This window comes from Abyssibius alkaniclasticus (genome assembly GCF_020447305.1).
In the GTDB taxonomy this organism is placed as follows: domain Bacteria; phylum Pseudomonadota; class Alphaproteobacteria; order Rhodobacterales; family Rhodobacteraceae; genus Abyssibius; species Abyssibius alkaniclasticus.
The window spans coordinates 3,046,914-3,162,256 of the sequence record NZ_CP095732.1 but is presented as its reverse complement, the minus strand read 5'-3'; the positions used below and the strand labels follow the sequence as shown (position 1 = coordinate 3,162,256).

Sequence of the window (115,343 nt, the reverse complement as noted above, 5' to 3'; positions counted from 1 at the left end):
TGGTGGGGGCGATGTCGGGCGCATCTTTCTGGTCTGGCTTGCTGGCACCGCCTATACCAGCGTGTTTTTCATCCTGTCATTTGTTCTGACACTCTGGATGAAACACACCGGCAATGCGCTTCTCATCGCCTTTGTTGTTTGGTTGGTTCTGGTGCTTGTGGCCCCGCAGATCGGCGACACGATGGACCCGGACAACCAGGTGGCGGGCGGCGTTTTCCGCCAGCTTCAGGTGCCCAAGGCCGAAGAAGACCGTATCAAGGCAAGCTACGGCACATTCGAGTCGATCCGCACGTTTATCGAAGCCGCCTCGATCACCAAGCATTTCGAACGGTTCAGCTTTGCCGTGCTTGGCATCAAAGACACCTATGCCGGAAAACCCCTCGGCCCGATCCTTGTCGAGAAAAAGGGTGACGCTCTGTGGATCATTTTCGCCTCACTCGGGCTGGCTGTTCTCATGTTCGCCCTTCCCCTCAATTCCAACCGTCTTGCAAAGGAATAATAGACATGGACTATAAAATCGCACCCCGCATTGGCGCATTGTTTGTCGCCATTGGGTTGGCTGGCGCGCCGGCCTGGGCCGGCAACCACGATCTTGACGGCGATGGCATCCCCAATGCAGCCGAACCGTTGCTGAACACCGATCCGCTGAATGCCGACACCGATGGTGACGGCCTGAATGACCTGGCCGACGACAAGCCGGTTTTCGCTGAAAACCCGATGCGCCTGACCGGCGCGGCCGCGCCCTTTTCGATTGGTGAAGCCCTTGTCGAAAACAACTTCGATTATGCGCTGAACAAGGATGCGCCTGACCATCTTGAAATACAGATCATGAATCCGGGTGCGGCGGCGCTGAGCGGGTTCAGCATCTACTACACGGTTCTCGATCTGGATGCGGGCACAACCGAGGCCTATTTCAAACCGCTTGAGGGGTTTTCTGTGCCCGCAGGTGGTGATGCCCGCATTCATCTGGACAGCGGCGAGACGCCCGGCCATTTTCGCGACAATCCAAACGGCAGCTACGCGACCAGCCAGGCAGCCAAATTGATGACCGTTACGGTTGGCATTGAGGGTTTCGCGCCGGTGACTGTGGAGATCAACAAGGATGCGGGCGGGGCGGAAGCCGCCGATTGATCATCCGACATTGCGTTCAAGGCTCGGGCCGTCGCCAAAAATTGGCGGCGGCCCTATTGGTTTTGCAAAGCCAGCACACGCAAGGTTTGCACCGATGGGCCGGGCTGCGTGATGTCTTGTGCAACCGCGCGCAGCGCCTGGTCAGGCCCGGTGGGCGCAGCTGGCTGAATGGCGGCAGCAAAGGCGCGGGTGCCATCAGGCAACTGTTCCGAAACCGGCCAGATACGCAGGATCGTTTGGCCAGCGCCGGGCGCGCCATCATCTTTGGTGAATGTGGCGAAAACGGGCTGATTGCCCCAAAAAACCCAGGCGCGCGCGGTTGGGTGTTCGTCTTGCGCATCGCTTCCAAATGCGGCGAGTATCGCTTCGGCCAGGCCGGGTGCCGGGCTTTGGGCCCAGCCAGCCACGCCAAGCTGTGCGATGATGGCATCCATGTCGGGCGCCATGATCACAAGCGCAATCGGGGCAAGCTCTGTGCCTGTCATCGAGGTGGTTGCAGGCGCGATGCTGGCGGCAATCTCGGCATCGGTTGCCACGAGTCTCGGGCGTTCGGTGTGAATGCCGGTCACGGCCGGAGCGTAGGTAATGATCGTATAGGCGGCAAAGATCATCGCCGCAGCAATTGGCAGCGCCGGCACTGCGCGCAGCGGCGATTGGCGCGGCTGTATTGCGAACCGCGCGCGCCACCATTCGGTGACGGCAACGCCGATCCCAAGCCACAGCGCGCCGATAATGGCGCCGTTCAGCACATCGCTCAGATAATGCTCGACCAGATAAAGACGGCTCAGGCCGATGCCGAATGCCATGACCAGCGCAAAGACCAGCGCCAATACCGGCGCAACGCGGCGCTGGCGCCACAAGATAAAGGCCAGCATCCCGTAAAAGACGACCGAAATCGCGGCATGGCCGCTTGGGAAGCTACCGCTTGTTTCTACATAATAGGCGAATACCGGGCGCGGGCGGCCAATGGTGTATTTCAGGATTGTCACCGTCAGAACATTGCCAAAAGTCGCCAATGCAATGCCAAGCGCGGGCGCCCATTGTTTTTGAAGCGCCAGCGCCAGCACCACGCCGAATAGCAGCGCGGCAATGACCCTGGAATCGCCAAAGGCGGTTATGGTGCTGAAAACCTGTATCAACCACGGGTCGCGCAATGCGAACAGCAAGGCGGCCAGCCGCTGGTCGATCTGGCTGGCAAGGCTTGCCGGAAAGACGTTTGTCGCAGTGACAACAAGACTCCAGCCCAGATAGGCGGCGGCCAGCCCTGCCAGCGTAAGGCAAAGCCCCGAAAGGCGCGTCGTGTCAAACCTGTGGGACATGAAGCGCGCCAGGCCGGGCCAGCGCAATGCGCTGCGTTTGATCCAGCCAAACCCGGTGATCATCGCTTTGCTCCAGGCCAGCATTGCGTGCAGCCCCGCCATGTTGCGGCGAATGCGGTTGGCAACGAACCAAAGGCCGAAAAACACGGCCAGTGCAAGCATCAGCACGAACAGCACACGGCCCGCCTTCGGGCCGATAAGCGCAAGCGCATCTGCCATGAAATACCCCAAAGCAGGCAAAACAAGTGCATAGGGCACCGCGCTGAGAATGTTCCAGACAATGAATTTGCGGCGCGGCATTCCGGCCATAGCCCAGCTAAAAGGCACAAAAGCCGAAACCGGGCCCAGAAACCGCGAAACCACCATTGAAAAACCACCGTAGCGGCCAAGCATGTCCTTGGCTTTCGTGGCGTATTTCGAGCCCCGAACCTGTGATTTTTTCGACAGGCGCAAAGCCCCGATGCGGCCAAACCTGTAGCTTATTTCTGCTCCAATGATCGCGCCGATGGCCACAAACCATGCCAGATCGAAAAAATCGATCGTTCCGGCCCGCACCAGCAGCCCACCGGCAATTACCATCATCGAGCCGGGCAGAATGATGCCGATGAAAATCACCGCCTCGCCCATTGCGGCAAACATCAAGACCCAATAGGCCCCAACGCCAAACGCCTGAAGCGACGGCACGATCTGATCCAGACTTGTGGGCATGTTCTGCTCTTTTCTGAGTGTTATCTGCGCAATAGCCCCTTGGCCCCGCCAGAAATCAGGAATGTGACATCGCGCAAGGCGATGACGGGCTGCAATCCTCCCGGCACGGCCAGAAACCTTGGCTGCCAGTCTGGATGAAACTTCTTCTTGAAAGCGCGCAGACCTTCAAAATTGTAAAATGCGCCGCCGTGGCGGTAAATCGTCCTTGCAAACCGGTTCCACATGCGCGTGCCATGATGGGCCTCCAGCCCCGCCAAAGGCGCCATTCCAAGGCTGAAATGCTTTGCGCCGGCTTCGCGGTAGTGTTCCATCAGCTTGATGAACACGAACTCAATCATGCCATCGGCTTCCTGGGGGTAATAGCGCATCAGGTCGATCGCGACATTGCCCGCATCCCCCGGGGCCATCACATTGGCAAATGCCAGAATGCGCCCGTCGCGCCTGGCCACGGCAATGGGGAAATGCGCAAGATATGCGCTGGAAAACCGGCCAACCGAAAACCCCTTTTCCTTGGCATTCTTCTCGCCAAGCCAGGCCTTTGAAATGTCTTCCAACTGGGCAATCAGCGCCGGGTCATGTGGCGCTTGCAGAATTTCGAGCGTCAATCCGCTTTTTACAGCCTTGTTATGGGCGGCGCGCATTTTCTTGAAATCGCCCCCCGCCAGCGAAAATGACTGAAGGTCTATCACGGCTTCTTCACCCATCTTGTGCAGGGTCAGGCCCATTTCTATCCACAAGGGCAGGAATTTTGCGCTGACCTCGTAAAAGACCGGGCGGCAGTTTGCACGATAGGCGGCATCAAAAAATGCCCAGGCCAGCTCTGAAGCCGCAGCTTCATTGCCGACAGGGTCGCCATAGGCTATCCAGGATCGGCCCTGCACCGCATACATTATGAATGCGTCCATGTCTTTGGAGAAGAACAAGGTCTTGTCGCCGCTCAATGCAAGGCAGCCTTCGGGTTGCCCGGCGCTCATGGTAATGTCCTTGGCAATGGACAGGGCGTTTTGATCGATCACCGTGCCGCGCGCGCGGGCAGGCTGAAGCAGCAGATAGACCGTTGCCAGCACCGCCAGCCCCGAAACGGCAAGCGCCGTGCGCAGCGCGCGCGGTGCGCGTGCATCGCCCGAGAACTGGCCCCAAAGCTCGTGCGAATAGGGCACCGCCTGATAGAGCAAGAAAATGAACCCGATAACGCTGAGCAACAGTGCCGCAATCAGGATAGCCCATCGGAGCGAAAACAAGCCCTGGGTCAGTTTGGTTGCGCGGTAGAATTCCGGGCGCATTGGCCATAGAACGGCCGCTGAAACCGAAAGAACCAGCGCCGCCTCCCAGTCGCGCTCCAGAATGACGGTCGCGACAGCACCAAAGCCGAGGGCCGACAAGGTAAGCCAGAACGCGCCCGAAATGCGGCGAAACAGCCCCTGGGACAGCACGACAAGCAGCAGCCCAAGCGATGCCGAAAGATATGCGCCCCCCTCGACCAGTATGATCGAGAGCAGATCGCCCGGGTCGATATCTTCAGGGCGGGCCGAGGGTATGACCGCGGTCAGCACCAGATAGATGCCAAGCGCAAAGCCGGTAAGCCCGGCGGCAACCGGTGCAACCGAAGAGACGATCTTCAAAGACGGTTCCATCTGCGCGGAAACGGCGCCAAATCGTTTTGCAATAAATCCGGAAGCCAGCCGCCCTTCGTTGAGAGACACGAAAACCACGGCCAGACCGAATGGCAGCAAGTAGTAAATGACCCGATAAAGCAGAAGCGCCGCCACCGCCTGATCCAGCGGCACGGTTGCAGGCATTGCCGCAAGCACAATGCTTTCAAACACCCCGACGCCGCCCGGCACATGGCTTGCAACGGCAATAAGCGATGCAGCGGCAAAAATGGCAAAGAAGGTTATAAAGTCGGGCGCGCCAGCCGGCATGAGAACATAAAGCGCAAGCGCGGCCATCAATGTATCAACGATTGAAAAGCCGATCTGGCCAAACAGGATGGAGGGCGACGGCGCGGAAACCGAAAACCGCCGCCAATGCGCAACTTTTCCTGTAAACGACAGCCATGTCAGGAAGGTCAGGGGCAATGCAAAGGCGGCAATGGCAATTGACCTTGTCGTTGCTGGCGACCAGCTGACCAGATAGTCCAGTGCTGCGGGGTGTATGGCGAGCGCCGCGAAGCCGACAAAGGTGATGCCCAAGCCGAAGGCCAGCGAAACGAAGGTTGAAATCGCCGCCACGTCAAACGCATTCAGCCCGAAGGCGGAATAGATTCGATAGCGCACGGCCCCGCCCGATACCGCACTGATGCCAACCGTATTGCCAAAGCTGTAGCCCAGAAAGCCGCCAAGCATGATGATCTGGAATGGCAGCTTCTTGCCCAGATAGCGCAAGGCAGACCAGTCATAGCCAACCAGGGCGAAATACCCGACAAATGTTACCGCGATGGCAGTCGCGATGCGCGGCCAGGATATTAGCCGAACCTGCGCGCGGACATTGGCAAAATCGATTGTGCCCAGCAGGTTGTAAAGCGCATAAGCGCCAAGCAGGAACAGGCCAAAGCCAAGTATGATTGGCGCGACCTGTCGCAGTTGCGCGAATTTCGAGGCGCGCTCTGGCGGTGTATCTACGGCGATCGTCACGGCACAGACCCTTCAGCGGCTAAAAGCATTGTCAGGACCACATTCCACAAATCCCGCGCCAGTTCCACGGATTTCCCGGATTGTTACCGATTTGTAATTTCCATGAAAATTCCCGGTGTTCCATGTTCGGGTCTGAAACGCGGTTTATGGCTGAACGGGTTGCGCGTAAGCAAAAGTCGGGAAAGGCGCGCGCCTTTGACACCGCGCAATGCCCGCGCTGCGCCCGATATCCGGCGCGGCTGGCGCAAAGCTGACAATTGGCTGACAGCCCTGTTCAGCAAGTTGTGTGGCCGGGCTGCTAAGCATAGGTCAGGCCAGATCTGCGGCCTTGAATATGCACATATCGAGGAGATACATCATGAAAGACGAAACCGAAAACAAGACAGTGTCGCGCCGCAAGGCGCTTGGCCGAATTGGTGTATTGGCGGTGGCGGCCTATACCATTCCGGCTGTGACCACATTGTCGGCGGCGCGCGCGGGTTCGGCTGCAAGCGCGGCTTCAAACCCTTCGGCACCCTCAAAACCCTCGGCCCCGTCCGAGCCGTCTGAACCATCGCCAGCCTCCGCGCCTTCGGCGGCCTCCTCGCCAACCGGGCCGTCCCATGTTGATCTGCCCGTGGATGAGGCAAGCTGCACCGCGGCAAATGGCAGCTGGGATGCGGTAAACGGTGTTTGCGTTCTCAGCTAAGCCGGGGCGCGCTGCAAAAAATGCCACCTTGCGCGACCGTGGAACGCCGCGCAAGGTGCTTAACATTTGCTATCTGCCTTGCGCCGACTAGACTGGCGCAAAACACAGGAGCGGTTGCGTGGGCGACACCATCTATTTGCAGTTTGATGGGTTGAAAGCGCCGGTTCAACTGATCCGGGCGCAAAGCCTGTTGCCGCTTCTGGCCAAAGCATTGCCCAACTGGCCGGTTCACATGCACCATAGCCCGCCTGACACCCCCGCATTCATCCGGATTCTGGGGGTCGAGAGCAATATGTTCGCGGTCGCCGTGACAGCCGAGAAAACTGCGCCGCGCAGGTGGAATGCTGTCAACGCGATCTGCGATCTGATTTCCGAAATGGCCTGGGCGAAACTGCGTTCGCAGCCCGAATTGCTGTGTGTGCATGGCGCGGCGGTTGAATTCTGCGAACGACTGGTCCTGTTTCCAAACACCCGCCGCGCGGGTAAAAGCACGCTTGCGGCGGTGCTGGCGCGCTTGGGCCAGACAGTATTCACCGATGATTTTTTGCCGATAGAGATTGCCCGAAACCGGGTGATAAGCGGCCTTGCCACGGGTGTGGCCCCGCGCATTCGCCTGCCGATCCCGCCGGAATTTTCACACGCTTTCAAAGCCTGGGTGGCCGCCGATTCCGGGCCTGCAAACCCGCAGTATAAGTTTTTGAGCGATGCGCCACTGGCAAAGGCGGGTGCCGCGCGCCCCTTGGGGGCAATCGTTACGCTTTTGCGCCGCGATGACCCGACGCCGCCACGGCTAGAGCCCATTTCGCGCGCCGCGGCAATGGAAGCGATGATCGTGCAGAACTTTGCGCGCGCAATTGAGTCCGGGGCCATTCTGAAAACGGTCGAGGCGCTGACAGCCAGCTTGCCCGCCTATCAACTGACCTATCATTCCGGCGAGGACGCGGCGGCGTATTTGCAGGCTCATACGGCATTTTCGGGTTTGCCCGTTGCAAAACTCGGCCCCGATATTGTCATGCGCCCCGCGCCGCTTGACCTTGGCCAGGCCGGGGCGCACGCATTTGACAGCGCGCAGCCCCACAGGCAATGCGCCGGTGTTACCGAGATCAAAACCGATGATGCGCATTTTCTGACCGACAAGAACGGCATGGCGATTCACCGGCTCAACCCGGGCTCTTCGGCCATTTGGCGGCTGCTGGCCGAACCGATCGGGCTTGACGAGATTGTCGCGGTTCTGTGCGCGGCCTTTCCCGATATTGCGCCCGCACAAATTCGCGCCGACAGTCTAGCAGCGCTGCAACAGTTTGCGCATTCGCGGCTGATTGAAGCCGCGCCCGCCGCGGCGCTTCAAACGGCGGCAGCCCGATGAGCCGGGCCGTGAACCTGTCGCGCCGCGCAGCCCTTGCGCGGATCGGGCTTTCGGGGCTTGCCGCCTATGTTGCGCCCGGCCTTGCCCAGCTAAGCCAGGCGCGCGCGGCGACATCGCCAAGCAACCCAACGCCACCCAGCAACCCAACGCCACCCAGCGCACCTTCTGGCCCCGACGATACGACCGGGCCAAGCGGGGCGGCCTCTGGCACGAACGGGCCGGGGGCCTGCCGCGTGCCGCAATCCGACAGGCCCGCACAGATAACCCGGCAGGACTATCAGCGCGCGCAACGCGCGATTTCGCGCGGCGATGCCCGGCCCTTGCGCGAAGTTCTCAATGCGGTCTTGCGCGTTCATCCGGGGCGGCTTGTGCAGGTCGGCTTTTCGGAGTCCGGCGCTTCGCCGCTTTACCGGCTGCAAATTGTCAACGGCGGTGGCGCTGTGCTTGCCGTATCGGTCAATGCGGCCACGGGGCAAATTCTTAGTGTGCGGAACTGTTGAATGCGCGTGCTGATCGTTGAAGACGAAACCAGGATCGCTGACTTCATTGCCGATATCCTGCGCAGTGAAGGCTTTATTCCCGAAGTTGCAAACGATGGCGAGGCTGGCTGGTTTCTGGGGTCGACCGAAACCTATATCGCGGCCATTCTTGATATCGGCTTGCCAAAGCTCGACGGGCTTTCGGTGTTGCGCAACTGGCGCGCCGAGGGGCTGGACATGCCGGTGATCCTGCTCACTGCCAAAAGCAGCTGGAACGAGCGCGTTGACGGCATTGATGCAGGCGCCGATGACTATTTGGGAAAACCCTTTCATATGGAAGAGCTTGTGGCGCGGCTGCGCGCCCTGATCCGCCGCGCAACCAGCCAGAAAACCACCGTGCTGGAGGCGGCAGGCCTGAAAGTTGACATGCGCCAGATGCGGGTGTTCATCAACGGGCGCCCCTTGAAAGTAACCCCGCTTGAATATCGCCTGCTGGTGCATTTGCTGCTGCACCGGGGTGCGGTTGTCAGCCAGGAAGCACTGGTCGAGCATATCTATTACCGTGATCAGGAACCGGAGAGTAACGCCATCGAGGTGCTTGTGGGCCGGTTGCGGCGCAAGATGGGGGTTGATCTGATCGAAACGCGCCGCGGCTTTGGCTATGTCATTGCGGATGCGCCCGCATGAGGGCATCGCTTGGCCTGCGCCTGTTCCTGACGGCTGCGGCCACAACCATCCTTGCGCTGGCGGCAACCGCGCTTGTGCTGAATGTGCTGTTTCGCGACTATTTCGAAGCGCGGGTGCATGACGAGCTTGATAACTATCTGCTTTTGCTGACCGGCAATATCGCACTGGATGACGAGGGGGCGCTGGAAATCGCCCCGATGTTCGACCAGCGGTTTGAACAGGCGCTTTCGGGCTATTACTGGCAGATCGAGCTTGAGGATGCGCCGCCCCTGCTGTCGCCCTCGTTCTGGGCTGCACCGCTTGAGCTTGCGCGCCCGGCGCAGCGCGGCACGATCTTCTATCAGGATGTGATGACCGGAACCGGCGAGCCGGTTTCGGTGGCAAGCTGGATCATCGAACTCGGCGAGGCGGAAGAAAGCCGCGACATCCTCATTTCGGTTGCCATGGAACGCAAGGATATTGATGTTTCAGTGGCCGGGTTTGCCAGCAATACAGCAATCTGGCTTGCGATTCTGGGCCTGTTCCTGCTTGCGGCCAGCGCATTCACGGTGCGTGTCGGGCTCAAACCGCTGGACCGTGTGCGCAACGAGCTGCGGCGCATCAATGCGGCGCAGAACCGCCGCCTTTCAAACGACTATCCGAGCGAGGTTTTGCCCTTGGTCAAAGAGGTGAACGAGCTTCTGGACCAGAATGATGCGACCTTGGCGCGGGTGCGGGTAAGCGCGGGCAACCTTGCACATGGGTTGAAAACGCCGCTGACCGTGCTGCGCGGTGTGCTGCGGAAACTGGAACTTTCGGGCCAGGCGCAAATGGCGGCAGAGCTTGGCGCCGAAATCGACGCGATGCAGCATATTGTCGAACGCGAGCTGGCCCGAAGCCGCGACAGCCACCAAAAGCGCAGCCATACCGCTGTTGCACCCGTTGCCGAGCGGCTTTGTGCTGCACTGCGCCAGCAGCCCGCGGCCCGGCATTTGCAATGGACTATTGATGTGCCATCCACCCTTGCCGCCCCGTTTGATGCCTATGACTTGACCGAGCTGTTGGGCAACCTGCTGGATAATGCCATGAAATGGACCCGGACCAGCGTAACCATTCTGGGGGGTGAAACCGGTAAGACCGCATTTTTGAGTGTTGTCGATGATGGCCCCGGCATAGCTGAAGACAAGGTCGAGGCGGCGCTGGCGCGCGGCGAACGGCTCGACGCGCAAAACTCCGGGTCGGGTTTGGGGCTGCATATCGTGCGCGAAATGGCAGATTCCCACGGCTGCACGATCACGCTTGGCGCAAGCAAGGCGGGCGGGCTGGAGGTGCGGCTGACCTGGGCCTTGGGCTGAGAACGCAGGTTGCGCGCATGAAAACGGGCGCCCTGTTGCCAAGGCGCCCGCATTCAAAAAGCCTGTGCCCAAAGGGCGTCGGCTTAGGCCAGAACGATGTTCGTCGCGCTTTCGCGGCCATCGCGGCCGGCTTCGATGTCGAAGGTGACTTTCTGGTCATCTTTCAGACCCGAAAGACCAGCCTGCTCAACAGCAGAAATATGCACGAATACATCTTTGCTGCCGCCATCGGGCGCGATGAAGCCGAAGCCTTTAGTTGTGTTAAACCATTTGACGGTGCCAGTAGCCATCGTCGTTCTCCTGAATAAATCTGCCCGCAGGATGCGGCAGCGTGGCTAAGTCAGTTCAAGATCGAAAGACTGAGCCAAAAGGAGCAGAATCGCCGATAGAGGTAACGTCGCCCCCCGGACATGGGCTTTGTGCGGCCAAATAGCAAGCAACTTGCGCCATATTTGCCAATTTAACTTGATATTAGGCAGGACTCCCCGGTTTCTGACAAAAAATCGCAACTTTGCCGCGCTTGATTGGCTGAGATATGTAAACCTGCAAGCCCGAGATTCATAAAGAAGATTGCAATGCCATCTGACCAGACGCTGATTATCGGAATTTTTGCAATATTGTTTGCGCTGCTGGTCTGGGGCCGGTTGCGCTATGACCTTGTGGCCTTTGGCGCGCTGGTGCTGGCGGCCATGCTTGGGCTTGTGCCGGCAGGCGAGGTGTTTTCAGGCTTTGGGCATTCGGCGGTGGCAATCATTGCGCTGGTGTTGATCGTATCGCGCGGGCTTGTGGGCTCTGGCGCGATTGAAAAGCTGGCTGCGCGGCTGCTGGATGCCGAGCGCCCCCTGCCGCTGCATATTGCCATAATGGCGGTGGTCGGGGCCGGGCTTTCGGCGATTATCAACAATGTTGCGGCACTTGCCTTGCTGATGCCGCTGGACCTTGATACCGCGTCCAAAGCCAAGCGCGCGGTCAGCCTGTCGCTGATGCCGCTGTCTTTCGCCACCATTCTTGGGGGCATGATCACGCTGATCGGCACGCCACCGAATATCGTTATCGCCGCCTATCGCCAGGATGTGTTTGGCGCACCCTTTGGCATGTTCGACTTTACGCCGGTCGGCCTGACCGTGGCGCTGGCGGGCATTGCCTATGTTGCGCTGCTTGGCTGGCGCTTGCTGCCCAAACGCGACGGGGCGTTCGGCTCGAAGGCCGAAACAGCTGAAGGCCGCTATATCTCTGAATTGCGCGTCAGCGAAAAATCGATCGAAGGCACGCCCAGCGTGGCAGACCTGTATCCGCTGGCAGACGAGCATGATGTGCATATTCTCGGGCTGGTGCGCAGCGGCAAGCGCCTGCCGGGTTTCGCTGCAAAGCAGGAAATTCGCGCCGGCGATTTTCTGGTGGTTGAAGGCGAGCCAAAGGCGATTGAAGCCTTCATGGGCAAGGGCGCGCTGGAATTTTCGGGTGCGGAAAAATCGGAAGGACGCCTGACATCGGGCGGGCTGACACTGAGCGAAGCGATCGTGCCGGAAGGGGCGCGCATTGTCGGGCGCACGGCGCGCAGCCTTCAGCTTTTATACCGGCATTCGGTTACGCTGCTGGGCGTGTCGCGCAACGGCAAGCGGTTTTCCGACCGGGTGCGCCTGCTCACCATCCGGCCCGGCGATGTGCTTTTGCTGCTGGGCGATGCGCGGCGCAATGCGGCGGCGGCCGCCTATCTGGGCGTATTGCCGCTGGAGGGGCGCGAAACGCAGGTTGTGCAACGTTCCAAGGCGGGGCTGTCGATTGCCATTTTCCTGGCGGCGATTGGGGTGGCGGTGCTGGGCTGGGCCACGCTTCCTGTGGCCCTTTCTGCTGCTGTTATCGGGCTGATCGCCATCGGGCTTGTGTCTGGCAACGAGGTTTACAATTCGATCGAATGGAAGGTGATCGTGCTGCTGGCCAGCCTGATCCCGCTGGCCGAAGCGTTCGAGCGTTCGGGCGGGGCGGAGTTGATCGCCTCGCAAATCCTGCTGCTCACACAGGGGTTTCCGGCCTGGGTATCGCTGCTGGCGCTTATGGTTGTCACCATGACCCTTTCGGATTTTCTGAACAATGTCGCCACAACGCTGATCGCCGCGCCCATTGCCGTGGGCATGGCGGCAGCGACGGCGACCAACCCGGATGCCTGGCTGATGAGCGTGGCCGTGGCCGCATCCTGTGCCTTTCTTACCCCGATCGGGCACAAGAACAACACCATCATCCTTGGCCCCGGCGGTTATCGGTTTGGCGATTACTGGCGCATGGGGCTGCTGCTGGAAGTGCTGGTGATTGTCGTGGCCCTGCCGATGATCTTGCTGGTCTGGCCGCTATAGCGCGGGCTCGTTTGGCGCATGTTCGGCCCGTTCGCGCTGCAAGCGCGTGGCAGAACTGCCGGGCGCTGCACCCCATACTGCCACCCAGCGGTAAAATACCGGCGTCAGAAACAGGGTGAACACGGTGGCAAAGCCAAGCCCGCCCACAATGACCCAACCCACCGCAATCCGCGCCTCGGCCCCCGGCCCCGAGGTCAGGATGAGTGGCAGGCCGCCAAACACGGTCGAGATCATCGTCATCAGAACCGGGCGGATGCGCAGGCGCAAGGCGTTGCGGATGGCGGTGTCGATATCCTGGCCCGCCTCGCGCAGCTGGTTGGCGAATTCGACAATCAGAATGCCGTTCTTGGCCATGACCCCGATCAGCATTACCAGCCCGATCTGGCTGTAATAGTTGAGCGAACCGCCGGTAAGCTTGATGGCCAGCAATGCGGCGGCCAGCCCGAAGGGCACGGTCATCATGATCACAATCGCGCTGGCGAAGCTTTCAAACTGCGCGGCAAGCACAAGCAGCACAATCAGGAAGGCCACGCCGAACACCGTATACATGGCGCTTTCAGACGCCGCGAGTGCTGCGGCCTCGCCGGTGAAAATGATGCTCATGCCGCTTGGAAGTGTCTCGGCGGCAAGCGCGCTCAGCCGCTCCATCGCCGTGCCCAGATCGACGCCTTCGCCAAAATTGGCCTGGGCCGAGACCGCAAGCGCGCCGCCCTGGCGCACCAGGCCCGCTTCTGTCACCACGGTTTTCAGCGTTGCGGCCGCCGAAAGCGGGATATAGGCGCCGCCGGGCAGGCGGATGAAGATGGATTCAAGGTCGGATTCATCGTCGATGGGCGGACCGCCGGGCACGATATTCACGCCAACCGCGGCATCGTCAACGAAGACATCAATAGCCGTCACACCCTGAATCATATTGCTGATCGTGCGCGAAATTTCGGCCTCGTCCAGCCCGAAATAGCCAACCAGATCATCGTCGAATTGCACCTGCAACTGCGGCTCGACAGATACGCTCGACATTTGCGGGTTCAGGAATGTCGGATCCTCGGCCATTGCGGCAACCAGGGTTTCGGCGGCGGCGGTCATATCGGCAAGATTGGTGCCGCTTACAGCAAAGCCCAGCCCTTGCCCGCCGCCACGGATGTTGAGGCTGTTGGACGAACGCGCGGAAACCTGAACCCCGGCGACAGAGCCAAGCGACGCGCTCAGCTCGGCAATGATTTCCTGCTGGCTGCGGCTGCGATTGGCCCAGTCATCCAGCCGCACAATGGCAAGCGCGCTGCTGCCAAATATGATGCTTTGCACGGCGCTCACCTCGCCGCTTTCGCGGTAGGGGGTGAGCAGGTCTTCGATTTGCACGATCTGGGTTTCCAGATAGTCGACGGTGGAATCCGATGCGCCGCGCGCAAAGACAAGGAAAAAGCCGCGGTCCTCTTCGGGTGTAACGGTTGATGAAAGCGTGCCCGCCGCGCCCGCCGAAATGATGACAAAGCCAATGGCGACCGAGATCACCAAAAGCGGTGTGCGAATGGCGTGGTCCATGACTGCGTTGAACGCACGAATGCGCATGGGTTCGCGCGGGGTTTCGGGCGTGTAGGTTTTGCCGGGGTCCAGAAAGGCGGCAAGCACGGGCGCCAGTGTCAGCGCAGTGACCGATGAAAGCGTAACCGCAAAGGCCAGCACAAGGCCGAATTCGCTGAACACGCCCCCCGCCTGGCCCGGCAGGTAGGAAATGGGGATGAACACTGCCGCCAGTGTCGCCGTGGTTGAGATGACCGCAAAGAACACCTCGTTGGTGCCCGCGGCGGCGGCGGCAAATGCCCCCATGCCCTGTTTGCGCTTGCGCACGATATTCTCAATGACCACAATCGCATCATCAACCACCATGCCTGTCGCCAGCACCAGCGCCAGCAGGCTGATCGTGTTGACAGAAAACCCGGCCAGCGAAATGGCGGCAATCGTGCCAAGCAGCGCAATCGGGATGGTGACGGCCGGAATGATCGTGGCGCGCAGCGAGCGCAAAAAGGCGAAGATCACCACCACAACGATAAGCGTGGCAAGGCCGATGGATTTGATCACCTCGTTGATAGACCCTTCGATGAACACGCCATCATCAGACGTGATCAGCAGATCAACCCCTTCGGGCATTTGCGGGCGCAGTTCTTCAACCGCGGCGCGCACATCCTTGGATATGGTCAGGGTATTGCCCACCGACTGGCGGGTAATTTCAACGCTGATCGCCACCTGCCCGTTGACCCGCGCTGTCGAATTGCGCGCCTGTGTGGTGTATTGCACGAAAGCCACATCGGCCACGCGCGTTGTGGCGTTGATCGGCATCTGGCCGACCATGTCAACCGTGACATCGGCATTGCCAACGCTCAGCGCCATCGTTTGCGAACTGGTTTCCAATGTGCCAAGCGGCGTGTCGACGCGCAGCGCCGAAAGCGCATTGGCAACATCGGTCATGGTCAGCCCGCGGCTAAGCAGCGAAGGCATATCAAGTGTGACGCGAAACTCGTAAGCCTGATCGCCGCGAATGGTCACCTCGGCAATGCCATCGACAAGTGCGAGCCGGTTATAGATTGTGGTTTCGGCAATATCGGTAAGCGTGGCCAGCGGCACATCGCCCATAACTGCAAGGCGGATAATGGCATCGCCGTTGGAATCGCTTTTGCGCACGGCGGGCGTGTCGATGCCGTCGGGCAGCTGGCGCATGGTTTCGGAAACGATCTCGCGCGCCTCGTTGGCGGCCACGTCGATATCGGTGCCTGACGACAGGTCGAGCGTGATGCGGCTGGACCCGCTGGAGGAGCTGGATTCGATATAGGACAGCCCGTCAAGCCCGCTTAGCGCATCTTCCAGCACCTGCGTGACCTCGCGATCAACCACGGCGGGCACAGCGCCTTCATAGGTTGTGCGCACCGAAAGCACCGGCTGGTCAACATCGGGCATTTCGCGCACATCAACCGTCAGCAGCGCGGCGATACCTGCGATGAGGATGAGCAGGTTGATGACGATGCCAAATATCGGGCGGGCAATGAACAGGCTGGCAAAGCCCGATTTTTCGGGCGTGTTCATGTCGGTGCCCCCGCGCGCGGCGCCGTGTCCCGGCGGGCGTTCGGTGCGGCTGCATCGCCGGCGCTGTTGCGCCCGCGCGGTGCATCGGCAGAGGTGATGGGAGCGCCATCGCGCAGCTTTTGTGCGCCTTCGGTTACAACCAATGTGCCTTCGGGCAGGTCAACCTCCAGCCAAACGCTTTCATCCTGCCGATACAATATCGTAACCGGCACGGCCAAAGCGGCGCCGTCATTGTCGATCCAGATGCTGGCACCGCTTTGCGACCAGGTGATCGCGGTTGAGGCAACCATCGCCAATGGCGCGCTGGCCTGACTGAGTTCAACAGAAAATGTCATGCCCGACCAAAGCAGCCCGTCGGGGTTTTCAATGCGGGCGCGCACGGTCACGCTGCGGGTCACAGGGTCTACCCGGCTGTCAAACGAGGTGACGCGGCCTTCAAATACCCGCCCCACAAAGGTGGGTGTCATGGCGCGCACAACCTGTTGGGGCTGCAAAATACCGATGGCACGCTCGGGCAGTTCAAATTCGACAATCAGCGCTTCGGCATTGTCGATGGTCACAATCAGGCTGCCATTGGCCAGGCTGTCGCCAACATCCATGCTGCTCAGCCCCAGCCGGCCGGCGATTGGCGCACGAATCGTGCGATTATCAAGCGAAACCCGCGCCAGACCGGCCTTGGCCTCGGCCAGACTCAGCGCAAGCCGCGCTTCGGAAAGGGCAACCCCGGTGACGGTAGAGTTGCCATTGGTTTGCAATTGCTCGTAGCGCGCCACGGTTTCACGCGCATAGGCCAGTTCGGCCTCGGCAATTTCCAGATTCAGGGCTTCGTTCCGGGCCTCAAGCTCGATCAGAATATCGCCCGCGGCGACCATCTGGTTTGCTTCAAGATTGACGGCCGTCACCTCGCCCGAAACTTCGGCCATGACATTGGTGCTGCGCAGCGCGGTTGCCGTGCCAATCGCGCGCAACACATCCTGATAGGGCTGGATTTCAATCGGCGACAGTACAACAGTGGTGCTGCGCCCGCCGCCCCGCCCGCCAAACTGCCCGCCACCACCGCGCCCGGATGGAGCGGCGCCGGCAGAACTGTCTGCCGCTTGCTGGGGGCCAAAATAGGCGGCAACTGAGCCTGGAACGCCAAATGTATAGACATAAGCACCGGCCAATACGGCAGCCGATATGACGAGCGAAAATAAGGTGCGTAACACTATCTGGCATCCTGCATGAATAGGGGTCTGGGCTGTTATACGTTCAGCGCGCGCGACTCCGTCGCAAATTTTTGTGTTTATTACACATGAATGCGCAGATTGGCGCAATGAGAACACATTCCGCCACCAAACCGGGGGGCAGGGGCTGTTTTGCGCGTCTATTTACCATAAATTGTAATTAGTGCGCTTTGCCGCATAACAATTCGCCTTAATGTCGTCTACATCTCTAAATATACATGGTGTATCGGGGCCAAATCCCTATGGTGCGCCAAATATTAGGAGCGAATCGATAGATGAGAGTGAAGCGTGATAGCGGACGGACGCAAGTGCTGGACAGTATTCGCAATTCCGGACCAATCGCGCGTATTGAAATTGCCGAGGCGACGGGTTTCAGCCCGGCCACGGTTACGGCAATTACGGCCGAGTTTTTGCAAGCGGGCCTGATTGTTGAAATGCCGCTGGAAAGCCCCGCCCCGGTTGAGCAAAAGCAGGGGCAGGCCCGTCGCGGCCGGCCGCGTGTTCTGCTCAGGCTGAACGGTGCGGCGCATGTGGTGGCGGGTCTGAATGTTGCGCATCGCAGTATTTGTGTGCAACTGACCGATTTTGCCGGCAGTGACATTGCCGAATTTGAAATGCCGCTCGCCCAGCCCTGCATGGCGGCCGATACGCTGGGTCACATGATATTGATGGCCGTCGCGCAGTCCTGTGATCGCGCGGGGATTCCGATCCAGTCGCTCTCAGCAATCGGCGTCGGCATCGCCGGGCAGATCAACACCGAAACCGGCTTTGTGCATTGGTCGCCCTCGCTGAAGGCACGCAATGTTGCGCTGGGTCCGCAATTGCAGGCTATCGCACCATGCCCGGTTTTCATTGGCAATGATGCCAATCTGGTTGCCAAAGCCGAACATTTGTTCGGAAAGGCGCAAGGTATCGATGATTTTCTGGTTGTGACCATCGAACATGGCGTTGGGCTTGGCATTGTGCTGGGGGGGAGGCTTTACAGCGGTCTGCGCGGCTGCGGGGCAGAGCTTGGCCATATCAAGGTAGAGTTTGATGGCGCGCCGTGCCAATGCGGCCAGCGTGGCTGTCTGGAGGCCTATGTGGGCGAATATGCCATTCTGCGGGCGGCGCAGGCGGAAAATGATGCCTATGACGATGTGCAGCAGGTTTTTGCCGCCGCCGATGCGGGTGACGCCGCCGCGCGCAAAGTGCTTGCGCGCGCGCGGCATATGCTGGCAACGGGCATTGCCAGCCTGTTGAATATTTTTGACCCGCAGCTGATCATTCTGGCAGGCACGCGCAGCACGATTGCGCATCTTTACGATGACGCGCTGCACAAAGACATTACCGGCATGGCCGTAAAGGTCGACGCGCCCTTGCCGCCGATTGAACCGCACCATTGGGCCGGGGCGCTTTGGGCCAAGGGCGCTGCGGCCTATGCGATCGAGGGTGTTGCGCAGCTCACCATTCGTGATCTTGCGCAATCACCCGTCTGACAGGCTAACCCGCGCGCAAGGCGCTATCATCGCTCAGCGCCGGATAAAGCGCACGGTAGCGCGCATAACCGGCCGCATAGCGTTCGGCCAGATCGGCGCGCGGATCGATCGTTTCGGCAATGGGCGGGGTTTGCATGATCTCATCCAGCCCGGCCGCGCCCGATGCCGCAATCGCCAGCCGTGCCGCACCCAGGGCGGCGCCAAATTCGCCACCGGCAGGCAGTGAAAGCGGCAGGCCAAGCGTTGAGGCCAGTGTTTCCAGCCAGAAGCGCGACCGCGTGCCACCGCCAACCGCCAACACCTGGTTGAGCCTGGCGCCGGTTACAAAAAGCGCCTCCAGACTGTCGCGAAGGGCGTAGCACACCCCTTCCATGACCGCCTGGGTAAGCTGTTCCGGCGTGTCGGCCACATCCAGCCCGACAAGAGCCCCGCGCAGTTGCGCGTTGTTATGCGGCGTGCGTTCGCCCGAAAGGTAGGGCAGGAACATCACATTTCCCGGACCATTGGCGGCATCGGGCAGGGCGGTGGCAAGATCGCCGGCGCTGCGCCCCAGATTGCGGGCCAGCCAGTTCAGGCAATCGGTCGCCGCCAGAATAACCCCCATCTGATACCATCGCGCGGGCACGGCATGGCAGAATGTATGCACTGCCGTCGCCGCATCGGGCGCAAACTGGTCGCGCGCGGCCAGCAGCACCCCCGATGTGCCAAGCGAGACAAAGCCGCTGCCTTCGGCAAAACAGCCCGCCCCGCAGGCGGCGGCGGCATTGTCGCCCGCACCGCCCGCCACAACAACCGGGCCGCTTATTCCCCAGTTACCACGTAATTCGGCGCGCAACATGCCACCCGCCGCACTGCCTTCAACCAGCCTTGGCATCTGCTCGGCGCGCATATGGGTCAGCTCCAAAGCCTTGTCCGACCAGGCGCGCGCGCCAACATCCATCCAGGATGTGCCCGCGCTATCGGACATATCGCTGACATGCTCACCCGTCAGCCAGAGGCGCAGATAGTCTTTGGGCAGCAGCACTTTTGCGGTTTTGGCAAAAATCTCGGGTTCATGGGCCTCGACCCACATCAGCTTTGGCGCGGTAAAGCCGGGAAAGACGATATTGCCGGTAATTGCGCGCATGTCGGGCATGGCATCGAGCATGGCGGCCTGCTGGCTGGCGCGGGTGTCATTCCACAGGATGCAGGGGCGCAGCACAGTGTCGGCGCTATCCAGCAAAGTGGCCCCATGCATATGGCCGCTCAGCCCAATGCCACCAAGTGCTGCAAGCTCTTTGGGATGGGCGGCGCGCAGTTTTTGCATGACAGCATCAAAGGCCGCAAGCCATTGGGCAGGATCCTGTTCCGACCAGCCGAATTGCGGATGGCGCGCCGAACAGGCCGCCTCGGCAGATCCGATGACATTGCCATTTTCGCGCACCAGCAGGCTACGAAGGCCCGATGTGCCCAGATCGACACCCAAATATACTGCTTCTGTCACGTGATTGTCCTTATGAAATGCAAACGGCCGTAGAATTGGCGCAGCGCGCCGGGTCAGTTTGTTTCATATGCCAAAAGCAAGCCATGTTGCTAGAGGCGCGCTTTGGTTATACTCGTGCGGCAGGTAAAACAGGCAGGTGGCACTATGGGTGAACAACAGGCGCGTTTGAACGCTGCGGAAACATTTCGGCTTGGCGCCACGGCGCGGCGGTTCTTGCTGGCAACATTGCTACTGCTCATTGCTGCGCGGCTCATGCTGATATTCTGGTTGCCGGTGATCGACCCGACCGAAGGGCGCTATATCGAAATCGCCCGTAAAATGCTTGAAACGGGCGACTGGATTACCCCGCAATTTGACTATGGCGTGCCGTTCTGGGGCAAGCCGCCCCTGCATACATGGCTTTCGGCCCTTGGCATGAAGCTGTTTGGCGTCAGCCAGTTTGGCGGTCGTATCCTGATTTTTGCAACCGCGCTCGCAACCGGCTGGTTATGCCATGACTGGGTGCGCCGCCATTGGGGGCGCGACCTTGCCCTGCTGTCGGTGGTGGCGATTGCCGCCGCGCTGGTGTTTTTCGGCGCATCGGCCTTTGTGGCAACCGATATGGCAATGGTTTTTGGCACCACGCTCAGCATGGTGGCGTTTTTCAACTGCGTCACGGCAACCGAAAACCGGCGGATCTGGGGCAATCTTCTGTTTGTCGGGCTGGCCGTGGGGATGCTGGCCAAAGGCCCGACCGCGGTTGTGTTAACCGGCATTCCGCTGTTTTTCTGGCTGCTTTTGGGCAATCGCTGGGCGCTGCTGCTGCGCTTGCCCTGGGGGACCGGGCTGGCCGTGCTGGTCTTGCTTACAGCGCCGTGGTATGTGGCGGCCGAGCTGAAAACGCCGGGTTTTCTGCGCTATTTCATCATTGGCGAGCATTACGAGCGGTTTGTCGTGCCGGGTTGGGAGGGCGACCTTTATGGCCGTGGCCATGCGCGCCCCAAAGGGTTGATCTGGGCCTATGGGCTGGCGTTTTTCCTGCCCTGGACCTTTTTTGGACTGGCGCTGCTGGCAAAGCCTGTGCGCCTGTTTGCGGCGGCCAAGGGCCTGGGGGGCGGTGCTGGCATGTATTTGCTGCTTTGGGCGCTCTCCCCGATGATCCTGTTCACGCCGGCGGCCAATATCCTGCCATCATACGTGCTGCCATCTATCCCCGCAGCGGCGATTTTGGTGGTGCTTTTGTGCAGCGCGGTCTGGCAGGGCGGGCGCATCTTGCGCCTGGCAACAGCGGCCACGCTGGTGGCAACGCTTGCTGTCTATCTGGGTCTGGCGGGCCTGGCCTATTTTGCACCGATGCGCATTTCTGCCAATACCGAGCTTGCGCTTGTCGCAAAAGCGCGTGCGCTGGAGCCGCAAATGCCGATCATCTATTGGGGCGCGCGCGCGTTTTCGGGCGAGTTTTACAGCAACGGGCGGGCGCAAAGCACTAGCGATGCTGCTGTGCTGGCCGGCCTTGCGGCAAACACCACGCGCGATGCGGTGGCCGTGTTGCCCGAAGACCTGGCGCAGGTTCAGGCGATTTTGGGCGACAGCGTTTCAAATGAGGGCCAGTTCGGCGCGCGGTTTCTGCTTGTCGAGCCCGCGAATGGCGGGGCAGGCCAATGACACATGCCACGCCAAGCCTGTCGCTGATCGTTCCGGCCTATAACGAAGAGGCGAATATCGCCGAAACCGTGCGCCAGATTGCCGCCGAGGCGGCGCGCCTGGTGCCGGGTTTCGAGATTGTCATCGTAGATGACGGCAGCCGCGATGGCACCTGTGCGGCGGCTTTGGAGATTGGCAAAACCATCCCGCTGCGCCTGCTGCGGTTTTCGCGCAATTTTGGCAAGGAACAGGCGATCATGGCCGGGCTGAACGCGGCGCGCGGCGATGCGGTCGTAATTCTCGATGCCGATCTGCAAGAACCGATCAGCTATCTGGAGCCCATGCTCAAGCACCGTGCCGAAGGTTATGATATGGTCTATGCCGTGCGCGCAAACCGCGCGGATGAGGGTATTGCAAAGCGGCTGTTTACCCGCGTGTTTTACAAATTCATCAACTATGGCGGGGAAACCAGCATTCCTGAAGATGCCCGCGATTTTCGCCTGATGGACCGCAAGGTGGTGAACGCGCTTTGCGCCCTGCCCGAGAATAACCGCTTCATGAAGGGGCTTTACAGCTGGGTCGGGTTTCGCAGCATTGCGGTGCCAATCAAGCTGGCGCCGCGCAAGGGCGGCAGTTCCAAATTCGGGTTTCGCAGCCTGTTGCGCCACGGGCTGACGGGCATGACATCCTTTACCAACTGGCCGCTGCGGGTTTGGACAGGCATTGGCTTTGGCATTGCGGTTCTGTCGATTCTTTACGGTTTCTGGATCTTTCTGCGCACATTGTTTTTTGGCGTCGATGTGCCCGGCTGGTCAACGCTGACCGTGGCGGTGTTCCTGCTTGGCGGTGTGCAGCTCATCTCGGTCGGGGTGCTGGGCGAATATCTGGCGCGGGTCTTTGCCGAGGTCAAGGGCCGCCCCGGTTACATCATCGCCGAAGAGATTGAAACAACATCCGAGGGCAAGTGATGCTTGGTCAACTCATCCGCTTCGGTCTGGTTGGCGGGCTGGCAACGCTGGTGCATATGCTGGTGGGCATCAGCCTGATCGGCGCGGGCATGGCGGCGCTGTTTGCCAATCTTGCCGCGTTTCTGGTGGCTTTCGGGGTGAGCTTCATCGGGCATTACGGGTTCTCGTTTCCCCAGAAAACCGCATCGCTCTCATCGGCGTTCAAACGCTTCATTCTGGTCGCCATCGGTGGCTTTCTGATCAATGAAAGCCTGCTGGCGCTTTACCTGTGGCTGGCCCTTGGCCCCGAAGTTCCGGGGTTGATCCTGTCAACCGGCAGCGCCGCTGTGGTAACGTTTTTCGTAAGCCGCAACTGGGCGTTTCGCGCCAGGTAGAAAGCGGGCAGCCCAAACGCCCGAATTGGTTTTGCACCTGCCCAAATGCGCGACCGGCTGGCGCATGGCCCGGAATATGCGCGCAAAAAAGCCGCCGGCACGCGCGTGCCGGCGGCAGTTGGGGAGAGTTATTCTTTGTCGACCAGACGGTAGTAAACAAAGTCGGAGGTCGCGCCGTTCACATAGCCGCTTACATCATTGTCCATTGCCACCTGATAAGAGGCCTGGAACATGATGATGATGGGAGAGCTTTCCTGAACGCGCTGCTGAAGGTCGCGGTAGATGTTGAGCCGCGCTTCGGCATCGGTTTCAACCAGCGCATCGCGGGTCATCTGGTTCAGCTCTTCGGGCACGGCCCAGGCATTGCGCCAGGTGGTTGTGGCGGCATAGGCATCATCGGAATTGTCCGAATTATAGGCGAAGGCCTTGGCGTTTGAATGCGGGTCCATAAAGTCTGGCCCCCAATAAAGCAGCATCGCCTGATGGCTGCGCTCACGATATTTGGTGATGACCTGTGAACCCGTGCCGGGCAGGATTTCGAAGTTGATCCCCGCTTCGGCAAAGCTGGCCTGAAGCGATTGCGCCATATCGGTGAAGGGGGCTGCGTTGATCACGTCCAGCGTAACGGTGATCGGCAGTTCGATACCCGCATCGGCCAGAATTTGCGCAGCGCGCTCCGGGTCATAGCTGTAGGGGGTTTCGTCATACGAGCCCGGAAAGCCGCGTGGCCAAAACGCCTGATGCACTTCCATCTGGCCCTTGATGATGGTCGAGGTCATGCCCTCGTAATTCACCAGATAGCGGGCCGCTTCCCACACGGCGGGCGGTGTCAGGCTGTCGACCTTCTGGTTGAAGGACAGGAAGTGAACCGCCGCTTGCGGAAAGACTTCGACGTTGATTTCGGTCGGGTCGATCGAGGCGATCTGATCGGGTGTCAGGTTTTTCGCCATATCCACATCGCCGGATTCCAGCAGCAATTGCTGCGTTGCGGATTCGGCCACATGCTGGATGATCACACCGTCAACCAAGGGCGCGCCCTTGAAGTAATTCTCGTTGGCGGCAAGGCGCACAAGCTCGGCCGGGCGGTAGGTTTGCAGGCTGAAGGGGCCAGAGCCTGCGCTGTTTTCGTTCAGCCAGGCATTGCCCATATCGCCATCAACCTCATTGGCCATGACCAGCGCCATATCGACCACCGAAGCCGGGCGCGAGGCCAGCACGTTCATCACGAAGGCTGGCGAGAAATCGCCATCATAGCGGATGGTGACGGTGTTGCCCTCGGCAGTAACCATTTCATCGACATTTTCAGGTGTCCAGCCAAGCTGCACCAGAATGAAGGCCGGTGTCAGGTTCAGCTTGATCACGCGGCCAAGCGAATAGACCACATCGGCGCCGGTGACAGGGTTGCCGGAATGGAAGGTCGCCCCATCGCGCAGATTGAAGGTGATGGTCTTGGCTTCGGCGTCAATCTCCCAGCTTTCGGCCAGGCCGGCGGCCAGCACGGTCGGGTCTTCGGCATCGTATTGCACAAGACGGTCATAGATATTGGTGACAAGCTCGCCCGAGGTGAATTCGTAAGCCTGAGCCGGGTCGATTGCCACGATATCGTCGATGTTTTGGGCAACGACCAGAATATCGGGCGGGGTTTGCGCCCAGGCGGGCGGGGCTGCCAGCGGCGCAACAAGCGCGGTGGTCAGCAGGGCAGTCCGTAGTAGTTTCATGGCTCTCTCCAGTGTTGGGGGTGGATCATTTTGGTGACGTGGGTGAGGCGGTGACACGGGGCAGGCGCCTGGTTTCACCGCTGCGCAGAACGGTCAGCGTGCCAGTCCAGAGCAGCCGCGCCGTGGTATTGCCGGGGTTCACCCATGAATGCGGGGTGGTGCCGGCGTAATGCAGCGCATCGCCGGGGCGCATGGTGAAGTCTTCGCCGCCGAGCGATTGAATGATCTCGCCATCAAGCACCACAAGCAGCTCTTCGCCCTCGTGGCTGACGGTTTCGGAAACATAGCCGGGCGGGATGTGCAAGATATACGAGGTGAGTTCGGAGCCGGGATAATCGGAGCTGATGGATTCATAGACAATCGACGAGCCGGCAATTGAAAAATGCGGCCGGTCTTTGGCACGGCTCAGCGCATCGGCGGGTTTGTGTTCGATGATGAAGTAATCAAGCCCGACATCAAGCGCCGCCGCGATCTGCGCCAGGGTGCCAAGGGTTGGCACCGCATTGCCACGCTCGACCTGGCTAAGGTAGCCAACCGAAAGTCCGGCCTGCGCGCAAAGCTCCTGCAAGGTCTGGCCGCGCGCCTTGCGCCGCTTGCGCATCAGCGGGCCGATTTGCGGGGTTTTTGCCCGGGTCAGTTTTGAGTCGGATACGGTCACGCGGTTTGCCCTGTTGGTGGCTGTGTCAGAATAATTTTTTTGATGTAAGCAAAATATTTTGCGTCACGCAAACAAAATTGTCATAAGCGTTACAGGTATTTTGAAACGAGGCGCGTGAATGGCCGCGACAATCGGAACCAGCTCGTGGGCGCAAAGCCCTGCTATGATGACGCTCAAAGCCTTTACAGGCTTTGTTATTGTCGTCGCGCTGACCTTTTTGGGGCTGCTGGCCATAACCTTCTTCATTGGCCGAATCGTTCCGATCGATCCGGTGCTTGCGGTTGTGGGCGACCGCGCGACTCAGGCGCAATATGAAGCTGCCCGCGCCGCGATGGGGCTGGACCGGTCGCTGTTTGTGCAGTTCATCTCTTATGTTGGCGATGTGCTGGCGGGCGATCTTGGACGCTCGGTTTCCACCAACCGCCCGGTGGCCGATGATCTGGCGCGCGTTTTCCCCGCAACACTGGAAATGGCCAGCCTTGGCATTATCATCGGTGTTGGGCTTGGCGTGCCACTGGGGGTTTATGCGGCGGTGAATCAGGGCCGCTGGAGCGATCAGCTCATCCGCATTTTCGCGCTTCTCGGCTATTCGGTGCCCGCCTTCTGGCTGGGGCTGGTCGGGCTGGCGGTGTTTTATGCGGGGCTTGGCTGGGTCGCCGGGCCGGGCCGGGTGGATGTGTTCTATGACGGCGTGGTCGACCCCGTCACCGGCCTTTTGCTGGTTGACAGCATGATGGCGGGTGAGTGGGATATTTTCCGCAACGCAGTCGACCATTTGCTGCTGCCCGCCACCATCCTTGGCTTTTTCTCGATGGCCTATATCGCGCGGATGACCCGCAGCTTCATGCTCGACCAGCTGGGGCAGGAATATGTGACCACGGCGCGCGTGAAGGGTGTTTCGGAATGGCGGGTGATCTGGGTTCATGCCTTTGGCCCCATTCGCGTGCCGTTGATTACCGTGATCGGCCTGTCATTCGCCGGGCTGCTTGAAGGCTCGGTCATGATCGAAACGGTGTTCTCCTGGCCCGGCATCGGCAATTACCTGACCGTGGCGCTGTTCAATGCCGATATGAATGCGGTGCTTGGCGCGACCCTGGTCATCGGCGCGGTCTTTATCATCATCAACAAAACATCCGACGTGCTTTACCGCGTGTTGGACCCAAGGGGGCGCTGATGTCGGTTTCAACCTGGCTGAACAGCGATGCGCCCGGCTCGCGGATGCAGGCGAATCTGGGCAATAGCTGGCGGGTGGCGCGCAACCTGCTTGGCAACCCGCTGGCGCTGGCGGGGGCGATCATCATTCTGGCGCTTGTGCTGACCGCCGCCTTCGCCCCCTATATCGCGCCGCAAAGCCCGATCGGGCAGAACCTTGATGCGCGTCTGCTGCCGCCCTCGGCTGCGCATCTTATGGGCACCGACGAGCTTGGCCGCGATATCTTTGCCCGCGTTGTATATGGCGCGCGCATCACGCTGATGATTGTGGCCTTGGTCGCCATCATCTCGGCCCCGCTGGGGCTGATCATTGGCGTGGTGTCGGGCTATTTCGGCGGCTGGATCGACCGGTTTCTGATGGGCGTCACCGATATTTTCCTGTCGATGCCCAAGCTCATACTGGCGCTGGCCTTTGTGGCCGCGCTTGGGCCGGGCATTGAAAACGCCATCATCGCCATTGCCATTACCACATGGCCCGCCTATGCGCGCGTGGCCCGCGCCGAAACGCTTACTTTCCGCAATTCGGAATTCATTGCCGCCACGCGCCTGCTGGGCGGCTCGCATCCGCGTATCATCTTCCGGCATTTGCTGCCGCTTTGCACATCGTCGATGATCATCCGCGTCACGCTGGATATGGCGGGAATTATCCTGACCGCCGCCGGGCTTGGCTTTCTTGGCCTTGGCGCGCAGCCGCCTTTGGCCGAATGGGGCGCGATGATCGCGCGGGGCCGTGCCTTCATCCTCGATCAATGGTGGGTGGCAACCATGCCGGGCTTTGCCATCATCATCGTCTCGCTTGGCTTCTGCTTTCTGGGCGACGGGCTGCGCGATGCGCTGGACCCGAAGAAAGGCGGCAATTCATGACCGCGCCCTTGTTGACGGTCGATGGGCTGCGCGTGACCTTCCCCACGCCGCAAGGGCCGGTCGATGTGGTGAAAGACCTGAGCTTTACACTGGGGCGCGAACGCCTGGGCATTGTGGGCGAAAGCGGCTCGGGCAAGTCGATGACCGGGCGCGCGCTGCTGCGCCTGACCCCGCGCCCCGGCATGGCCACCGCGCGCAAAATGGAGTTTGAGGGGGTGGACCTGATGGCCCAAACCCCGCGCCAGATGCGCGCTATGCGCGGGGCGCGCATGTCGATGATCATGCAGGACCCGAAGTTTTCGCTCAACCCCGTCATGCGCGTTGGCCGCCAGTTGACCGAAGCCTTGCGCGCCCATAGCCGCATTTCCAGACGCGCCGCTATGGCGCGGGTGATCGAGATGCTGGAGGCTGTGCGCATTCACGATGCCAGCCGCGTGGTGCGCATGTATCCCCACCAGCTTTCCGGCGGCATGGGTCAGCGCGTGATGATCGCCATGATGCTGATCTTGCGCCCAAGCCTGCTGATTGCTGATGAGCCGACCAGCGCGCTCGATGTGTCGGTGCAGGCACAGGTGCTGGACCTGATCGATGTGCTGGTGCGCGACAACGGTATGGGGCTGATCCTGATCAGCCATGATTTGCAGCTTGTCGCGCGTTACTGCGACCGGATTTTGGTGATGAATGGCGGCGAGGTGGTGGAAAGCTGTGCGGCGCGCGATTTGCACAAAGCCAGCCACCCCTATACGCGCGGGCTGTTGGCCGCCGTGCCGAAAATGGATGAAGACCGCCGCGAATTGCCTGTTCTGGACCGCAGCACATGGGGGGGCACATGACCGCGATTTCGCTGAGGAATGTTACCATCGCCTATGACCGCAAGGCCGTTGTGCATGATGCCAGCTTTGATGTGGCGTTGGGCGAAAGTTTTGCGCTTGTGGGCGAAAGCGGTTCGGGCAAATCGACCATTCTGCGCGCCATTTGCGGGCTGGCAACCGAATGGCAGGGCGAAATTTCGGTATTGGATGCGCCGCGCGGCCACGGCCCGGACCGTGCGCTTGCCCCCGTCTGCCAGATGGTGTTCCAGGATCCCTATGCCAGCCTGCATCCGCGCAAAACGGTCGATGCGGTTCTGGGTGAGGCGCTGGCCATTCACCGGCTGGGCGACCAGGACAAGCGCATCAACGCTGCTTTGGACGAGGTCGGGCTCGACCGCCGCTATCGCTTCCGCTTTCCGCATCAGATGTCGGGCGGGCAGCGCCAGCGGGTTGCCATTGCGCGCGCGCTTATCCTGCGCCCCCGGGTCATGCTGCTGGACGAGCCGACCAGCGCGCTTGATGTCTCGGTGCAGGCCGAAATCCTGAACCTTCTGGTGCGGCTGCGCGCCGATCATGGCCTGTCTTACCTGATGGTCACCCATAACCTGCCGGTGGTCGGGTTTTTATGCGACCGCATGGCCGTAATGCAGCATGGCCGCATTGTGGAAATTGCGCCCGCGAATGTGTTGAAAACCGGAGCGTTCACGCACGAATACAGCCGCCAGCTTTATGCGGCCAGCCTGGGCGAGACCCAGAATAACGGAGACCGAAATGACTGACCTGAGCCGGGCGCGGCATGATTTTGCAACAGCGATTGCCCAAGCCAAAACCAGCCTTGCGGCGCATGAAGCCCTGCACGCCTTTGCGCAGTCGCTCGTGCCGGTCAGGCTTTACACGGTCATGACGGTCGATATGGACAAGATGCTGGCCGGGCGCGCCTATTCGAATGACGAGGTGACCTATCCGCTGCTGGGCACCAAGCCGGTTGAAATGAACGCCTGGTTTGAGGTTGTGCATGGCCGCCATGAAAGCTTTGTATCCAACGATCTTTCGTCTGTGCGCAACCTGTTTCCGGATTATGACACGATCGCCGGGCTGGGATGCGGGGCGATCATCAACCTGCCGGTGCTTGGTGCAGGGCAGCTGGTGGCAACGGTCAATATGCTCGATATACCGGGCTATTTCACCCCCGAACGCGTGGCACTGCTGGAGGCGGAATTGCCGATGCCCGCGCTGGCAACATTGCTGGCAGCGCGGGCATACGGCTAGGGGGGCGGGCGTTTCAGCACCGACAAGCGGCACAGAAACCCTTGGCCTAGTTCACCAGATTGGTGATGCGGCGCACGGCCACGCGGCGGTTCAGCCGTTCGGCCTTCAACGTCGGGATCAGCAAGAACCGTTCGCCATAGCCCTGAACGACCATGTTTTCCGGCCAAACCCCGAAATACTCGGTCAGCGCCAGCGCCACGGTTTCTGCACGGCGGTCTGACAGAAGCAGGTTGTAGCTTTCATCGCCAACCGCGTCGGTATAGCCCTCGATCAGAAACAACTCATTCGGGTTTTCATCGATCAATTCCAGCATCAGCAGCCCGATTTCGCGCAACCGCCCAGCCTCGGAAGCCGCAATGGCGGCAGAGCCTGTCGCAAAGGTGATGCGATCAAGGTTGATCTCGGGGGCCAGATTGCGCAGCTCGCGATACTGGCGCACCTGGCTCAGGCTGAACGTGCGGCCAATATCGCGCTGTTCGGCGGCGCGCAACGCGGCGCGCAGACCGGCGGTATCGGTGGCGTTCAGATAGGCCAGATCAACAGCCGATGGCTCGGGCAGAGCTTCGATTTCGACCGGTTCAAAATAGCGGGTGTCGTCGATCAACAGCACTTCGTTCCCGTCAATATCGATCTTTGAGCGGCGCAAGACGCGGCCTTGCGCATTGATGATCGTCACGATCTGGCTGCCATCTTCGCGGGTAACAAATGTGCGCATGGACCCATCGTTGAAGGTTTCCGTGCGAATGTTGGAGCCGGGCGTCTGCACCAGCACGTCCTCGTTTTTCAGCACGCTGAAATTGCCGTATTGGTCTTGCAGCACCACGCGGTCATCGGTTCGTGCCGTAACACGCTGACCGTTGGACAGGATGGCGCCAATCGCGAGCGCGCCAAGTGCGAAAAGGCCGGCACGTTCAAGGTCGCTTATCCCGCTACGTCCTGCTTCGGCCTCGGCAAACTCCTCGCTGCTGGTGCGGGCAGAGTCTTCGGCAATGGTTTCGGTCGTCACCACGACATTTTCATCGGCTGCCGCATCGGCGGTTATGGCGGCAATTTCGGCCTGACTCATCTCGTCAGCACAGAGTGTGGCGCCCGTTGCATCAACCAGTTCAACCGTGCAGTCCTTCGCTTCGGCTGCTGCACGCGCGGCCGCCTCGGCCTCGGCTTCGGCCTGGGCACGCGCCGCAGCGGCAGCGGCATCAGCCGCCGCGGTTTCAGCAATGGCGGCGGCAACGGATTCGGCTGTCGCAGCCTCGGCCTCGGCTTCGGCGTCTTCAGCGGCCAGAGCTTCCGCCTCGGCTTCGGCTTGCGCCTGTGCTGCTTCCACCTCGGCCGCAGCAGCTTCCGCTTCAGCGGCAGCCTGAGCTTGTGCGCTTGCTTCCGCTTCAGCCTCAGCAGCAGCTTGTGCTTGCGCGGCGGCTTCAGCCTCGGCAGCGGCCTCTTCTGCAGCCAAGGCTTCCTGTTCCGCCGCCGCCTCAGCCTCGGCAGCAGCTTGTGCTTGCGCCGCCGCCTCAGCCTCAGCCGCCGCAGCAGCTTGTGCTTGTGCTGCGGCTTCAGCCTCAGCCGCCGCAGCAGCTTCCGCCTCGGCCGCAGCAGCAGCTTCCGCTTCGGCTTGCGCCTGTGCTGCTTCCGCTTCGGCTTGCGCCTGTGCTGCTGCGGCGGCGTCTTCAGCGGCACATGCCTGGGCATTGGCGGTGCGCAAAATCCGCGCGGCCACGCTTTCCAGCGGCTCATCGCCGTTGCCCGGCCCGGCATTGCCCCCAGCGCCAGACAGGCCCGGATCGCAGGCAACGCCGGACCTTACAAGCGTGTCGAGGCAGGCGCTTTCGGCTGCGCTGGCATCGCCGCTGAAGTTTTGCAGGCATTGCAGCACAGAAGAGGATTGCGCCAAACCGGGCAGCGGTTGCAAAAACGACAAAGTAACAATCATTGCCGTTGTCGAATTCAATTTTCTGTTCTTCATTTGCTATCCTTGCGTTCTGTATGAGGTGAACTTTGGAGGGCTGAGGACTTTTGGGAAAATCTGTGAACCATCAGGAAACGGCTGGCACAGTCCCTTGCGGCCTGATGGGGTTGCGCAGTTGAGCGCAGTCACCAAAGCCCAGTCGCGGGGCGCATTCCCAAGATATCTGAGGAAATTCTATACCGTGCTGGCCGCTTTGTCCGGTTTCTATCGCGCCACAAGAAATTTGGGCGTAAACCTGCCGAATGCAGCCTGGGCGGAATTGCGAAATCAGGCCGGGGCAGGGCCGGTGGATTTGCCCACGGTCAACTCGGCTTCCAGCAAAATCGTTTCTGGCGCGCCATCAGGGTTTGCGATTTGGTCGATCAGCATTTGCGCCAGACGGCGGCCGGCATCGCGCACCGATGAGCGTGTCGCCGTAAAGATCGGGATCGGGCCGCCGTTTTGCAAATAGGACAATACATCGTCATGCGTGATCACCGATACATCGCGCCCCATCACCAGCCCCCGGTCTTCGATGGCGCGGCGCACACCCAGCGCGCAGATCATCGATGAACACAGGATTGCGCTGGGCGGATGCGGCAGGTCGAGCATTTCCAGAACCGAGTGGTAGCCATGCGCCTCGGTCATTTCATTGGCGCGCATTATGGCCGGATCAATCGCGATGCCGCGTTCCTGCAGCGCATCTGTATAGCCTGTGCGGCGGCGATGCGCAAAATCCATATGTTCAAGCCCGTTGATCAAGCCGATGCGCCTGTGGCCAAGGTCGAGCAAAAACCCCGTTGCCCGCTTGAAGGCCGAGCGGTTATTCACATCCAGCCAGGCATAGGGGCCGGAATGCCCGGTGGCACGGCCATGCACGGCAAAAGGCAGGCCGAGCGAGTCGAGCAGGGCTATACGCTCATCGTTCATGCGCGGGCCATGCACGACAACACCATCCACAACACCACGGGCGCGCAGGTTGCGATAGGCCTCGGGCTCATTGCCGTTTTCAACGACCGACAGCAGCATATCATAGCCGTTGCGCGAATAGGTCTCGCTTGCGCCGGCTATGAAATCTCCAAAGACCGGGTTGACCATTTCATGCCGCGTGGCAACCGGAATGACATGGCCAATCGCATGGGCGCGCCCGGTGGCCAGCCCCTTGGCACGGGTGTTCGGGGCATAGTTGTGCTGGCGGGCTGCGGCCAAAATCCGGTTGCGCGTTGTCTCGCTTACCTCCGGATAGCCGTTCAAGGCGCGGCTGACGGTGGTTTGGCTAAGCCCCAGATTCTGCGCGAGTTTCTTTAGGTTCATGGGTGGCTGCGGCCTCAAAGCGCTTTCAAAAATTCAATGAACTTTAGCGCCAGTTTTCTGAAGCGTCAAAGATAATTGCGCCATCGGAAATTGCTGCACCTGCACAAAACAAACGAAAAGATGCGCGTTCATGAAAGTTTCGTTGACAGAAAGCCGCACTTGCGCAAGGTTAAAGCATTGCCAAAGCGCTTTGGGAGATGATTCCCATTTCGCGGCGGTCGAGTCCATCGCGCGAAAACGCGCAGTTCAAGGGCGCGCAGCAATGCGCATTTGGGAGGAAGATTCATGAAGACAACACTATATATTGGCGCGGCCGCACTGGCCCTGACCGCCGGAATGGCCCAGGCACAAGACAGCCTGGTCTTCACGCCGGGTGAAGGAGATTTCAGCTGGGACAGCTATGATGCCTATATGGCCGACGCCCCCGATCTGAGCGGCCAGTCGGTCACCGTTTTCGGCCCCTGGCTCAGCCCCGAAGCCGAAATTTTCACCAGTATGCTGGCCTATTTCGAACAGGCGACCGGCGCCGATGTCACCTATACCGGGTCAGACAGCTTCGAGCAGCAGATCGTGATCGATGCCGAGGCCGGCTCGCCACCCAACATTGCCGTATTCCCGCAGCCCGGCCTTGCCGCAAACCTTGCCGAGCAGGGCTTGCTGACACCGCTTGGTGCTGAAACCGCGGCCTGGGTTGCCGAAAACTATGCCGCTGGCCCTTCCTGGGTTGACCTTGGCACCTATGCCGATGCGTCGGGCAATGACCAGTTCTATGGCTTTTTCTTCAATGTGAACGTCAAATCGCTGGTCTGGTATGTGCCGGAGAATTTTGAAGATGCCGGCTATGACGTGCCGCAGACAATGGAAGAACTGATCGCCCTGTCCGAGCAGATCATCGCAGATGGCGACACGCCGTGGTGCATTGGTCTGGGGTCGGGTGCCGCAACCGGCTGGGTTGCAACCGACTGGGTTGAAGACATCATGCTGCGCACCCAGACCCCCGAGGTTTATGACATGTGGGTTTCCAATGAAATTCCGTTCAATGACCCGCGCGTTGTGGAAGCCATCGAAACCTTCGGGATGTTCGCCAAGAATGATGCAATGGTTGCAGGCGGTTCCGGCGCGGTTGGCACAACCGACTTCCGCGACAGCCCGGCTGGTCTGTTTGCCTCGCCGCCGCAGTGCTATATGCACCGTCAGGCGTCTTTCGCCCCGGCCTTCTTTCCCGAAGGCACTGAACTTGGCACCGATGCAGATTTCTTCTACTTCCCGTCCTTTGCCGGTAAAGACCTTGGCAACCCGGTTCTGGGGGGTGGCACCTTGCTGGCTGTAACCGATGCCAATGAGGCCACGCTTGAATTCATGCGCTTCTTGCAGACTCCGATCGCGCATGAAATCATGATGGCGCAGACGGGCTTTCTGACACCGCATCAGGGCGTGAACCTTGCCACCTATATGGATGATACGCTGCGCGGTCAGGGCGAGATTTTGCAAAACGCAACCACGTTCCGTTTTGATGCGTCCGACCTGATGCCAGCCGCCATTGGCGCGGGCACCTTCTGGACAGGCATGGTCGATTTTGTCGGCGGTGCATCGGCCCAGGCTGTGGCCGACCAGATCCAGGCAAGCTGGGATGCGCTGAACTAAGCGCCATACCGAATGTGGCGGCGCCCTTGCCTTGGGGCCGCCACAGCTGACTTTTAGTCATTTTCAATAACCTGGGGGGGGCAGATCATGCATCCGGCACTGTTAGGTCTGATAACGATCGCGGTCGCTGTAACGGGCTGTGTCGGCTATTTTTACGGCGCGAACCTGTTTTTGGACAAGGTTCTATACCCCGCCCGCGGCCCGAATGCCGGCCGCAACATCAACCGCGCCAATATGATCCGCCCGTGGATATTTCTTGGCCCGGCGATTCTGGCGCTTGGCCTGTATCTGGCCTATCCGGTGGTGGCCACGCTCATCCTCAGCTTTCAGGAACGGCTTGCCGGCAACGAGCGCGCTTTTGTGGGGTTCAGCAACTATACCAAAATGTTTGCCGAGCCAAAATTCGGCGAGGCCATGTTCAACAACATCCTGTGGCTGATTGTCGTGCCCGCTGCGGCCACCGGCTTTGGCCTTCTGGCCGCACAGCTGACCGACCGTTTGCGCTGGGGCAATATCGCCAAATCCATCGTCTTCATGCCGATGGCGATTTCCTTCGTCGGTGCCGCGGTGATTTTCAAACTGATCTACGAGGCCCGCCCCGAAGACGTGGCGCAGATCGGCATTCTCAACCATCTTTACCTGCAATTCGGCGGGGCAGAGCCGCAGCAATGGCTGACCATCCCGTTCTGGAACTCGTTTTTCCTGATGGCCGTGCTGATCTGGATTCAGACCGGCTTTGCAATGGTCATCCTATCGGCCGCCTTGCGCGGCATTCCCGAAGAAACCATCGAGGCGGCGATTGTCGACGGGGCCAACCCGTTCCAGATATTCTTCAAAATCAAAATTCCGCAAATCATGGGCACAATCGTGGTTGTCTGGACGACGATCACCATTGCCACGCTCAAGGTGTTCGACATCGTGTTCGCCATGACCAACGGGCAATGGGAAACGCAGGTTCTGGCCAATTACATGTATGACAAACTGTTCCGCGCGAATGATTGGGGCATGGGTTCGGCGGCGGCGATGATCATCATGCTGCTGGTCACGCCGATTCTGGTTTGGAATGTCTATACAGTCCGCAAGGAGATGCGCTGATGGAGAGCATTGCCGGCACCAAGCCCGCCGTCGTCTGGGCGCTCAATATCTCGGTTCTGTTGCTGACGCTGCTGTGGCTGTTCCCCACGCTGGGGCTGTTCGTGTCGTCTTTTCGCACAAGCGAGCAGATCACCGCATCGGGCTGGTGGTCGGCAATGTTTCCTGCCGAGCAAACCGTGCAACTGCGCGTGGCCGACCCCGATACCAACCGAACCGAGGTTGAGCCGGGTGTCTTTGTGGTAACCGGCAGCATTTTCGGCGACGATCTGGCCGAGGTGGAAATAGACAGCTGGGGCACATCTTCGCGCGATTTAAGCGCCTATGGTCCGGGCGACGTGGCCGATATGGGCGATGGCGAAACATTAACGCTGAATGCCGATGGCACCTATATCTGGCGGGGCGATGATGGCCAGATTTCGGGCCGCGCGCAGCGATTGTTCGTGAACGCAACCATTCCGCCCGAATTTACCCTGGACAATTACGAGCAGGTTTTGTTCGACGAAAAGAACGCCGAAGGCATGGCGAAAGCGTTTTTCAACACGCTGACGGTTGTGATCCCTTCAACCATCATTCCGATATTGATTGCCGCCTTTGCCGCCTATGCGCTGGCATGGATGGAGTTTCCCGGCCGTGCGCTGCTTGTGGCTGCTGTCGTTGGCCTGCTGGTGGTGCCGCTGCAACTGGCGCTGATCCCGCTGCTGTCGCTGCATGTTGGCGCGATGGAGCTTCTCACCTCGGTCATGGGCACGGTTGATGCTGACAGCAAGCTCACCTCGGTCAACTGGCTTGGCGATTTGTTCGGGCTGAGCGAGGGTGAAAAGCTGGCCGGTAAGGGCTATATCGGCGCATGGCTTGCCCATACCGGCTTTGGCCTGCCGCTGGCGATTTACCTGCTGCGCAACTACATGGTTGGCCTGCCGCGCGACATCATCGAGAATGCGCGCGTTGATGGCGCAACCGAGTTTCAGATTTTCACCAAGATCATCCTGCCGCTGTCTTTCCCGGCACTCGCCTCGTTCGCGATTTTCCAGTTCCTGTGGACATGGAATGACCTGCTGGTCGCGCTGGTGTTCCTGATCGACAGTTCGGGCAACACCACGGTGATGACCAAGCAAATCGTCGAGTTGCTGGGCACGCGCGGCGGCGATTGGGAGATTCTTGCCACCTCGGCCTTTGTGTCAATCGCCGTGCCGCTTTTGGTGTTTTTCACCATGCAGAAATACCTCGTGCGCGGCCTGTTGGCCGGCTCGGTCAAATAAGAAAGAACACGCTACATGTCGAAAATGGAACACCTGTCGGGCGATGCCTTCCTTGAAAAAGACAAGGATTGGTGGCGCGGTGCGGTTCTCTACCAGATCTATCCGCGCAGTTTTCAAGACAGCAATGCCGATGGCATTGGCGACCTTGCGGGCATTGTGCAGCGCATTCCCTATATCGCCTCGCTCGGGGTGGATGCGATCTGGATTTCGCCTTTCTTCACATCGCCGATGAAGGATTTCGGCTATGATGTGTCGGATTATTGCGATGTCGACCCGATGTTCGGCACCTTGGCGGATTTCGACGCGGTTATAACCACGGCGCATAAGCATGGGCTGAAGATCATGATCGATCTGGTCTTGTCGCATACATCCGACCAGCACGACTGGTTCAAGAATAGCCGCAAAAGCCGTGAGGCCGACAAGGCCAACTGGTATGTCTGGGCCGACCCGAAGGATGACGGGACGCCGCCGAACAACTGGCTTTCAATTTTTGGTGGCTCTGCCTGGCAGTGGAACGGCGAGCGCGAGCAGTATTACCTGCACAACTTCCTTGCCGCACAGCCCGATCTGAATTTTCACGAGCCACAGGTGCAAGAGGCGCTGCTTGATGTTGCGCGCTTCTGGCTCAAACGCGGGGTCGATGGCTTCCGGCTCGATACGATCAACTTTTACGTGCATGACAAGCAGTTGCGCAACAACCCGCCTTTGCCGCGTGAATTGCGCAACGGCACGATTGCGCCTTCGGTGAACCCCTATAACCACCAGTTGCATTTGTATGACAAGAACCAGCCGGAAAACCTCGACTTTTTGCGCAAGCTGCGCGCGGTGATGGAGCCATTTGGCGCCGCCGCCGTGGGTGAGGTGGGCGATGCGCAGCGCGGCCTGCAAATCCTCGGTGAATACACCGCCGGCGATGACCTGATGCAGATGTGTTATGCGTTCGAGTTTCTGTCGAACACCCGCCCCACGGCCGCCGAGATGGCCGATGTGATGGCCCGGATTGACGAACACGCCCCCGATGGCTGGGCCTGCTGGGCTTTTTCCAATCACGATGTGATGCGCCACGCCACCCGCTGGGACATGCCCGCCGAAGGCCTGCGCATGATGACCACCTTGCTGATGTGCCTGCGCGGTTCGGCCTGCATCTACCAGGGCGAAGAGCTTGGCTTGCGCGAGGCCGATGTCGCCTTTGAAGACCTGCAAGACCCTTATGGAATAGAATTCTGGCCCGAATTCAAGGGCCGCGATGGCTGCCGCACCCCGATGGTTTGGGAAATATCCAACACCCATGCCGGGTTCAGCAACGCCAGCAAAACCTGGCTGCCAACCAGTGCCGAGCATATACATCTGAATGTCGCCCGACAGGAAGAAGACCCGAGCGCGCTGCTGCATCATTACCGCCGCGCGATTGCGCTGCGCCACGCGCACCCGGCGCTTGCCAAGGGCGCGCATGACGGTGTGAAAGCGGCGGGTGACATCATCTATTTTACGCGCAGCGATGCGGCCGAGACGATTTTCTGCGCCTTCAACATGGGCGCCGATGCCGCCGATTTGCCCATGCCACCGGGCGCATGGCAGTCAATCGGCAATGCTTTGGGCGGCGCTGACGCCCCGGCAGGCGATACGCTTTCTTTGGGCCCGTGGCAGGCGTTTATCGCCCAGGCCACGCGCGCTTAGTTCAACGAGAGGGACACGGAAATGGCTGATCTCAAACTGACGAATATCGCCAAAACCTATGGCGGCTCGGTCGATGTGCTGAGGGACATCAACCTTGATATCAAGACCGGCGAGCTGGTCGTGTTTGTCGGCCCTTCGGGTTGTGGCAAATCTACGCTTTTGCGCATGATCGCCGGGCTTGAGAAAATCACCGGCGGTGAGTTGCAGATCGGCGGGCAGGTGGTGAATGACGTGCCCCCCGCGCAGCGCGGCATAGCAATGGTGTTCCAGTCTTATGCGCTTTATCCGCATATGACCGTGCGCGACAATATGGCCTTTGCGATGAAGCTGGCCAAAAAGCCCAAGGCGGAAATTGATGCCGCCATCGCCAATGCCGCCAAGATTTTGCAGCTTGAGGACTATTTGGACCGTTTGCCAAAAGCCCTGTCGGGCGGCCAGCGACAGCGCGTGGCCATTGGCCGCTCGATTGTGCGCGACCCGAAGGTGTATTTGTTCGATGAGCCGCTGTCGAACCTCGATGCCGCTTTACGCGTGGCCACACGCATCGAGATTGCGCAGCTCAAGGAATCCATGCCCGAATCCACCATGATTTATGTCACCCACGACCAGGTCGAAGCGATGACGCTCGCAACCCGCATTGTTGTGCTGGCCAACAAGGGCATTGCACAGGTCGGCACACCGCTGGAGCTTTACGAGCGCCCGGAAAACGAATTTGTGGCACAGTTCATCGGCTCGCCGGCAATGAACCTGCTGGCGGGCGAAATTACCGGCACGGGGGCGCATACCACCGTGGCGCTTGAAGCGGGCGGCAAGGTGGTTTCAGCCGCGCCCTCGCAGGCCTCCGATATGGGGCTGAAGGTCAATGTCGGCATCCGCCCCGAAGATATGGTCAGCACCGATGGCACGGATTATGCCTTTGAAGGCAAGGTGAATTTCACCGAGGCGCTGGGCGAGGTCACGCTGCTTTATTTTGACAAGGTCGGCAATAACGACGCGGTCATCGGCAAGCTGCCGGGCATTCATGCCGATCTGCGCGGCACGGCCGTGCGCATGGCCGCTGCGCCTGAAAAGGTGCAGGTTTTCCATAACGGACAGTCGCTTTACTATCGCTAGACCCGGCGGCCCCGGGCGGGCGCGCATCCTGGCCGTGCGTCACAGGATTCAGCCACAGCTTCCCTGTCAAACATTCTGTGATTGGACGAAGCCGTGCCTGACCAATAGGCTTGGCATTTGGCAGGCAAAAGGCGCAGCCTGGCCCTAAAACCGGGTAAAAAGGGCTTATGGACATTACCGCACAAGCACTTTTGCTTGCCTTTGGCCTTGGCTTGCTGGGTTTTGTCGAGCCCTGCACGATTGGCGCCCATATGCTTTTCCTTGGTGGCCAAAAAAAACGACGGCTGGGCAAGCGCCTTTCCGCGGCACTGACATTCCTGCTGGCCCGGCTTGTCGTGATGGGCGGGTTTGGCGGCTTGATCGTCATGTTGGGCCAAAGGCTTATCGGGGTGCAAACGGGCGCATGGCTTGTGTTCGGCGCGCTCTACCTTGCCCTCGGTCTTTTGATTTTTGCCGGTGGGGACAGGGCCATCCGGCGGCGCATCATGCTTTCACCCGAGGGTTGGAAACTGGCCTCAAACCCGGTTCTTCAGGGTTTGGCCTATTCGTCGACCCTGTCGACTGGAGCCGGATCTGACGCGGTGCCGCTATCCGGGGCATGAAACAGGGCCGCGTGTTTGGCAGGCCCAACCGCCTTGCGGGCAAGGTGAACACATACTGCTCATGGGCCAACAATGGGTGCGTTTGGCATTGGTGCGCCTTTATATTTGGCCAAAAGCCGTGCCGACCACCCCCGAAAGCTTTGCTTCGGCCTCAAATTGCAGCGCGCGGTAGGTTTCGATCACGATAGAACGGATCCAGATGCTGCCTGCATCCTGTGCCAGTCTGGAACTCCAGAAAAAGCGGACCTTGACCTGATCCAGCGCAACGGGTGGCTTTAGCGCGCACAGCCCGTGGGCCTCCATATCCCAGGCCAGAAGCAGCGCCGGAAATGTTGCAATAAAGTCTGATTGCGCAAGGATAGAGGCGACGGCAGATGAATCTGCGACCATTGTGGTTATTCGCCGCCGATCTGTGCTGCCGCCAAAGGTTTGCGAGAACGGGTTTCTGAGCGCGCGTGTGACATTCACCATAAGATGCGGGTAGCGGTGCCAGGCCTCCAGCCCCCAGTTGCGCAAGCCCGGATGCCCCTTGCGCACAAAGGAGACCCAGGAGAACGGCTCCATCACCTGTTCTTGCAGACCGTCTGGCAACCGGGGCTCGCCCCCCAGATGTGCGATGTCGATCAGCCCTTCGCTAAGCGCCGAATAGGCTTCGTGATGTGCGGGCAACCATTCAATTCTTGCATTGGGCGCTTCACGGGCAACGCGCGAGGATACCTGCGCGATCAGCCGGGTCAGCGTTGGGGCCGCAATACGAAAGACCCGGTCGCTGGTTGCGGGGTCGAACAGTTTGGGCGGTGCAAGCACACGGCGAACGCCGCGTAACAACGGCTCGATATCTTCGGCAAGCTGCGCGGCAAACGGGCTTGGCTGCATCTGTCCGCCAACCCTGACCAAGATAGGGTCGCCAAGCTGCTCGCGCAATCGGCCCAAGGCGTGGCTGACGGCAGATTGGGTTTTGCCAAGCTTGTCAGCCGCCGCCGTGACGTTGCGAAGCTCCATAAGCACTTCGAATACCACCAGCAGGTTAAGGTCGATCCTGGCTAAATTAATTTCGTTCATGACGTATGAAATCGTTTCGTTGGTGTTTTTAAGGGATTGCCGGCATGAAAATGGATACTAGCAACAATCACAGCAAACATCATCCACAACTTTCATAAGGTGAGATACTCAAATGGCACTCAAAATTATTGGTGCAGGTTTTGGCCGGACGGGGACATATTCGCTGAAACTGGCACTTGAAACGCTTGGCTTCGGCCCCAGCCACCACATGTCGGAAGTTATTGACGATCCAAGGCAGATTGGCCTTTGGGGCGGCGTGGCAACCGGCAAGCCCGATTATGATGCGGTTTTCGCCGGTTTCGGATCGGCGGTCGATTTTCCGGTTGCGGCCTATTGGCAAGAGGTGCTGGCCGCCACCCCCGATGCCCGGATCATCCTGTCGCATCGCGACGCCGATGATTGGTATGCCAGTTTTTCCCAAACCATTCTGCCGCTGATTCTGGATAAAAGCGCCTGGCCCGGCCACCTTGTGCAATGGTTCGAGCTGATCGAAAAGGTCATCATTGGCAAGGCTCTGGGCGGGCGAACAGATCGTGACGGCATTCTTGCCGCCTATCGCGCGAACGAAAAAGCCGCGATGGCGCATGTCAAGGCGGGCCGCGGTCTGGTGTGCCGCGCAACCGATGGCTGGGCGCCGCTTTGCGATTTTCTGGGGGTCGAGATTCCCGACTTGCCATATCCAAGAACCAACCCGCGGGCCGATTTTTTCGCTTCGGTCAAATCGGGTGGCGACGCGGCCAGGGCTGCCGCCGCGCGTTGAACCCGGCCGCCATCTGCCTGCCCCGCCCTGCAGGCCATTTCCCCCGGGAAAGGGAGGACGGTTTGAGCCTTTTCCCGTAAGATGGAGCAATCACATGACAAGCAAAGACGAAATCCGCCAGGCTTCCAGCCGGTTCTATGATGCGCTGAACAGCATGGCGCATGGCGATGCCAACCCGATGCGCGCGATCTGGGCCCATAGCCCCGATGCCACGGCGCAACACCCGATTGGCGGGCGCGATATGGGCAGCGAAACCGTGCTGGGCTCGTTCGCCAAGGTCGCCGCAATCGCCGAAGGTGGGGAAATTGCCCTTACCGACCAGCATATAGACATGGCCGGCGATATGGCGGTGGAGACCGGGATTGAGGCCGGCAGCATAACGCTTGCCGGGCATACAGCCGCCATCAACCAGCGCGTGACCAATGTCTATCGCCGCGCGGATGGCGGCTGGAAAATTCAGCATCATCACACAGATGTTGCCCCGGCCATGCTGGATATCCTTGCAAAACTGGCCCCGCCCGCCTGACCTGATGGGCACAAGGTGCCTGCAAGCTGGGCGAGCGGGTCTGTGCGCAACAAAGCCAGAAAAATGTGCCCCTGAATCGATGCGATATCTGCGGTTCATCCATGCAAAACGCATTCCGCGCGCCAAGCCCCGGCGCGCGAAGATTTTTGCGCATGAGGCCGCCGATGCGGGTTTTCGCAAGCGGTGCCGACCTGACCATGTTTCGGTTTTGAATTGAGACACGTCAAAACAGCCATGCGGGACAAGACGATGATGCGTTGCGCGCGCATATTCCTGTAAAAATGGAACAAAGTTTTCAAAAAAGCCACAATTGTGTGTTGACATTTGGAATTATACGGGAGACCTTCGCGATGTCGGGTGAACTTCCGCGCTACGGTCTGGCGGCGTTGCACCTTTCTGAATGAATGATGGATTTATGCAAAACACCCCCGTTCCCGACACGCTGGATGACTTCGTCAATAGTCTGCGAATGTCGCGGGCCGCGATGCCGAAGCGTTTGCGCGCCATCGCCGATGCCATGATAGAGCGCCCTCATGAATTGGCAATTCTGTCCATCACTGAAATGGCCGAAACCCTGAACGCGTCGCCATCTGCCTTGGTGCGGTTTGCCAAAAGCCTTGGTTTCGACGGCTTTGCGCCAATGCAAAAAATGCTTCGCCGCACATTGCTGGATGATAGTGAAAGTTACCGCGATCGCGCCCTCAGGATGGGTTCGGCACTGCATGGCGAAGAAGGTGACATCAGCCATGTTCTGAACGCGTTTGTCCTGGCAAATACCAAGGCAATCGAAGCTCTGACAACCTCTCTGGACCTTGCCTCGGTCGCGCAGGCGGTCGCCGTTATGCGTAAGGCGCGGCTTGTTGGCGTTGTCGGGCAGAAACGGTCTTTTCCGCTGGCTGCGTATCTTTATTACGGCCTGATCCGGCTGGGCGAAGATGCATTGCTTCTGGATGGCGCGGGCGGGATGCTTGAAACCCACGCAACGCCGCTTGGCCCCAAAGATGCGCTGGTGGTGATTTCTTTCGCGCCATATGCCGAACATTCCATCAAGGTCGCCAAGGAAGCTGCAAAGCGGTCAAGCAAGGTGATCATGATCACGGATCGTGAAGACAACCCGCTGGGCGATTTGGCGGATATCACGATCCTTGTGCGTGAAAGCAATCTCAACAACTTCCGGTCGATCACAGTGACCGCTACCGTCATTCAAACAATATTTGTGGCGTTGGGCATGACCGCGCCCACATCAAAAAATCAGGATCGCGAATGAATACCAACACCATGCAGGGCGTTACCAAACGCAGCGCCGATACGAATGACGTGGGATTGGTGGAGCATCCTTTGCCTTCGGCGCGTCCGGGTCATGTTGTATTGGAGGTCGCCGCTGCGGGGATTTGCGGCACCGATCTGCACATCTACCGCAACGAATATGCTTCAAACCCGCCCGTCATTCTTGGCCACGAAGTCTGCGGCCGCGTCAGCGAACTGGGCGCAGGTGTGGATGCGGCCCTGTCCGGGCGGCGTGTGGTGTGTGAAACATTCTTTTCGACCTGTGGGCAGTGTCGCTATTGCCGCGAAGGGCGCCCGAATATGTGTGGCAGCCGCAAATCCATCGGCTCGCATGTGAATGGTGCAATGGCGCGGTTTGTCGAGATTCCGGCGCGCAACCTGCATGTGGTTTCCGACCATCTGAGCGATGCGGAAGCGAGTCTTGCGGAGCCGGTCGCATGTGTTGCGAATTCGCTGTTTGGCGAGGTCAGCTATGTTGAACCGGGCGACCGTGTGCTGGTGACAGGCCCGGGGACGATCGGTTTGCTTGCAGCACAGGTGGCGCGGATTGCGGGCGGAAATGTGACCGTGCGCGGGACGCAGGATGATGCCGTCAGGCTGGCAATGGCCAAAACATTGGGGTTCGAGATCAGCACCGTTGGAGATGACTTGGGCGAGGCGTGTTTTGACAAATGCATCGAATGCTCGGGTTCGGGGCACGCATTTGCCGATGCATTGAATTTCCTGGTGAAGGGCGGGCATCTTATGAATATGGGGCTGAGCGGGCGCAACTCGAATTTGTCGCTCGATCCGATCTGCATGAAAGAGTTGTCAATCACATCCGGTTTCGCTTCGACCCCGCGCTCGTGGCGTCGGGCAATGGGGTGGTTGCAATCGGGATCGATGATGCTCGCGCCCCTGATCACCGATGTTTTGCCGCTATCCGCGTGGAATCAGGGCTTTGATCGTTCATTCGCCGCGGATGGAATCAAGTTTGTGCTGGATCCCCGGCTATGAGGCCACGCGTTCTTTTCGAGGCCGGATTTGAAACAGGCGAAGGGCCGGTTTGGGATGCGCGACTGGCGTGCCTGCACTGTGTTGACAGCACCAATCCGGCCCTTTGGACCTTCAATGCCGATGGCACGGTCCTCGATCGGATTGCCTTGCCACAATGTATTGGGTTTGCGGTGCTGACGAATGACCCGAACCGTTTGGTTGTCGGCCTCGAAGACGGGCTTTACATATTGGATCGTAAGGGGCGCAGCCTGGAAAAGCGGCTCGATCCAGAGCCCGGTGTGACGAGCAACCGTATTAATGATGGCGTGGTCGATCATGACGGAAGCCTTGTTTTCGGAACGCTGCACAGGTCTTATACCGAACCGGATGGTGCAATGTATCATCTGTCTGTTTCGGGTGATCTGACGCAGTTTGACAGCGGTTACATCGTGTCGAATGGCCCTTTTCCGCACCCTGACGGCCAGCGGTTTCTGGTCGCAAATTCAGAAATCCACGAAGTGTATGTTTTTGACCGTCAGCCCGATGGCAAATTCGGGAACAAGCGTCTGTTTTGCGACTGGCAGGTCGGTTGGGGGATTCCGGATGGAATTGTATGCGATACCGAGGGCGGCGTGTGGATCGGCTCTTGGGGCGGCGCGGCGCTGTTTCGGTTTCATGAAAACGGACGCCTGGACCAACGGATTGCGTTTCCGGTTTCGCAGGTCACAAAGGCTGCCTTTGGCGGGCCGGGTCTGAGCGAATTGTATGTAACCACCGCCAGTCGTGACCGTGACAGAAAGGTTGAAACGCTGGCGGGCGCACTGTTTGGCATCTCGACCGGTTTTACGGGAATTCCGGCAGGGCATGTTCAGGCATTCCAGCCCTGATATGAAAAATATATGCCAATATTGCATCTTTTGGCGAATAAAAATGGAAATATTGTTGTAAAGCAGTGCGACTCGGTTAATAGTCGGCCATGCATTGGCCGGGTTTTGAGCCGGGGCAATCTGCAAAACTAACCGGGAGGAATTCGAAATGAAAACAGGACTTAAGTCAGCCGTCGTCGGGCTTGCGCTCATGGCAGGGCCCGTTGGGGCGCAGACGTTTTACTGGGTCTCGCACGGGTCGCCCGCCGACCCGGTTTGGACTTACTATCTCGAGGGCGCCAAACTCTGGGCCGAAGATACCGGCGTGGATCTGAACACATCTTTCCACTCTGGCGATGTCGCATCACATCAGGAAGCCATTCGCGCAGCCATAGCATCTGGTGCTGCGGGGATTGTCACCAGCAGCCCTGATCCGGGCAGCCTTGTTGGTGTCGCCGCAGAGGCCAATGCAGCGGGCATCCCGATCATAAACTTCAACACACCCGACCCGACGGCGAGTTTTGATGCTTATGTCGGGGGCGATCTGGAATTCTATGGCCGCAGTTGGGCGCAGTATCTGGTCGACAACGGGCTGGTCGAGGCGGGCGACTTTGTCTGGATGCCGGTAGAGGTGCCCGGCGCCACCTATGGCGTTGAGGAGGAGCGGGGCATTGCCTCGGTTTTTGAACCTTTGGGCATAACATGGGAAGTGACCGACGCCACGCTGGATCAGGCTGAAATCATCTCGCGTATGTCGGATTATCTTCTGGCCAACCGAAGCGACATTGACGCGATTATCGGGCTTGGAGACCTTGTGACAGGGTCGATCAAGCGGGTCTTCGACCAGGTCGGGGTCGCGCCCGGTGAAATTCCGGTCGTCGGCTGGGGCAACTCGCTTGATACTACAGGCGAGGTGCTTGAAGGTTATGTGAATGCCGCACAATGGGCTGATCCGCTGGCAACCAGCTATATGGCACTGTCGATCGCAGCAATGGCGGCAAGTGGCATTCCGCCGGGTTTCAACGTCACAACGGGCGCTCTCTACGAAAAAGATACCGCTCAAGTCTATGACGACATCCTGTCGGGCAACTAGGCCGGCTGCGCCAAACTGACAGACAGGCCGCCCCAACCTCTCACTCTGGGGCGGCCATTCATCTACGGAAAAGCAAAATGAATATGCGCAGAGCCCTGAATAATTCGATCGCACGGCCGGAATTTGGCCCCTTTATCCTGCTGGTCATCGTGATCGTCGTTTTCGGCGCACTCAATCCGGCATTTCTATCCCCGCTCAACATTTCCAACACATTGACCTTTACCGTCGAGCTGGGGTTGATCGCCCTTGCGATGACGCTGTTGATGACCTCGGGTGAGTTTGACCTGTCGGTCGGCTCTGTGTTCGGCTTCACCCCGGTTCTGATGTGGACACTTGTGAATGCGGGGGGATTGCCGCTTGAATTGGGCTTTGCCCTGGCTATGCTTGCGGCAATGGGCATTGGACTGTTCAATGGCTGGTTCGTAACGCGCCTGAAGATCCCCTCCTTTCTGGTGACCCTGGGAATGCTTCTGGTGGTGCGTGGCGTCGCGCTGGTCATCACAGACGGGTTTCCGCAACGCACCTGGGATTCACAAGATCACTGGCTGTCAAACCTTCTTGTCGGCGACTTCCGCTTTGGCGGGTTTCGCTTTTATGCCTCGCTGTTCTGGTTTGCAGGCATCGCATATATCATGCATTTCGTGCTGACCAAGACAAAGGCAGGCAACTGGATACAGGCTTCCGGCGGCAATCCGGAAGCGGCACGGGCGCGGGGTGTTCTGGTGAACCGCACCAAGGTCTGGCTATTCATTGTGTCATCTTCAATGGCGGCACTGGCGGGGGTAATCAGTTCGATCCGCACTTCGGCGGCCAACCCAAACAGTGGCACTGGATACGAGCTTGAGGTGATTGCGATGGTCGTCATCGGCGGCACCGTATTGACGGGTGGGCGCGGTTCGATCATCGGCACGGTTCTGGGTGTTCTGATCTTGCGGGTGATGCGCAACGGGATCGTTCTGGTCGGCGTGCCGGGCCTGGCTTACAATATTTTTATCGGTGCTATCATTTTAGGCATGATGGCTTTGCACGCCTCGCTTGACCGGCGGCACGTCGAAAGGGGGCGCTGAGATGACTGACCTTATCCGTATGCAAAATATCGTCAAAAACTACGGCCCGGTTCAAGCGCTGAGCGGCGTGGACCTAAGCGTTGGCGAAAGCGAAATCGTTGGGCTGCTGGGCGACAATGGCGCGGGAAAATCGACCCTGATCAAGGTCTTGTCAGGTGCTGTGCCAATCTCAAGCGGGCAGATTTACGTGCGTGAGGAAGCTGTCACTATCCGATCTACGACCGATGCTATCGGTCATGGCATAGAGACGATTTATCAAGATAGTGCCTTGGTGACCCAGCTCTCAATCGCACGTAACCTGTTTTTGGGGCGTGAACCTTATATCGGTCCGGCCTTTCTGGGTCGGCTCGACGAGGATATGATGAATGCCGTGGCCAGCGAGCTTTTGCGCAAGGTCGGCATTTCAAAGAACATTCCGCCGACCACGCCAATCGGCGCGCTGTCGGGTGGTGAACGTCAGGCGGTTGCGATTGCGCGCGCGATGCATTTTGACAGTGATCTGATCATACTGGATGAGCCGACCAACAACCTTGGCGTGGCTGAAACGCAGGGTGTTTTGAACTTTATTCGCAGTGCGCGCACCTCCGGGCATTCATGTATTTTTATCGCCCATAATATCCACCACGTCTTTCAGGTGGTTGATCGTATCATCGTCATGCGAAGGGGCCGGGTTGTCGCAGATGACATCGACCCAAAAACGACCACGGTTGATGCGGTCGAGCGGGTGATAACCGGCATGGATGAACACGCACTCGCCTAGGTGACGAGATGCCCCGCAAATGGCGCGCTGGTTCCATCCGACAGCACCACTGTTTCGGCTTCGATGTGCAGCCTGAGCGGTGTGCGCGCAGAGGTTGGCAGGGCGCCCATCGCGGTCCGTATCTCGACAATTTTGGCGGCACGCAAATCAATAGCTGTTGCGATGCCAAGTTCAGTCAGAGGATTATCGCGGGTCGATGCAATTCGCCCGCTTGCGCCGAAACTACAGGCCTCCTCTATGCCCAGAACGCCAACATGCTCGCCGTTCCAGGGGGCGTAAGAGCGGCCACCATTCGACAACCAGAGCATTGTCTGGGGAAGTGTGGAAACGGGTTTGATCAGCATGGCAACGTCATGCGATGCTGGCCGCAGGGCAGAGGCCCAACCAAGTTCAACCGATGGATCATCCACCAACATGACAAAGTCGTCATGCTGGTCTGCAATCGGATACCGCGTGAGGTCTACAGCGCCAATGCGCGATGGGAATGAGGTCAGATCGTTGGATTTGGCCGGGTAATGCAGAACCGAATGCGCCCCTTCAGCCCCGGCATCAATCGGGCTGGCCGGCGTTTGCGCCCATAATTTGGGGGAAAATGCCAGCAGCCCACCACGGCGCAAATCCAGCATCATGTGATGCGCCATAGGCAATGCGGCGTTGCCGCCCGTAAAGCGGTGGCATTGGTAAAGAAACGGATGATCATCCAGCAGGGTCCAGACCTTGTGAACCCGCGCCCCCGCAACCTTTTTTTCAAGCACGAACGTAGCTTCGCGTCCGTTCTCGATTGGCAGATCGTTGACCAGTGACCATCGGCCATTTGCTGGCCACCCATGAGCGGGCGCGCCATCAACATCATCCAGAACAAATGGCGCGCAAAAGAAATCGGCTGACATGCGGCGCAAATGCGGCGGCATTTCGGCCCCAAACCGAGTTTCATCGTCAGGCGCATCCGCCCAGGGAACACGTGCCCAGGGGTTTATGTCGCGTGCGTTGCGGCGCACAACAAGGCTGTGCAACTGACCAAGACCAAGGTCGAGTGTTGCGGAGATTCCGCGAGCCTGCAATTTGTGCAGAGAGATCACAGGCGGCACAGCTTGGTCAGGCCGCCGTCGACCAGAATGTCTTCTCCGGTTATGAACGCCGCCCCGTTACTTGCCAGGAATGCCACGGTTTTTGCAACTTCCTCAGGCCTGCCAAGGCGTTCAAGCGCGTGCATATGCTTGAATTTCTGCTCCAGCATCCCGGTTTCATCACGTTCAAGGATATCGCGTGTCATCTGCGCATCTATGGCGCCCGGAGACACCGAGTTGACCCGAATATTCCACGCACCCCATTCCGCCGCCAGTTGGCGCGTGACAGAGATCACCGCGCCTTTGGAGGCGGCATAGGCCGTCCAGCCAGCCAGAGAATGACTTTGATGAACCGATGACAGGTTGATCACTGAACCGCCGCCCGCCTTGCGCATCGCATTGAATGTCGCGCGACAAAAACGAAGCATTCCCATGACATTCACGTTCAAAACGCGCGAAAGATCGTCGTCGGAAAGCTCTGTGACCGGCGTTGGAGGCAAAGCAATTGCCGCATTGTTCACCAGAATATCGGTGGTCCCAAAGTTTTGCTCTGCCTCGGCCACAGCCTGATTGACGGCGGCGGCCGATGTAACGTCGCAAGACAGGTATTTTGCCCGCCAACCCCGCGCATTTATCTGACTTTCCAATGCAGACCCCGCCGCGTCGAGAATATCGATCAGGGTGACAGACACGCCCTTGCTTGCCAGTTCGAGCGCAATACTTTCACCCAGGCCGCGGGCCGCGCCAGTGACAATCGCGGCCTTGCCGCTCAGTTCCTTCATATCTGTCGATCTCGCTTTTCTGGTTGGAGACACCCACGAATGGCGCCACAATGGCAGGAATATTCTAAAATCGGACAAAATAAAATAGCGAAATGAAAATTATTGCTTGAGAAAAGCCGAAAGAGGTTGCATCACAAGGGAAACCGGAAAAAGGGCGCAATCATGAACAAAACATTGGATATCATCACCATCGGGCGCTCATGTGTCGATCTTTATGGTGCGCAAATCGGCGGGCGGCTTGAAGACATGCGCAGCTTTGAAAAGTATGTCGGGGGGTCGCCGACGAATATCGCCTGTGGTGCCGCACGGCTCGGGTTGCGAAGTGCTGTGATTACCGCCGTCGGCGATGAGCATATGGGCCGTTTCGTGACTGAAGAACTCGATCGCTTTGGTGTTGATACAAGCATGGTAAAAGTTGACCCAGAGCGTATCACCGCCCTGGCCATTTTGGGAATACGTGACCAGGATCGCTTTCCGCTGCTGTTCTTTCGCGAAAACTGTGCCGATATGGGCCTGACCGAAGACGATATCGACCCGGCCCAAATTGCCCGCGCGCGCGCTGTGGTCGCAACCGGCACACATCTGAGCCTGCCAAGCACCGAAGCGGCTGTTGTCAAGGCATTGCGCCTTGCACGCGCGGGCGGGGCGCGGTGCGCCCTGGACATCGACTATCGTCCGAACCTGTGGGGGTTGGGCGGGCACAATGCTGGCGAAGAGCGATTCATTGCCTCGCAAAATGTAACCCGCCGTCTTCAGGCCCATCTCGGGTTGTTCGACCTGATCGTTGGCACAGAAGAGGAATTTCACATTGCAGGTGGCAGCACTGACACGATTGCTGCTTTGCGGGCCGTGCGCGCCCTTTCAGATGCGACTTTGGTCTGCAAACGCGGGCCTATGGGTGCCGCGGCCTTTGTCGGGCCAATTCCCGACACGCTTGACGACGGCCAGGCCGGACCACGCTTTGCAATCGAAGTGTTCAACGTGCTGGGGGCAGGCGATGGGTTCATGGCTGGTCTGTTGAAGGGCTGGATGGAGAACGCCCCCTGGACAAAATCGCTCGAATACGCAAATGCCTGCGGTGCCCTTGCGGTGAGCCGGCATGGATGTTCGACAGCCTATCCGACAAAAAAGGAGTTGGATCATTTTCTGAAAGTCGGTGTAACCACGCCAGCACTTCGGTTTGACCAGCAACTGGAGCAGCTTCATTGGGCCACGACCCGCACCACCCTTGACGGCGATATCAGGATTTTTGCCTTTGACCATCGAGCCCAGCTTGAAGAACTGGAAGAGGCGACGCCGGACAAGATCGCGCGGTTCAAAGGGCTGTGCCTGGATGCGGCACTGGCAGTGTCCAAGGGCGAAGACGGATACGGGATTTTGTGCGACAATCGCCTGGGACAGCACACGCTACGCCGCGCAACGGGCACAGGTCTATGGGTCGCGCGCCCTGTGGAATGGCCAGGTTCGCGCCCGCTGATCTGCGAACCTGAGATAGGGCCAGACTTCGGCGGTTTGGCCGATTGGCCTATGGGTCAAGTCTGCAAGGTTTTGTGTTTCTATCACCCCGATGATCCCGAAGATTTGCGCAACCAGCAGGAAAATTCTGTTTTGCGCCTGTTTCACGCCAGCCGGCGCAACCGGCTGGAATTCCTTCTCGAAGTGATTCCTTCTAAGGCCGGGCCGGTCTCGGATGACACCACGGCTCGGATTATCCGTCGCTTTTATGATCTTGGGATCTATCCCGATTGGTGGAAACTGGAGCCGATGCAATCGGATGCGGCCTGGGCGTCAGCCTGTGCTGCGATTGTCGACAATGACCCCATGTGCCGCGGCATCGTGGTGTTGGGGCTGGGCAAGGACATGCCAGACCTTGTGAAAAGTTTCGAGGCCGCAGCCCGCTACGACATTGTTCGCGGCTTTGCTGTCGGTCGCTCGATCATGATTGAAGTTGCGGCAGATTGGATGGCAGGCAGGGTTGGCAACTCAGATGCTGTCGCAATCATGACCAACCGCTTTAAGATGCTGTGCGACAGTTGGAATGCAGCACGGCGCCTGGCATCCACGCCTTCGGCTCGACCGGGCGGCGCTGATACGCAGCCAAAGTGACACAATGCTACCACCGGAAAGCAGGGTCAGCGTAAGGCAGATGGACTGCGCAGAATGGAGATCCGGTTTTAGAAGATCGAACTGAGGTTCCTTCGGCAAAGGTGCTGACATGATCCATGCTTCCAAACAGGGTGAATCACAGATCAGACTTCAAGGGAACTCCAACAATTCAGGGTCTTGGCGGAAGGAATGAGCGTTCTTTTTTGAACATGGTGCAAACGGGTTCAATGAAATAGCCCCAATATTTTGCTTGCGAGCATCACATCAATAATATCCATATTTTCCTTCGGAACCTTCTGGTTTGAATGCGTTCAGTATCGCTCCCGAGAATTTTTCGCCGCTGCGCTCCATTGCCTTGATTGCCGATTCAAACTCAGATTGGCTCGTTACCAAATGGCGTGCGACAATCAATGATGCGCCTACATATTTTGAAATTATAGCTGCATCGCTCACCAGTCCGATGGGGGGCGTATCGAAAATGACATATTCGAATTCAGTAGTAAGTTTTCCGACAATGTCTTGAAACACGCCCCGCATGAGTAGCTCGGATGGGTTTGGCGGCACTTTTCCTGCCGGAATATAGTAAAGATTATCAATTGGACCCTTTTGTATAGCCGCGTCCAATTCCGCATCATTGGCCAGGATTTCGGTCAGCCCATTGCTGTTTGCCGCGCAGTTGAAATATTTGCGCTGCACACCGCGCCTGAGGTCGGCGTCGACAACAACAACCTTCATTCCAGATTGTGCGATCACCGTTGCAAGATTGACGGATATAAACGACTTGCCAGTATTGGGAAGCGCTGAGGTGATTGCGATCGATTTTGATCTCGCGTCGATCATTGCAAAATGGAGCGATGTGCGCAGCGAGCGGAGTGATTCAACACTCAAATCCTTTGGATTCTCAACCGCAAGAATGGGCAGCTTCTTCGCCTTGTTATTGATGCGAGCAGAGTATTTGGAAATTGCAACGGTGCCCAGAACCGTAACACCGGACTTTTCGATATCCTGCACGCTCCCAATAGAGCGGCTCAGGAATTTCCCGATGAATATTGTGCTTACAGCCGCCACCAACCCTAAAACCGCACTCAGTAAAACAATCCGGCTTGTGGCAGGGGCTACCGGTTCCGACAACGCAAGTGCGCTGTCAATAACGCGGATATTGCCGATGGTTGATGCGCGTGCAACCTGCAATTCCTGACGGCGCTGCAGCAAAGATTGATAAATTTCCTGAGCGACTTGCAGGTCCCGGCTAAAGTTGAAAACCTCCAGTTGCTGTTCCGGTAGATCCTGAGTTTGCTCCCGGATGCGTTCCAGTTGTTCTTGTAAAATCGTGCGATTTTCTTCAAGCCGCTTATAGCTTGGATGATTTGGCGTAACCTCTAAAAGCAACTGTGCTTGCTGCAGATCAAGTTCATTGAGCTGTGCTTCAAGTGCGGCGGCGGCTGATAGAACTTGCTCGGTCTCAAGTGTCAAATCAACAGATGCGACCGAGCGTTGATATGTATTCAGGGCTGTTTGGGCCGCGTTCACTTGCTCTTCGGCACTGGGCAATCGCTCCTCTATGAACGCAATGCTTTTTTCCGCAGCTGCCGAGCCGCGTTGAACATTTTGCCGCACATAGGCGCCAAGAATCGCATCCAATATTTCCGCCGAGTTTTCCCTTACGCTGTGGCGATAAGTCAGCCGCAAAATCGAAGATTGGCGCCCAACTTCCGATACACCAAGATCTTCTGCGAGTTCGGTGGCCACCTCTAAGGGGTCGTTATAAGTAACACTGAATTGCCGTCTGTCAGGTCCAACCAGACGATCGATCCGCAAGTTAAATGTCTCCGCCCCATCTTCAATCGGATTGCCCACAGTTCCAGAGCGAACCGTGCCATCCGGCAATTCGACAGAAAACGTATTCTCACTTGTTTTGACGACGATCAATGGCAGCCCGACCCAGGCCTCAGGCACGCGAAGCAATCCAACTTCAATCGCCTCATTTTCCCAGGAATAGGGTTCAAGCCATGCTGCATTGGAATGCGGAATATTCAGATTGCCCAATATATTGCTGAGAATCGGAATGCGAAGTGGTGTTGCTTCAATGAAAAGTTGCAACTCTTGCACAGCCTCAAGCGCAACGGTTCTGGATTTCAGAATTTCTATCTCGGTCGCAGATCGATTGCCGGAGGAGCCGCCCAGCGCCAGAAGCTCCACCGGAAGCTCAATGCCAGTGCCGCGCTCTTCGAGTTGCACCAAAGCGCTTGCCTGGTAAATATCGGGCTGCGACTTGGCGACAAGAAAGCCGATGGCAGAAAACAAAATGATACAAAAGACAATACGAAGCCGTTTTGACCAAATTACCAGAAACACTTCGCCCAGGTCGATTTCGTCATCGGCATATTGATTTTTTTGATCCACGCGGTTTTCCATTTTCATTGCGAAAGCCGGCGCCGCCAGCTTTCGGCGGCCTTTCTAATTTCAAGAAAGACCAACTTGTGCATTTCAGCAGACTTGCGATAGGGGTCTTCAATGCCATGATCGCCCTCCCACTTGTCAAAAAGCATTGTCTTGCCAAAAGCTTGTGGAAAATACTCACCAATATGGCGGCGATGTTCCGGCGCCATTGCCAGCACCAGTTCATGCGAAGAAAGCATATCGCTGGTAATTTGGCGGGCAACATGGTCTGTCGTTTTCACGCCATGTTGCGCGGCGACCAGCGCCGCATCGGCATCTATTCCCTTGCCGACAAGCGCACCAATGCCAGCCGATGAAACGTCGATATCCGGGCAGAGCGCCGCAAGGATGCGCTCACCAATTGGCGAGCGGCAGATATTCCCGGTGCAAACGACCAATATCGACCTAACAATCATAGCCCGTCAGCAGTCTGGTAAAGCCCGACGCTGGGCAACAGATCGGAGATCAGACGATTCCAGAGCGTGACGGGAGCAGCTGTCACATAGACAACGTCTTGCGCCTTGATCGAAAAACGGGCGCCAGTCAAATAAGCACTTGGATTTGTCAAATTCAGCTGAAAAACGGTAACATTCTGTCCGGACCGACGGAAAACAAAAACACCCCTTGCGTCGGCATCCCGTGCATTCAGCCCGCCAGACTCGCTTAGTATTTGCGTCAGGCTCACGTCACGATTTGTGATGTCGATCGAAGAGGTTCGCGTGACCTCACCCAAAACAAATGCCTCCTGCGGGATACGCTCGGGCACGAAAATGGTATCACCATCCAATATCAGCGGATTCGACCCGACACGACCGGACCGCACGAAAGCATCCAGATTGACAAAATACGTATGCCCGCCACGGCGAATGGTCACCCGTGATATGTCAGCAATATCAACATTTTGGCGCGCCTTGGCCACCAGATCAAGCAAGTATGTCGGTGTTATCTCAAGCGCATATCGAGCCGGATTCGCGACCGCGCCAGCAATAACAGCGGTTTGAGAATTAAACTCTGCCACCCGAACCTCTACCTGTGGGTCGGGAAAATATTCGGACAGCAAAGTAGCCAGCTCTTGGCGGATTTCGGGGACGGTTTTACCGGCCACGTTGAATGTGCCGACATAGGGGAAGAAAACATCGCCATTTGCCTGCACAACAGTGCCCGGCGCGGGCACGCCTTCAATAGGCTGCGATGCATCATTAAGCTCGGATACGCCCCATACAATGATCCTAAGAATGTCGCCCGCACCAACACGATAGGTCCAAACACCCTCATCCGGAATTGCAGAGGTCGCAGGAATACTGGCCGCTTCTGGAGAGTATTGCCGGACATTTGACTCGGTCAGTTCTACGATTTCCGCCCCCGGAAGCGCCTCCTCTATCGCCTGATCACGACCCTCCCCCCCGACGGGCAGCGAAGTTTCACTGATTGAACAGCCGCTGACACTCGCCATGAGAAAGGCAGATGAAAATAGAATATGAAACTGACTGATTGACATTCTAAAGTGCTACCATCTTTTGAAGATAATCGAACGGTATCGTGGTTCATCCCAACTCAACATGCCAATACCGGTTCTGCTTGGCCAGCACAACCTAGAGATATTCCGGCTTTGGCATTCTCGCGTATGCAGACATTTATGGGCAGTCTGGCTCAGAAAATGCCACTAACGAACGGTGCTGGGCTGAAATCAATACTTTGTTAAAAAGTGATAGGCTATGAAGGTTTGCTCAGCCTGTTTCACAACTTTATTGAACCGCAACATTCACCAATGCGCCTTAAAATTGTCGCAAAATATAGGAACTTGGGTTGCAATATCGTGCTATCGTAGTTTGGCCTGCAACACACGCATTCGTTGATGTCTTGTGCGGTTTGAAAAAGTTGCTAGCGAATTGCCATCGGCAAGAAAGGTAACGGCTCACCGCAATGTCCAGTTCCGGCATCTGACGGGCGCGAACACACGGTATACACTTATATAATATTCATCTATTAACCTCTGGTAGAATCAATTTGAACAGTGACATAGTTGGTGGGAATTAAGCTAAGTATGGATAGCAGGTGACCGATCTTTGGGGATGCAACAGTCAACCAATCCCCGCTTGCTTTGCAGACATGAAATTGTTTAGTCAAATTGTGGTTGAGTCCGCTTCAAGAGTTGCCGAACCTTCCATCCTGTTAAAATGTAAGAAGTAACGTCAACCATATTCGATAAAAGTCGACCGAGGCTTTGTAGGGACAGATTGTGAATTTCTTTTTTGAAAGCATCGAAGGAATCATGGTTGGCGCCTTTGTTTCTTTGCTCGCCAGTCTCATTCTGGTCGTATCCAAAAACCTCCACGGCAAATTCAGCCTCGATACAAATCTTGGGGTTCAGAAATTTCATTACCATCCGACCCCCCGCATCGGTGGCGTTCCCCTGATAATCGGGTATTTTGCAACCTGGCTTTTTCTGGAGGGTGAAGCCAGAGAGCTTTTTGGATTTATCGGCTTGGCGGGCCTGCCGGCGTTTGCGTTTGGACTGGCCGAAGACCTGACAAAAAAAGTGCGCGTGCGCACAAGGTTGATGGCCACCATCTTCTCGGGCGTTATTTTCTCTTTACTAACCGGCTACGCGATTACCTATGTCGATGTCTGGGGCGCCGATGCGCTGTTGGCATATTCCCTGGTTGCGCTGGGTTTTACAGCCATTGCAATGGGCGGCTTGGCAAATGCGATCAATATGATCGATGGTTTTCACGGGCTTGCTTCGGGTACCGTTTTGTTCATTCTGGCGTCTTTCGCACTGGTTGGCTGGCGGGTTGAAGACTTTGTTCTGGTCAATCTGTCGGTGCTGATGGCGGCCATAGTCCTGGGGTTCTTTGTGGTCAATTTTCCTTTTGGAAAACTGTTCCTTGGCGATGCCGGCGCGTATTTTTGTGGATTTTTTGTTGCGGCTCTCGCAGTAATGTTGCCCGCCCGCAATCCGGAGGTATCCCCCTGGGTGAGCCTGCTGATTTTGGGATATCCGGCAACAGAAACGCTGGCCTCCATTGTTCGGCGTCAAATCGACCGACATGCCCATCCCGGAGAGCCGGATAGCGCCCATCTGCACCATCTGGTGCATCGCACATGGGCAAAGACATTGGCAGGATTTGCCGCTGTGCCGCACTCTCAAAACCCTGTCACCAGTATCCTGATGTGGAGTATGCCGCTGTTAACGCTTGTTGCGGCTGCAAGCGGCGTTCTGGACACCGCTTCGGCATTGATTTTTCTTGCCGGCATCGCGTTTCTCTACGGCGTGAGCTACATAATCCTCAAACGGCGAGACTTGGGCCCAGGTTAACTGATGGCAAAACACCAATTGACTGCCCCGGAAAAGTGGAGGTTTCTGTGACAAGTCAACCTGCATATTGCCACGACACTTCGCTGCCGCGGCATTCAGCCCAACGGCTCGACTTGAACAGAAACCGCCGGCTCATGACTGCACTACAAGGAACAGTCTCTATAGAAGATGACCAGTTTAACTTGTAGGCCGAGGGGCGGGAATTTGACACGCCCCTGTCCTGCGTCGAAGGCCTGAAACTTCTCTGGATGGGTTCGCTCGAAAACGTCGGTCTGATTTTCAAAGGCTATTTGGGATTGCGCCACAAGATATTTTGGATATCGTGCGTTCAAGATCCTCATGCTGAAAGATCACATGCCGACATTCTCCAACGCGACAATTCGCAAATACAGCAACTGGATTCCACTTTTTCTTATAGTTTTCCCCACTCTAATGGCGCTAATTCCGTTGGTTGTTGAGGTGCCACCGCGCAGGGCTCTTTACTATACGCCTGCATTGGCGGTGATTTTCAATATACTCGTAATATCTTTTGCAATCGCGACCGGTGCGCTTGAAAGATTGAGATCTATATCAGTAAAATGTTTGCCCGGGGTTTTTGGTGCTGTGCTGCTGATTATCGCGGGTTATTCCACAATTTCCGCAGTTTCGCCACGTTACTCGGCGCTTAAGCTGTTCGATTTACTGTTATTTTTGGGCCTGAGCTATTTTGGCGCTTATATTTTTGAGCAAGGCGGTCGGCGGCTGATACGGTTTGTCCTGATAGCAATTTTTGGCTCTGTCATTTTGGCCATACCTTTGGTTGCAATATTGTTTTTATTACGAACGCCTGATTATTTTATATGGCCAAATTTTATCCCCGGCTTCATCTATGTTCGCATTTATGGGTTTTCCCTAACGCTGAGTATCGCTGTAGGAATTGGCCTGCTGGCTCTTCCAACGCTTCAAAAGAGCGGCGCCAAAGCCCTGATTGTTGCTGGATTGGTTCTACTTTGGACTACATTGTTCTGGACAAGCAGTCGCGGCGGCATTTACGCGCTGATATTGGTGTTTCCTGTTTTGGCTTTTCTTTTTGCGGAATTGCGCAAGGCCCTGATGCCAGTAATTCTGAGCATTATTGTTGGCGCAGCGATATCATCCCAGTTATCGGTGCCTAATGAAAATTTCGGCTTCATCAACTCCTTTATCGGCTTCATTGATTCCAGTTCCGTAAATGATTTTTCCGCGAACAGATTGTGGGAATGGAGTGTTATACTCGACTTTATTGCAGAAAAACCTTTCTTCGGTCATGGATATGGGCAGGCGATTTTCGTTGATCCGGCGGCAGGTGTTGTCCATGCGCATGTGCATAATATCGTGTTGGAGGCCGCTTTCTCCTGGGGGTGGGTCGGCGCGATTTTTGCCGGGTTTCTGGTCCTTGGGTCGTGGTTCGCCGGGCTAAAGAAAACACTGACCGGCGATGTCCCTGAAAGGCTTTGCGCATTTATCCTGGTCAGCGTGTTTCTTGTCTACGCTTGGGTTGACGGAATATATTACTACTATCAGGGGCTCATCCCGCTTGGCATATGCGTGGGTATTTTAGCGTCGAATCCAAAGCGTGATTAGGAAATGCATTTCTTGGATTGCGCAGTTCAGCTGCGGGGCTCGAGGCTGATAGCCGGCCTCAACTCCCATTTATTCAGCACAGATCAATCGCTACAGCGCGTCAATCTTGACGAATTATATTCAATGACCAGAGGCCGGCGCTCATCTGCATACGACCAAGAAACTGCGTATCTGCACGAATGACATAGCTCAGTTTGAGCGATATTTCGCGGATATAGAGGGGCGAGAGATGGCCCGGGCCAGCGACCACGCTATAGCGCAGCTCGCACGACAGAATGTCATCAACCCGTTGAGAACGAAGGTTGGAAAGTAAAATGACCCTGCGCCCGTCATATATCCGTAGATCCGACGGGCATTCTGAAGCTGAGAGTATTGCGCCAAGCGCCGACACCGGATCGATTACTGAATCAGTGACACTGATCGGATTTGACAGATCTGTGCGCTCTGATAGCGGGTTGATCCTTGTTTCAACAACTGTGTCCCGGTCGAACACAACCGCAATCTCTCGCGTATTTCGCGACGACCGTCCGAGGCTGCGGTATTCTCCGAGGCTATTCCCGCTTGTCGCATGAATGGAACGGGTCGCAGCCTCAAATGTGCCATTGAACAAACTTAGCGGTGTATTGCTCAAATTGGCTGCGACGCGGGTTTCACCGCTGTCGTCTTCATAAACCAGTGTCCCCAAAAAGCGATTGCCAAACCGAAGCTCGAAAGACTGGGCACTCACAGATGCGACATCCAGCGCAACATCAACCAGAGTCACCAAAAGCAGAACGAGGGATTTGTTTCGCAAATGGCCCAAACTTAACATCCATTTAATGAAGAGTTGCCAGCATCTCAGCTGGCCCACATATGCGCATAAGATGTATCAGGCTAGAACTCTATGCGCTAGGTTGTGCCGCGCCATCACGCACGTAAAACATGCGGGTTTCAGCATTTTTCCACCAACCCATCTTGCAACCATAGCCGCCTGCCGTCTTGGCAGACTTCAGCCTTATCTTTGTCGCGTTCAGAATCTGTTCGTGCTGGTATCATATCCGCCAAGAACGCGTGCCTTCATATTCGCCATATGCAACACTACAACTCTCATCCACTGGATCAATCAATGAGTTTTTAACAATGCGATTTCACGCACAACCTTGCCACTCGGCGCAGGGTTACTGCAGTTTTTGCTCGGAAACACGATTTCACACTTGGGTCACGCGTTGTAGAAAGCCTACGATCTGACACGTGCCGATATGTTCTTGGAAAAACAGGCATCAGGGTTGCCGCGTTCGCTGCCCGTATCTGGAAAACGTATGTGGACATTAATTTGACAGACTTTTTTAGCCATCGACGACTCAGCGCCATCATGCTGGCAGTGCCAGTGGCGTTGTTTCATACAGGGGCCGCGTTGGCAGATGAGGGCTGGCCGTTTGCGTCGCTTCCGGAAAGCTTTGTCGGAATGACGAATGGCGCATTGCAGCCAGAGACTACGTTTCGGGGCTTTATTGGCTCTTCGCAGACATCGCCGGCCTCCTCTGGCGGACAGACCGGACGCCAGGTTTATTTCGGTGGTTTGCGCTATCGCGCCGATGGGCCCTGGCAACTGGGTGCAAGCCTTGCGATCTTTGATGACGCGCCAGCCGCACCGATAAATGGCAGTGATGAAACTGTGACCTATGTCGGCTGGGGTCTGGACCTGAAGTATCAGCTTTATGAAAGCAATCGGATCTCGGCCGCCCTGATGTTGGGCGTGGAGGCCGCATATTACAGTCGCGGCGGGGGGCTGACGACGCAGTCTTCTGTAGCACCCGACGATAAGGAATGGTTTGTTGCAACCACGCTCAGCCTTCCTGTTACCTATCAGATTGGCGACAGGTTTTGGCTGACGGGAGAGATCGGATACACGCAAGCTGCAACAACATTGGTTGGTGAGCCGGGGTTTGGAGGACGCTTCCTAACCTCGGCCGGGCTGGCCTATCAGCTGTCAGACAGGCTCTTTGCCTATGGCACAATCAAGCGCATCGCGCGTGCGATCGACAGCGGGATTGATGCGCGGGGCCAGAGTAACCTCGATTACCTCTACACGGTTGGCGCACAATTTGCGCTTACACCGCAGAGTGTGGTCAATTTCTACATAACCAACGCTTTTAGCCCCACAGCCACCGGCGACGATTTCCTCTTCTTTCCAGCAAAGAGCGAAGCTGTGTTTGGCGTGATGCTAAGCTATATCCCCAGCGGCCGTGGTATTGGTGATGCCGCATTGACGTTTCGCCCTGCACGCCGGGCTGAGAATGAGGGATCGCGATTTGCGGATGGCTTCACCATCAATGCACCACATACGCTCGCCTCGGACAGAGTGCGCGCGCGCCTTGCTTTTGGCTCGGCGGGGCAATCGATGCTCTCGCTTTATTACACACCCGAGCCAGACTTTCAGATTGAAATTGCCGTCGAAGATTATGCCCTGGCCGCAGGTTCAGATTTTCGGCTGGAAAGCGACGAAGACCTACGCTTCATGATCGGCGGACGCTGGCAAGCGATGGATCAAGCCTATGGCGATCTGTTCAATCTGGGGTTTGGAATTTCAGCGGGCCGTGATTTCGGGAAACCGTCGCTAGGTGTGCTTTTTGTTGAGGCGACAGCGTCAATGGCCTTTGACTGGGGAGAGGCGGCGCTCAATACGCGCGGCGCCCTCTATGCGTCCGAAGCCAAAGCCGGGATTGGTTTGCTTATCAGCTATGACCTGGGCCAGACCCTCTCGGCGATCGGTGAATACACGGTTGTTCAGAACGACAGCGCGGTATGGTCGGTGGGCTTGCGATACACCCCTCAAAACCTGCCCCTATCGTTCGACCTCTATCTGACGAACGCGGCAGGCCTAAATGGCCTTGGAACACTGTTGAGCAACGACAATCCACAAATCGGTATCTCAATCCATTGGGAAGGCGGCCTGGACTTGCTTTGACAGTGTTGAAGGTGGTTTGCTGATAGGCTCATAGTGGGCGCGCTGGGCGTTGTGGCTGAGGCTTTCGCCAAGGTCCGGGACGAGGTGATCGCTCGCGATCCGGCTCACGGGGCAGGCTGGCGCAACCCTCTCAAGGGTGCCCACGGGGCAAGGGCGCGCCTGATCCACATCGCGCCGTCATCTTCGCCGTCATCTCGGTCGTGACATCGCCTCGCTGACCAGTGTCGCCTCGACCCTCTTCACCCCGTCGTTCAGCGTCAGCGGCGGACGACCGATCTTCACGGAAATCGACAGGGTCGTAGACCAGCGGTTCTCATTCTGCCCCGGATTGTCCAAAATCACACGAACGCTCCGCTGACGCACTTACGGGGAATACTTGTTTGTTATCCTGTTCATGATGCTCCATCCTGCTTACGGGTTGGCGCCTCCGCAAATCCGTGCGGTTCAACAGGACAATTTCCAAGCTCAAGGCCCAGCAAAGGCGGCTCAGCGCTCACTTCCGCCATAGCCCCATCCAGGCACCGCCCACAAACTGGGGCGGCAGGCGGGGGCAAAAAGCCAATTTCGGCTGCGTAGGGTGCTTATTCTGTTCATGGTTTGAAAACTGGCTGGGGCGGTAGGATTCGAACCTACGGTACACGATACCAAAAACCGATGCCTTACCACTTGGCCACGCCCCAGCACTGGCGGCTTGATACTGGCTTGCGTTCAGGGCTGCAAGCCAAAATTGCGGCTAGAATGTCTGATCATAGGGGCCGATTTGCGGGTCGCGGCGCAGGATCGCATCGAGATCGGCAAGAATGGCGCGCAGGTTGGCATCGCTCTGCGTGCTTTCGCACACGACCACCAGATTTGGTGTGTTGGACGAGGCCCGCACCAAGGCGAAACCGCCGCCGGCAAGCATGGCGCGCGCACCGTTCACGGTGTTGATGGACTCGATCTTCAGCCCGCCCAGCGTGCCGCCCGCCGCCTTGTGCGCTTGCAGCGCGGCAAGGAAGCTCTCTACCGCCTTATACTTGGTCTCGTCAGAGCAAAACGGTGAAAGCGTGGGCGTGGTGAAGCTGCGGGGCAGGGTGGCGTAGATATCGGAAAGCTGCATTTCGGGCTGCGCGTCGAGCATTTTCAGCACTTCAAGCGCGGCGCGCAGGCCGCAGTCATAGCCCTGGCCCAGGGGTGGGGCAAAGAAGAAATGGCCGGATTTTTCGAACCCCGCCAGACCGCCAAGCGCGTGCAGCCGGCGCTTGATATGGCTGTGGCCGGTCTTCCAGTAATCGGTTGTGATGCCGTGTTCAGCGAGCAGCGGGTCACTTGCAAACAGTCCGGTGGTTTTCACATCGACAACAAAGGTCGCGCCCCGGTGGTTGGGCGCGTAGTGGCGCGCCAGCATCAGCGCCAGCTTGTCGGCGTAAATTTCCTGACCCCGATCATCGACCACGCCGCAACGGTCGCCATCGCCATCGAAGCCCAGCGCAAGATCGGCGCGGCTTTCGGTGAGCGCGGCCGCCATGTCATGCAGCATGGTCAGCGATTCGGGGTTGGGGTTGTAATGGGGGAAGCTGTGGTCGGGCGTGCAGTGGCGTTCCACCACCTCGGCCCCGATCCGGCGCAGCATATCCGGGGCAAAACCCGACGGCGTGCCGTTGCCACAGGCGCAGACCACGCGCAGCTTGCGCGCAAGCCTGAAGCCTTGGGTGATTTCGTCTATATAAGCATCCTGCACGCCATCAACGCGGTGCAAAACGCCGCCGCTGCGTGCAATACCCTCGCCGCCAAGGCAAATCTCGCGCAGCCGCGCCATGTCTTCGGGGCCGTGGGTGAGCGGGGCCTCAAACCCCATTTTGACGCCGGTCCAACCATTTGGGTTATGCGACGCGGTAATCATCGCCACGGCCGAGGTGCCAAGCCGGATTTGCGCAAAATAGGCCATCGGTGTCAGCGCAACGCCAATGTCATGCACTGTGCAGCCTGCCTGCAACAGGCCAAGCGTGAAGGCATGTTTCACCTCGGCCCCATAGGCGCGGTAATCATTGGCAATGGCCACGCTTGGCACTTTGCCCGTTTCGTGCAGATGTGTGCCAAAGGCAAGGCCAAGCGCGGCCAGACCGGGCAGGTTGATCTCTTGTGGATAGCGCCAGCGCGCATCATATTCGCGAAACCCCTTGGCGGCGATTTGCGGATCGCGCAGGAATGCAAAGCTCAGCGGGTCGATCATCTCGGCGGGTTTGGGCATTAGGCGTTTACCTGTTCACGAAGGATTGACACGGTGAGCGACAGGAAGATGTAGAGGCCGAGGAACACGATCAGCGCCAGTAGCGTATTTTCAAGTTTGCGCGGATAGGTGGTGACATCGGGCGCAACGGGGGCCACGGCAAGGTTGAGATAGCGCACCTGCCGGTCGGCCTGAACGCGGGCCGATTCAAGATTTTCAAGCGTGGCCTGCAGAATAAGACCGCGTGTTTGAAGTTCGGTCTCGGCAATGCGCAATTCACCACTGATGCGCGCCAGCGACATGCCGCCATCGGCGCTGGTGGTCATGGTCTGGCGCAGCTCGGCGATGCGCGCTTCGAGCCGGGCGATTTCATCGGAAAGCACCGTCGCGCGTGAAGAATTCGGGCTGGCATTGGCGTTGATCTCCGCCAGATCAAGGCGGTTTTGTTCAACCTGCATCGACAGGTTGTTGATCACAGCCATTGTGGCCTGGATTTCCGCATCGGGCGAAAGAATGCCGCGTTGTTCCTGCAAATCCAGCACATTTTGCTGGGCCGCCAACAGGGCAAGTTCAGCCGCCTCATAGCTGGCCTGAGCGCCGCGCATCTGGTCATCGCGCACACGTTGCGACATTTCGTCGACCCGCTCTTCGGCATAGGCGATGAGCGTGCGCGCATAGGTGAGCGCGGTCTCGGCGTCAAAGGCGCGCACCGTCATCTTGATAACGCCGATCGTCGGATCATAGCCGATTTCGATGGCTTTCAGATAGGCTTCATAGCCATCTTCAAGCGTGGCATTGGCGGGCAGGCGCTGAATGTCATCGATGAAACTCTGCTGAAAATGCGCCAGAAAGCCGTATTCGCGGTTCAGTCTCTGCATTGCCTCGCGCGAGTTGAGATAGCCCTGAACAACGGTCGAATCCTCGGTATTGGGCAGGGACAGCCCCAAGGCCCCGGCGCTTGCAGCGGTTGCGGGGTCGGCGCGCTGCACGCTCATCTGGGATTCGACCACATACATGGGCGTGGCAACAACGTAATAATAATAACCCGACAGGAAGGTTGGCAGCGCCACAAAAAAGCACAGGCGGATCATGAGCAGCGCCAGCCGCATCCGGCGGCGGCGGATCATGCCGCGCTTGATCTTGGCAATTTCGCGCATCCGCTCGGCTTCGGTCATCGGGGCGGGGCCGACCTGTTTTTCGTCTGTGCTGGTGGCTGGCAGCTTGTCGCCTGCGCTGGTTGCCGGCAGGTTCTTTTGCGGGCCATTGGCATTTTCAGCCTCTTGCGCCACATGCATTACGGTAATCTGCTCTTTCATGACGTCAATGCCGCGATCTTCCAGCATTTTCGCGGCTTCTTTTCCGTCGGCCGGTTCAAGCCCAAGCCGCTTGGCCTTGCGCATGGCCACGCGAAAGTAATGCGGCCCGCGCTGTTGGGGCGCATCGGCTGCGGCTGCGGTCTCCGGTTTCGTTGCGTTGTCCGAGGGTTTGTCAGCTGGCGTAGTCATAAAGCTGCTTTGCGTCCTCTAGGCTTTCAAAATGATACAGGCGCCCGTCGCGCAAAACCGAAGCGCGCTGGCAGAATCTTTCAAGCAATTTTGGCGAATGCGAGACGATCACCATTGTCGAGCGGCCAAGCCTGTCTTGCAGGGCGCTGCCGGCGCGGCGGTTGAACTCGACATCGGTGGTTGAAGGCATCCCTTCATCGATCAGGTAAATATCAAACTCCAGTGCCAAAAGCAGCGCAAAATTGAAACGGCTTTTCATGCCGGCCGAATATTGCATCATCGGCCTGTCAAAATACTCGCCAATTCCGGCCAAATAACGGCAAAACGCTTCAACATTGTCGGGGTCGAGCGAATAGAGCCGGGCGATATAGCGCGCGTTTTCCGAGGCCGAGAGCGTGGCGACCGTGCCCCCCATGAACCCAAGCGGAAAAGAGATGCGCGAGCTGCGCCGGATCGTGCCTTCATCGGGTTTTTCTAGCCCGGCCATCATGTTGATCAGCGTGGTTTTGCCGGTGCCATTGGGGGCCAGAATGCCAAGCGAGCGACCGATTTCAACCTTGAAGCTGGCCTGATCAAGGATGATCTTGCGCTGAGAGCCTGTCCAGAAGGACTTGCTGACATTTTCGAATTCAATCATCGCGCGGCAATCCCGGTCAAAAATGCAGCTATACCATAGCCATACAGCGGTAGGATTAACAGTTTGAAAACCGGAAACCCCCTTACGCTGTGCTGTTCTATGCCTATCGCCCCGCCATGCGCAACAGGCGCGCAGCGCCAGCCGGAATTGATATAGGCGCGAATTTGGGCGAGAAGGGGGCCGACGAGCAAAAAGGACAGCGTTATGCAGGAAACCGGGCTGGACCGCGCCTATCAGGCATTGGTTGAACAAGATGATGCGCTTGAAGCACGCATGGCGTTTTTCGGGCTTTTGGCCGATAGCGAGTTGTTTCTGGTGCTGAGGGCGGAAAGCGACGGGGCGACCGCCGAACCGATGGTGATTGAAACAAACGACGGGTCTTATGCGCTGGCTTTTGACAGCGAGGAACGCTTGGCCGAGTTTGCCGCAGTACCGATGGATTATGCGGCAATGGCCGGGCGGCGTGTGGCGGCCTTGCTGGCCGAGGCGGGGCTTGGCCTTAGCCTCAACCCCGGTGTTTCACCTTCAGAGGCCGCCTTTCCGCATGAGGTGATGGCATGGCTGGCCGAGGCGACGCAAAGCCAGAACCAGCAGGCCGAAGCGCGGATGACCGCGCTTGGCCCGCCGGTCGGCTTGCCCGATGTGTTGTTGCAGGTGCTGGATAGCCGCCTGGCGAATATGGCGGGCGTCGCATCGGCCGCGTGGCTGGCGCAGGCCAGCTATGATGATGGCGGCCAGCAGCATGTTCTGGCAATGGTCGATGTGCCGACAATGGCACAACCCGGCGTGGCCGAAGCTATCGGCTCGGCGCTGCGCTTTGCGGCGCTCGAGGCGGGGGCGCTCGACATTGTTTTCCTGCCGGTTGATGACCCGCGCCTGCCGGTTTTTACCCGTGTCGGGCTGGGGTTTGACGTGCCATCACTGGTGCTGCCCGAACCCCCCAAAGCCCAAGCGCCGGGCAGTGATGCGAATAAACCGCCCCGTCTGCGTTAGAATTTTTGAACCAAAGCCCGGTTTGCGGCGTATCACGCTTATGGGGGTGCGATGCAAAAGAGCATGAAAATCGGCTGGATCGCGGCAATTACCGCCGCCGCCGTGCTGACAGCGGCCATTCCGCTGCTTCAGCCGATCGTGCAGCAGGTGCAGCTTGCCCCCGATCAGGGTGCGGCCTGGTATTACTGGAAGCGGCCCGACCCGAACCTTGCCTCGCGCGCGACTGCCTGGGGGCTGTATGTGCTGAATCAGGTGTTCTTCTGGGGGCTGATCTGGTGGGCCAAGGCCAACCGCGAACGGCTGCGCGACCGCAACCAGATGCACCCTGTGAACTGGATCGCCCTTGCCGGCATGGGTGTTTTCGGGCTGCTGCACTATCTGCAAACCGCCCTGTGGTATGACGGGTTGGCGCAAGATACATCGGTTGCCTCCAGCCAGTATTCGGTAATTTTTCTGCTGGTGATCGTGCTGATCATCGAAGCCCCGCGCCGCGGGCTGTTCTTTGGCACATCCGGCAACTGGCTTGCGCGTGCGCGCCCTGTGCTGATTGCCACGCATGGCTATTATTTCGCCTGGGCGATCACTTATACATTCTGGTTTCACCCGATGGTTTACACCTGGGGGCATTTATTCGGGTTTTTCTATACATTCCTGCTGATGATTCAGGGCGCGCTTATCTTTACCCGTGTGCATACAAATCGCTATTGGACAGTGCTGCTGGAGGTTTTGGTGCTGTTTCACGGCACGGTCGTGGCCATAACCGCAGGGCAGGCGTTTTGGCCAATGTTCTTTTTCGGGTTTCTGGCGATTTTCGTGGTGACACAAATGCACGGCATCGGGCTTGGGAAATATCTGCGCTGGGCCATTGGGCTTGCAGCACTCGCCGCCGTAATTGTGGTTTATAACGGGCGCGGCTGGGGCATGGTGAACGAGGTTGTCCGTATTCCGGCAATCGACTATCTGCTTGTCGGGCTGATCGGGGGGCTGATCTTGCTGGCGCAGAACTTACGCCGCCGCAGCTAATATCCGGCGCTGCGGTCGACCTGAAAGAGCAGGTCTTCACCATGTGTGCTGCGGGCGATATTTTCGGCCAGAACCTCGGCACAGGTTTCCGGGCGTGAGCTTGCCGCAATATGCGGGGTGACGGTAACGCGCGGATGCGCCCAGAACGGATGGTCGGCTGGCAGCGGTTCGGTCTGGAACACATCAAGCGTGGCATGGCCGATATCGCCACGCTCAAGCGCGACAAGAAGTGCTGCCTCATCCACCAGACCGCCACGGCCGGGGTTGATGATAATGCTTCCGCGCCGCATTTGTGCCAGTGTTTCGGCGTTCAGCACATGGTGGGTATTGTCGGTATAGGGCAATAGCAGCACCAGAATTTCAGACGTTTCCAGCACAGTCTTCAGCCCGTCATCACCCGAATAACAGGCGATGCCGGCTATATTTTTCTGAGTCCGGCTCCACCCTGTTACGCGAAAGCCGAATTGCGCCAGTGCTGCGCCGCAATTGGCCCCGAGGGCCCCAAGCCCCAGAATGCCAATGCTGCGGTCACGCGCGAGCGGTGGAAATACCGTGTTGCGCCACTGCCCGTCCTGGCCGTGGATATGTGTGTCCATGCCGATATGGTGGCGCAATACATGTGCTGCCACATAGTCGCGCATACCCATCGCAAGCCCGGCATCCACCATACGTGTCAGCGGCACGTTCAGGCTGGCATTGCCAATGATCTTTTCAACCCCCGCCCAGAGGCTGAACACCGCGCGCAGCCCGGGAAAGGCCGAAAAATCCTGCACGGGCCCGTCGGGGGCGTAGATGATATAGTTGACCTGATCCGCCGGAATATCGGGGGCAAGCCTTGCCTCAATACCGCGTGCGGCCAAAAGCGGGGGCAGGGCGGCGCGATAGCCGGGCCAGTCGGCCCTGTTGCCTGCGTAAAGAATATGCTGCATCAGCCCCTCGGCCTGTGAATATGCGCGCTTTGAACAAGGCCGAATGCGCCAAACAGCACCAACATGGCCGAGCCACCATAGGACACCAGCGGCAAGGGCACGCCCACAACCGGCAGCAACCCCATGACCATGCCCATATTAATGGCAAAGTAGAAGAAGAAGGTTGCCGCCACGCCGCCGATCAGCAAGGCGCCAAACCTGTCGCGGTTGATCAGCATGGCGTGAATGCAAAAACCGACAATGAGCGTGTAAAGCACCAGCAAGAATGTGGTGCCGACAAAGCCGAATTCTTCGGCAAGCGTGGTGAAAATAAAGTCGGTGTGTTTTTCGGGCACGAAGTTAAGCCGCGTTTGCGTTCCCTGCATGAAGCCGCGCCCGTCAAACCCGCCCGAACCGAGCGCGATTTTGGACTGGCTGATGTGATAGCCCGCGCCAAGCGGGTCCAGATCCGGGTTCAGAAAGGTTTCGATACGCCGATACTGATAGTTTTCCAGCAATTGCCAGCTTGTGCCCCATGACAGGAACACCGATGTGACAGCGCCTGCGACCGCCGCAATCGCCGCCAGAAAATACCAAATGCTGACCCCGGCCAGAAACATGATAACCGCGCCGCTGGCAATAATCAGCAGTGCCGTGCCAAGGTCGGGTTGCATTAGTGTAAGCGCGGCAGGAATAAACGTAAGCAATAGCGGCAGGATCACCCAGAACGGGCGCGATACTTTTACAGGGTCAAGCCAGTCGTAATACATGGCCAAGACCATGACGACGGCGATTTTGGCCGCCTCCGAAGGCTGAAGGCGGATAAATCCAAGATTGAGCCAGCGTTGCGCGCCCATGCCAGCGCTGCCCACAAACTCGACCGCGACAAGCAGCAACAGCGCGCCGATGTAAATGAACGGGGTGATCGAGCGCCAGAATCGGATATGGATGAAGGCGACAATGAACATCAGCACAAGCCCGGTGCCAAAGCGGATCATCTGATCGCCCGCCCAAGGCTCGTAAGAGCCGCCGGCGATGGAATAGAGCATCAGAAAGCCGATACTGGCCACAGCGCCGAGCAACAGCACCAAGGGCCAGTTGATAAAGAAAATCTTGCGCAAGCCCGTGGGCGAAACCGTCAGGAACTGGTCAAAAAAGGTCATGCGCGGTCGCTCCGCGCCGCGGGGGTGGACACGGTCGGGCCCGGCTCCAAAGCGCGCTGTTCGATCAGTTTTTCATGTTGCTCGCGTGGATAGGCCGAAAGTGGCGGCTGGGTGCCGTAAAGCGCACGCAGCAAAATATCGCGGGCAATGGGTGCAGCCACGGTCGAGCCGCCACCGCCATGCTCGACCACGACAGACACGGCAAAGCGCGGGTTGTCATAAGGCGCATAGCAGACAAACAGCGCATGGTCGCGCCGGTTCCAGGGCAAGTCTTCATTGCGGGTAATACCGGCAGCCCGCTCTTCTGTGGTGATCTGGCGCACCTGGCTCGTGCCGGTTTTGCCCGCCATTTCCATGCCGGGTGCGGTAATGCGCGCGGAATAGGCGGTGCCGCGGCGATTGTTCGAAACCTCATACATGCCAAGCCGCACCTGGGCCAAGCCCTCGGCGCTTACATCAAGCGGTTCAGCCTCGGGCGTGTCAACCGGAACGCCGTTGATGCGGCTGATCAGCCGTGGCACCAGTTTGCGGCCACTGGCAATGCGCGCCGTCATAAGCGCAAGCTCCAGTGGTGAGGCCGAAACAAATCCCTGGCCGATACCGGCATTGATCGTATCGCCGATCAGCCAGCTATGGCCAAGGGATTCCTGCTTCCAGGCCTTGGTTGGCATCCGCCCGGAAGTCAGCGCCGGAAGCGGCAGATCGGGCTCTGTGCCCATGCCAAGCGTTTGCGCCATCTCGCTGATCGCCTCAATGCCAACACGTTGCGCAATTTCGTAATAATAGACATCGCAACTGTTTTGCAGGCCTTCGGGCAAGTTCATCCGCCCATGTCCGCTTGCCTTCCAACAGTGGAAGCGCCGCCCGCCGATTTCATAAAATCCCGGGCAATAAATGCGCTCCTCGGGCGTGACCACACCGGCTTTGAGCGCCGCCAGTGCGACCACCATCTTGAAGGTCGAGCCGGGTGGGTATGTGCCCGATACGGTTTTGTCACCCAAGGGGCGATATTCGTTGTTGTTCAGTGCGCTCCAATCGGTTTGCGAAATGCCGAAAACCAGTTTGTTGGGGTCAAACGAGGGGGTCGAGGCGAGCGCGCGCAAATCGCCATTGCGCAGGTCAATCACCACGGCGGCGGCGCTTTCGTCTTTCATGCGGAAATGCGCGTAGTGTTGCAAATCGCTGTCGAGCGTGAGTTGCAGATCGTTGCCGGGCGTGCCTTCGGTGCGGTCAAGTTCGCGCATCACGCGCCCGGTGGCGTTCACCTCGACATGGCTGAGGCCCGGCTTGCCGCGCAGCAGGTCTTCGCTTGTCCGCTCGATCCCGGTTTTGCCGATTATGGGCGAGGGAAGCTGCATCACCTCATCGGGGTTTTCAAGGCGGCTCAGATCATCCTCGGACACGGCGCTGACATAGCCTGCCACATGTGCAAAATCGCCAATTGTCGGGTAGCTGCGGGTCAGCCCGACTTCGGTAAATACACCGGGCAATGCGGGGGCGTTGGCCGAAACCAGCGCGAAGCGTTCCCAGTCGAGCTGTTCAGCGACCGTCACCGAGGCATGGGCGCGGCGCTCCATAACTTCCGCCAGCACCTTTTGGCGCTCTGTCTCATCAAGGCCAACAAGCGGTGCAAGACGCTTTAGCACGCCGTCAACATCACCCGCCTGTTCGCGCACAATGACGACACGGTAGTTTTGATCATTCGCGGCAACAAGCACACCGTTCCTGTCAAATACCAGGCCGCGAGCGGCTGGCACAAGCCGCGTTGCTATGCGGTTTTCCTCGGCCAAAAGCCTGTAGCGTTCGGATTCGGTAACCTGAAGGTTATACATTCGCCAGCCAAGCGTGCCGACAATGCCCGCCTGCACACCGCCCAGCAAAAGCGCGCGGCGCGACAGGCGCGCGCGGGTGAGGTGCGGAAAAGGCGCCGGGCGTCTCATATCACACGTCCCAATCTGTCTATGTCAAAACCGCCGGGTATAGGCCGTAGTCGGATTATATAGCGCAAGAATGCCACAATAAATGGGTAGGTTACAAATGTCGCAAGCGCAATACGGCCAATACTTGCCAGCGACAGGGTGTTTGACAGCGACATCGCCAGCAGCAGGTTCTGCGCCAGCATCATCAGCACAAAGCCAACGCCAACCGCGATCCATTCAAGAAAGAAGCCATAGTCGCGCAGCACCCGCGCATTGTTGCGCGCCACCTCACTGGTGATCAGCAGCATCAGCGCGCCAAGGCCGACGGGGCGCATCAGCACGAAATCGGCCAAAAGGGCCATCGCAACGACAAGCGGCATGTTGGCGCTGCGGTCCTGGCGTACGATCCATGCAATGCTGAGCGCATACAGCAAATCGGGCGGCAGGCGGCGGTTTACCGAATAATCCAGCGTGACAAGCGGAAAGGTGATGCAAAGTGCGGCCAGCGCAAGATAGAGCGCGCGGCGCAGAAAGAGGCGCCAGCCGGTCAATGCGGGTCTTCCACTACCGGTGTTTCCGGTTCGGGCGTGGTCTCTGGCGCTGTTTCGGGCAGGGCTGCTGGCGCGACCTCTGCCGTGGTTGGGGGGATGTCGCCGATAATGCCACCCGGACCGAGAATCTGCTCCTCGCCGGCATTGCGCAGCACGCGCAAAAATTCGGCATTGCGATAATCGGCTGCCAATGCAACGCGCAGGCGGCCATCGGGGCTGCGCACAAGTTCGCCCACCAGCAGGTCTGGTGGAAACACCCCGCCATCGCCCGAGGTAACAACCCGCATTCCGGCCGCAAGCTCGTTCGGGTCGGTTGCAAATTGCAATATCGGGTTGGCAGTATTGTCGCCCACCAAAATGGCGCGCTGCCGCGCCACGGGCAGTGTAACCGGCACTTGCGACGAGCTGTCGGTCAAAAACAACAGCCGGGATGTGCGTTCGCCTACACCGGCAATGCGGCCGATCAGACCCCGGCCATCGACCACCGCCTGCCCGTCGGCCACCCCGTCGATAAGGCCCACATTCAGCAGGCCCGATTGCGAGAACGGGCTGCCGGCATCGGCCATCAGTTCGCCCGCCACATAGGCAAGGCTGGGGTTCAGGCGCAGGTTGTTCAAGGCGCGCAACTCGGCATTCTTCTGTTCAAGCTGGGATGCGGCCTCGCGCCAAACCTCTAGCCGCTGCAATTCGCGGCGCAGTTCAAGGTTTTGCTGATAGATCTGCTCGTAGCTGCGATAATCGTCAAGGATACGGCTGACGCTGGTAATTGGCGTAAGAACCCAACTCATCGAGGGCACGAAACGGTCAATCAGCATCATGCGGAAACGTTCAACCCGTGGATTGTCGATGCGCCACAGCAAGAACAGCAGCAGGCATAGCGCAACCAGCAGCCCCAAAACGAAGCGGCGCAGAATCTTCCAGTTAGACGCTGTTGCACTGTCGCCCGCCATTGCGTGCCCCGTTTATCGCCCGTTCATCCGCTCAGCCGAAATCGAGAACATGGGCCAGTTGCTTTTCGTATTCCAGCGCCTTGCCCGTGCCAAGCGCCACGCAGTTGAGCGTTTCATCGGCAATGGAAATGGCAAGGCCGGTCTGCTCGCGCAATGCCAGATCAAGCTCGCCAAGCAATGCACCACCGCCCGTAAGCATGACGCCACGATCTACAATATCGGCAGCAAGGTCGGGCGGGGTGGATTCAAGCGCCGTCATCACGGCTTCGCAAATTTGCTGCACGGGTTCGGCCAGGGCTTCGGCAATTTGCGCCTGGGTGATTTCGGTTTCCTTCGGCACGCCGTTGAGCAGGTCGCGCCCGCGGATCAGCATACTGGCGCCGCGCCCGTCATCGGGCATACGCGCGGTGCCGATGGCGGTCTTGATCCGCTCGGCGGTGCTTTCGCCGATAAGAATGTTATGCTGGCGGCGCAGATACGAGATGATGCCCTCATCCATCCGGTCGCCACCCACGCGCACCGAACGCGCATAAACGATGTCGCCAAGCGACAGAACCGCAACCTCGGTCGTGCCGCCGCCAATATCCACCACCATGCTGCCGGTCGGGTCGGTAATGGGCATCCCGGCGCCTATGGCTGCGGCGATCGGCTCGGCGATCAGCCCGGCAATACGCGCGCCCGCCCCAAGAACCGATTGACGGATCGCACGTTTTTCCACTGGCGTTGCCCCGTAGGGCACGCAGACGATAACGCGCGGCTTGGCGAATGAACCACGCTTATGCACCTTGCGGATGAAGTATTTGATCATCTCTTCGGCAACAGCGAAATCTGCAATGACACCGTCACGCATCGGGCGGATCGCCTCGATGCTGCCGGGTGTGCGGCCGATCATCAGCTTGGCCTCTTCGCCAACCGCCAATACCTGTTTCTTGCCGTCACGGATATGGTAGGCCACCACCGAAGGTTCGTTCAGAATAATGCCCTTGCCCTTTACATAGACAAGCGTGTTTGCCGTGCCGAGATCCATTGCCATATCGGCCGAAAACAGCCCGCTGAGTGCTCCGAACATTCGGTATTTCCCTATTCTGCGTTAGAATCGGCCCAAATTGGCCCCGCAACTGTATAATGCCAGCGCTGCGGGCGCGTAAAGGGTTGATCCCCTGTGCGTAATTATGGCGCGGCTTCTTGCCTGTTTATGCAGTAATAGGTCAAAAATATGGATGATTTCGCGGTAAAAATTGCACAATTCGAACATAGATGGTTTGCCCCATGCAGTAAAAACCCCCGCGCTTTGGGGCGCGGGGGTTCAGGAGGTGCCAGATGTCAGGTAACGTTATTGCGAGGCAATTGCCGCTGGTGCGGTTTTCTGGCGGCGCAATATCAGCTTGTTGAGCGCATTCACATAGGCCTTGGTCGAGGCGACAACCGTGTCGGTATCCGATGACTGGCCGGTTACAATTTTGCCACCCTCTTCCATGCGCACCGAGACTGTGGCCTGCGCATCTGTGCCTTCTGTCACCGCGCTGACCTGATAAAGCTGCAAGCTCGCCTCATGCGCAAACAGGGCCTTGACCGCCATGAAGGCCGCATCGACCGGGCCATCGCCCGTGGCTTCAACGCTATGGTCCTCACCGCCGATTGTCAGCGTCAGGTTGGCGGTTTGCGGGCCTTCCGTGCCGCAGACCACGCGCAGATACTTTACCTGAATATGGTCATTGGCGGCATTGGTATTGCTGTCGGCCATCAAAGCGATCAGGTCTTCGTCGTAGATTTCCTTTTTGCGGTCGGCCAACGCCTTGAAGCGCACGAACACGTCTTTGAGCTGGTTGTCGCCCAACTCATAACCGAGGTTTTCGAGCTTGGAGCGCAAGGCCGCGCGGCCCGAATGTTTGCCCATGACAATGTTGGTTTCGGTCAGGCCAATATCTTCGGGGCGCATGATTTCAAACGTCTCGGCGTTTTTCAGCATCCCGTCCTGATGGATGCCGCTTTCATGCGCAAAGGCGTTCTTGCCGACAATCGCCTTGTTGAACTGCACCGGAAAGCCCGAAACCGTAGAGACCATGCGGCTGACCTGCATGATCTTTCTGGCGTCGATCCCAGTGCGGTAGGGCATGATATCGTTGCGCACGCGCAAGGCCATCACCACCTCTTCCAAAGCGGTATTGCCCGCACGTTCGCCAAGCCCGTTGATCGTGCATTCGATCTGGCGCGCCCCGGCTTGCACGGCGGCCAGCGAATTCGCGGTCGCCATGCCAAGGTCGTTATGGCAATGCGTGGCAAAAACCACCTCATCGGCACCCGGCACGGTTTCAATCAGCCGGCGGATCAGGTCGGCGTTTTCCATTGGCGCGGTATAGCCAACTGTATCGGGGATATTGATGGTTGTGGCACCCGCCCTGATAGCAATGTCGATCGTGCGGCACAGATAGTCCCATTCGGTGCGGGTTGCATCCATTGACGACCATTGCACATCGTCGCACAGGTTGCGCGCATAGGTCACGCAGTCATGAATGCGTTCGGCCATCTGGTCCTGGTTGAGGTTCGGAATGGCGCGGTGCAGCGGCGAAGTGCCGATGAAGGTATGGATGCGCGGGCGGTGGGCGTGTTTCACCGCCTCCCAGCAGCGGTCGATATCGTTGAAATTGGCGCGCGACAGCCCGCAAATCACCGCATTCTTGGCGTTTTTGGCAATTTCACTGACGGCGTAAAAATCTCCATCCGAAGCGATGGGAAAGCCCGCCTCGATAATGTCAACGCCCATATCGTCAAGCAGGGCGGCGATATCCAGCTTTTCGCTATGGCTCATCGTGGCGCCGGGGCTTTGCTCGCCATCGCGCAAGGTTGTGTCGAAAATCAACACATGGTCCTGTTTGGACGTATCTGTCATGATTATGGTCTCTTGATTATGTTTGGCTGTGTGCGAATGCGGCGCGATTTGGTCAGTCCCCTGAGCGCGCGCACCGCTTTGCTGGCACGCTCAGAGGCGGGCTAGCAGCAATAGGCCAGCAGAGCCGCCAAAGCCCGCTGCCTGAAACTGAATGAATTTTGCATCCATACACATGCGGCACAGTATAGGCCGCGCCGCATGGCATGAAAAGCGAAAAAACGCGGGCCTAGTTTGCGCCCGCGGCGGCTGCGTCTTCTTCGGTGGCCTGGCGGCCGTTCAGCCAGAAACCGTCATACACATCGCCGGTGGCATATTGCATTGTGCCGCGCCCGTGGCGCTGCCCGTCTAGAAATACACCTGTGTAAACATCGCCGTTGGGGTAGCGGGCGGTGCCTTCGCCATTGATCACACCGGCCGACCATTCGCCCTCATACTCGAACCGGCCCGTTGTGCTTGTGCCATCGGCCAGCACGACCGTTTCTTCGGGCATCAGGATCGTGCCAAACCCGTCGCGCTGACCGGCGGTGAAATTGCCGGAATAGACGGTGCCGTCGGAATAGGTTGCAACGCCCTGACCTTCGCGCAGCCCGTCGACCCATTCGCCGGTATATTGGTAACCGTTCTCATGCGTCATGGTGCCGGTGCCGTGGTTGCGGGCGTTGCGGAACTCGCCCTCATAGACCAGACCATCGGCATAGCGCGCAATGCCGCTGCCTTCGATCACACCATTGACCCAGCTGCCTTCGTATGACGACCCGTCGGGATAGGTGATTTTTCCCGTGCCGTGGGCCAGGTCGTTTTCAAACTCGCCTTCATAGACCGAACCATCGGGGTAAACGACACGGCCCGCGCCCTGCATTTTGCCTTCGACCCAATTGCCGGTATAGGCATAGCCATCGGTGCCGGTGAACGTGCCCTGACCGTGGCGTTGATCAGCACGAAAGCTGCCTTCATACCTGTCACCCGAAGCATAGACCGCAACGCCATTCCCCTCGCGCTGGCCGTTGACCATTGTGCCTTCGTAGCGGTCGCCATTGGGCTGAATCAGCACGCCTTCACCATTGATCTGCCCGCCAGCCCATTCGCCGGTATAAACCAGACCGTCGGGCAGGCTGAGCGTGCCGGTGCCTGCCCGCTCGCCGCGCACAAGCGTGCCTTCGTAAATCGCGCCATCGGGATAGGTGATTTTGCCGGTGCCGTCTTTCACGCCGCCAACCCACTGGCCTTCGTAAATATAGCCGTTCGGGCTGGTCATAATGCCAAAGCCTTCGTGAACGGCATCAACAAAGTCGCCCGTGTAAATCACGCCATTCGCATATACGGCGGTGCCGCTGCCGGTGATCTTGCCATCGACCCATTCACCCTCATAGGTGCCACCATCGGCAAAGGTGATGCGGCCCTGGCCTTCGGGGCGCCCGTTCATGAAAGCGCCGACATAGACCGATCCGTTGGGAAAGCGCGCTTCGCCCTGGCCCTCGATGCGGCCTTCAACCCATTGGCCGGTATATTCATAGCCGTTGGGAAGCCGGTAGGTGCCCTGGCCGTGCTGCATTCCGTTCAGGAACTCGCCCTCGTAGACACCTCCCGTATCATATTGCTTGGTGATGATCTCGCCACTTTGCGCTGCCAAAGGCGCCGTAAGCCCCAATTGCAGCGCCGCAACGATCGCGGCAAACTTAACGCGGTTTTTCACACTCACACTCCCAGACTACGTTCCCGTGATCTTGCACACCAAAAATATCCCGGTGGTCGCCAACAGGTCTTTGGGCAAGTCTAGGTTTATGGCGCCATGCTGACAATTGTTTTTTATGGTCTTTCTCATCCTGCGCGGGGTTTTCGCCGAGCATGGCTTGAAACCTGCTTGCAGCTAAGGTTATCTGCGCGAGGCTTTCCATAAGGGCGCAGAGGGGGCGCGATCATGCCTGAATTTCGCCTGACTCTGGCACAAATGGCCCCGATTGTGGGAAATCTGGCTGCAAATGCGGCGGCGGCATTGCGCGCACAGGGCGTGGCAGATGCGCAAAAGGCCGATATGGTCATGCTGCCCGAAATGTTCCTGACCGGTTATCAAACACAAGATCTGGTGCTTAAACCAGCCTTTTTGGCCGATGTTGCGCGGCATTTGGCTGCCCTCGCTGCTGACGCGGCCAATGGTGTGCCGATGCTGATCGGCGCGCCAATTCTGGAAGACGGCAATCTTTTCAACGCCTATTTCCTGCTGAATGACGGGCAGGTGCAGGTGGTTACGCGCAAGCATTATCTGCCAAACGAAGATGTGTTTGATGAAAAGCGGCTGTTCACGGCAGGCCCGCTGACCGGCCCGTTTGACGCGGGCGCACTTCGCATTGGCGCACCGATTTGCGAAGATGCCTGGCACCGTGATGTTGTTGAAACTATGGCAGAATCTGGCGCCGAACTGCTGATCGTGCCCAATGGCTCGCCCTATCGCCGCAATAAGAATGATTTAAGGATAAACCTTATGGTCGGGCAGGTCGTCTCGCATGATCTGCCGCTTGTCTATCTGAACATGCTGGGCGGGCAGGATGACCAGGTGTTTGACGGGGCAAGTTTTGTGCTTAACCCTGGCGGCCATCTGGCTGTGCAACTGCCCGCTTTTGACGAGGCTATCGTGCCTGTCGATTTCAGACAAACCGAGCAGGGCTGGCGCGCCCAAACCGGATTGCGCGAAATTTTGCCCGATGAATGGGAACAGGACTATCGCGCTATGGTTGTCGGTCTGGGCGACTATATGTCCAAATGCGGGTTTTCAAAGGCGGTTCTGGGGCTTTCAGGCGGTGTTGATTCGGCGCTTGTTGCGACAATCGCCGCCGATGCGCTTGGCCCCGGGAATGTGCGCTGCGTGATGATGCCCAGCGAATATACCTCGGCGCAGTCGTTGGAAGATGCGGCTTGCGTAGCCAACGCGCTTGGCTGCCGCCTTGACGAGGTGCCGATTGCAGCGCCACGCGCCGCTATTGGCGATGCGCTCGCGCCCTTGTTTGAGGGGTTGCAGGCCGATCTGACCGAAGAAAACATCCAGTCACGCCTGCGCGGGTTGCTGCTGATGGCCCTGTCGAACAAGTTCGGCGAAATGCTGCTGACGACCGGCAATAAATCGGAAGTGGCTGTGGGCTATGCCACAATTTACGGCGATATGGCAGGCGGTTATAACCCGTTGAAAGACCTGTATAAAACCCGTGTGTTTGAAACCTGTCGCTGGCGCAATGCCAACCACCGCCCCTGGATGAAGGCCCCAGCGGGCACGGTTATTCCGCCACGCGTGATTGAAAAACCACCCAGTGCCGAGCTGCGCGCCGACCAGAAAGACAGCGATTCGCTGCCGCCCTATGACGTGCTTGACGCGATACTCGAAGGGCTGATCGACCGCGACCTTTCTGTTGCTGAAATTGTGGCGCTCGGGCATGACCACGCCACGGTGAAACGCGTCGAACGTTTGATTTATCTGAGCGAATACAAGCGCTTCCAATCTGCGCCGGGCACGCGGCTGACCAAACGGGCCTTCTGGCTTGATCGTCGCTACCCGATGGTAAACCAATGGCGGGACCCTTCATGACAATCACACGCTTCGCGCCTAGCCCGACAGGGTATCTGCATATCGGCAACCTGCGCGCCGCGCTGTTCAACTATCTGATCGCGCGCAAGGCGGGCGGCACGTTCATTCTGCGCCTCGATGACACCGACAAAGAGCGCTCACGCCCGGAATATGCCGATGGCATTCAGCAAGATCTGGAATGGCTTGGCCTGACATGGGACAGGATCGAGCGCCAGTCAGACCGGCTTGAGCGTTATGCCGCAGCCGCCGATACCCTGCGCGGGACCGGCCGCTTGTATGAATGTTTTGAAACGCCAACCGAATTGGACTTGAAGCGCAAGACCCAGCGCAATATGGGCAAACCGCCGGTCTATGATCGTTCAGCCCTGAACCTTACCGATGCTGAACGCACCGCGCTGCGCGCCAGCCGCGAAGGATATTGGCGCTTTTTGCTCGACCAGGAGCGTATCGAGTGGAATGACGGCATACTTGGCCCGCAAAGCATTGATGCGGCCAGCCTGTCGGACCCGGTTCTTATCCGCGCCGATGGTCAGGTGCTATATACGCACGCGTCGGTTGTTGATGATATTGACATGGGCATTACCCATGTTGTGCGCGGCATGGACCATGTGACCAACACCGCGGTGCAGGCGCAGATCATGCGCGCGCTTGGCGCACAACCGCCTGAATTTGCACATCATTCCATGCTGACCGGCCCGGATGGTGAAGGCCTATCAAAGCGGCTTGGCGCGCTCTCCCTGCGCGATTTGCGTGCAGCGGGGGTGGAGCCTATGGCGATATTGTCGCTGATGGCGCGGCTCGGCTCATCCAATCCGGTGCAGGCCGAAATTGACATTGCCGCCCTGCGCGACGGGTTTGAGCCAACGCATTTCAGCGCGGCCCCGACACGGTTCGACCCCGCGGATTTGACTCCGCTTTCGGCCAAAGTCCTGCATAAGCTGAGCGTTGATGACGTTGCGGAAGATTTGGACAAAGCCGGCGTTCCAAAGGAACTTCAGGCGCCGTTTTGGGCGGCGGTTGGCCCGAATCTGACACAGCGCGCAGAAATCGTTAAATGGTGGACGATCTGCCGTGACGGTGCCGCAAGCAAGGCCGAAGGCGATGAGGCCGCGCTATGGCCACAAGCGATGAATATTCTGCCCGACTTTCCCTATGACGAGCATAGCTGGAGCGCGTGGACAGGCCGTGTTGCGGCCGCAACCGGCCGCAAGGGCAAGGCGCTGTTCCACCCGCTGCGCCGGCTCGCAACGGGCGAGGATAAAGGCCCGGATATGAAACATTTCATGCCGCTTTTGCAAAAACCGATCTCGCGTTAGCGCGCGGCTTTGTCGGAGTCCACGGCCAGATCGATGATTTTTTGCAATGCTGCGGCCCGGGCAAAACCAGGCTCGCGGGTTTGGCCCGCAGCCACGGCTTGCGCAAAACGCTGATAGTTGTTTTCGACCGGCATAAGCGGCACGTCGCGCCAGGCTGCCAAAGGCATGTCATCGCCAATCGAGGCGCGCAAGCTGCCCAGTTCACCGCTATTTGTTACCTCTAGCCCGCCTTTTTCGCCGTAAATGCGCAAGTGCAAATCGTTCAGATGGCCGGATGCAAACCGGCTGGCATGGACCACACCGACTGCACCGTTTTCAAGCCCGATATGGGCGGCGAAAGAGTCATTCGCATCAAGACTATAGTCACCGATCCGGCCATTTTTTGCCTTGTGAAAGGTCTTTAGGCGACATGAAATATCGGCGATATCCGAGGCCGCCGCATAGCTTGCAAAGTCCAGTATATGAATGCCGACATCGCCCAATACGCCAAGCGAGCCATGCGCCGAGGAAAGCCGCCACAGCCATTGCGACTCGGTGCGCCAATCGCCCCAGGCCGGTTGGGTGAGCCAGCTTTGCAAATAAGATGCCTCAATATGCCGGACAGTGCCAACCGCGCCAGCCAGCACCATGTCGCGCGCTTTTTGCAGGGCCGCAACGTTGCGATAGGTCAGGTTGACCATACCGACCAAACCTTTTGCGGCCTGCGCCATCTCATCGGCATGGGCGTGGTTTGTTGCCAGCGGCTTTTCACAAAATACATGTTTACCAGCGGCAAGGCAGGCCAGGGTTGTGGGGTAATGGGCGCCATCCGGGGTGACATTGGCAACCGCGTCAAACTGCCCCCAGTCCAATGCCGCTTGAAGTGAAGAAAACCGCTGCGAAATTCTGAAACTGTCGCAAAATTCTTGCAGGTTTCCGGCATTGGTATCGACACCCGCAACCAGCGAAATACCCGGAATTTTTGCAAATTCTGCCGCATGTTGGCGCGCCATGCCGCCGGTGCCAAGTATGAGAAGCCGCATCGTTTACCTCTTAACGAAGGCCGGATTCACCGGGCTTGTGGAGCTGCAAGCCGCGCGCGGAAATGGGCTCCAGCGCCCGTTCGACCGGCACATTCGGTGCGTCTGTCGCATCGGCCAGGGCCGGTTGCGGGTTATGCGCCCATTTTACGGCATTGCGCAACACGGTTTGCACATGGGCATTGTGATAGGTCGGATAGGTTTCATGGCCCGGGCGGAAGTAAAACACATTGCCCGCGCCGCGCCTGTAGGTCAGCCCAGACCGAAACACTTCGCCGCCCTCAAACCAGCTGACGAACACGGTTTCCAGCGGTTCGGGCACACCAAAGGGTTCGCCATACATTTCTTCATTTTCCAACTCGAAATGGTCAGGCAGGCCAGCCGCAATCGGGTGGCTGCGAGTTGTCACCCAAAGCCGTTCCCGCTCGCCCGCCTCGCGCCAGGTCAGGTTGCAGGGAGTGCCCATCAAGCGTTTGAATATTTTGGAAAAATGCGCCGAATGCAGCAAGATCAGCCCCATGCCTTCCCATACACGCAGCGCCACACGCTCGACAATTTCGTCAGACACGTCACCATGCGCTGCATGGCCCCACCACAGCAAGACATCGCAGCCATCAAGCCGGGCCTGGCCAAGCCCATGTTCAGGCTCTTGCAGGGTTGCCGTAGTCGCGTGGATTGCAGCATCGGTGTTGAGCGCCGCCGCAATCGTGCCATGCAGTCCTTCGGGATAGATGTCGCGCACCCCGGCATTGGATTGTTCGTGAACATTCTCGCCCCAAACGATGGTATTTATTGCCATGAACCTGCGTCTCCAAAAGTGCTGTCGGGGCATAGTAGGTGAAACTTGGCACGGGGAAAGGTCTTTTTGAATCGCACAGTAATGCTGGCCGCCGCGCTGTAAGGTGGTTCAGCATCGAACATTAATTTTCATGGCTGGAATTCCCCTAAGCCATTTGCAAACAAGGTTCTGGCCTTGTGTTTCAGCCGTAAATCTGGATCATGCGTGCAGGTATTTTATACATAAAGGAACACGCCTTGACCCCTGAACAGGCCCGCGCCCCCTTGCCATCTGTCAACTGGATGGATGTTTTCAACCTTGATGCCCAACTGACCGAAGAAGAGCGGATGATCCGTGACACCGCCGCAGCCTATGCCGAAAAAGGCCTGGCCAGCCGTGTGCTTGAGGCGAACCGCCACGAGGTGTTCCACCGCGAGATCATGGCTGAGATGGGCGAGACCGGGTTGCTTGGGGCGACCTTGCCGGAAGAATATGGCGGTGTGGGCGCAAGCTATGTGGCTTACGGGTTGATTGCGCGCGAAGTGGAGCGTGTGGATAGCGGTTATCGCAGCGCCATGTCGGTGCAAAGCTCGCTGGTGATGCACCCGATCTTTGCCTATGGCAGCGAAGAGCAGCGCCAGAAATTCCTGCCGAAACTGGCCAGCGGCGACTATATCGGCTGTTTTGGCCTGACCGAGCCTGATCACGGATCCGACCCCGGCGGAATGCTCAGCCGCGCGCGCAAAACCGATGGTGGCTATATCCTTTCGGGTGCAAAAAACTGGATTACAAACTCGCCCATTGCCGATGTTTTCATCATCTGGGCGAAGTCTGACGGGCATGATGGCAAGATCCGTGGCTTCATTCTTGAAAAGGGCATGAAGGGGCTGACGGCGCCGAAGATCGAGGGCAAGTTCAGCTTGCGCGCCTCGGTTACCGGCATGATTCAGATGAGCGATGTTTTTGTGCCCGAAGAAAACCTGCTTCCCCATGCACAAGGGCTTTCGGGGCCGTTTGGCTGCCTCAACCGTGCGCGATTCGGCATTGCCTGGGGCGCTATGGGCGCGGCCGAATTTTGCTGGCACGCCGCGCGGCAATATACGCTTGATCGCAAACAGTTTGGCCGGCCGCTTGCCGCCACGCAGTTGATCCAGAAAAAACTGGCCGATATGCAGACCGAAATTTCGCTTGGCCTGCAAGGTTGTTTGCAACTTGGGCGCATGTTTGATGCCCATGAAGCGCCTGCCGAGGCGATTTCGCTGATGAAGCGCAACAATTGCGGCAAGGCGCTGGATATTGCCCGTGTTGCGCGCGACATGCATGGCGGCAACGGGGTTTCCGATGAATATGGCGTGATCCGCCATGTGATGAACCTTGAAGCGGTAAATACCTATGAGGGCACGCATGATGTTCACGCGCTTATTCTGGGGCGCGCGCAAACCGGCATTCAGGCGTTTCAATAACGCCTAAAACCCGTAAATATCGCCGAATTTGGCATTCAGATAGGCCAGCAGCGGGCGCTCATCCGGCGCCCGCCCGGTGGCGTTGGTGATCAGCTCAACCGGCGGCACCATGCGCCCGTGCCTGTGGATGTTTTTTGTAAGCCAGCCAATGGGTTCTGCCAGCAACCCCTTGGCAATATTGGCTTTTGTGTCGGGCAGAGCCTTTTGCATCGCCTCGAACAAGCAGGCGGCATAGATATTGCCAAGCGCATAGGTCGGGAAATAGCCAAACAACCCGACCGACCAATGCACATCTTGCAATGCGCCATTGGCGGCGCGGTTGACCTTTTGGCCGAAATCGGCAGCAAACCGATCATTCCATGCGGCTTCCAGATCGTTTACCGCTAAATCACCGTTGATCATGGCGCGTTCAAGATCAAAGCGCAGCAGCACATGCAGGTTGTAAAACACCTCGTCAGATTCGGTGCGGATAAAGCCGGGATGCACGCGGTTCACGGTGGCATAAAACGTCTCGGCATCCAGCCCCTGGTCGCCGAAGGCGGCGCTGAATTTTGCAAACAGATGGTGACAGAATTCGCGGCTGCGGCCGATCTGGTTTTCAAACAGGCGGCTTTGGCTTTCATGCACCCCCATCGAGGCATAAAACCCGGCGGGCATCATGGCGTGTTCTGCGGGCATGTTTTGCTCATATACCGCGTGGCCGACCTCGTGGATGACGGAATAGAGGCAATCGAACGGATTTTCAGGGTTAATGCGGGTGGTGATGCGCGAGTCGCCATTGTTCCCCGAGGAGAAGGGATGCACCGATTTATCAAGCCGCCCGGCGTTGAAATCATAGCAGAAGGTTTTGGCAATCTCGGTGCCAAGCGCCATTTGCGTATCGGCATCAAACGAACCCGTTAATGGCTTGACGATCTTTCCGGAAGCCAGAATATTTTCGCGCAGATCAACCAAACCGTTGCGCAAACGCCCCAGAATTTCGGCAATCGTAGCCCCAGATTGGCCGGGCTCATAGTCATCCAGCAGAACATCGTAAAGCTCGGCCTCGCCTTCATGGCGCGCCTCGGCTTCGCGGCGCTTCAGGGTCAGAATTTCGTCAAGAACGGGCGCGAAACCTGAAAAATCGCTGTCTTTTCGGGCCTGCGCCCATATTCCCATCGCAGCGGCTGTTTTGCGTGCCAGGGCTTCGGCCAGATCCGACGGCACGCGCCGCGCGCGATCATAGGCCTTTTGGGCTTCGGCCACATTCACGCGCGCGGCCTGGTCAAGCTGTGTGCTGTCAATCTGCGCCAGCCATTCGCCTATACGTTCGTCGCCCCGCCGAGCATGTAAAACCTGCTCAAGGGCGCCCATCTGTTCAGCGCGCTGCGCATCGCCCTTGTGTGGCATCATCACTTCCTGGTCCCAGCCCATAACGCCCGCGACCTGTTCAAGCGCGCCTGTGGTTTTGAGATGTGCAGCCAGTGCTGCATAGGCTTCGTTCTGTGTCATGTTCCGTCCTGTTGTCAGCTTGCCTGGTGCCAGCGGGTCAGCGTGTCGGTGCCAATGCGCTGCGCGGAGATGAGATGAAACCGCGGATGTGCTGCGAGCGCGCCAAGGTTCAGCGGCCCGATCGCCGCGCGCCCGCTTGCGCCAAGCACAAGGCCCGCGTTGAAAAGGGCAAGTTCATCAACCAGTTGCGCCGCAATCAGGCTGGCTGCGAGCTGGCCGCCACCTTCGCACAGCACGCGCGTTAGCCCGCACTCGGCCAATTTGTGAAGGGCGGTTTCGGGCTGGTCGGCTGTGCAACTAATAACTTCAGCGCCCTGGTCGACAAAGCTTTGGCGCTTTGGCTGCGGGCAATCCTTGCCACACAGCAAAATGGTGCGGATATTGCGCGCTGTTGCCATAAGCCGGCTTTCAAGCGGCAGGTCCAAACCGCGGCTCATGACCACGCGTGCGGGCTGTGGCCCGGAATGGCCCTGCAAGCGAATATCAAGCATCGGGTTATCGGCGCGCGCTGTGCCTGCGCCAATCAACACCGCATCGAACTGGCTGCGCATCAGGTGCAGATACTGTCTGGCGTCAGGCCCGGTGATCCAACGGCTTTCCCCGGATTCGGTGGCGATACGCCCGTCAAGCGATGTGGCAAGTTTAAGCGTGAGCCAGGGCAAACCCTGTTGGCGATGCTTCAAGTAGCCCGCATTCAGCGCAGCCGCTTCCTTTGCCATAAGGCCCGTTTCAACCACAATCCCGGCCGCGCGCAGCATCTCGAAGCCGCGCCCGGCAACGCGGTTGTCAGGGTCGGGCAGGGCGCAAACAATGCGGGCTACGCCCGCCGCAATCAGCGCATCCGCGCAAGGCGGGGTCTTGCCGGTATGGGCGCATGGCTCCAGCGTAACATAGGCCGTAGCACCCCTGGCTGCGCGCCCGGCCTGCGCCAGGGCACGTGTTTCTGCATGGGGGCGGCCGCCATCGGCGGTGCGGGCGCGGCCCAAAATGCGCCCGTCTTTAACAATGACGCAGCCCACGGTGGGGTTGGGGGCAACGCGCCCCAGACCCTGGCGCGCAATCCGCAGTGCAAGCTCCATCCAGCGCTGATCGGTGTCTTGGCTCAACTTGGCTCTTCATCCAGCCCGGCGGGACGCAGCTCTGCAACGAAATCCTCAAAATCATCTGCGGCCTGGAAGTTCTTGTAAACGCTGGCAAAACGCACATAGGCGACAGTGTCGATCCGCGCGAGGGTTTCCATGACGATCTGGCCGATTTTCTCTGAAGGGATATCGGTTTCGCCCATGCTTTCGAGCCGGCGCACTATGCCCGAGATCATCTGGTCGATCCGCTCGCCTTCGATCGGGCGTTTCTGCATGGAAATGCGGATGGAGCGTTCAAGCTTGTCGCGGTCGAAATCCTCGCGCTTGCCGTTTTTCTTGACAACGACAAGGTCGCGCAGCTGCACACGTTCATAGGTGGTAAACCGGCCCGCACAGGCCGGGCAGTAGCGGCGGCGACGAATGGCAACATGGTCTTCAGCGGGGCGGGAATCTTTAACCTGGGTATCGATATTTCCACAAAACGGACAGCGCATGAGCCACTCCAACAGAATTGATTTGCTGCACTATAAGGCGCAATCAACAGTTTGGGTAGAGTCTGCGGGCATACGCAAGATAAAGTTGCATGGTAAACCTCTGGTAGCAAAAGCCCTGCGGCTTACCAGTGCGGAAAAGTTTACAAGCCAGGGTGGCACGGCTACACTTTGGGAAAACCAACAATAAAGGGATTCTTTATGCGCAGTATCTTTGTTATGTCCGCTTTTGCACTTACAGTCTTGGCGGGTTGCGAGGCCGCATTGACCGAATCGCCCAGCTATTCGGCACCGGCGGCAAGCAGCGGCACTTCGGTTGAAGTGAATGACGCGATTGCCGGGCAGCTGGAATCTGCCACACGTAACGGGAATGTGAATATTTGGTCTTATTTCCCGGACACCGTGACCGATATTGCCGTGCTGGATGGCGCAGATCGTGTTTGTGGCGGCCCGGGTCGCGCCAAGGCGCAGACCAATCCAATCTTTACGGTCAGCAGCCAGGCCGGGCGCACTTTGCACACAATGACATTCGTTTGCGGGTAGACCAGCGCGGAAAAATGAAAAGGCCCGCATGAAGCGGGCCTTTTTTATTGGTCAAGGAAGCTGCGCAGCTTGCGGCTTCGGCTGGGGTGTTTCAGCTTGCGCAAGGCCTTGGCCTCAATCTGGCGAATGCGTTCGCGGGTTACGCTGAACTGCTGGCCGACTTCTTCAAGCGTATGGTCGGTGTTCACACCAATGCCAAACCGCATACGCAGCACGCGTTCCTCGCGCGGGGTCAGGCTGGCCAGCACGCGGGTTGTGGTTTCCTTCAGGTTGCCCTGAATGGCCGAATCCAGCGGCAGAATGGCGTTTTTGTCTTCGATGAAGTCCCCAAGCTGGCTGTCTTCCTCATCGCCGATCGGGGTTTCCAGCGAGATCGGCTCCTTGGCGATTTTCATCACCTTGCGCACCTTTTCCAGCGGCATTTGCAGCTTGGCGGCCAGTTCTTCGGGTGCCGGTTCGCGGCCGATTTCATGCAGCATCTGGCGCGATGTGCGGACCAGCTTGTTGATCGTCTCGATCATATGCACCGGAATGCGGATTGTGCGGGCCTGGTCGGCAATGGACCGGGTTATGGCCTGCCGGATCCACCATGTTGCATAAGTGCTAAATTTGTAGCCGCGACGATACTCGAATTTATCGACCGCCTTCATCAGGCCAATGTTGCCTTCCTGGATAAGATCAAGGAATTGCAGCCCGCGGTTCGTGTATTTCTTGGCAATCGAGATTACAAGGCGAAGGTTCGCTTCCACCATTTCCTTCTTGGCCTGGCGGGCTTCCTTTTCACCCTTTTGCACCTGGTTTACGATGCGGCGGAACTCGGAAATATCGACGCCGATGAACTGGCCGATATCGCCCATTTCGTCGCGCAAATCCTGCACCTTGTCACGATAGGTGGTGGTCAGGCTTTCCCAGCCGCGGGCCTTCAGCTCGGATACATTGTCCAGCCAGGCCGGGTCCAGCTCGTGGCCCTTGTATTCCTTGATGAAATCCTGGCGGTTGATGCGCGCCTGGTCCGACAGTTTCACCATCGCGCTGTCAAGCGACATGATTTTCTTGTTGATGCCGTAAAGCTGGTCGATCAGGGCTTCGATGCGGTTGTTATGCAGGTGAAGCGAGTTGACCAGCACAACGATTTCGCTGCGAAGCCGCTGGTATTCCAGCTCCTGGTTGGCGGAAAAAGTCTCGCCCTCGGTCATTGCGGCGACCATGCGGTCATCCTGCATATCGGCGAGCTTGGCGTAATCGGCGGCGATCTGGTCCAGCGTTTCCAGCACGCGCGGTTTCAGGGCCGTTTCCATCGCAGCAAGCGACATGTTGGCCTGATCGTCCTCGTCATCCTCGTCATCATCGGTGCCGCGGCTCGAATTGTCGCCCTCGGAATCGCTGTCATCGCTGGCGCTGGCCGGTTTTTCAGCCGCTTCTGGTTTGGCGGCGGGGGCCGTGGCGTCTTTGGCTTCGGCAGAATCCGTGCCAAGCGCCTCGTCTTCATCAACCTCAAGCGAGTCACCAAAGGTGGTTTCAAGGTCGATCACGTCGCGCAGCATGATATCTTCGGCCAAAAGCTCGTCGCGCCAGATTGTGATGGCCTGAAAGGTCAGCGGGCTTTCGCAAAGCCCCATGATCATCGTATCGCGGCCCGCCTCAATGCGCTTGGCAATGGCAATTTCGCCCTCGCGGCTGAGCAGTTCAACCGAACCCATTTCGCGCAGATACATGCGCACGGGGTCATCGGTGCGGTCCAGCGCCTCGCCATTGGCGGTGGCGGCAACAAGCTCGCGGCTCGAACTGGTTTCTTCTTCCAGCTCTTCCTCTTTTTCCGGCTCGTCGTCGGCATCATCGCCTTCGGTCACGTTGATGCCCATTTCAGACAGCATCGCCATAATGTCTTCGATTTGTTCGGAAGACACCTGATCGGGCGGCATGAACTGGTTCAACTCGTCATAGGTGATGTAGCCGCGCGCCTTGGCGGTGGCGATCATCTTGCGCACGGCCGCCTGGCTCATATCAAGAAGCGGGCCACTGCCCTCGGTCATCTCTTCGGATTTCGTGTCGTCGATATTGTCGCCGGACATGGTCTCTCCACAGAAAACGGGCCGAATCACCCGAAGTGATTCGTGCAGGGTTTGGTGAATGTGTGATTCGTTGCGATGATTCGCAACCGTCTAATGCTTTTTCTTTTTCCAACGCGCGTTATCAATGAAGTCGTAAAGCTGTTTTCGCACGTCCGAATCATCCTGTGCGGCACCGGAGTCATCGCCAATCCCGGCCCGCTGCGCCTTGTCGCGTGCCAGGGCGGCCTGTGCCAGCCGCCATGTCAGCCCTTCATCGGCAACGCCGCTTAGCTCCTCTTCGGCCTCACGCACTTCGGCAGCCATACCTAATGTCGCGGCTTGGCGGTTCAAGTCCTCCAGCACCGCTTGTGCAGCCAAAGCTGGGTCGGCTTCAGGGCGTAAGTAGGGGTTGTCGCGCACCTGGCCGATGGCTTGCAGTTTATCCAGCGGGTCGGCGTTGAGCGTTGCCTCGATATAGCTGCGCAGGCCTTGGCTGCGTGCATCCGCGCCAAAATCCAGATGCAGGCCCGCCAAAAGCGCGGTCGCGATGTCGCGCAGATCGGGGCAGATGAACTGGCAGCGCTCCAGCTCCGCCTCAAAGCGCTCGGCAATCTGCGGATGGTTCAGGCAGCCAAGCAGGATGGCGCTTTCACGCACCCGCGTTTCATCGGCCATGTCGCGCGCCAAAAGCGAGGCGCGCGCGCCGGCGCTTGCCTTTTGAGGCAATGCCTTGCCACGCGGGCCGCGAAACGGGCCAACCCGCCCGCCGGGTGTGGCCGGGCGAAACAGGGCTTGCCGGCGTTCGCGAATGGCCGCCTCGTAATGGCCGCGCAGGTTCGGGTCGGTAATTTTGGCAAGCAATGCGCGCAGCCGCGCATCCAGCGCCGACCGCCGTTCGGGGCTGTCAAACACCTGATCGGCGGTTTCGCGTTGCCAGAGCAGATCGACCAGCGGCTTGGCGGCATCCAGCGCCGCCTGCATCGCCTTGGACCCGCCCGCGCGGATGACATCATCGGGGTCTTGACCCGCGGGCATCAGCGCAAAGCGGAGTGACTTCCCGGCTTCCAGCATGGGCAGGGCCAGATCGATCAGCCGCATGGCGGCGCGAATGCCGGCCGTGTCACCATCCAGCGCGATGATCGGCTCATCGGCCACGCGCCACATCAGGCGCAACTGGTCCTCGGTTATCGCGGTGCCAAGCGGGGCTACGGCATGGGCAAAGCCCGCGCCGACCAGCGCGATCACATCCATATACCCTTCGGCCACCACAAGGCTGCCCGATTTGCCCGAAGCAGCCCGCGCCGGGCTGATGTTGAACAGCGTGCGCCCCTTGTCAAACAGCGGCGTTTCCGGCGAGTTCAGGTATTTCGCACGCGCATTTGCATCCATCGCGCGGCCACCAAAGGCGATGGCGCGGTCGCGCGCATCGCGGATGGGGAACATGATGCGGCCGCGAAACCTATCAAACGGGGTGCCGCCACCATCGGGGGGCACGGCAAGCCCTGATTCGACGATCAGCTCCGCCGCCATGCCCTTGCCGCGCAAATGCTCGAACAAGGTGGTGCGGCTATCGGGCGCAAAGCCGATTTCCCAACGCTCCAGCGCAGCCGCGTTCAGCCCGCGCCGCTCCAGATAGGCGCGCGCCTCGGTCGCGGCCCCCGTGTTCAGTTGCAGCCGGTAAAACTGCACGGCGGCTTCCATCACATCCACCAGACCGGCGCGAATTTTATCACGCGCGGCGGCTTGCGGGTCGGGGGCGGGCATGGTCATCCCGGCCTCGCGCGCCAGAATTTCAACCGCCTCCATGAAGCCGACATTTTCGGTTTCGCGCACAAAGCTCAGCGCATCGCCCTTGGCGTGGCAGCCGAAGCAGTAATAGAACCCCTTCTTGTCATCTACATGAAAAGACGCGGTTTTTTCGGCATGGAACGGGCAGGGCGCCCAGTAATCGCCCTTGCCGGGGTTGGATTTGCGCGTATCCCAGCCGACCTTGCGGCCAACAACCTGTGCCAGCGGCACACGGCTGCGCAATTCATCCAGAAATCCCGATGGCAGGCTCACGTTATCTACTGCTCCGGTTCAATTTCAACAATCTGGCGCGGTGTGCCGTTTTCGCTCAGCACATGAATGCGCATCTGGCCTTCGCCATCGCGCGTGACAACCGCAATCCAGCCCTTGCCCTGGGTATAGGCCTCGGCCACCTCGCCGCTTGGCAGGGTAATCATATCAGGCAGGTTCGGGCCTGTCGCTGTCAACCGCGTGACAAGCAGGCCAACAATGACTAGGACACCCCCAATCATCACCACGGTGAGCGTTGTGATCAGCCGGCGCAAGCGGCGCAGGCCCACAGGCTCGGGGTGGTATTCGGAATTGGGCGTAGCCGGGTCGGGTGCAGGCATGGATGAACCTTTTGAAACTTTGGTGGTGCTGCTTGGCGCAGATACGCCGCCCCGCCTAGATAAGGCTTTGGCCGCCCATGTGCCAGAGGAACTGACCCTGTCGCGCTCGCGCATTCAGGCGCTGATCGCCGAAGGCGCGGTTTCGCGCGGCGGTTTGGTGCTGGACAGCGCCAAGGCCAAGGTGGCCGAGGGCGATGAAATAACCGTAGCATTGCCTCCGCCGGATGATCTGGAGGCGCAGCCCGAGGATATTCCGCTGGAGGTGCTTTTTGAAGATGAAGCACTGATCGTCGTGAACAAACCTGCTGGCATGGTGGTGCATCCCGCCCCCGGCGCGCTGAACGGCACCTTGGTCAACGCGCTGCTGCATCATTGTGGCGATAGCCTGTCGGGCATTGGCGGCATGAAACGCCCCGGCATTGTCCACCGCATAGATAAAGATACCAGCGGCATTCTGGTGGTTGCAAAGCATGACGCCGCCCATCAGGGGCTGGCCGCGCAATTCGCCGCCCATTCTGCCGAACGTGAATATCGCGCCCTGTGCTGGGGTGTGCCCAGCCCGCGCGACCCGCGCCTGCTGTCGGTCAAAGGGGTTAGCTACGAGCCGGGGCAGGTGCTGAAAATCAACGCGCCGCTGGACCGGCACCGCAATGACCGCAAGAAAATGGCCGTTTGCGCCCAGGGTTATGGCCGCCATGCCGTGACCCGCGTGCAGGTGCTGGGCCAGGCGGGCGCGGGCGATGCCGTGGCGCTGCTGGCTTGCCAGCTGGAAACCGGGCGCACCCATCAGATTCGCGTGCATCTGGCCCATGCCGGCCACCCGCTTGTGGGCGACCAGACCTATGGCAAGGCTCGCAAACTGGCCAAGGACGCTTTGAATGACGCGGCTGCCACCGCCTTGAGCGGATTTTCGCGCCAGGCGCTTCATGCCGCGACTTTGGGCTTCAAACACCCGGTTTCCGGCGAGTTTCTGGCGTTTTCGGCACCATTGCCGGCCGATATGGCCAATTTGCTGAATCTTCTCGACCTTGAAACGGAGTCCTAGCACGCTAAAAAACCTTCACACCGTCGTGAAGCCGCTGCCACAAACTTGAAAACAATATCGCCATTACCTAGCTAAAGACTCAATTATAGAAACAACGCCTGCGAGGGAACCACATGAGCTATGCAAATCTTCCCGCCCCGTCACCGGAGCAGAGCCTTTCGCGCTATCTGGGTGAAATTCGCAAATTTCCGATGCTGGAACCGCAGCAGGAATATATGCTTGCCAAAGCCTGGGTCGACCATGAGGACAAGGAGGCGGCGCACCAGCTTGTCACAAGCCATCTGCGCCTTGCCGCCAAGATAGCGATGGGCTATCGCGGCTATGGTTTGCCGACCGCTGAAGTGGTTTCCGAAGCAAATGTCGGGTTGATGCAGGCCGTGAAACGGTTCGACCCCGAAAAAGGCTTTCGCCTTGCGACCTATGCCATGTGGTGGATCCGCGCCAGCATTCAGGAATATATTCTGCGCAGCTGGTCGCTGGTCAAGATGGGCACGACATCGGCGCAGAAAAAGCTGTTCTTCAACCTGCGCAAGGCCAAAAACAAGATCGGCGCGCTGGAAGAGGGTGATCTGCGCCCCGAACATCTGAGCCGCATCGCCACAGAGCTGAGCGTGACCGAAGATGAGGTTACATCGATGAACCGCCGCATGACCGGCGGCGATGCCAGCCTGAATGCGCAAGTCAGCCGCGATGGCGAAGGTGCCGCCGAATGGCAGGATTGGCTGGAGGATGAGGATGCCGACCAGGCCGGTGACTATGCCGAGCGTAACGAATTGGAAACCCGCCGCGAATTGCTGATGAATGCGATGGACGATCTGAACGAGCGCGAGCGCGAAATTCTGACCGAGCGCCGCCTGACGGACGAGCCGAAAACCCTGGAAGACCTGAGCCAGACCTACAATGTCAGCCGCGAGCGCATTCGCCAGATTGAAGTGCGCGCCTTCGAGAAGCTCCAGGCGCGTATGCGCGAGCTTGCCGCCGAAAAAGGTCTGGTTCCCGAGGTGAATTGATAATTCGTCGCGCCCAGAGGTCATTGACCCTTGGGCGCGCGCCTTCTATTCAGGCCGCGAACCGATTTTTCTGGGGCAGATCATGGCCAAGCCAACCGCACCGCGCAGTTTTCAGGAAATCATCCTGAGGCTCCAATCTTACTGGGCCGGGCAGGGCTGCGCCATGCTGCAACCCTATGACATGGAGGTTGGCGCGGGCACTTTCCACCCTGCCACCACGTTGCGCAGCCTTGGCGCAAAGCCTTGGGCGGCGGCCTATGTGCAACCGTCGCGCCGCCCGACCGATGGGCGCTATGGCGAAAACCCCAACCGCTTGCAGCATTATTACCAGTATCAGGTGCTGATCAAACCCAGCCCGCCAAACCTGCAAGATCTGTATCTCGGCAGCCTTGCGGCGATCGGGATCGACATGGCATTGCACGACATCCGCTTTGTCGAAGATGACTGGGAAAGCCCGACACTCGGCGCCTGGGGGCTTGGCTGGGAGGTGTGGTGCGATGGTATGGAAGTTTCGCAATTCACCTATTTCCAGCAGGTCGGCGGGCAGGATTGCCACCCCGTTTCCGGCGAGCTGACCTATGGGCTGGAGCGCCTTGCCATGTATGTGCTGGGGGTCGACCATGTGATGGACATGCCCTTCAACGACCCGTCTGCGCCCATCCCGCTGACCTACGGCGATATTTTCAAGCAGACCGAGCAGGAATTTTCCCGCTGGAACTTCGATATTGCCGATACCGACATATTGCTTCAGCATTTCAAGGATGCCGAAGCCGAATGTGACCGCATTCTCGCCGCGCCCGAAACCGATGGTGCCGGGCGCAAAATCATCATGGCGCATCCCGCCTATGACCAATGTATCAAGGCCAGTCATATGTTTAACCTTCTCGACGCGCGCGGCGTGATATCAGTAACCGAACGCCAGGCCTATATTGGCCGTGTGCGCAGGCTTGCCGCCGCCTGTGCCGCTGCATTTTTGCAAACCGAAGCGGCAACAGCATGAACGGGCGCGTATTTGTCCTGTCGCTTCTGGGCTTCACAACCGTTTTTGGCGCCGGTCTTTGGTATGCACAGCTCTATGCGAAATATGAGGTGACCGATGGGATGCCGACCGTGCTGGCTGGTGGTGTCGAACGCCCGGTGGAAAACTATCTTGGCATAGACAGCGTGACATCCCCGCTGAAACGCCGGGGCTGTTTCACGGTCGATCCCGCAGAATTTGCCGACCTGCCAACCGCTGAACGACCGACACCGCTTTCCGCCCCCGGCTGGTTCGAGTGCTATGATTATGAAGCCCTGACCAATGACATCGAGGCCGGGCGCGCCATTGCCTATCTGGCGGCGCTGGAAGAACGCAATGCCGCCGACCGGATGATCGCCGTCTACCCCGATGGCCGCGCCTATGAATGGCGCCAGCTTAATGCCAAATATCAGGACTAAGCCCATGAATTTGCTGCTTGAAATTTTCGGCGAAGAAATTCCTGCACGGATGCAGGCCAAAGCCGCCGCCGATTTGAAGCGCCTTGTCACCGATGGTTTGGTCGAGGCGGGCCTGACCTATGCCGCCGCCGCTGCCTTCCACACCCCGCGCAGACTGGCGCTTTCGGTCGAGGATCTGACCGCCGAAAGCCGCGCCGTGCGTGAAGAACGCAAGGGCCCGCGCACCGATGCGCCCGAAAAGGCGCTGGAAGGGTTCTTACGCTCCACCGGTCTGACGCGCGACCAGCTTGAAGCCCGCGATGATAAGAAGGGCCAGGTCTGGTTTGCGGTGATCGAAAAGCCGGGCCGCCCGGCGGCCGAGATCGTGGCCGAGGTTGTGACCAATACCATCCGCAATTTCCCGTGGCCGAAATCCATGCGCTGGGGGGCTGGCAGCTTGCGCTGGGTGCGGCCCATCGGCTCGATCCTGTGCATCCTGTCCGATGTTGAGGGGGCCGAGATCGTGCCGTTTGATATTGACGGTATCGCGGCTGGCAATACCACCGAAGGCCACCGCTTCATGGCCCCCAAACGCTTTGCCGTTTCGGGTTTTGAGGATTATGCCGCCAAGCTGCTGCGCGCCAATGTCATGCTTGATGCCGATGCGCGGGCCGAGAAAATCTGGCACGACGCGCGCGAGCTTGCCTTTGCGCGCGGCCTTGAACTGGTCGAGGACAAGGCTTTGCTGGCCGAGGTTGCCGGGCTGGTCGAATGGCCCGTGGTGCTGATGGGCGAAATCGGGGCCGATTTTCTGGGCCTGCCGCCCGAGGTGCTGCAAACCTCGATGCGCGAACACCAAAAATTCTTCTCCGTCCGCAACCCGAAAACCGGGCGGATCGAGGGTTATGTCACCGTCGCCAACCGCGAAACCGCCGATAATGGCGCCACCATTCTGGCGGGCAATTCCAAGGTGCTGGCCGCGCGGTTGTCCGACGCGAAATTCTTCTGGGAAAACGACCTGCGCACCCCGCTGGCCGATATGGCCGACAAGCTGGAAAACGTCACCTTCCACAACAAACTCGGCACTCAGGCCGAACGCGTGGCGCGCATCGCCGCACTTGCGCGCGAAATCGCCCCAATGGTCGGGGCCGATGCCGCGCTTGCCGAACAGGCTGCGCGCATCTGCAAGGCCGACCTGTCCTCGGCTATGGTGGGCGAATTCCCCGAACTTCAGGGCCTGATGGGCCGCTATTATGCAACTGAGGCCGGGCTGGACCCCCAAGTCGCCGCCGCCTGCCAAGACCACTACGCCCCCCTCGGACCTACCGACACCGTGCCAAGCGCCCCGGTTTCCGTGGCCGTGGCGCTGGCCGACAAGCTGGATACGCTGACCGGGTTTTGGGCGATTGACGAAAAGCCGACCGGAAGCAAAGACCCCTATGCGCTGCGCAGGGCGGCGCTGGGGGTTATTCGGTTGGTGTTGGGGAATGGCATAACACTAGATCTTAGCAAATTGGCGAGAAGTGCTATTGCCATTACTTTAACCAACAGACTACAGGTCGCGTTGAAATCTGAGCTATCAAAAGCAACCGCTGCTTCCAAAAAGATTTCAATCTACCAGAATGAGATTATCGAACTTGCGGAAAGTTTTAATGTGCTTTCTCCAGAATTTGAAATGGCTTTATCAGAGATGGTAGATCGACTCATTAATGAGTCTTTTGGACAAACAGGTTCTACCGACGAATTTTCAGCAATTGATGCGGTTCGAAATGTTCGTGCTAATTGGCTGGAAGCTGAACCTAGCTTTCTCGCTTTCTTCCACGACCGCCTCAAGGTCTACCTCCGCGACCAAGGCATCAGCCATGATGTCATCGACGCCTGCCTTGCCATGCCCGGCAATGATGACCTGACCCTGCTTGTCAAACGGGCCGAGGCGCTCCAGGCATTCGTCAAAACCGACGATGGCACCAACCTGCATCAAGGGTTCAAACGCGCCAATAACATTCTGAGTGCCGAGGAAAAGAAGGACGGTGTTGAATACTCGCTCGACCCCGAGGCCAAGCTGGCCGAAGCGGGGGCCGAGGCGGAGTTGTTCGCCGCACTCGATGCCGCCGACCAGGCCCTTGCCCCCGCGCTGAAGGCCGAAGACTTCGCCGCCGCAATGGCCGCACTTGCCGCCTTGCGCGCCCCGATTGATGCGTTTTTTGAGGGCGTGCAGGTCAATGCCGATAATGCCATGATCCGCCGCAACCGGCTGTGCCTGCTTCACCGCATCCGCGCCACCATGCAGCAGGTTGCCATGTTTGGCGCGCTTCAGGGCTAGGTTTTCGCGCATCAGCCTTAAAATAAGCCGCGCTGGGCCATTGCCAAGCGCGCCGCACGCTTTATGGTGCAGTGCAAGAAAGCGAGCATCATGCCCCAAACGGTTGCCAGTCTGAAACCGCTGTCGATACACGCCACCGGCGCGGTCGATGCGCAGGTTTTTGGGGCAAGGGGCGCAAGGCTGGCACGGCTTGCCGCCCTTGGGCTGGATGTGCCGCAGGCGCTTGTCTACCCCCCGAAACTGGTCGACGCCATTGCCGATGGTGCCGAAATTACATGGCCCGATGCGCTGGGCGGTCAGGTTCTCGCCCTTCGTGCCGCCCCGCAAGAGGCCGAATGGGGTGGGCCGGAAAGCCTGCTGCCGATCGGTGTGGCCGCCGACACGCTAGACCATTTCATTGCCACGCGCGGCGAGGTCGAAGCATTGCGCTTGCAGTTACAATGTATCCGCAATTTGGGTGCGGCCGTGTCCGGTGCAACGCGCAACAGCATCGCCCCACCGCCCCAAAGCGGTGACAGTGCCGCCGATCTGCGCCATCAAATTCAGACCGCCCGCGAAGCCTATCAAGCCGAAACCGAGGATGCGTTTCCCGACACTGCCACCGGCCAGTTGCGCGCCGCGCTTCGCCATATGGCGCGGGGCTGGCATTCCGCCTCGGCCCGCATATTGCGTGCCGCCAAGGGCGCGCCGGAAGATGCGGGGCTGGCGATTATCGCGCAGGTTCTGGTGCCCAATTGCCGCACGGGGCGGCTGCAATTTGTAGACCAAAGCAGCGGGCAGGCACAGCTTGTCGGCTATGTTCTGCAAGACGGGAAAGAGCATCCTTTAAGCGAACTTTCCGCCAGGGAATGCGCCGCGCTCAAGGCACTGGAAGCCCCGCTGACCCGTGGCCATGCCGATGCCTGCCGCGTGAAATTCGCGCTCGATGCCACTGGCAAACCCTGGCTGACCGATGTGCGCCCGGCGCAGCGATCAGCCCGCGCCACGCTTCGCATTGCCGTTGATCTGGCCAAATCCGAGCTGATCAGCCGCGAAGATGCCTTGTTGCGGATCGAGCCGCGCAGTCTGGCAGAGCATTTGCACCACCAGATAGACCCGGATGAAACCCGCGATGTTGTGACCACCGCCATGCCCGCCAGCCCCGGTGCCGCCACTGGGCGCATTGTGCTGTCGGCGCAAGCCGCAATGGCCGCCGAAGCGCAGGGCGAAGCGGCGATCCTTGTGCGCCACGAAACGTCGCCAGAAGATATCCGCGGTATGCATTCCTCGGTTGGTGTGTTGACCATCCGCGGCGGCATGACCAGCCACGCCGCCGTTATTGCGCGTGGCCTTGGCCTGCCTTGCGTTGTGGGCGCGGCCGAATTGCGGCTGGATATGAAGGCGCGCAGCTTTCGCGGCCCCAAGGGGCGCATTTTCAGCGAAGGCGATATCATCACGATCGACGGCACCAGCGGCGAGGTCATCAACGGCACCTGCAAGATGATCGCCCCCGATCTTGGCGGCCCGTTCACGGTGCTGATGTCATGGGCCGACAAGGTCCGCTCCATCGGGGTGCGTGCCAATGCCGACACCCCCACCGATGCCCGTGCAGCCCGCAGCTTCAATGTCGATGGTATCGGCCTGTGCCGCACCGAGCATATGTTCTTTGAGCCCGAGCGCATAACCGTCATGCGCGAGATGATTTTGGCCGATGATGCCGCATCGCGGGCCGAGGTTTTGCAGCGCCTTTTGCCCATGCAGCGCGCCGATTTCATCGACTTGTTCGACATCATGCGCGGCCTGCCCGTAACGATCCGCCTGCTCGACCCGCCCTTGCACGAGTTTTTGCCGCAAGAACCGGATGAGTTGGAGCATCTTGCCCGCGTCATGAATGTGGGTATTGACGATGTGCGCGCGCGTGCCGCCGAACTGGCCGAGGTCAACCCGATGCTGGGGATGCGCGGCGTGCGCCTTGGCATCACCATGCCGGAAATTTACGATATGCAGGCCCGCGCGATCTTTCAGGCTGCCGTGGCGATCAATGCGCAGGGCGGCGCGCCCGTGGTGCCGGAAATCATGATCCCGCTGGTGTCGGCCAACCGCGAGGTTGAATTGGTGAAAGAGCGTGTCGATGCCATTGCCGCCGCCGTGCAGGCGGAAACCGGATCGAGCTTTGCCTACAAGCTTGGCGTGATGGTCGAAACCCCGCGCGCCGCGCTGCGCGCCAAGGATCTGGCAAAATCGTCTGCTTTCCTGAGTTTCGGCACAAATGATTTGACACAGATGACCTATGGCCTGTCGCGCGACGATGCGGGCCGCTTCATGCGCGACTATGTGCAGCGTGGCGTGTTTGCCGAAGACCCTTTCCATACGCTCGATCTGGAAGGTGTGGGCGAATTGCTGGTCATGGCGGCGCGGCGCGGGCGCGATACCAACCCGGACCTTGTGCTTGGCCTGTGTGGCGAGCATGGGGGCGACCCGGCCGCCGTGCGGTTTTGTCGTTTGGCGGGGTTTGACTATGTGTCCTGCTCACCTTTTCGGGTGCCCATTGCCAGATTGGCCGCCGCACAGGCCAGCATTTTGGCCGAGCGCGGCGCCGCGTTAAAGTGATTCGGTTAAGATTTCGGTAATTCCTGAATATGACCGTCGCGGCCGGCAACACCCCGTTGGGGCCGGAATCCGCGACAAGTGCGATTCGTCGTGCGAGTCTCGCAACTTATCGGCGGATCCTCGCGCAGACAGGCTTACCCCTACGTCAACTTGTGCCGGATTTCTTTTGGCAATCGCGGCGTTTGTCGATATGAACGCGCGTCGAGAGTTTTGAAGTTCAGGTGCCTGGGGGCCATGTGGCCACTACCGAAACGCACCGGGGGTTATTATGAAAATCGAATTTGTATCACGGCGCGAACAGCGCATACGCTTTGCTTTGGTTATGGCGCTGCTGGGTGTGATGAGCGTGCCGATCTACAGCACGACTCTGGCCAATGCGCTGCGCGTTGAAATTGATGCCTCGCCAGACCCGCAACTGCAGGTGTCTGACCAGATTGAATCTGTCCAGAACCAGGAACGGATCGCGCTGGCGGCAAACACATCCGACGGTCTGGATGACCACAGCGCCGGTTTCAACTTTGTCGAGGCGCCGCAAGACGATAGCGACCAGCTCGTTGGCTCGTCATCGCGCATTGCCCATGATGCCGAAGCAAACCGCCTTGCCAGCATTGCGCAAAACGCCACGCGCGGCTTTGAAACACCGGTGATCGAAACCGGGTTCAGCCTGGATATGCTGGATGACATGCCCGAGGCGGGCGGTGATGCGCAATGGTCATGCCTGACAGAAGCGCTGTATTTCGAGGCGCGGGGCGAAGATCTGCTGGGCCAGATGGCCGTTGCCGAGGTGATTTTGAACCGCGTTGACAGCCCGCGCTACCCCGATACCGTGTGCAAGGTCGTGCGCCAGGGCGCAGACCAGGGCGCAGAGCAGTTGAATGGCTGCCAGTTTTCCTTCCTTTGCGACGGGCGCGCGGAATATGTGGGCGAAAAGGTCGCCTATGCCCGTGCAGGCCGTATTGCCGCAATGATGATCGACGGGCGCCAGCGTAATCTTACCGCTGGCGCAACCTATTATCACACGACGGCGGTCAGTCCGCGCTGGGCGCGCGCGCTGGAGCAGACCGCGCAGATCGGCGCGCATCTGTTTTATCGCCGTCCGACCGAACTGGCGCTCAACTAGGCTGAAACCGGGCGCGAATCTTCAGGGCTTCGGCCAAGGCCATGCGTGTTTGGCGGGCGCAGCGGGGATTGGCCTGTGCAAAATCGCTGCGAAAATGTCCGCCACGGCTTTCGCGCCGTATAAAGGCGGCAGCGGCCACCAGGGTCGCCGCCGTTGTCATATTCAGGAACGCGCGTGACTCCGGGGCAAATTCCGCCTCGAGCGTGGCGATGGTTCCAAGCGCGTGGCCTAGGCCGGTCGCCGTGCGGATGACGCCGACATGGTCATCCATAACCTGGCGCAACTGTGCAATTGCATGGCTGGGCGCCATGCGCTGCCTGCTTATTGGTGGCGCGGCATCGGGCATGGCGCTGCGATTTTCTGGCGCAATCTCAAGGCTTTGCAGATCCTGGGCAATGCGCGCACCGTAAGCCAGAGCTTCGAGCAGCGAGTTTGAGGCCAGCCGGTTGGCCCCGTGCAGCCCTGTGCAGGCGACCTCGCCGCAAGCCCACAGGCCCGCAAGGCTGCTGCGGCCCAGGGCATCGGTGGCTATACCGCCCATATGGTAGTGCTGGGCGGGGCGCACGGGGATGGGTTGGGTCACCGGGTCTATTCCCGCCGCGCGGCAATAATTGGCGACAATGGGAAATTCCTGGTCAATTGCGGCCCCGATGGCGGCGCGCGTGTCCAGATACACCGCAACCCCGGCTGTTACGCGGGCATGAATGGCGCGGGCAACAATGTCGCGCGGGGCAAGCTCGGCATCGGGGTGTTCACCCTGCATGAAACGGTGGCCATCTGCGGTGATCAATGTCGCCCCGTGGCCGCGCAAAGCCTCGGTTGCCAGCGGGGTCGGGTCGGCATCGATGGCGATGCCGGTGGGGTGGAACTGCACGAATTCCGGGTCGGCAATCTGCGCGCCGGCCCGCGCCGCCATGCCCAGCCCCTGGCCGCACACGCGGCTTGGATTGGTCGTGGTGGCGTAAAGCCCGCCAATGCCGCCTGTTGCCATAACAACGGCGCGGGCGCGCATGATAAATGACTCGCCCGGCAGGTCATCGGCACGGCGCGCGACGATACCGCAGATTTTGCCATTCTCCAGCAGCAGGTCATCGACGATGGTGTTTTCAACCAGATGAATTGACGGGGTTGCGCGCACTTGCGCGGCCAGTGCCAGCATAATCGCCCGCCCCGCGCCATCGCCCCCCACGCGGACCACGCGCGCGGCCGAATGCGCCGCCTCGCGCGAAAGCAAAAGCTGCCCGTCTGGCCCATGTTCAAACGGTGTGCCGATGGCCAGAAGGTCATCTATGCGCGCGCGGGCTTCGGCGGTAACGCTTTGGGCGATGTCATGGGCCACGGTGCCGGCACCGGCTGCAATTGTATCGGCCGCATGGGCGGCCGGGCTGTCATCGGCTGACATGGCTGCGGCAACGCCACCCTGCGCATAGCTGCTGGATGCGCCCGCCCCCAATGGCTCGGGCGAGATGACAGTGCAGGCTTTGGGGGCAAGTTTGAGCGCGGTAAACAGCCCGGCAAGCCCGGCGCCAATAATCAGCGGCCCGTGCGCGCAATGCTCATCGCTGTGCTGCAAGTCTATCCTGCGAAGGTTTGGGCGGCATAAACCTGCCCGCAAAGCTGGCCACGCGGATCAAGCCCGATGGCCGCCCCCATGCGATTGTAGCGGCGGTTGAGGATATTGGCACGGTGCCCGGCCGATGCCATCCAACTGGAAACAAGCTCTTCGGCCAGGCTGGCATAGCTATGCGCCGGCACGGGCTGCCCGTTTGACTGATAGCGAAAATTGCACCCGCCCCCGGTAAAACTGCGCCCGTTAAGCGCATAAAAGAAGTTGAGCGCGATATTCTCGCCCCCGCGCTGAAAGGGTTCACCTGCAAAATGCATTCTGTCGGCAAGGTTGCGCACGCCGGGCTGGTTCAGCACATGGCTGTAGTTGCGGTCCTCGGCCATGCCCTCGGCCAGCACGATTGCGGCGCGCAGAATTCCGGGGGTCGTTTGCAAGGGGCGCATCCCACGGCGGCAGCGTTCAACATTGGTATGATAAAGCACAAGTGCTGAAAACAGCGCCTGATCAACCGGGGTTGCGCTGATGGCGCGGTTTACATTGCCGCTTGGCCGTTGCGCCGGGCAGGATTGGGCGGTCGCCACAGTGGCAAGCCCCAGGCCAAGCAGCGCGCCCATCAACAAGGTTCTGAGAAGTTTCATTGCTGTCCTCCGCTTTTGCCGGGGTCAACCCAGCGCGATCATCCGCTCGACAGCGCGGCGCGCCGGGTCAAGCAATGCGTCCTCCACAAGCACCTCTTCCGTTCCGCTATGCAGCGCCCAAAGGATGCCTTCCAAGCTTATTCGTTTCATATGTGGGCAAATCGTGCAAGGGCGCACGAACTCCACCTCAGCCAATTCCGAGGCAACATTATCCGACATGGAGCATTCGGTGACCATCACAACCTTTTCGGGGCGGTGTTTGCGCACCCAGTTGATCATGCCGTTTGTGGAGCCGGAAAAATCGGCTTCGGCAATCACATCGGGCGGGCATTCGGGGTGGGCGATGATCTTGATGCCGGGGTTGTCTTCGCGGAATGCGCGAATTTCCTCGGGGGTGAATTGCTCATGCACAATGCAGGCCCCCTCCCAATAGACAATGCGTTTCTTGCTTTCCCTGGCGACGTTTTGCGCCAGATAGCCGTCGGGGGTCATGATCACCGTATCGCCGGGGCGGCTGTCGACAATGCGCAGCGCGTTCGACGACGTGCAGCAAATATCGGATGCGGCTTTCACCGCGGCGGTGGTGTTGACATAGGACACCACTTCCGCCCCCGGATAGTCGGCCCGCATTTTTGCGATATCGGCAGCGGTAATGGAGCTGGCCAGCGAACAGCCCGCGCGGCTGTCGGGGATCAGCACGGTTTTGGCCGGGTTCAGAATTTTCGAGGTTTCGGCCATGAAATGCACACCGCATTGCACAATGGTTTGCTGGCTTACCTTGGTGGCGGCAATGGCCAGTTGCAAACTGTCGCCCGAAACATCGCCAACCCCGTGGAAGATTTCCGGCGTCATGTAGTTATGCGCCAAAATCACCGCATCCTTTTCAGCCTTCAGCTTCTGGATGGCCAGAATATAGGGCGCGTGCCTGGCCCAGTCGACTTCGGGGATCACGCGCGATACGCGCGCATACAGCTCTGATGTGGCCTTTGCCGCCGCCAGCGATGGCGCAAGGTCGTAATTTGCCGCCAATTCGGCGCGCGCAGCATCGCGGGGGGTGTTGGCGTTCATATACATGGGTAGGCTCCGGCATGTTCGGGTTGGCCTGTTTTCGGCGTTTGCGCGCCAAACTGTCAAGGCCAAGGCAGGATAAACGTTTGAACTGGGGCAGCAATCTGCTTAAAAGCGGCCCGCAGGTTGCCTATCGGAAAGGGTGGAGCCAATGGACGAAACCGCCATCGCCTTTGAAGGGCCGAATGCCCGCGCCAAAGCCACCGCCGGGCCCGACCCGCGCGACCGTATTTCGGTGCGCGATTACGTGGTCGAGGTTGAAATTGGCGCCTTTCAGGCCGAACGCGGCGTGCGCCAGCGCATCCGCTTCAACGTGGTGCTTGAAGTGGCTGCAACCACCGCCGCGCAGGATGACGATGTCGACAAGGTCATTTCCTATGACACGATCACCGAGGCGATAGACATGCAATTGGCCGATGAGCGTATCAACCTGCTTGAAACCCTTGCCGAGCGCGTGGCCGAACGTTGCCTTGCCGATCCGCGCGCCATTCGCGCCTTTGTGCGCATCGAAAAGCTCGACCGCATCCCCGGAACGCTGGGGGTGGAGATTGTGCGCTCCAAACCCGCGCCCGATATTCCGCGCCTGCATAACCCCGCCAAACCCGCCCAGGCCGATGCCGTGCCGCACCCGCTGGTGGTTTTCCTGTCAAACGCCGTGCTGCAATCTGAACACTTGCCGCAATGGCTTGATGCGATAGCCGCGCATGTTTTACCGGCCATTATCTGCGTGGAGATGGTGCCGCAGCCCGCGCCCGTTGCCGCCAACAAACTGGCACAGCGGCGGATTGACCTTCTGGCGATCGAGCAGAATGCCTGGAGCCTTGCGGCGCGCGACAAGCGTTGCGTGGTTGTCGCCAGCCGCACCGAGCTGGACTGGGCCATGAAGCACGGCCAGCTTTCGGTTTGGGCGCCGTCAAAAATTGTGCTTGATGCCGTTGAAAGCCCGCGCGCCGATGCCCGCCACCCCGCCGAACTTGCGCTGTGGTTTGCCGAGCATTTTCATGCTGCAAAACTGGCGGTCATTGGCCATACCGCGCCACAGGCAGGTGCCGATATGCCGGTTGTAACGCTTGATATCGGCGAAATTCACCGCCTCTAGCGCGCTTGCGCTTGGCGGGCATGACTGGCATGACCTATCATTACCGCAAAACCCAGGAGCGTATGATGGCCACAACCAGCACAACCCCCGCCATGTTCGGCCAGAAAGCCCCCGATTTTGCCCTGCCCGCAACCGATGGCACGATTTACGGCATCGGCGATCTGCGCGGCGTGCGCGGGCTTGTGGTGGTGTTCATCTGCAACCATTGCCCCTATGTGATCGGCATTACGAAACGGCTGGTGCAAGATGCGGCAACCTTGCAGGAGATGGGCTTTGGCTTTGTGGCGATCAGCGCGAATGATGCTGAAGCCTACCCCGAGGATTCCTTTGAAAACATGAAGCTGTTTGCCGAAAGGCACCGCTTCAACTTCCCGTATCTGTATGATGCCGACCAGTCTGTTGCCCGGGCTTATGGTGCGGTCTGCACCCCCGATTTCTTTGGCTATGACGCGCATTTGGGCCTGCAATACCAGGGCCGGATCGACGAATTTGGCCGCAACCCGCGCCCGGATGCTGCGGCAAGCGAGCTGGTCGATGCCATGCGCCATGTCACGCGCACAGGGCAGGGGCCAAAGGGGCAGATGCCATCAATGGGATGTTCCATCAAATGGCGCGCCACGTAATGGGCTATTATCGCCCTCTTTTGCAGCGCGATGCCTGCCGCCCGGCGCATTCGGCTGCGCTTGGTGGCGGCCCGCTCTGGTTCGACCATGCTGAGTTGTTGTCGCGCGATGCACCGCCAAGGCGCGTTGCCCTTGCTGATATCCCCGCCGATAGTCTGGCCCGCCTGACCACCCCGCGCCCCGATATTTGCGGGCTTTCGCAATCGCGTCCCGTCATCATGGGCATTCTCAATGTCACCCCGGATTCATTTTCTGACGGTGGCCGCCATTTCGCCCTGAATGCTGCCCTGGATGCCGCGCAGGCAATGGCTGAAAACGGCGCCGATATTCTGGATATCGGCGGTGAATCCACCCGCCCCGGTGCTGCGCCCGTCAGCGAAGACGAAGAGCTTGGCCGCATCATCCCGGTTATTGCTGCGCTGCGCGAACAAGGGTTCAGCCTGCCGATTTCCGTCGACACGCGCAAAGCCAATATTGCGCGCGCCGCGCTGGTGGCGGGGGCCAATCTTGTGAACGATGTTGCGGCCCTTGGCTATGATGCGGCCATGCCGGCAACAATTGCCGCCGCGCGCGCCCCCGTCTGCCTGATGCACGCGCTTGGCGATCCGCGCACCATGCAGCAAGACCCGCGCTATGATGATGTGCTGCTCGATGTCTATGATTTTCTTGAAACCCGCATGGAGTTGGCCGCGGCTGCGGGCATTCCGCGCAGCGCCATTCTGGCCGATCCCGGCATCGGCTTTGGCAAAACGCTCGACCATAATCTGGCGCTGATCCGCGGGCTGGCGCTGTTCCACATGCTTGGCTGCCCGCTGCTTCTGGGCACATCGCGCAAACGCTTCATCGGCATGATCGGCGGGGCAGAGGCGCCCGCGCAGCGCGTGCCGGGCTCGCTGGCCACAGCCCTTGCCGGGCTCGATCAGGGTGTGCAATGGCTGCGCGTGCATGATGTTGCCGAAACCCGGCAGGCGGTGGCGCTTTGGCGCGCCATCTTGCCCGAACACACACAGAAAGGCGCGCCATGAGCCGCAAATATTTTGGCACCGATGGTATTCGTGGCCGCGCAAACACCCACCCGATGACCGCCGAACTCGCCCTGCGGCTTGGTGTGGCCGTCGGCCATTACTTCAAGGGCGATGCCCGCGCCAACCGCGTGGTCATCGGCAAGGATACGCGCCGCTCGGGTTATATGCTGGAAACCGCGCTCACCGCCGGCCTCACCTCGGTCGGCATGGATGTCTATCTGCTTGGCCCCGTGCCAACCCCTGCGGTGGGTATGCTTACACGTTCCATGCGCGCCGATCTGGGGGTGATGATCTCCGCCTCGCACAACCCCTATTACGACAATGGCATCAAGTTTTTCGGCCCCGATGGCTATAAACTGTCGGACGAGGTGGAACACGCCATTGAAGACCTGCTTGAAGGCGGCGCACCGCTGGCCGGCTCGGATGATATCGGCCGCGCCCGCCGCATCGAAGGCGACCGCACGCGCTATGTCGAATTTGCCAAAACCGCGCTGCCGCGCCGCCTTCGGCTTGACGGTCTGAAAATCGTCATCGATTGCGCCAATGGCGCTGCCTATAAAACCGCGCCGGAGGTGTTGTGGGAACTCGGGGCCGAGGTTGTGGCAATGGGCGTTTCGCCCAACGGGTTCAACATCAACGATGGCTGCGGCTCGACCGCGCCCGAAGCCGCCGCCGCCCGTGTGTTGGCCGAAGGTGCCGATCTTGGTATCTGCCTTGATGGCGATGCCGATAGGGTGATCATCATCGATGAAACCGGTGCTGTGGCCGATGGCGACCAGTTGATGGGGCTGATCGCCACGCGCTGGGCCGAAGCGGGGCTGCTGGCCAGGAACACGCTGGTCGCAACGGTGATGAGCAACCTCGGGCTGGAACGTCACCTTGCCGATAACGGCCTGACATTGCTGCGCACCCCGGTAGGGGATCGTTACGTCGTCGAGGAAATGCGCGCGGGCGGCTATAATCTGGGTGGCGAACAATCCGGCCATATCGTCATGTCCGACTTTGTAACCACCGGTGATGGGCTGATCGGCGGGCTTCAGGTGCTGCGCGCAATGGTCGAAACCGGCCAGAAAGCCAGCGCACTCACCCGCGTTTTCACCCCCGTGCCGCAATTGTTGCAAAATGTGCGCTTTGATGCGGCGCGCGTCCCGCTCGATGCGCCGCGCGTGCAGAAAGCCATAACCGACGCCAAAGCCAAATTCGGCACCGAAGGCCGCCTGCTTATCCGCAAATCCGGCACCGAACCGCTGATCCGCGTTATGGGCGAACACGCCGATGCCACCCTGCTCGAAACAACCGTCAACGCCATCGCCGCCGAAATCGCAAAAGCCTGACCCCATCTTTTGCTCATAAATATCCCACGGGGGTCCGGGGGTGTGAAACCCCCGGCTACCAGCATCGGGTCCGGGGGTGTGAAACCCCCGGCCTTAGCTGGGTTTGCGCCTTTCGCGCGCCACCAAAAGCCCGGTCAAAATCAACCCATAAGCCGCCAGATCACGCCACAAAAACGCTTCATCCAGTATCGCAACCCCCAAAAAACCTGCCCAGATCGGGATAAGATAGCCGACGATCGAGGAGAAGACCGGGCCCGAACGGCGCACCGTGTAATAGCGCAAGATCTGCGCAAGCCCGGTCGGGAACAGGCCAAGCGCCACAAGCCCGATGATCGCGCCCGAGGGGGGCAGGCTGGCGGGCATCTGGCTGATGCCGAATACGGCAGACACCGCCGATCCCATGATCATCGCACCCGCCGTGGCCCGAAACGGGTGCATCCCCTTCATGCCGCGTATGGCGATGGCCGAAACCGCATAGAAAACCGCTGCAAATATTGCCATGACCACCGAGACCGGCCCGGCACTGATCCCTGCAAAAGCAGTTGGCCCGGCAAGCAGCAATAGGCCCACAAAGCCAATGGCAAACCCCGTCCAGCGTCGCTTGCTGATGAAATCACCCAAGACCAGCCATGCGAAAACCAGCGTGAACAGCGGCACTGCGGCAATGAAAATGGAAACGGTGCCCGAGGGCAATTCGCGCTGTGCATAGGCCAGCAGGGTCTGGGGCAGGGCCAGCCCGACCGCTCCCAGCACAAAGGCCGTGCGCCATTCAGCCCCCCGCGGCAGGCCAGCACCGGAAATCAGCGCCAGCGGCACCAGCACAACGGCCGCCAGTGCAAGGCGCGAAAAGGCAATGCTCATCGGGTGGAACCCTTCCAGCGCGAGTGTTGTCAGAAAAAACGACGATCCCCAGATCATCGTCAGCACGGCCACCGCGGCCACTGCCCGGCCATCAACAATCATACCCGTGCCCGCCCGATTTTCGCCTGGCTGATGGCAAGCCCGGCCAGAACCAGAACCAGCGCGGCCATAAAGCGCGATGGCAGGGTTTCATCCAGAAACACCACACCCAGCACCACGGCCCAGATCGGCACCTGATAATTGGCCAGCGCCAGAAAGGCCGGGCCTTCGCGCTTGATCAGGAATACCAGCATCAGCGTGGCCAGCGCGGTCGGCACCAGCCCCAGATAGGCAACCGTGGCCCAGGACAGCGGCGTTGCCATTTGCGGCGCACCTTCGACAATAAAGGCCACCGGCAGCATGATCAGCGCCGCCAGCAAAAGCGCGGCCGAAGAAAATACCAGCGTTGGCCCGGGTGGCGCGCGGCGGGTCACAATAGAGCCAAGCGCATAGCACAGCGCCGCCAGAATGCAGCCAAGCTGGGCGATCACCTCGGTCCAGCCGCCCGCACCGGGCGAAAATACGCCGGGGCCGATCAGAACCACAACACCGATGAAGCCGATCGTAAAGCCAAGCGCGCGCCGCCCGGTCATCGGTTGGTCGGGCAGCAGGACATGGCCCAGCGGCAGCACCAAAAGCGGCACCAGCGCCATTGTAATGCCGGCAAATCCGGCACTGACATAGGCAAGCGAGAACAGCAGCAGGCTGAAGGGCAGCGCGTTGGACAGCACTGCCATGCCAAAGCTCGCCAGCCAGATGCGCCGGTCGACACCCTGAAAGCCGGGCAGGCGCAGCCCGCGCGCCCGCGCGATGCCCCAAATCACCACGGCCGCAAATGCAATGCGCAAGGCCGCCACATTCAACGGGGTCTGGTCCTGCAATGCAACGCGCATTACCGGAAAGGAGGTGCCCCATACAAGCCCAACCAAGGCCAGGATCACCCACGAGCTTGGCCGAGGCGTATTCATAACGGTTCCGATTTGAGTCGCGATAGACTAGGACAAGACCGTCGGAGTTGGAAGCGCGGTTCGCCAGGGGCTGCACGGTTGTCAAAAAGGAGCAGAGGCAATGGGGCAGGGCGAGGTGATCGGTATCATCGGGCTGGGGCGGATGGGCAGCGCCATTGCGCAGAAGCTTGCACATAAAAACCCTGTTCAGGGCTGGAACCGCACCGCGCGACCCGCGCCGGACGGTGTGCGCCTTGCCGATAATCTGGGTGCCTTGGTGCAAAATTGCACAATCCTTGTAACATCGCTTTTTGATGACCCCGCATTTGACGAGGTTTCAGAACAGCTTGCGCGGTTTGATTTGACTGGCAGGCTGGTGGTAGAAACCAGCACGATCGCAGCGGCCACGCTGCAAGCCGCCGCCGCGCGCCTTGGTGCCGCGGGGGCCGCACTTATCGACGCGCCCATCGCAGGCGGCCCGCCTTTGGTGCTTGAGGCGAGGGCCGGAATGCTTATGGGTGGCGATGCGCACCATGTTGCACGCTGGCAACCCTTTGCCGAACAGCTTGCGGGCCGCGTTCTGCATATGGGCCCGCTTGGTGCCGGGGCTGCGGCAAAAACCGTGAACAACATGATGTTGGTCGGCTATTGGCAGGTGCTGAAAGAGGCGCTGCTCACCGGGCGGCAGGCGGGGCTGGCGCTGGAAGAAATGCTGCACATGCTCGCCGGTGGCCCGGCGGCAAGCGGCGCGTTTCGTGCGCGCCTGCCGGTCATCACGGGAGAGGACAGCACGGTCGGCTTTTCGGTCGATGGTGTGGCGAAAGACGCGCGGTTGTTTGTTGAAACCGCGCAAGGCTACGGGGTCGATGTGCCCGCCCTGCGGGCCGCGCTCGCCAGTTTCGAGGCGGCCTCGGCGGCAGGTATTGGCGGCGATGATCTGGCGCGCATGTTGGCCCATGCCTATGCGCAGATTTAGCCAATCGGAAACCTCTGTTCACCAGTGGAACGCTTGCGCGACCCCTAAGCCGCGATTTGCGACAAATCCCGCTTGCCGCCCATGCTGCACTTGCGTAATCAGGCGGCGGGCAGGTCGCTGGATAGGGCGAGTGGCGGCAGGCTCAGGAATTTCGCCCTGACGACGGAGCTGGTTATGAACCAAGCTGTGATGCCGCCTGCCCAGACACCAAGTGTTTTGCCTGCGCGGCCTGAATTTTCATCTGGTCCCTGTCCCAAACGCCCCGGCTGGTCGGCCGATGCCGTGGCCGCGCGCGCCTTTCTGGGCCGCAGCCACCGCGCTTCTGCGCCCAAGGCGCAACTGGCTGATGTTTGCACCAAAACCCATGCGCTGCTGGGCCTGCCCGCCGATTACCGGCTGGGCATCGTGCCCGCCTCTGACACAGGCGCCGTTGAAATGGCGCTGTGGTCGCTGCTGGGCCCGCGCCCTGTGGATGTGCTGGCCTGGGAAAGTTTTGGCGCTGGCTGGGCGAATGACATTCAAAAGCAGCTCAAACTGCCCGATGTTCGCCTGCTTGAAGCGCCCTATGGCGCTTTGCCCGACCTTGCCTCTGTGCGCGCTGATGCCGATGTGGTGTTCACATGGAACGGCACGACATCGGGCGCGCGCGTGCCCGATGCCGACTGGATTGCGGCTGATCGTACAGGGCTGACGATTTGCGACGCCACCAGCGCGGTGTTTGCCCAAAACCTCGACTGGGCCAAGCTCGATGTCGTAACCTTTTCATGGCAGAAGGTGATGGGCGGCGAGGGTGCGCATGGCGTGCTGATCCTGTCGCCCCGCGCCGTGGAGCGGCTTGAAAGCCATACGCCCGCATGGCCGATGCCCAAAATCTTCCGCCTGACCAAGGGTGGCAAGCTGATCGAGGGAATTTTCAGGGGCGAAACCATCAATACCCCCTCGATGCTGGCCGTGGCCGATGCCGCCGATGCGCTGGATTGGGTGGCGGAAATTGGCGGGCAGGCAGGTGCGCAAACCCGTGCCGATGCGAATTTCGCAGCCTTGCAAGCATGGGTCGACCGTTCGGACTGGATCGAAAACCTTGTGGCCGATCCTGCCGCGCGCTCCAACACCTCGGTTTGCCTGCGCATAACCGATGCGCGCGTCGCCGCATTGGGCGAGCCTGCGCAGCGTGCCTTTACCAAAGCCATGTGCGCCCGGCTGGAAAAGGCCAATGCCGCCTATGACATCAACGGCTATCGCGATGCCCCGCCGGGCCTGCGCATCTGGTGTGGCGCGACCGTCAACACCGATGACATTGCCGCGCTGACCCCGTGGCTCGACTGGGCCTTTGCCGCCACAGCCGCCGAAACATTTGCCTGAAGGACCGACCATGCCAAAAGTATTGATCTCCGACAAACTGTCGGACGCCGCCGTTGAAATTTTCCGCCAGGCCGGGGTTGAGGTGGATTTCCGCCCCGAGCTTGGCAAAGACCCCGCAGCCCTTGCCAGGGTGATTGGCGATTATGACGGGCTTGCCATTCGCTCGGCCACCAAGGTTACGGCCGATTTGCTGGACCATGCCAAGAACCTGCGGGTTATCGGGCGCGCGGGCATTGGCGTTGATAATGTCGACATTCCCGCCGCCAGCGCCAAGGGGATTGTGGTCATGAACACACCTTTCGGCAATTCCATTACCACCGCCGAACACGCCATTGCCATGATGTTCGCGCTGGCCCGCCAAATTCCGGCGGCGGATATGTCCACCCGTGCCGGCAAATGGGAAAAGAACCGTTTTCTGGGCGTCGAGATTACCGGCAAAACCCTTGGCCTAGTCGGGGCGGGCAATATTGGCAGCGTGGTTGCCTCGCGCGCCATCGGGCTGAAGATGAAGGTCATCGCCTATGATCCGTTCCTGTCGGCGGAACGTGCGCAAGCGATGGGCGTGACCAAGGTCGATGAGATAGAG

At 59.0% G+C, this 115,343-nt stretch carries 96 protein-coding genes and 1 tRNA gene (2 of these 97 cut by a window edge); 55 read left to right on the top strand and 42 right to left on the bottom strand.

Annotated elements, in window-relative coordinates; translation table 11 throughout:
• Both LGT41_RS15670 and LGT41_RS15665 read left to right on the top strand, forming a co-directional pair.
• On the top strand, positions 1-499 hold the 3' portion of the coding sequence (locus LGT41_RS15670) for an ABC transporter permease (protein ID WP_274127898.1). Its footprint begins 476 nt before the window's first position; only the last 499 of its 975 coding nucleotides appear in the window; the start codon falls outside the window, past its left edge; it ends in the stop codon at positions 497-499.
• 5 nt (positions 500-504) lie between these two features.
• The gene (locus LGT41_RS15665) at positions 505-1,131 is read left to right on the top strand and encodes a hypothetical protein (RefSeq protein ID WP_274127897.1); all 627 of its coding nucleotides are present in this window, start codon (positions 505-507) and stop codon (positions 1,129-1,131) included.
• 53 nt (positions 1,132-1,184) lie between these two features.
• Here LGT41_RS15665 and LGT41_RS15660 read toward each other — a convergent pair whose 3' ends face one another.
• Together LGT41_RS15660 and mprF are read right to left on the bottom strand one after the other, a co-directional pair.
• Entirely contained in the window at positions 1,185-3,158 is a 1,974-nt protein-coding gene (locus tag LGT41_RS15660) for a bifunctional DedA family/phosphatase PAP2 family protein (protein ID WP_274127896.1), read from the bottom strand.
• Between the two features lie 20 nt (positions 3,159-3,178).
• A complete protein-coding gene (mprF, locus tag LGT41_RS15655; RefSeq protein ID WP_274127895.1) occupies positions 3,179-5,791 on the bottom strand; it encodes a bifunctional lysylphosphatidylglycerol flippase/synthetase MprF in 2,613 nt (870 codons plus the stop codon).
• Positions 5,792-6,149: 358 nt separating this feature from the next.
• Here mprF and LGT41_RS15650 point away from each other — a divergent pair, with 358 nt between their 5' ends.
• From LGT41_RS15650 to LGT41_RS15630, 5 genes are all read left to right on the top strand, one after another.
• Positions 6,150-6,479 carry a hypothetical protein gene (locus LGT41_RS15650; RefSeq protein ID WP_274127894.1) on the top strand — a complete coding sequence of 110 codons (330 nt, stop codon included), beginning with the start codon at positions 6,150-6,152 and terminating at the stop codon, positions 6,477-6,479.
• A 118-nt stretch (positions 6,480-6,597) separates the two neighbouring features.
• Positions 6,598-7,845, top strand: a complete 1,248-nt coding sequence (locus LGT41_RS15645; RefSeq protein ID WP_274127893.1) for a PqqD family protein — start codon at positions 6,598-6,600, stop codon at positions 7,843-7,845.
• Entirely contained in the window at positions 7,842-8,345 is a 504-nt protein-coding gene (locus tag LGT41_RS15640; RefSeq protein WP_274127892.1) for a PepSY domain-containing protein, read from the top strand. Before LGT41_RS15645 ends, LGT41_RS15640 begins: the two co-directional genes overlap by 4 nt.
• Positions 8,346-9,011 (top strand): response regulator transcription factor, encoded by a 666-nt coding sequence (locus LGT41_RS15635; protein ID WP_274127891.1) that lies wholly within the window; start codon positions 8,346-8,348, stop codon positions 9,009-9,011.
• A complete protein-coding gene (locus tag LGT41_RS15630; RefSeq protein ID WP_274127890.1) occupies positions 9,008-10,345 on the top strand; it encodes a sensor histidine kinase in 1,338 nt (445 codons plus the stop codon). The genes LGT41_RS15635 and LGT41_RS15630 overlap by 4 nt, the downstream gene beginning before the upstream one ends.
• An 83-nt stretch (positions 10,346-10,428) precedes the next feature.
• On the opposite strand, the gene LGT41_RS15625 is transcribed toward LGT41_RS15630, so the two are convergent.
• The gene (locus tag LGT41_RS15625; protein WP_274127889.1) at positions 10,429-10,635 is read right to left on the bottom strand and encodes a cold-shock protein; all 207 of its coding nucleotides are present in this window, start codon (positions 10,633-10,635) and stop codon (positions 10,429-10,431) included.
• A 285-nt stretch (positions 10,636-10,920) separates the two neighbouring features.
• Here LGT41_RS15625 and LGT41_RS15620 point away from each other — a divergent pair, with 285 nt between their 5' ends.
• Positions 10,921-12,696 (top strand): SLC13 family permease, encoded by a 1,776-nt coding sequence (locus LGT41_RS15620; RefSeq protein ID WP_274127887.1) that lies wholly within the window; start codon positions 10,921-10,923, stop codon positions 12,694-12,696.
• Here LGT41_RS15620 and LGT41_RS15615 read toward each other — a convergent pair.
• Positions 12,691-15,771: an efflux RND transporter permease subunit gene (locus tag LGT41_RS15615; protein ID WP_274127886.1), complete on the bottom strand. Its 3,081-nt coding sequence runs from the start codon at positions 15,769-15,771 to the stop codon at positions 12,691-12,693. The two genes, LGT41_RS15620 and LGT41_RS15615, sit on opposite strands and share 6 nt — an antisense overlap.
• Positions 15,768-16,979: an efflux RND transporter periplasmic adaptor subunit gene (locus LGT41_RS15610; RefSeq protein WP_274127885.1), complete on the bottom strand. Its 1,212-nt coding sequence runs from the start codon at positions 16,977-16,979 to the stop codon at positions 15,768-15,770. Before LGT41_RS15610 ends, LGT41_RS15615 begins: the two co-directional genes overlap by 4 nt.
• A 293-nt stretch (positions 16,980-17,272) precedes the next feature.
• Between LGT41_RS15610 and LGT41_RS15605 the strand changes: the two genes are divergently transcribed.
• Entirely contained in the window at positions 17,273-18,475 is a 1,203-nt protein-coding gene (locus LGT41_RS15605; RefSeq protein WP_274127884.1) for an ROK family transcriptional regulator, read from the top strand.
• A gap of 4 nt (positions 18,476-18,479) precedes the next feature.
• On the opposite strand, the gene xylB is transcribed toward LGT41_RS15605, so the two are convergent.
• On the bottom strand, positions 18,480-19,958 hold the full coding sequence (gene xylB / locus LGT41_RS15600) for a xylulokinase (protein WP_274127883.1): 1,479 nt from the start codon (positions 19,956-19,958) through the stop codon (positions 18,480-18,482).
• Between the two features lie 144 nt (positions 19,959-20,102).
• On the opposite strand from xylB, the gene LGT41_RS15595 reads away from it, so the two are divergent.
• From LGT41_RS15595 to LGT41_RS15585, 3 genes are read left to right on the top strand one after another with little or no spacing between them, the layout of a single operon-like run.
• Positions 20,103-21,602 carry an ArnT family glycosyltransferase gene (locus LGT41_RS15595; RefSeq protein WP_274127882.1) on the top strand — a complete coding sequence of 500 codons (1,500 nt, stop codon included), beginning with the start codon at positions 20,103-20,105 and terminating at the stop codon, positions 21,600-21,602.
• On the top strand, positions 21,599-22,549 hold the full coding sequence (locus tag LGT41_RS15590; RefSeq protein ID WP_274127880.1) for a glycosyltransferase family 2 protein: 951 nt from the start codon (positions 21,599-21,601) through the stop codon (positions 22,547-22,549). The genes LGT41_RS15595 and LGT41_RS15590 overlap by 4 nt, the downstream gene beginning before the upstream one ends.
• Complete coding sequence (locus LGT41_RS15585; RefSeq protein WP_274127878.1) at positions 22,549-22,923, top strand: GtrA family protein; 375 nt, start codon at positions 22,549-22,551, stop codon at positions 22,921-22,923. The genes LGT41_RS15590 and LGT41_RS15585 overlap by 1 nt, the downstream gene beginning before the upstream one ends.
• A 128-nt stretch (positions 22,924-23,051) precedes the next feature.
• Here LGT41_RS15585 and LGT41_RS15580 read toward each other — a convergent pair whose 3' ends face one another.
• Together LGT41_RS15580 and LGT41_RS15575 are read right to left on the bottom strand one after the other, a co-directional pair.
• On the bottom strand, positions 23,052-24,641 hold the full coding sequence (locus LGT41_RS15580) for an ABC transporter substrate-binding protein (protein ID WP_274127876.1): 1,590 nt from the start codon (positions 24,639-24,641) through the stop codon (positions 23,052-23,054).
• A gap of 25 nt (positions 24,642-24,666) precedes the next feature.
• Positions 24,667-25,299, bottom strand: a complete 633-nt coding sequence (locus LGT41_RS15575; protein WP_274127874.1) for a helix-turn-helix domain-containing protein — start codon at positions 25,297-25,299, stop codon at positions 24,667-24,669.
• 163 nt (positions 25,300-25,462) lie between these two features.
• Between LGT41_RS15575 and LGT41_RS15570 the strand changes: the two genes are divergently transcribed.
• The 5 genes from LGT41_RS15570 to LGT41_RS15550 are packed head-to-tail and all read left to right on the top strand — an operon-like array spanning position 25,463 to position 29,456.
• Positions 25,463-26,473 (top strand): ABC transporter permease, encoded by a 1,011-nt coding sequence (locus LGT41_RS15570; RefSeq protein ID WP_274127872.1) that lies wholly within the window; start codon positions 25,463-25,465, stop codon positions 26,471-26,473.
• Complete coding sequence (locus tag LGT41_RS15565) at positions 26,473-27,375, top strand: ABC transporter permease (RefSeq protein WP_274127870.1); 903 nt, start codon at positions 26,473-26,475, stop codon at positions 27,373-27,375. The genes LGT41_RS15570 and LGT41_RS15565 overlap by 1 nt, the downstream gene beginning before the upstream one ends.
• Positions 27,372-28,208, top strand: a complete 837-nt coding sequence (locus LGT41_RS15560; protein WP_274127868.1) for an ABC transporter ATP-binding protein — start codon at positions 27,372-27,374, stop codon at positions 28,206-28,208. The genes LGT41_RS15565 and LGT41_RS15560 overlap by 4 nt, the downstream gene beginning before the upstream one ends.
• A complete protein-coding gene (locus LGT41_RS15555; protein ID WP_274127866.1) occupies positions 28,205-28,966 on the top strand; it encodes an ABC transporter ATP-binding protein in 762 nt (253 codons plus the stop codon). Before LGT41_RS15560 ends, LGT41_RS15555 begins: the two co-directional genes overlap by 4 nt.
• Complete coding sequence (locus tag LGT41_RS15550; RefSeq protein WP_274127864.1) at positions 28,959-29,456, top strand: GAF domain-containing protein; 498 nt, start codon at positions 28,959-28,961, stop codon at positions 29,454-29,456. The genes LGT41_RS15555 and LGT41_RS15550 overlap by 8 nt, the downstream gene beginning before the upstream one ends.
• Before the next feature lie 46 nt (positions 29,457-29,502).
• Here LGT41_RS15550 and LGT41_RS15545 read toward each other — a convergent pair whose 3' ends face one another.
• Both LGT41_RS15545 and LGT41_RS15540 read right to left on the bottom strand, forming a co-directional pair.
• On the bottom strand, positions 29,503-31,416 hold the full coding sequence (locus LGT41_RS15545) for an OmpA family protein (protein WP_274127862.1): 1,914 nt from the start codon (positions 31,414-31,416) through the stop codon (positions 29,503-29,505).
• A gap of 270 nt (positions 31,417-31,686) precedes the next feature.
• A complete protein-coding gene (locus tag LGT41_RS15540; protein WP_274127860.1) occupies positions 31,687-32,712 on the bottom strand; it encodes a substrate-binding domain-containing protein in 1,026 nt (341 codons plus the stop codon).
• A gap of 285 nt (positions 32,713-32,997) precedes the next feature.
• On the opposite strand from LGT41_RS15540, the gene LGT41_RS15535 reads away from it, so the two are divergent.
• From LGT41_RS15535 to LGT41_RS15510, 6 genes are all read left to right on the top strand, one after another.
• Positions 32,998-34,356 (top strand): ABC transporter substrate-binding protein, encoded by a 1,359-nt coding sequence (locus LGT41_RS15535; RefSeq protein ID WP_274127858.1) that lies wholly within the window; start codon positions 32,998-33,000, stop codon positions 34,354-34,356.
• Between the two features lie 87 nt (positions 34,357-34,443).
• A complete protein-coding gene (locus LGT41_RS15530; protein WP_274127856.1) occupies positions 34,444-35,451 on the top strand; it encodes a carbohydrate ABC transporter permease in 1,008 nt (335 codons plus the stop codon).
• Entirely contained in the window at positions 35,451-36,710 is a 1,260-nt protein-coding gene (locus LGT41_RS15525; RefSeq protein WP_274127854.1) for a carbohydrate ABC transporter permease, read from the top strand. Before LGT41_RS15530 ends, LGT41_RS15525 begins: the two co-directional genes overlap by 1 nt.
• Before the next feature lie 15 nt (positions 36,711-36,725).
• Positions 36,726-38,387 carry an alpha-amylase family glycosyl hydrolase gene (locus tag LGT41_RS15520; RefSeq protein WP_274127852.1) on the top strand — a complete coding sequence of 554 codons (1,662 nt, stop codon included), beginning with the start codon at positions 36,726-36,728 and terminating at the stop codon, positions 38,385-38,387.
• 21 nt (positions 38,388-38,408) lie between these two features.
• Entirely contained in the window at positions 38,409-39,500 is a 1,092-nt protein-coding gene (locus tag LGT41_RS15515; protein WP_274127849.1) for an ABC transporter ATP-binding protein, read from the top strand.
• Between the two features lie 167 nt (positions 39,501-39,667).
• Complete coding sequence (locus tag LGT41_RS15510; protein WP_274127848.1) at positions 39,668-40,102, top strand: hypothetical protein; 435 nt, start codon at positions 39,668-39,670, stop codon at positions 40,100-40,102.
• A 99-nt stretch (positions 40,103-40,201) separates the two neighbouring features.
• Here the strand turns inward: LGT41_RS15510 and LGT41_RS15505 are convergent, their stop codons facing one another.
• Complete coding sequence (locus LGT41_RS15505) at positions 40,202-41,164, bottom strand: LysR family transcriptional regulator (RefSeq protein WP_274127846.1); 963 nt, start codon at positions 41,162-41,164, stop codon at positions 40,202-40,204.
• 112 nt (positions 41,165-41,276) lie between these two features.
• On the opposite strand from LGT41_RS15505, the gene LGT41_RS15500 reads away from it, so the two are divergent.
• The 8 genes from LGT41_RS15500 to LGT41_RS15465 all read left to right on the top strand — a co-directional run bounded on the left by LGT41_RS15500 (position 41,277) and on the right by LGT41_RS15465 (position 48,498).
• The gene (locus LGT41_RS15500) at positions 41,277-41,924 is read left to right on the top strand and encodes a sulfotransferase family protein (RefSeq protein WP_274127844.1); all 648 of its coding nucleotides are present in this window, start codon (positions 41,277-41,279) and stop codon (positions 41,922-41,924) included.
• A gap of 94 nt (positions 41,925-42,018) precedes the next feature.
• Complete coding sequence (locus LGT41_RS15495; protein WP_274127843.1) at positions 42,019-42,450, top strand: YybH family protein; 432 nt, start codon at positions 42,019-42,021, stop codon at positions 42,448-42,450.
• A 415-nt stretch (positions 42,451-42,865) separates the two neighbouring features.
• On the top strand, positions 42,866-43,717 hold the full coding sequence (locus tag LGT41_RS15490) for a MurR/RpiR family transcriptional regulator (RefSeq protein WP_274127842.1): 852 nt from the start codon (positions 42,866-42,868) through the stop codon (positions 43,715-43,717).
• Complete coding sequence (locus tag LGT41_RS15485) at positions 43,714-44,733, top strand: zinc-dependent alcohol dehydrogenase (protein ID WP_274127841.1); 1,020 nt, start codon at positions 43,714-43,716, stop codon at positions 44,731-44,733. Before LGT41_RS15490 ends, LGT41_RS15485 begins: the two co-directional genes overlap by 4 nt.
• The gene (locus LGT41_RS15480; protein WP_274127840.1) at positions 44,730-45,599 is read left to right on the top strand and encodes an SMP-30/gluconolactonase/LRE family protein; all 870 of its coding nucleotides are present in this window, start codon (positions 44,730-44,732) and stop codon (positions 45,597-45,599) included. The genes LGT41_RS15485 and LGT41_RS15480 overlap by 4 nt, the downstream gene beginning before the upstream one ends.
• Positions 45,600-45,747: 148 nt before the next feature.
• Positions 45,748-46,671, top strand: coding sequence for a substrate-binding domain-containing protein (locus LGT41_RS15475; protein WP_274127839.1), 924 nt, complete (start codon positions 45,748-45,750; stop codon positions 46,669-46,671).
• A gap of 77 nt (positions 46,672-46,748) precedes the next feature.
• Positions 46,749-47,738 carry an ABC transporter permease gene (locus LGT41_RS15470; RefSeq protein WP_274127838.1) on the top strand — a complete coding sequence of 330 codons (990 nt, stop codon included), beginning with the start codon at positions 46,749-46,751 and terminating at the stop codon, positions 47,736-47,738.
• A gap of 1 nt (position 47,739) precedes the next feature.
• Positions 47,740-48,498 carry an ATP-binding cassette domain-containing protein gene (locus LGT41_RS15465; protein ID WP_274127837.1) on the top strand — a complete coding sequence of 253 codons (759 nt, stop codon included), beginning with the start codon at positions 47,740-47,742 and terminating at the stop codon, positions 48,496-48,498.
• Here the strand turns inward: LGT41_RS15465 and LGT41_RS15460 are convergent.
• On the bottom strand, positions 48,495-49,577 hold the full coding sequence (locus LGT41_RS15460; protein ID WP_274127836.1) for a hypothetical protein: 1,083 nt from the start codon (positions 49,575-49,577) through the stop codon (positions 48,495-48,497). The genes LGT41_RS15465 and LGT41_RS15460 overlap by 4 nt on opposite strands.
• Positions 49,574-50,425, bottom strand: a complete 852-nt coding sequence (locus LGT41_RS15455) for an SDR family NAD(P)-dependent oxidoreductase (RefSeq protein ID WP_274127835.1) — start codon at positions 50,423-50,425, stop codon at positions 49,574-49,576. Before LGT41_RS15455 ends, LGT41_RS15460 begins: the two co-directional genes overlap by 4 nt.
• A gap of 84 nt (positions 50,426-50,509) precedes the next feature.
• On the opposite strand from LGT41_RS15455, the gene LGT41_RS15450 reads away from it, so the two are divergent.
• On the top strand, positions 50,510-52,453 hold the full coding sequence (locus LGT41_RS15450; protein WP_274127834.1) for a bifunctional 5-dehydro-2-deoxygluconokinase/5-dehydro-2-deoxyphosphogluconate aldolase: 1,944 nt from the start codon (positions 50,510-50,512) through the stop codon (positions 52,451-52,453).
• Between the two features lie 264 nt (positions 52,454-52,717).
• On the opposite strand, the gene LGT41_RS15445 is transcribed toward LGT41_RS15450, so the two are convergent.
• The 3 genes from LGT41_RS15445 to LGT41_RS15435 are packed head-to-tail and all read right to left on the bottom strand — an operon-like array spanning position 52,718 to position 56,390.
• Entirely contained in the window at positions 52,718-54,874 is a 2,157-nt protein-coding gene (locus LGT41_RS15445; RefSeq protein WP_274127833.1) for a polysaccharide biosynthesis tyrosine autokinase, read from the bottom strand.
• Entirely contained in the window at positions 54,871-55,308 is a 438-nt protein-coding gene (locus LGT41_RS15440) for an arsenate reductase/protein-tyrosine-phosphatase family protein (RefSeq protein WP_274127832.1), read from the bottom strand. Before LGT41_RS15440 ends, LGT41_RS15445 begins: the two co-directional genes overlap by 4 nt.
• Positions 55,305-56,390, bottom strand: coding sequence for a polysaccharide biosynthesis/export family protein (locus tag LGT41_RS15435; RefSeq protein ID WP_274127831.1), 1,086 nt, complete (start codon positions 56,388-56,390; stop codon positions 55,305-55,307). Before LGT41_RS15435 ends, LGT41_RS15440 begins: the two co-directional genes overlap by 4 nt.
• Before the next feature lie 741 nt (positions 56,391-57,131).
• Between LGT41_RS15435 and LGT41_RS15430 the strand changes: the two genes are divergently transcribed.
• Together LGT41_RS15430 and LGT41_RS15425 are read left to right on the top strand one after the other, a co-directional pair.
• Positions 57,132-58,211, top strand: a complete 1,080-nt coding sequence (locus tag LGT41_RS15430; protein WP_274127830.1) for an MraY family glycosyltransferase — start codon at positions 57,132-57,134, stop codon at positions 58,209-58,211.
• A 339-nt stretch (positions 58,212-58,550) separates the two neighbouring features.
• Positions 58,551-59,813, top strand: a complete 1,263-nt coding sequence (locus tag LGT41_RS15425) for an O-antigen ligase family protein (protein WP_274127829.1) — start codon at positions 58,551-58,553, stop codon at positions 59,811-59,813.
• A 100-nt stretch (positions 59,814-59,913) separates the two neighbouring features.
• Here the strand turns inward: LGT41_RS15425 and LGT41_RS15420 are convergent, their stop codons facing one another.
• Positions 59,914-60,615 carry a hypothetical protein gene (locus LGT41_RS15420; protein WP_274127828.1) on the bottom strand — a complete coding sequence of 234 codons (702 nt, stop codon included), beginning with the start codon at positions 60,613-60,615 and terminating at the stop codon, positions 59,914-59,916.
• Positions 60,616-61,125: 510 nt separating this feature from the next.
• Here LGT41_RS15420 and LGT41_RS15415 point away from each other — a divergent pair.
• Positions 61,126-62,760: a hypothetical protein gene (locus LGT41_RS15415; protein ID WP_274127827.1), complete on the top strand. Its 1,635-nt coding sequence runs from the start codon at positions 61,126-61,128 to the stop codon at positions 62,758-62,760.
• Between the two features lie 605 nt (positions 62,761-63,365).
• On the opposite strand, the gene LGT41_RS15410 is transcribed toward LGT41_RS15415, so the two are convergent.
• From LGT41_RS15410 to LGT41_RS15395, 4 genes are all read right to left on the bottom strand, one after another.
• Positions 63,366-63,440, bottom strand: a tRNA-Gln gene (locus LGT41_RS15410).
• A gap of 53 nt (positions 63,441-63,493) precedes the next feature.
• Positions 63,494-64,990, bottom strand: coding sequence for a phosphomannomutase/phosphoglucomutase (locus tag LGT41_RS15405; protein WP_274127826.1), 1,497 nt, complete (start codon positions 64,988-64,990; stop codon positions 63,494-63,496).
• Positions 64,990-66,474: a KpsE/RkpR family capsule polysaccharide export protein gene (locus tag LGT41_RS15400; protein ID WP_274127825.1), complete on the bottom strand. Its 1,485-nt coding sequence runs from the start codon at positions 66,472-66,474 to the stop codon at positions 64,990-64,992. The genes LGT41_RS15405 and LGT41_RS15400 overlap by 1 nt, the downstream gene beginning before the upstream one ends.
• Positions 66,458-67,111 carry an ABC transporter ATP-binding protein gene (locus tag LGT41_RS15395; RefSeq protein ID WP_274127824.1) on the bottom strand — a complete coding sequence of 218 codons (654 nt, stop codon included), beginning with the start codon at positions 67,109-67,111 and terminating at the stop codon, positions 66,458-66,460. Before LGT41_RS15395 ends, LGT41_RS15400 begins: the two co-directional genes overlap by 17 nt.
• Before the next feature lie 204 nt (positions 67,112-67,315).
• Between LGT41_RS15395 and LGT41_RS15390 the strand changes: the two genes are divergently transcribed.
• On the top strand, positions 67,316-68,104 hold the full coding sequence (locus tag LGT41_RS15390) for an SseB family protein (RefSeq protein ID WP_274127823.1): 789 nt from the start codon (positions 67,316-67,318) through the stop codon (positions 68,102-68,104).
• A 51-nt stretch (positions 68,105-68,155) separates the two neighbouring features.
• Positions 68,156-69,127: a hypothetical protein gene (locus tag LGT41_RS15385; protein WP_274127822.1), complete on the top strand. Its 972-nt coding sequence runs from the start codon at positions 68,156-68,158 to the stop codon at positions 69,125-69,127.
• Here LGT41_RS15385 and LGT41_RS15380 read toward each other — a convergent pair.
• The 8 genes from LGT41_RS15380 to LGT41_RS15345 form a co-directional block, all read right to left on the bottom strand.
• The gene (locus LGT41_RS15380; RefSeq protein ID WP_274127821.1) at positions 69,124-70,056 is read right to left on the bottom strand and encodes a 2-hydroxyacid dehydrogenase; all 933 of its coding nucleotides are present in this window, start codon (positions 70,054-70,056) and stop codon (positions 69,124-69,126) included. The two genes, LGT41_RS15385 and LGT41_RS15380, sit on opposite strands and share 4 nt — an antisense overlap.
• Entirely contained in the window at positions 70,056-71,198 is a 1,143-nt protein-coding gene (rodA, locus tag LGT41_RS15375) for a rod shape-determining protein RodA (protein WP_274127819.1), read from the bottom strand. The genes LGT41_RS15380 and rodA overlap by 1 nt, the downstream gene beginning before the upstream one ends.
• The gene (gene mrdA / locus LGT41_RS15370) at positions 71,195-73,138 is read right to left on the bottom strand and encodes a penicillin-binding protein 2 (RefSeq protein WP_274127817.1); all 1,944 of its coding nucleotides are present in this window, start codon (positions 73,136-73,138) and stop codon (positions 71,195-71,197) included. The genes rodA and mrdA overlap by 4 nt, the downstream gene beginning before the upstream one ends.
• Positions 73,135-73,668, bottom strand: coding sequence for a hypothetical protein (locus LGT41_RS15365; RefSeq protein WP_274127816.1), 534 nt, complete (start codon positions 73,666-73,668; stop codon positions 73,135-73,137). Before LGT41_RS15365 ends, mrdA begins: the two co-directional genes overlap by 4 nt.
• On the bottom strand, positions 73,665-74,618 hold the full coding sequence (gene mreC, locus LGT41_RS15360) for a rod shape-determining protein MreC (protein WP_274127815.1): 954 nt from the start codon (positions 74,616-74,618) through the stop codon (positions 73,665-73,667). Before mreC ends, LGT41_RS15365 begins: the two co-directional genes overlap by 4 nt.
• A gap of 31 nt (positions 74,619-74,649) precedes the next feature.
• A complete protein-coding gene (locus LGT41_RS15355; RefSeq protein WP_274127814.1) occupies positions 74,650-75,687 on the bottom strand; it encodes a rod shape-determining protein in 1,038 nt (345 codons plus the stop codon).
• A 264-nt stretch (positions 75,688-75,951) separates the two neighbouring features.
• On the bottom strand, positions 75,952-77,508 hold the full coding sequence (locus tag LGT41_RS15350) for a 2-isopropylmalate synthase (RefSeq protein WP_274127813.1): 1,557 nt from the start codon (positions 77,506-77,508) through the stop codon (positions 75,952-75,954).
• 226 nt (positions 77,509-77,734) lie between these two features.
• Entirely contained in the window at positions 77,735-79,201 is a 1,467-nt protein-coding gene (locus LGT41_RS15345) for an MORN repeat-containing protein (RefSeq protein WP_420720192.1), read from the bottom strand.
• A gap of 222 nt (positions 79,202-79,423) precedes the next feature.
• Here LGT41_RS15345 and LGT41_RS15340 point away from each other — a divergent pair, with 222 nt between their 5' ends.
• Positions 79,424-81,082: an NAD+ synthase gene (locus tag LGT41_RS15340; RefSeq protein WP_274129748.1), complete on the top strand. Its 1,659-nt coding sequence runs from the start codon at positions 79,424-79,426 to the stop codon at positions 81,080-81,082.
• Positions 81,079-82,398, top strand: coding sequence for a glutamate--tRNA ligase (gltX, locus tag LGT41_RS15335; protein ID WP_274127812.1), 1,320 nt, complete (start codon positions 81,079-81,081; stop codon positions 82,396-82,398). The genes LGT41_RS15340 and gltX overlap by 4 nt, the downstream gene beginning before the upstream one ends.
• Here the strand turns inward: gltX and LGT41_RS15330 are convergent.
• Positions 82,395-83,420: a Gfo/Idh/MocA family protein gene (locus tag LGT41_RS15330; protein WP_274127811.1), complete on the bottom strand. Its 1,026-nt coding sequence runs from the start codon at positions 83,418-83,420 to the stop codon at positions 82,395-82,397. The genes gltX and LGT41_RS15330 overlap by 4 nt on opposite strands.
• Positions 83,421-83,430: 10 nt before the next feature.
• Positions 83,431-84,216: a ThuA domain-containing protein gene (locus LGT41_RS15325; protein ID WP_274127810.1), complete on the bottom strand. Its 786-nt coding sequence runs from the start codon at positions 84,214-84,216 to the stop codon at positions 83,431-83,433.
• 281 nt (positions 84,217-84,497) lie between these two features.
• On the opposite strand from LGT41_RS15325, the gene LGT41_RS15320 reads away from it, so the two are divergent.
• Complete coding sequence (locus LGT41_RS15320; protein ID WP_274129747.1) at positions 84,498-85,658, top strand: acyl-CoA dehydrogenase; 1,161 nt, start codon at positions 84,498-84,500, stop codon at positions 85,656-85,658.
• Positions 85,659-85,661: 3 nt separating this feature from the next.
• Here LGT41_RS15320 and LGT41_RS15315 read toward each other — a convergent pair whose 3' ends face one another.
• From LGT41_RS15315 to nrdR, 3 genes are read right to left on the bottom strand one after another with little or no spacing between them, the layout of a single operon-like run.
• Positions 85,662-87,149: a carboxypeptidase M32 gene (locus LGT41_RS15315; RefSeq protein WP_274127809.1), complete on the bottom strand. Its 1,488-nt coding sequence runs from the start codon at positions 87,147-87,149 to the stop codon at positions 85,662-85,664.
• A 14-nt stretch (positions 87,150-87,163) separates the two neighbouring features.
• A complete protein-coding gene (gene ribD, locus LGT41_RS15310) occupies positions 87,164-88,255 on the bottom strand; it encodes a bifunctional diaminohydroxyphosphoribosylaminopyrimidine deaminase/5-amino-6-(5-phosphoribosylamino)uracil reductase RibD (RefSeq protein WP_274127808.1) in 1,092 nt (363 codons plus the stop codon).
• Positions 88,252-88,725 (bottom strand): transcriptional regulator NrdR, encoded by a 474-nt coding sequence (nrdR, locus tag LGT41_RS15305; RefSeq protein WP_274127806.1) that lies wholly within the window; start codon positions 88,723-88,725, stop codon positions 88,252-88,254. Before nrdR ends, ribD begins: the two co-directional genes overlap by 4 nt.
• Before the next feature lie 198 nt (positions 88,726-88,923).
• Here nrdR and LGT41_RS15300 point away from each other — a divergent pair, with 198 nt between their 5' ends.
• A complete protein-coding gene (locus LGT41_RS15300; protein ID WP_274127804.1) occupies positions 88,924-89,265 on the top strand; it encodes a hypothetical protein in 342 nt (113 codons plus the stop codon).
• Positions 89,266-89,309: 44 nt separating this feature from the next.
• On the opposite strand, the gene rpoD is transcribed toward LGT41_RS15300, so the two are convergent.
• The 3 genes from rpoD to LGT41_RS15285 form a co-directional block, all read right to left on the bottom strand.
• Positions 89,310-91,337, bottom strand: a complete 2,028-nt coding sequence (gene rpoD, locus LGT41_RS15295) for an RNA polymerase sigma factor RpoD (protein ID WP_274127802.1) — start codon at positions 91,335-91,337, stop codon at positions 89,310-89,312.
• Positions 91,338-91,427: 90 nt separating this feature from the next.
• The gene (gene dnaG, locus LGT41_RS15290; protein ID WP_274127801.1) at positions 91,428-93,377 is read right to left on the bottom strand and encodes a DNA primase; all 1,950 of its coding nucleotides are present in this window, start codon (positions 93,375-93,377) and stop codon (positions 91,428-91,430) included.
• A gap of 5 nt (positions 93,378-93,382) precedes the next feature.
• The gene (locus LGT41_RS15285) at positions 93,383-93,715 is read right to left on the bottom strand and encodes a DUF6476 family protein (RefSeq protein ID WP_274127799.1); all 333 of its coding nucleotides are present in this window, start codon (positions 93,713-93,715) and stop codon (positions 93,383-93,385) included.
• Here LGT41_RS15285 and LGT41_RS15280 point away from each other — a divergent pair.
• The 7 genes from LGT41_RS15280 (at position 93,714) to LGT41_RS15250 (ending at position 103,218) form a co-directional block, all read left to right on the top strand.
• A complete protein-coding gene (locus LGT41_RS15280; protein WP_274127797.1) occupies positions 93,714-94,760 on the top strand; it encodes an RluA family pseudouridine synthase in 1,047 nt (348 codons plus the stop codon). The two genes, LGT41_RS15285 and LGT41_RS15280, sit on opposite strands and share 2 nt — an antisense overlap.
• A gap of 113 nt (positions 94,761-94,873) precedes the next feature.
• Positions 94,874-95,770 carry an RNA polymerase sigma factor RpoH gene (rpoH, locus tag LGT41_RS15275; RefSeq protein ID WP_274127795.1) on the top strand — a complete coding sequence of 299 codons (897 nt, stop codon included), beginning with the start codon at positions 94,874-94,876 and terminating at the stop codon, positions 95,768-95,770.
• A gap of 82 nt (positions 95,771-95,852) precedes the next feature.
• The gene (locus tag LGT41_RS15270) at positions 95,853-96,770 is read left to right on the top strand and encodes a glycine--tRNA ligase subunit alpha (protein WP_274127793.1); all 918 of its coding nucleotides are present in this window, start codon (positions 95,853-95,855) and stop codon (positions 96,768-96,770) included.
• Complete coding sequence (locus LGT41_RS15265) at positions 96,767-97,207, top strand: DUF6446 family protein (RefSeq protein ID WP_274127792.1); 441 nt, start codon at positions 96,767-96,769, stop codon at positions 97,205-97,207. Before LGT41_RS15270 ends, LGT41_RS15265 begins: the two co-directional genes overlap by 4 nt.
• 4 nt (positions 97,208-97,211) lie before the next feature.
• A complete protein-coding gene (gene glyS, locus LGT41_RS15260; RefSeq protein ID WP_274127791.1) occupies positions 97,212-99,509 on the top strand; it encodes a glycine--tRNA ligase subunit beta in 2,298 nt (765 codons plus the stop codon).
• Between the two features lie 90 nt (positions 99,510-99,599).
• Complete coding sequence (locus LGT41_RS15255; RefSeq protein ID WP_274127790.1) at positions 99,600-102,098, top strand: putative PEP-binding protein; 2,499 nt, start codon at positions 99,600-99,602, stop codon at positions 102,096-102,098.
• A 268-nt stretch (positions 102,099-102,366) separates the two neighbouring features.
• Positions 102,367-103,218 (top strand): cell wall hydrolase, encoded by an 852-nt coding sequence (locus tag LGT41_RS15250; RefSeq protein WP_274127788.1) that lies wholly within the window; start codon positions 102,367-102,369, stop codon positions 103,216-103,218.
• Here the strand turns inward: LGT41_RS15250 and LGT41_RS15245 are convergent.
• The 3 genes from LGT41_RS15245 to nadA are packed head-to-tail and all read right to left on the bottom strand — an operon-like array spanning position 103,211 to position 106,497.
• Positions 103,211-104,791: an L-aspartate oxidase gene (locus LGT41_RS15245; RefSeq protein WP_274127787.1), complete on the bottom strand. Its 1,581-nt coding sequence runs from the start codon at positions 104,789-104,791 to the stop codon at positions 103,211-103,213. The two genes, LGT41_RS15250 and LGT41_RS15245, sit on opposite strands and share 8 nt — an antisense overlap.
• 2 nt (positions 104,792-104,793) lie before the next feature.
• Entirely contained in the window at positions 104,794-105,423 is a 630-nt protein-coding gene (locus LGT41_RS15240; RefSeq protein ID WP_274127786.1) for a CAP domain-containing protein, read from the bottom strand.
• 24 nt (positions 105,424-105,447) lie between these two features.
• Positions 105,448-106,497 carry a quinolinate synthase NadA gene (gene nadA / locus LGT41_RS15235; protein ID WP_274127785.1) on the bottom strand — a complete coding sequence of 350 codons (1,050 nt, stop codon included), beginning with the start codon at positions 106,495-106,497 and terminating at the stop codon, positions 105,448-105,450.
• 145 nt (positions 106,498-106,642) lie between these two features.
• Here nadA and LGT41_RS15230 point away from each other — a divergent pair, with 145 nt between their 5' ends.
• The 4 genes from LGT41_RS15230 to glmM are packed head-to-tail and all read left to right on the top strand — an operon-like array spanning position 106,643 to position 110,572.
• The gene (locus tag LGT41_RS15230) at positions 106,643-107,590 is read left to right on the top strand and encodes a dihydroneopterin aldolase (RefSeq protein WP_274127783.1); all 948 of its coding nucleotides are present in this window, start codon (positions 106,643-106,645) and stop codon (positions 107,588-107,590) included.
• A 20-nt stretch (positions 107,591-107,610) separates the two neighbouring features.
• Positions 107,611-108,213 carry a thioredoxin family protein gene (locus LGT41_RS15225; protein ID WP_274127781.1) on the top strand — a complete coding sequence of 201 codons (603 nt, stop codon included), beginning with the start codon at positions 107,611-107,613 and terminating at the stop codon, positions 108,211-108,213.
• A complete protein-coding gene (gene folP / locus LGT41_RS15220; protein WP_274127779.1) occupies positions 108,213-109,238 on the top strand; it encodes a dihydropteroate synthase in 1,026 nt (341 codons plus the stop codon). The genes LGT41_RS15225 and folP overlap by 1 nt, the downstream gene beginning before the upstream one ends.
• Positions 109,235-110,572 (top strand): phosphoglucosamine mutase, encoded by a 1,338-nt coding sequence (gene glmM / locus LGT41_RS15215; protein ID WP_274127778.1) that lies wholly within the window; start codon positions 109,235-109,237, stop codon positions 110,570-110,572. Before folP ends, glmM begins: the two co-directional genes overlap by 4 nt.
• Positions 110,573-110,665: 93 nt before the next feature.
• On the opposite strand, the gene LGT41_RS15210 is transcribed toward glmM, so the two are convergent.
• Together LGT41_RS15210 and LGT41_RS15205 are read right to left on the bottom strand one after the other, a co-directional pair.
• Positions 110,666-111,535: a DMT family transporter gene (locus LGT41_RS15210; RefSeq protein ID WP_274127777.1), complete on the bottom strand. Its 870-nt coding sequence runs from the start codon at positions 111,533-111,535 to the stop codon at positions 110,666-110,668.
• Entirely contained in the window at positions 111,532-112,440 is a 909-nt protein-coding gene (locus LGT41_RS15205; protein ID WP_274127776.1) for a DMT family transporter, read from the bottom strand. The genes LGT41_RS15210 and LGT41_RS15205 overlap by 4 nt, the downstream gene beginning before the upstream one ends.
• A 100-nt stretch (positions 112,441-112,540) precedes the next feature.
• Here LGT41_RS15205 and LGT41_RS15200 point away from each other — a divergent pair, with 100 nt between their 5' ends.
• The 3 genes from LGT41_RS15200 to serA form a co-directional block, all read left to right on the top strand.
• Entirely contained in the window at positions 112,541-113,395 is an 855-nt protein-coding gene (locus LGT41_RS15200; RefSeq protein WP_274127774.1) for an NAD(P)-dependent oxidoreductase, read from the top strand.
• A gap of 174 nt (positions 113,396-113,569) precedes the next feature.
• The gene (locus tag LGT41_RS15195; RefSeq protein WP_274127773.1) at positions 113,570-114,757 is read left to right on the top strand and encodes a phosphoserine transaminase; all 1,188 of its coding nucleotides are present in this window, start codon (positions 113,570-113,572) and stop codon (positions 114,755-114,757) included.
• Between the two features lie 10 nt (positions 114,758-114,767).
• Positions 114,768-115,343, top strand: partial view of a phosphoglycerate dehydrogenase gene (gene serA, locus LGT41_RS15190; RefSeq protein WP_274127772.1) — the start only. The gene runs 1,032 nt beyond the window's last position; 576 of the gene's 1,608 nt are visible here — the first part of the coding sequence; it begins with the start codon at positions 114,768-114,770; its stop codon lies beyond the right edge, outside the window.

Excerpts from the sequence above, each read along its gene's own strand:
- LGT41_RS15425 (WP_274127829.1), top strand. The coding sequence starts at position 58,551 with ATGCTGAAAGATCACATGCCGACATTCTCCAACGCGACAATTCGCAAA.
- LGT41_RS15640 (WP_274127892.1), top strand. The coding sequence starts at position 7,842 with ATGAGCCGGGCCGTGAACCTGTCGCGCCGCGCAGCCCTTGCGCGGATC.
- LGT41_RS15270 (WP_274127793.1), top strand. The coding sequence starts at position 95,853 with ATGGCCAAGCCAACCGCACCGCGCAGTTTTCAGGAAATCATCCTGAGG.
- LGT41_RS15495 (WP_274127843.1), top strand. The coding sequence starts at position 42,019 with ATGACAAGCAAAGACGAAATCCGCCAGGCTTCCAGCCGGTTCTATGAT.
- mrdA (WP_274127817.1), bottom strand. The coding sequence starts at position 73,138 with ATGAGACGCCCGGCGCCTTTTCCGCACCTCACCCGCGCGCGCCTGTCG.
- LGT41_RS15330 (WP_274127811.1), bottom strand. The coding sequence starts at position 83,420 with ATGCGGCTTCTCATACTTGGCACCGGCGGCATGGCGCGCCAACATGCG.
- LGT41_RS15520 (WP_274127852.1), top strand. The coding sequence starts at position 36,726 with ATGTCGAAAATGGAACACCTGTCGGGCGATGCCTTCCTTGAAAAAGAC.
- rodA (WP_274127819.1), bottom strand. The coding sequence starts at position 71,198 with ATGACCTTTTTTGACCAGTTCCTGACGGTTTCGCCCACGGGCTTGCGC.
- LGT41_RS15525 (WP_274127854.1), top strand. The coding sequence starts at position 35,451 with ATGGAGAGCATTGCCGGCACCAAGCCCGCCGTCGTCTGGGCGCTCAAT.
- LGT41_RS15490 (WP_274127842.1), top strand. The coding sequence starts at position 42,866 with ATGCAAAACACCCCCGTTCCCGACACGCTGGATGACTTCGTCAATAGT.
- LGT41_RS15465 (WP_274127837.1), top strand. The coding sequence starts at position 47,740 with ATGACTGACCTTATCCGTATGCAAAATATCGTCAAAAACTACGGCCCG.
- LGT41_RS15545 (WP_274127862.1), bottom strand. The coding sequence starts at position 31,416 with ATGAAGAACAGAAAATTGAATTCGACAACGGCAATGATTGTTACTTTG.
- LGT41_RS15615 (WP_274127886.1), bottom strand. The coding sequence starts at position 15,771 with ATGAACACGCCCGAAAAATCGGGCTTTGCCAGCCTGTTCATTGCCCGC.
- LGT41_RS15435 (WP_274127831.1), bottom strand. The coding sequence starts at position 56,390 with ATGTCAATCAGTCAGTTTCATATTCTATTTTCATCTGCCTTTCTCATG.
- LGT41_RS15230 (WP_274127783.1), top strand. The coding sequence starts at position 106,643 with ATGGACGAAACCGCCATCGCCTTTGAAGGGCCGAATGCCCGCGCCAAA.
- LGT41_RS15210 (WP_274127777.1), bottom strand. The coding sequence starts at position 111,535 with ATGATTGTTGATGGCCGGGCAGTGGCCGCGGTGGCCGTGCTGACGATG.
- LGT41_RS15565 (WP_274127870.1), top strand. The coding sequence starts at position 26,473 with ATGTCGGTTTCAACCTGGCTGAACAGCGATGCGCCCGGCTCGCGGATG.
- LGT41_RS15535 (WP_274127858.1), top strand. The coding sequence starts at position 32,998 with ATGAAGACAACACTATATATTGGCGCGGCCGCACTGGCCCTGACCGCC.
- LGT41_RS15380 (WP_274127821.1), bottom strand. The coding sequence starts at position 70,056 with ATGCAGCATATTCTTTACGCAGGCAACAGGGCCGACTGGCCCGGCTAT.
- LGT41_RS15440 (WP_274127832.1), bottom strand. The coding sequence starts at position 55,308 with ATGATTGTTAGGTCGATATTGGTCGTTTGCACCGGGAATATCTGCCGC.
- LGT41_RS15315 (WP_274127809.1), bottom strand. The coding sequence starts at position 87,149 with ATGACACAGAACGAAGCCTATGCAGCACTGGCTGCACATCTCAAAACC.
- LGT41_RS15395 (WP_274127824.1), bottom strand. The coding sequence starts at position 67,111 with ATGATTGAATTCGAAAATGTCAGCAAGTCCTTCTGGACAGGCTCTCAG.
- LGT41_RS15580 (WP_274127876.1), bottom strand. The coding sequence starts at position 24,641 with ATGAAACTACTACGGACTGCCCTGCTGACCACCGCGCTTGTTGCGCCG.
- LGT41_RS15405 (WP_274127826.1), bottom strand. The coding sequence starts at position 64,990 with ATGCCCAAACCCGCCGAGATGATCGACCCGCTGAGCTTTGCATTCCTG.
- LGT41_RS15400 (WP_274127825.1), bottom strand. The coding sequence starts at position 66,474 with ATGACTACGCCAGCTGACAAACCCTCGGACAACGCAACGAAACCGGAG.
- rpoH (WP_274127795.1), top strand. The coding sequence starts at position 94,874 with ATGAGCTATGCAAATCTTCCCGCCCCGTCACCGGAGCAGAGCCTTTCG.
- LGT41_RS15250 (WP_274127788.1), top strand. The coding sequence starts at position 102,367 with ATGAAAATCGAATTTGTATCACGGCGCGAACAGCGCATACGCTTTGCT.
- glmM (WP_274127778.1), top strand. The coding sequence starts at position 109,235 with ATGAGCCGCAAATATTTTGGCACCGATGGTATTCGTGGCCGCGCAAAC.
- LGT41_RS15530 (WP_274127856.1), top strand. The coding sequence starts at position 34,444 with ATGCATCCGGCACTGTTAGGTCTGATAACGATCGCGGTCGCTGTAACG.
- LGT41_RS15605 (WP_274127884.1), top strand. The coding sequence starts at position 17,273 with ATGAGAGTGAAGCGTGATAGCGGACGGACGCAAGTGCTGGACAGTATT.
- LGT41_RS15385 (WP_274127822.1), top strand. The coding sequence starts at position 68,156 with ATGCAAAAGAGCATGAAAATCGGCTGGATCGCGGCAATTACCGCCGCC.
- LGT41_RS15595 (WP_274127882.1), top strand. The coding sequence starts at position 20,103 with ATGGGTGAACAACAGGCGCGTTTGAACGCTGCGGAAACATTTCGGCTT.
- LGT41_RS15450 (WP_274127834.1), top strand. The coding sequence starts at position 50,510 with ATGAACAAAACATTGGATATCATCACCATCGGGCGCTCATGTGTCGAT.
- LGT41_RS15200 (WP_274127774.1), top strand. The coding sequence starts at position 112,541 with ATGGGGCAGGGCGAGGTGATCGGTATCATCGGGCTGGGGCGGATGGGC.
- LGT41_RS15555 (WP_274127866.1), top strand. The coding sequence starts at position 28,205 with ATGACCGCGATTTCGCTGAGGAATGTTACCATCGCCTATGACCGCAAG.
- mreC (WP_274127815.1), bottom strand. The coding sequence starts at position 74,618 with ATGGCGGGCGACAGTGCAACAGCGTCTAACTGGAAGATTCTGCGCCGC.
- gltX (WP_274127812.1), top strand. The coding sequence starts at position 81,079 with ATGACAATCACACGCTTCGCGCCTAGCCCGACAGGGTATCTGCATATC.
- LGT41_RS15320 (WP_274129747.1), top strand. The coding sequence starts at position 84,498 with ATGGATGTTTTCAACCTTGATGCCCAACTGACCGAAGAAGAGCGGATG.
- LGT41_RS15265 (WP_274127792.1), top strand. The coding sequence starts at position 96,767 with ATGAACGGGCGCGTATTTGTCCTGTCGCTTCTGGGCTTCACAACCGTT.
- LGT41_RS15470 (WP_274127838.1), top strand. The coding sequence starts at position 46,749 with ATGAATATGCGCAGAGCCCTGAATAATTCGATCGCACGGCCGGAATTT.
- LGT41_RS15390 (WP_274127823.1), top strand. The coding sequence starts at position 67,316 with ATGCAGGAAACCGGGCTGGACCGCGCCTATCAGGCATTGGTTGAACAA.
- LGT41_RS15665 (WP_274127897.1), top strand. The coding sequence starts at position 505 with ATGGACTATAAAATCGCACCCCGCATTGGCGCATTGTTTGTCGCCATT.
- LGT41_RS15625 (WP_274127889.1), bottom strand. The coding sequence starts at position 10,635 with ATGGCTACTGGCACCGTCAAATGGTTTAACACAACTAAAGGCTTCGGC.
- LGT41_RS15570 (WP_274127872.1), top strand. The coding sequence starts at position 25,463 with ATGATGACGCTCAAAGCCTTTACAGGCTTTGTTATTGTCGTCGCGCTG.
- LGT41_RS15515 (WP_274127849.1), top strand. The coding sequence starts at position 38,409 with ATGGCTGATCTCAAACTGACGAATATCGCCAAAACCTATGGCGGCTCG.
- LGT41_RS15660 (WP_274127896.1), bottom strand. The coding sequence starts at position 3,158 with ATGCCCACAAGTCTGGATCAGATCGTGCCGTCGCTTCAGGCGTTTGGC.
- LGT41_RS15630 (WP_274127890.1), top strand. The coding sequence starts at position 9,008 with ATGAGGGCATCGCTTGGCCTGCGCCTGTTCCTGACGGCTGCGGCCACA.
- LGT41_RS15225 (WP_274127781.1), top strand. The coding sequence starts at position 107,611 with ATGACTGGCATGACCTATCATTACCGCAAAACCCAGGAGCGTATGATG.
- LGT41_RS15355 (WP_274127814.1), bottom strand. The coding sequence starts at position 75,687 with ATGTTCGGAGCACTCAGCGGGCTGTTTTCGGCCGATATGGCAATGGAT.
- LGT41_RS15585 (WP_274127878.1), top strand. The coding sequence starts at position 22,549 with ATGCTTGGTCAACTCATCCGCTTCGGTCTGGTTGGCGGGCTGGCAACG.
- LGT41_RS15550 (WP_274127864.1), top strand. The coding sequence starts at position 28,959 with ATGACTGACCTGAGCCGGGCGCGGCATGATTTTGCAACAGCGATTGCC.
- LGT41_RS15240 (WP_274127786.1), bottom strand. The coding sequence starts at position 105,423 with ATGAAACTTCTCAGAACCTTGTTGATGGGCGCGCTGCTTGGCCTGGGG.
- LGT41_RS15560 (WP_274127868.1), top strand. The coding sequence starts at position 27,372 with ATGACCGCGCCCTTGTTGACGGTCGATGGGCTGCGCGTGACCTTCCCC.
- glyS (WP_274127791.1), top strand. The coding sequence starts at position 97,212 with ATGAATTTGCTGCTTGAAATTTTCGGCGAAGAAATTCCTGCACGGATG.
- LGT41_RS15285 (WP_274127799.1), bottom strand. The coding sequence starts at position 93,715 with ATGCCTGCACCCGACCCGGCTACGCCCAATTCCGAATACCACCCCGAG.
- LGT41_RS15650 (WP_274127894.1), top strand. The coding sequence starts at position 6,150 with ATGAAAGACGAAACCGAAAACAAGACAGTGTCGCGCCGCAAGGCGCTT.
- LGT41_RS15350 (WP_274127813.1), bottom strand. The coding sequence starts at position 77,508 with ATGACAGATACGTCCAAACAGGACCATGTGTTGATTTTCGACACAACC.
- LGT41_RS15195 (WP_274127773.1), top strand. The coding sequence starts at position 113,570 with ATGAACCAAGCTGTGATGCCGCCTGCCCAGACACCAAGTGTTTTGCCT.
- LGT41_RS15485 (WP_274127841.1), top strand. The coding sequence starts at position 43,714 with ATGAATACCAACACCATGCAGGGCGTTACCAAACGCAGCGCCGATACG.
- LGT41_RS15300 (WP_274127804.1), top strand. The coding sequence starts at position 88,924 with ATGCGCAGTATCTTTGTTATGTCCGCTTTTGCACTTACAGTCTTGGCG.
- LGT41_RS15635 (WP_274127891.1), top strand. The coding sequence starts at position 8,346 with ATGCGCGTGCTGATCGTTGAAGACGAAACCAGGATCGCTGACTTCATT.
- LGT41_RS15505 (WP_274127846.1), bottom strand. The coding sequence starts at position 41,164 with ATGAACGAAATTAATTTAGCCAGGATCGACCTTAACCTGCTGGTGGTA.
- LGT41_RS15540 (WP_274127860.1), bottom strand. The coding sequence starts at position 32,712 with ATGAACCTAAAGAAACTCGCGCAGAATCTGGGGCTTAGCCAAACCACC.
- nadA (WP_274127785.1), bottom strand. The coding sequence starts at position 106,497 with ATGTATATGAACGCCAACACCCCCCGCGATGCTGCGCGCGCCGAATTG.
- LGT41_RS15255 (WP_274127790.1), top strand. The coding sequence starts at position 99,600 with ATGCCCCAAACGGTTGCCAGTCTGAAACCGCTGTCGATACACGCCACC.
- folP (WP_274127779.1), top strand. The coding sequence starts at position 108,213 with ATGGGCTATTATCGCCCTCTTTTGCAGCGCGATGCCTGCCGCCCGGCG.
- LGT41_RS15205 (WP_274127776.1), bottom strand. The coding sequence starts at position 112,440 with ATGAATACGCCTCGGCCAAGCTCGTGGGTGATCCTGGCCTTGGTTGGG.
- LGT41_RS15475 (WP_274127839.1), top strand. The coding sequence starts at position 45,748 with ATGAAAACAGGACTTAAGTCAGCCGTCGTCGGGCTTGCGCTCATGGCA.
- LGT41_RS15590 (WP_274127880.1), top strand. The coding sequence starts at position 21,599 with ATGACACATGCCACGCCAAGCCTGTCGCTGATCGTTCCGGCCTATAAC.
- LGT41_RS15500 (WP_274127844.1), top strand. The coding sequence starts at position 41,277 with ATGGCACTCAAAATTATTGGTGCAGGTTTTGGCCGGACGGGGACATAT.
- nrdR (WP_274127806.1), bottom strand. The coding sequence starts at position 88,725 with ATGCGCTGTCCGTTTTGTGGAAATATCGATACCCAGGTTAAAGATTCC.
- LGT41_RS15325 (WP_274127810.1), bottom strand. The coding sequence starts at position 84,216 with ATGGCAATAAATACCATCGTTTGGGGCGAGAATGTTCACGAACAATCC.
- LGT41_RS15280 (WP_274127797.1), top strand. The coding sequence starts at position 93,714 with ATGGATGAACCTTTTGAAACTTTGGTGGTGCTGCTTGGCGCAGATACG.
- rpoD (WP_274127802.1), bottom strand. The coding sequence starts at position 91,337 with ATGTCCGGCGACAATATCGACGACACGAAATCCGAAGAGATGACCGAG.
- LGT41_RS15445 (WP_274127833.1), bottom strand. The coding sequence starts at position 54,874 with ATGAAAATGGAAAACCGCGTGGATCAAAAAAATCAATATGCCGATGAC.
- LGT41_RS15620 (WP_274127887.1), top strand. The coding sequence starts at position 10,921 with ATGCCATCTGACCAGACGCTGATTATCGGAATTTTTGCAATATTGTTT.
- LGT41_RS15510 (WP_274127848.1), top strand. The coding sequence starts at position 39,668 with ATGGACATTACCGCACAAGCACTTTTGCTTGCCTTTGGCCTTGGCTTG.
- LGT41_RS15480 (WP_274127840.1), top strand. The coding sequence starts at position 44,730 with ATGAGGCCACGCGTTCTTTTCGAGGCCGGATTTGAAACAGGCGAAGGG.